107 protein-coding genes, 8 tRNA genes and 2 pseudogenes (1 of these 117 cut by a window edge) are annotated in these 112792 nt (G+C 60.5%); 59 read left to right on the plus strand and 58 right to left on the minus strand.

Translation table 11 applies throughout. The features are described from left to right. Positions 1-271 precede the first annotated feature (271 nt). The 4 genes from BHC62_RS14225 to BHC62_RS14240 all read right to left on the minus strand — a co-directional run bounded on the left by BHC62_RS14225 (position 272) and on the right by BHC62_RS14240 (position 3555). Entirely contained in the window at positions 272-463 is a 192-nt protein-coding gene (locus tag BHC62_RS14225) for a PLDc N-terminal domain-containing protein (protein WP_003192770.1), read from the minus strand. 67 nt (positions 464-530) lie between these two features. Continuing rightward, positions 531-1061 carry a hypothetical protein gene (locus tag BHC62_RS14230; RefSeq protein ID WP_070995347.1) on the minus strand — a complete coding sequence of 177 codons (531 nt, stop codon included), beginning with the start codon at positions 1059-1061 and terminating at the stop codon, positions 531-533. 41 nt (positions 1062-1102) lie between these two features. Beyond that, on the minus strand, positions 1103-1618 hold the full coding sequence (locus BHC62_RS14235) for an ankyrin repeat domain-containing protein (RefSeq protein WP_070995348.1): 516 nt from the start codon (positions 1616-1618) through the stop codon (positions 1103-1105). A gap of 110 nt (positions 1619-1728) precedes the next feature. Continuing rightward, positions 1729-3555, minus strand: coding sequence for a long-chain-acyl-CoA synthetase (locus BHC62_RS14240; protein ID WP_029300343.1), 1827 nt, complete (start codon positions 3553-3555; stop codon positions 1729-1731). A gap of 350 nt (positions 3556-3905) precedes the next feature. Here BHC62_RS14240 and BHC62_RS14245 point away from each other — a divergent pair, with 350 nt between their 5' ends. Next, positions 3906-4184, plus strand: coding sequence for a DUF3509 domain-containing protein (locus BHC62_RS14245; protein WP_029300345.1), 279 nt, complete (start codon positions 3906-3908; stop codon positions 4182-4184). Between the two features lie 52 nt (positions 4185-4236). Here the strand turns inward: BHC62_RS14245 and BHC62_RS14250 are convergent, their stop codons facing one another. From BHC62_RS14250 to aroC, 4 genes are all read right to left on the minus strand, one after another. Beyond that, entirely contained in the window at positions 4237-4539 is a 303-nt protein-coding gene (locus BHC62_RS14250) for a response regulator transcription factor (RefSeq protein ID WP_032867617.1), read from the minus strand. A gap of 213 nt (positions 4540-4752) precedes the next feature. After that, positions 4753-5298, minus strand: coding sequence for an acireductone dioxygenase (locus tag BHC62_RS14255; protein ID WP_029300349.1), 546 nt, complete (start codon positions 5296-5298; stop codon positions 4753-4755). 46 nt (positions 5299-5344) lie between these two features. After that, positions 5345-6493, minus strand: coding sequence for an MFS transporter (locus BHC62_RS14260; RefSeq protein ID WP_070995349.1), 1149 nt, complete (start codon positions 6491-6493; stop codon positions 5345-5347). Between the two features lie 10 nt (positions 6494-6503). Beyond that, the gene (gene aroC, locus BHC62_RS14265; RefSeq protein WP_070995350.1) at positions 6504-7595 is read right to left on the minus strand and encodes a chorismate synthase; all 1092 of its coding nucleotides are present in this window, start codon (positions 7593-7595) and stop codon (positions 6504-6506) included. A gap of 142 nt (positions 7596-7737) precedes the next feature. Here aroC and BHC62_RS14270 point away from each other — a divergent pair, with 142 nt between their 5' ends. After that, positions 7738-8700 (plus strand): alpha/beta hydrolase, encoded by a 963-nt coding sequence (locus tag BHC62_RS14270; protein WP_070995351.1) that lies wholly within the window; start codon positions 7738-7740, stop codon positions 8698-8700. A 100-nt stretch (positions 8701-8800) separates the two neighbouring features. Then, positions 8801-9604: a hypothetical protein gene (locus tag BHC62_RS14275; RefSeq protein WP_029300357.1), complete on the plus strand. Its 804-nt coding sequence runs from the start codon at positions 8801-8803 to the stop codon at positions 9602-9604. A gap of 128 nt (positions 9605-9732) precedes the next feature. Here the strand turns inward: BHC62_RS14275 and prmB are convergent, their stop codons facing one another. After that, positions 9733-10641 (minus strand): 50S ribosomal protein L3 N(5)-glutamine methyltransferase, encoded by a 909-nt coding sequence (gene prmB, locus BHC62_RS14280; protein WP_029300359.1) that lies wholly within the window; start codon positions 10639-10641, stop codon positions 9733-9735. Between the two features lie 238 nt (positions 10642-10879). Here prmB and BHC62_RS14285 point away from each other — a divergent pair, with 238 nt between their 5' ends. The 5 genes from BHC62_RS14285 (at position 10880) to BHC62_RS14305 (ending at position 13912) form a co-directional block, all read left to right on the plus strand. Continuing rightward, positions 10880-11470: a cysteine hydrolase family protein gene (locus BHC62_RS14285; protein WP_029300361.1), complete on the plus strand. Its 591-nt coding sequence runs from the start codon at positions 10880-10882 to the stop codon at positions 11468-11470. Between the two features lie 147 nt (positions 11471-11617). Continuing rightward, positions 11618-11938 carry a hypothetical protein gene (locus BHC62_RS14290; RefSeq protein ID WP_029300363.1) on the plus strand — a complete coding sequence of 107 codons (321 nt, stop codon included), beginning with the start codon at positions 11618-11620 and terminating at the stop codon, positions 11936-11938. 76 nt (positions 11939-12014) lie between these two features. Further along, positions 12015-12572 carry a Smr/MutS family protein gene (locus tag BHC62_RS14295; protein WP_029300365.1) on the plus strand — a complete coding sequence of 186 codons (558 nt, stop codon included), beginning with the start codon at positions 12015-12017 and terminating at the stop codon, positions 12570-12572. A 320-nt stretch (positions 12573-12892) separates the two neighbouring features. Then, positions 12893-13438 (plus strand): GTP cyclohydrolase I FolE, encoded by a 546-nt coding sequence (gene folE, locus BHC62_RS14300; RefSeq protein WP_029300367.1) that lies wholly within the window; start codon positions 12893-12895, stop codon positions 13436-13438. A gap of 102 nt (positions 13439-13540) precedes the next feature. Continuing rightward, complete coding sequence (locus BHC62_RS14305; RefSeq protein WP_029300369.1) at positions 13541-13912, plus strand: glutathione S-transferase N-terminal domain-containing protein; 372 nt, start codon at positions 13541-13543, stop codon at positions 13910-13912. Positions 13913-14032: 120 nt separating this feature from the next. Here the strand turns inward: BHC62_RS14305 and BHC62_RS14310 are convergent, their stop codons facing one another. Together BHC62_RS14310 and BHC62_RS14315 are read right to left on the minus strand one after the other, a co-directional pair. After that, a complete protein-coding gene (locus tag BHC62_RS14310) occupies positions 14033-14635 on the minus strand; it encodes a glutathione S-transferase family protein (RefSeq protein WP_070995352.1) in 603 nt (200 codons plus the stop codon). A 10-nt stretch (positions 14636-14645) separates the two neighbouring features. Further along, positions 14646-15812 carry a PLP-dependent aminotransferase family protein gene (locus tag BHC62_RS14315; RefSeq protein ID WP_070995353.1) on the minus strand — a complete coding sequence of 389 codons (1167 nt, stop codon included), beginning with the start codon at positions 15810-15812 and terminating at the stop codon, positions 14646-14648. Positions 15813-15894: 82 nt separating this feature from the next. Here BHC62_RS14315 and BHC62_RS14320 point away from each other — a divergent pair, with 82 nt between their 5' ends. The 3 genes from BHC62_RS14320 (at position 15895) to BHC62_RS14330 (ending at position 18570) form a co-directional block, all read left to right on the plus strand. After that, complete coding sequence (locus BHC62_RS14320; RefSeq protein ID WP_070995354.1) at positions 15895-16326, plus strand: MarR family winged helix-turn-helix transcriptional regulator; 432 nt, start codon at positions 15895-15897, stop codon at positions 16324-16326. A gap of 222 nt (positions 16327-16548) precedes the next feature. Further along, positions 16549-17880 (plus strand): NCS2 family permease, encoded by a 1332-nt coding sequence (locus tag BHC62_RS14325; protein WP_186350907.1) that lies wholly within the window; start codon positions 16549-16551, stop codon positions 17878-17880. Between the two features lie 63 nt (positions 17881-17943). Then, entirely contained in the window at positions 17944-18570 is a 627-nt protein-coding gene (locus BHC62_RS14330; protein ID WP_032863245.1) for a LysE family translocator, read from the plus strand. Positions 18571-18781: 211 nt separating this feature from the next. On the opposite strand, the gene uraH is transcribed toward BHC62_RS14330, so the two are convergent. Next, positions 18782-19135: a hydroxyisourate hydrolase gene (uraH, locus tag BHC62_RS14335; protein ID WP_070995355.1), complete on the minus strand. Its 354-nt coding sequence runs from the start codon at positions 19133-19135 to the stop codon at positions 18782-18784. A 419-nt stretch (positions 19136-19554) separates the two neighbouring features. Here uraH and puuE point away from each other — a divergent pair, with 419 nt between their 5' ends. From puuE to BHC62_RS14370, 8 genes are all read left to right on the plus strand, one after another. Then, positions 19555-20481: an allantoinase PuuE gene (gene puuE / locus BHC62_RS14340; RefSeq protein ID WP_029300381.1), complete on the plus strand. Its 927-nt coding sequence runs from the start codon at positions 19555-19557 to the stop codon at positions 20479-20481. Beyond that, positions 20478-20993: a 2-oxo-4-hydroxy-4-carboxy-5-ureidoimidazoline decarboxylase gene (gene uraD, locus BHC62_RS14345; protein WP_029300384.1), complete on the plus strand. Its 516-nt coding sequence runs from the start codon at positions 20478-20480 to the stop codon at positions 20991-20993. Before puuE ends, uraD begins: the two co-directional genes overlap by 4 nt. A 41-nt stretch (positions 20994-21034) precedes the next feature. Beyond that, positions 21035-22030: an allantoicase gene (alc, locus tag BHC62_RS14350; RefSeq protein WP_070995356.1), complete on the plus strand. Its 996-nt coding sequence runs from the start codon at positions 21035-21037 to the stop codon at positions 22028-22030. A gap of 120 nt (positions 22031-22150) precedes the next feature. After that, positions 22151-22654 carry an ureidoglycolate lyase gene (locus BHC62_RS14355; protein ID WP_029300388.1) on the plus strand — a complete coding sequence of 168 codons (504 nt, stop codon included), beginning with the start codon at positions 22151-22153 and terminating at the stop codon, positions 22652-22654. Positions 22655-22705: 51 nt separating this feature from the next. Then, positions 22706-24004 (plus strand): urate hydroxylase PuuD, encoded by a 1299-nt coding sequence (locus tag BHC62_RS14360; protein ID WP_029300390.1) that lies wholly within the window; start codon positions 22706-22708, stop codon positions 24002-24004. Positions 24005-24146: 142 nt separating this feature from the next. Beyond that, positions 24147-25490, plus strand: coding sequence for a nucleobase:cation symporter-2 family protein (locus BHC62_RS14365; protein ID WP_029300392.1), 1344 nt, complete (start codon positions 24147-24149; stop codon positions 25488-25490). A 44-nt stretch (positions 25491-25534) separates the two neighbouring features. Further along, entirely contained in the window at positions 25535-25930 is a 396-nt protein-coding gene (locus BHC62_RS28150) for a hypothetical protein (RefSeq protein WP_133714268.1), read from the plus strand. Continuing rightward, entirely contained in the window at positions 25927-26712 is a 786-nt protein-coding gene (locus tag BHC62_RS14370) for an outer membrane protein OmpK (protein WP_029300394.1), read from the plus strand. The genes BHC62_RS28150 and BHC62_RS14370 overlap by 4 nt, the downstream gene beginning before the upstream one ends. Positions 26713-26776: 64 nt before the next feature. Here the strand turns inward: BHC62_RS14370 and BHC62_RS14375 are convergent, their stop codons facing one another. Both BHC62_RS14375 and BHC62_RS14380 read right to left on the minus strand, forming a co-directional pair. Further along, a complete protein-coding gene (locus tag BHC62_RS14375) occupies positions 26777-27931 on the minus strand; it encodes a patatin-like phospholipase family protein (protein ID WP_029300396.1) in 1155 nt (384 codons plus the stop codon). A gap of 34 nt (positions 27932-27965) precedes the next feature. Beyond that, a complete protein-coding gene (locus BHC62_RS14380) occupies positions 27966-28898 on the minus strand; it encodes a lipid A biosynthesis lauroyl acyltransferase (RefSeq protein ID WP_029300398.1) in 933 nt (310 codons plus the stop codon). Between the two features lie 117 nt (positions 28899-29015). Between BHC62_RS14380 and minC the strand changes: the two genes are divergently transcribed. The 7 genes from minC to BHC62_RS14410 all read left to right on the plus strand — a co-directional run bounded on the left by minC (position 29016) and on the right by BHC62_RS14410 (position 35894). After that, a complete protein-coding gene (gene minC / locus BHC62_RS14385; protein WP_038447253.1) occupies positions 29016-29753 on the plus strand; it encodes a septum site-determining protein MinC in 738 nt (245 codons plus the stop codon). 201 nt (positions 29754-29954) lie between these two features. Beyond that, a complete protein-coding gene (minD, locus tag BHC62_RS14390) occupies positions 29955-30767 on the plus strand; it encodes a septum site-determining protein MinD (RefSeq protein WP_029300401.1) in 813 nt (270 codons plus the stop codon). Between the two features lie 3 nt (positions 30768-30770). Continuing rightward, positions 30771-31025 carry a cell division topological specificity factor MinE gene (gene minE / locus BHC62_RS14395; protein WP_003175252.1) on the plus strand — a complete coding sequence of 85 codons (255 nt, stop codon included), beginning with the start codon at positions 30771-30773 and terminating at the stop codon, positions 31023-31025. Positions 31026-31116: 91 nt separating this feature from the next. Further along, positions 31117-31752 (plus strand): RluA family pseudouridine synthase, encoded by a 636-nt coding sequence (locus BHC62_RS14400; protein WP_070995357.1) that lies wholly within the window; start codon positions 31117-31119, stop codon positions 31750-31752. A 173-nt stretch (positions 31753-31925) separates the two neighbouring features. Then, positions 31926-33215: a M18 family aminopeptidase gene (locus BHC62_RS14405; RefSeq protein WP_029300406.1), complete on the plus strand. Its 1290-nt coding sequence runs from the start codon at positions 31926-31928 to the stop codon at positions 33213-33215. A 252-nt stretch (positions 33216-33467) separates the two neighbouring features. Then, positions 33468-33644 (plus strand): hypothetical protein, encoded by a 177-nt coding sequence (locus BHC62_RS28615; protein WP_166647837.1) that lies wholly within the window; start codon positions 33468-33470, stop codon positions 33642-33644. Between the two features lie 72 nt (positions 33645-33716). Continuing rightward, positions 33717-35894 carry a mechanosensitive ion channel family protein gene (locus BHC62_RS14410; protein ID WP_029300408.1) on the plus strand — a complete coding sequence of 726 codons (2178 nt, stop codon included), beginning with the start codon at positions 33717-33719 and terminating at the stop codon, positions 35892-35894. Here the strand turns inward: BHC62_RS14410 and BHC62_RS14415 are convergent. Continuing rightward, on the minus strand, positions 35870-36583 hold the full coding sequence (locus tag BHC62_RS14415; RefSeq protein WP_070995358.1) for a UTRA domain-containing protein: 714 nt from the start codon (positions 36581-36583) through the stop codon (positions 35870-35872). The genes BHC62_RS14410 and BHC62_RS14415 overlap by 25 nt on opposite strands. Before the next feature lie 349 nt (positions 36584-36932). Here BHC62_RS14415 and BHC62_RS14420 point away from each other — a divergent pair, with 349 nt between their 5' ends. From BHC62_RS14420 to BHC62_RS14445, 6 genes are all read left to right on the plus strand, one after another. Beyond that, a complete protein-coding gene (locus BHC62_RS14420; RefSeq protein WP_070995359.1) occupies positions 36933-38000 on the plus strand; it encodes an ABC transporter substrate-binding protein in 1068 nt (355 codons plus the stop codon). 158 nt (positions 38001-38158) lie between these two features. Further along, positions 38159-38965, plus strand: coding sequence for an alkaline phosphatase family protein (locus tag BHC62_RS14425; RefSeq protein ID WP_070995360.1), 807 nt, complete (start codon positions 38159-38161; stop codon positions 38963-38965). Next, positions 38962-39807, plus strand: a complete 846-nt coding sequence (locus BHC62_RS14430) for an ABC transporter permease subunit (RefSeq protein ID WP_070995361.1) — start codon at positions 38962-38964, stop codon at positions 39805-39807. The genes BHC62_RS14425 and BHC62_RS14430 overlap by 4 nt, the downstream gene beginning before the upstream one ends. After that, positions 39794-40594: an ABC transporter permease gene (locus BHC62_RS14435; protein WP_070995362.1), complete on the plus strand. Its 801-nt coding sequence runs from the start codon at positions 39794-39796 to the stop codon at positions 40592-40594. Before BHC62_RS14430 ends, BHC62_RS14435 begins: the two co-directional genes overlap by 14 nt. Beyond that, positions 40591-41580, plus strand: coding sequence for an ABC transporter ATP-binding protein (locus tag BHC62_RS14440; protein ID WP_070995363.1), 990 nt, complete (start codon positions 40591-40593; stop codon positions 41578-41580). The genes BHC62_RS14435 and BHC62_RS14440 overlap by 4 nt, the downstream gene beginning before the upstream one ends. Before the next feature lie 31 nt (positions 41581-41611). Further along, positions 41612-42265: an HAD family phosphatase gene (locus BHC62_RS14445; RefSeq protein WP_029292818.1), complete on the plus strand. Its 654-nt coding sequence runs from the start codon at positions 41612-41614 to the stop codon at positions 42263-42265. A 97-nt stretch (positions 42266-42362) separates the two neighbouring features. On the opposite strand, the gene BHC62_RS14450 is transcribed toward BHC62_RS14445, so the two are convergent. Further along, on the minus strand, positions 42363-43325 hold the full coding sequence (locus BHC62_RS14450) for a zinc-binding dehydrogenase (RefSeq protein ID WP_070995364.1): 963 nt from the start codon (positions 43323-43325) through the stop codon (positions 42363-42365). 138 nt (positions 43326-43463) lie between these two features. On the opposite strand from BHC62_RS14450, the gene BHC62_RS14455 reads away from it, so the two are divergent. Further along, positions 43464-45545 carry a carboxy terminal-processing peptidase gene (locus tag BHC62_RS14455; RefSeq protein ID WP_169852119.1) on the plus strand — a complete coding sequence of 694 codons (2082 nt, stop codon included), beginning with the start codon at positions 43464-43466 and terminating at the stop codon, positions 45543-45545. Between the two features lie 118 nt (positions 45546-45663). Continuing rightward, positions 45664-47421 carry a bifunctional diguanylate cyclase/phosphodiesterase gene (locus BHC62_RS14460; protein WP_070995439.1) on the plus strand — a complete coding sequence of 586 codons (1758 nt, stop codon included), beginning with the start codon at positions 45664-45666 and terminating at the stop codon, positions 47419-47421. Positions 47422-47439: 18 nt separating this feature from the next. Here the strand turns inward: BHC62_RS14460 and BHC62_RS14465 are convergent, their stop codons facing one another. From BHC62_RS14465 to BHC62_RS14485, 5 genes are all read right to left on the minus strand, one after another. After that, on the minus strand, positions 47440-47826 hold the full coding sequence (locus BHC62_RS14465) for a tetratricopeptide repeat protein (RefSeq protein ID WP_070995366.1): 387 nt from the start codon (positions 47824-47826) through the stop codon (positions 47440-47442). Beyond that, positions 47827-48198 (minus strand): hypothetical protein, encoded by a 372-nt coding sequence (locus BHC62_RS14470; RefSeq protein WP_029292807.1) that lies wholly within the window; start codon positions 48196-48198, stop codon positions 47827-47829. Next, positions 48195-48533: a helix-turn-helix transcriptional regulator gene (locus BHC62_RS14475; protein WP_029292804.1), complete on the minus strand. Its 339-nt coding sequence runs from the start codon at positions 48531-48533 to the stop codon at positions 48195-48197. The genes BHC62_RS14470 and BHC62_RS14475 overlap by 4 nt, the downstream gene beginning before the upstream one ends. Positions 48534-48630: 97 nt before the next feature. Beyond that, positions 48631-49086: a YkvA family protein gene (locus BHC62_RS14480; protein WP_029292802.1), complete on the minus strand. Its 456-nt coding sequence runs from the start codon at positions 49084-49086 to the stop codon at positions 48631-48633. Between the two features lie 372 nt (positions 49087-49458). Then, the gene (locus tag BHC62_RS14485) at positions 49459-50187 is read right to left on the minus strand and encodes an FKBP-type peptidyl-prolyl cis-trans isomerase (RefSeq protein ID WP_029292800.1); all 729 of its coding nucleotides are present in this window, start codon (positions 50185-50187) and stop codon (positions 49459-49461) included. Positions 50188-50445: 258 nt separating this feature from the next. Between BHC62_RS14485 and BHC62_RS14490 the strand changes: the two genes are divergently transcribed. Together BHC62_RS14490 and BHC62_RS14495 are read left to right on the plus strand one after the other, a co-directional pair. After that, positions 50446-52254, plus strand: a complete 1809-nt coding sequence (locus tag BHC62_RS14490; RefSeq protein WP_070995367.1) for a di-heme-cytochrome C peroxidase — start codon at positions 50446-50448, stop codon at positions 52252-52254. 29 nt (positions 52255-52283) lie between these two features. Then, positions 52284-53426 carry a catalase family protein gene (locus BHC62_RS14495; RefSeq protein ID WP_070995368.1) on the plus strand — a complete coding sequence of 381 codons (1143 nt, stop codon included), beginning with the start codon at positions 52284-52286 and terminating at the stop codon, positions 53424-53426. A 234-nt stretch (positions 53427-53660) separates the two neighbouring features. Here BHC62_RS14495 and BHC62_RS14500 read toward each other — a convergent pair. Together BHC62_RS14500 and BHC62_RS14505 are read right to left on the minus strand one after the other, a co-directional pair. Further along, a tRNA-Asp gene (locus tag BHC62_RS14500) sits at positions 53661-53737 on the minus strand. A gap of 18 nt (positions 53738-53755) precedes the next feature. After that, a tRNA-Val gene (locus BHC62_RS14505) sits at positions 53756-53831 on the minus strand. Positions 53832-54032: 201 nt separating this feature from the next. Between BHC62_RS14505 and BHC62_RS14510 the strand changes: the two genes are divergently transcribed. From BHC62_RS14510 to BHC62_RS14520, 3 genes are all read left to right on the plus strand, one after another. Further along, the gene (locus BHC62_RS14510; RefSeq protein WP_070995369.1) at positions 54033-54551 is read left to right on the plus strand and encodes a sigma-70 family RNA polymerase sigma factor; all 519 of its coding nucleotides are present in this window, start codon (positions 54033-54035) and stop codon (positions 54549-54551) included. A gap of 7 nt (positions 54552-54558) precedes the next feature. Beyond that, positions 54559-55542, plus strand: a complete 984-nt coding sequence (locus BHC62_RS14515) for a FecR domain-containing protein (protein WP_070995370.1) — start codon at positions 54559-54561, stop codon at positions 55540-55542. Positions 55543-55620: 78 nt separating this feature from the next. Continuing rightward, positions 55621-58059, plus strand: a complete 2439-nt coding sequence (locus BHC62_RS14520; protein ID WP_070995371.1) for a TonB-dependent siderophore receptor — start codon at positions 55621-55623, stop codon at positions 58057-58059. A gap of 258 nt (positions 58060-58317) precedes the next feature. Here BHC62_RS14520 and BHC62_RS14525 read toward each other — a convergent pair. Together BHC62_RS14525 and BHC62_RS14530 are read right to left on the minus strand one after the other, a co-directional pair. After that, a tRNA-Asp gene (locus BHC62_RS14525) sits at positions 58318-58394 on the minus strand. Positions 58395-58413: 19 nt separating this feature from the next. Continuing rightward, a tRNA-Val gene (locus tag BHC62_RS14530) sits at positions 58414-58489 on the minus strand. 159 nt (positions 58490-58648) lie between these two features. Here BHC62_RS14530 and rdgC point away from each other — a divergent pair. The 3 genes from rdgC to sugE all read left to right on the plus strand — a co-directional run bounded on the left by rdgC (position 58649) and on the right by sugE (position 61097). Further along, positions 58649-59569, plus strand: a complete 921-nt coding sequence (rdgC, locus tag BHC62_RS14535) for a recombination-associated protein RdgC (protein WP_029292788.1) — start codon at positions 58649-58651, stop codon at positions 59567-59569. Positions 59570-59719: 150 nt separating this feature from the next. Continuing rightward, a complete protein-coding gene (locus BHC62_RS14540) occupies positions 59720-60676 on the plus strand; it encodes a bile acid:sodium symporter family protein (protein WP_070995372.1) in 957 nt (318 codons plus the stop codon). A 106-nt stretch (positions 60677-60782) separates the two neighbouring features. Further along, positions 60783-61097 carry a quaternary ammonium compound efflux SMR transporter SugE gene (gene sugE / locus BHC62_RS14545; protein ID WP_032859283.1) on the plus strand — a complete coding sequence of 105 codons (315 nt, stop codon included), beginning with the start codon at positions 60783-60785 and terminating at the stop codon, positions 61095-61097. A gap of 85 nt (positions 61098-61182) precedes the next feature. Here the strand turns inward: sugE and BHC62_RS14550 are convergent, their stop codons facing one another. The 3 genes from BHC62_RS14550 to BHC62_RS14560 all read right to left on the minus strand — a co-directional run bounded on the left by BHC62_RS14550 (position 61183) and on the right by BHC62_RS14560 (position 65555). Next, positions 61183-63057, minus strand: coding sequence for an MFS transporter (locus BHC62_RS14550; protein WP_070995373.1), 1875 nt, complete (start codon positions 63055-63057; stop codon positions 61183-61185). Positions 63058-63123: 66 nt separating this feature from the next. Continuing rightward, the gene (locus BHC62_RS14555; protein WP_070995374.1) at positions 63124-64278 is read right to left on the minus strand and encodes a TDT family transporter; all 1155 of its coding nucleotides are present in this window, start codon (positions 64276-64278) and stop codon (positions 63124-63126) included. 92 nt (positions 64279-64370) lie between these two features. Continuing rightward, on the minus strand, positions 64371-65555 hold the full coding sequence (locus BHC62_RS14560; RefSeq protein ID WP_070995375.1) for an MFS transporter: 1185 nt from the start codon (positions 65553-65555) through the stop codon (positions 64371-64373). Between the two features lie 90 nt (positions 65556-65645). Between BHC62_RS14560 and BHC62_RS14565 the strand changes: the two genes are divergently transcribed. Beyond that, positions 65646-66191: a TetR/AcrR family transcriptional regulator gene (locus BHC62_RS14565; RefSeq protein ID WP_070995376.1), complete on the plus strand. Its 546-nt coding sequence runs from the start codon at positions 65646-65648 to the stop codon at positions 66189-66191. Positions 66192-66344: 153 nt separating this feature from the next. On the opposite strand, the gene BHC62_RS14570 is transcribed toward BHC62_RS14565, so the two are convergent. The 4 genes from BHC62_RS14570 to BHC62_RS14585 form a co-directional block, all read right to left on the minus strand. Further along, positions 66345-67124: an ABC transporter permease gene (locus BHC62_RS14570; RefSeq protein WP_029292774.1), complete on the minus strand. Its 780-nt coding sequence runs from the start codon at positions 67122-67124 to the stop codon at positions 66345-66347. Next, positions 67121-68053, minus strand: a complete 933-nt coding sequence (locus BHC62_RS14575) for an ABC transporter ATP-binding protein (RefSeq protein WP_029292772.1) — start codon at positions 68051-68053, stop codon at positions 67121-67123. Before BHC62_RS14575 ends, BHC62_RS14570 begins: the two co-directional genes overlap by 4 nt. Positions 68054-68187: 134 nt before the next feature. Then, the gene (locus BHC62_RS14580) at positions 68188-68805 is read right to left on the minus strand and encodes a glutathione S-transferase family protein (RefSeq protein WP_070995377.1); all 618 of its coding nucleotides are present in this window, start codon (positions 68803-68805) and stop codon (positions 68188-68190) included. Between the two features lie 43 nt (positions 68806-68848). After that, positions 68849-69508, minus strand: coding sequence for a transglutaminase family protein (locus tag BHC62_RS14585; RefSeq protein WP_029292768.1), 660 nt, complete (start codon positions 69506-69508; stop codon positions 68849-68851). A 202-nt stretch (positions 69509-69710) separates the two neighbouring features. Here BHC62_RS14585 and BHC62_RS14590 point away from each other — a divergent pair, with 202 nt between their 5' ends. Beyond that, on the plus strand, positions 69711-72158 hold the full coding sequence (locus BHC62_RS14590) for an acyl-CoA dehydrogenase (protein WP_029292766.1): 2448 nt from the start codon (positions 69711-69713) through the stop codon (positions 72156-72158). Between the two features lie 76 nt (positions 72159-72234). Continuing rightward, positions 72235-72642, plus strand: a complete 408-nt coding sequence (locus BHC62_RS14595) for a PA2817 family protein (protein ID WP_029292764.1) — start codon at positions 72235-72237, stop codon at positions 72640-72642. A gap of 96 nt (positions 72643-72738) precedes the next feature. Here BHC62_RS14595 and BHC62_RS14600 read toward each other — a convergent pair whose 3' ends face one another. Next, positions 72739-73671 carry a LysR family transcriptional regulator gene (locus tag BHC62_RS14600; protein WP_070995378.1) on the minus strand — a complete coding sequence of 311 codons (933 nt, stop codon included), beginning with the start codon at positions 73669-73671 and terminating at the stop codon, positions 72739-72741. 90 nt (positions 73672-73761) lie between these two features. Between BHC62_RS14600 and BHC62_RS14605 the strand changes: the two genes are divergently transcribed. Both BHC62_RS14605 and BHC62_RS14610 read left to right on the plus strand, forming a co-directional pair. Continuing rightward, the gene (locus BHC62_RS14605; protein ID WP_070995379.1) at positions 73762-74388 is read left to right on the plus strand and encodes a hypothetical protein; all 627 of its coding nucleotides are present in this window, start codon (positions 73762-73764) and stop codon (positions 74386-74388) included. A gap of 155 nt (positions 74389-74543) precedes the next feature. Continuing rightward, positions 74544-76283: a dipeptidase gene (locus BHC62_RS14610; protein ID WP_070995380.1), complete on the plus strand. Its 1740-nt coding sequence runs from the start codon at positions 74544-74546 to the stop codon at positions 76281-76283. A 103-nt stretch (positions 76284-76386) separates the two neighbouring features. On the opposite strand, the gene BHC62_RS14615 is transcribed toward BHC62_RS14610, so the two are convergent. The 4 genes from BHC62_RS14615 to BHC62_RS14630 all read right to left on the minus strand — a co-directional run bounded on the left by BHC62_RS14615 (position 76387) and on the right by BHC62_RS14630 (position 76800). Next, a tRNA-Gly gene (locus tag BHC62_RS14615) sits at positions 76387-76462 on the minus strand. A gap of 3 nt (positions 76463-76465) precedes the next feature. After that, positions 76466-76541: transfer RNA gene (locus BHC62_RS14620), tRNA-Glu, on the minus strand. Between the two features lie 105 nt (positions 76542-76646). Beyond that, positions 76647-76722, minus strand: a tRNA-Gly gene (locus tag BHC62_RS14625). A 2-nt stretch (positions 76723-76724) separates the two neighbouring features. Next, positions 76725-76800: transfer RNA gene (locus BHC62_RS14630), tRNA-Glu, on the minus strand. 358 nt (positions 76801-77158) lie between these two features. Here BHC62_RS14630 and BHC62_RS14635 point away from each other — a divergent pair. Next, positions 77159-77929: a hypothetical protein gene (locus BHC62_RS14635; protein WP_029292756.1), complete on the plus strand. Its 771-nt coding sequence runs from the start codon at positions 77159-77161 to the stop codon at positions 77927-77929. 124 nt (positions 77930-78053) lie between these two features. Further along, positions 78054-78866 (plus strand): alpha/beta fold hydrolase, encoded by an 813-nt coding sequence (locus BHC62_RS14640; protein WP_070995381.1) that lies wholly within the window; start codon positions 78054-78056, stop codon positions 78864-78866. 70 nt (positions 78867-78936) lie between these two features. Here BHC62_RS14640 and BHC62_RS29340 read toward each other — a convergent pair whose 3' ends face one another. The 4 genes and pseudogenes from BHC62_RS29340 to BHC62_RS14655 form a co-directional block, all read right to left on the minus strand. Further along, positions 78937-79854, minus strand: coding sequence for a methyl-accepting chemotaxis protein (locus BHC62_RS29340; protein WP_371128920.1), 918 nt, complete (start codon positions 79852-79854; stop codon positions 78937-78939). Beyond that, positions 79849-80913: pseudogene (locus BHC62_RS29345) on the minus strand (methyl-accepting chemotaxis protein); the annotation flags it as partial. The pseudogene BHC62_RS29345 and the gene BHC62_RS29340, both read right to left, overlap by 6 nt. Before the next feature lie 78 nt (positions 80914-80991). After that, positions 80992-82416 (minus strand): PLP-dependent aminotransferase family protein, encoded by a 1425-nt coding sequence (locus BHC62_RS14650; protein WP_070995383.1) that lies wholly within the window; start codon positions 82414-82416, stop codon positions 80992-80994. A gap of 205 nt (positions 82417-82621) precedes the next feature. Then, on the minus strand, positions 82622-83383 hold the full coding sequence (locus BHC62_RS14655; RefSeq protein WP_029292747.1) for an SDR family oxidoreductase: 762 nt from the start codon (positions 83381-83383) through the stop codon (positions 82622-82624). A 226-nt stretch (positions 83384-83609) separates the two neighbouring features. Here BHC62_RS14655 and BHC62_RS14660 point away from each other — a divergent pair, with 226 nt between their 5' ends. Continuing rightward, complete coding sequence (locus tag BHC62_RS14660) at positions 83610-84617, plus strand: NADP-dependent oxidoreductase (protein WP_070995384.1); 1008 nt, start codon at positions 83610-83612, stop codon at positions 84615-84617. 117 nt (positions 84618-84734) lie between these two features. On the opposite strand, the gene pyrF is transcribed toward BHC62_RS14660, so the two are convergent. Then, the gene (gene pyrF, locus BHC62_RS14665; protein ID WP_029292743.1) at positions 84735-85433 is read right to left on the minus strand and encodes an orotidine-5'-phosphate decarboxylase; all 699 of its coding nucleotides are present in this window, start codon (positions 85431-85433) and stop codon (positions 84735-84737) included. 266 nt (positions 85434-85699) lie between these two features. On the opposite strand from pyrF, the gene BHC62_RS14670 reads away from it, so the two are divergent. Together BHC62_RS14670 and BHC62_RS14675 are read left to right on the plus strand one after the other, a co-directional pair. Continuing rightward, positions 85700-86449, plus strand: a complete 750-nt coding sequence (locus BHC62_RS14670) for a response regulator (RefSeq protein WP_029292741.1) — start codon at positions 85700-85702, stop codon at positions 86447-86449. After that, positions 86449-87495, plus strand: coding sequence for a cell wall metabolism sensor histidine kinase WalK (locus BHC62_RS14675; RefSeq protein ID WP_070995385.1), 1047 nt, complete (start codon positions 86449-86451; stop codon positions 87493-87495). Before BHC62_RS14670 ends, BHC62_RS14675 begins: the two co-directional genes overlap by 1 nt. On the opposite strand, the pseudogene BHC62_RS14680 reads toward BHC62_RS14675, so the two are convergent. From BHC62_RS14680 to BHC62_RS14730, 11 genes and pseudogenes are all read right to left on the minus strand, one after another. Beyond that, a pseudogene (locus BHC62_RS14680) lies at positions 87490-88206 on the minus strand (AAA family ATPase). The gene BHC62_RS14675 and the pseudogene BHC62_RS14680 sit on opposite strands and share 6 nt — an antisense overlap. Continuing rightward, positions 88206-88934 carry an ABC transporter permease gene (locus BHC62_RS14685; protein ID WP_256324361.1) on the minus strand — a complete coding sequence of 243 codons (729 nt, stop codon included), beginning with the start codon at positions 88932-88934 and terminating at the stop codon, positions 88206-88208. The pseudogene BHC62_RS14680 and the gene BHC62_RS14685 overlap by 1 nt, the downstream one beginning before the upstream one ends. A 1193-nt stretch (positions 88935-90127) precedes the next feature. Further along, entirely contained in the window at positions 90128-91189 is a 1062-nt protein-coding gene (locus BHC62_RS14690) for an AI-2E family transporter (RefSeq protein WP_070995387.1), read from the minus strand. A 72-nt stretch (positions 91190-91261) separates the two neighbouring features. Then, entirely contained in the window at positions 91262-92080 is an 819-nt protein-coding gene (locus tag BHC62_RS14695) for a DUF4892 domain-containing protein (RefSeq protein WP_070995388.1), read from the minus strand. 102 nt (positions 92081-92182) lie between these two features. Then, complete coding sequence (locus BHC62_RS14700; protein ID WP_029292733.1) at positions 92183-93037, minus strand: alpha/beta hydrolase; 855 nt, start codon at positions 93035-93037, stop codon at positions 92183-92185. Beyond that, a complete protein-coding gene (locus BHC62_RS14705; RefSeq protein WP_070995389.1) occupies positions 93034-93843 on the minus strand; it encodes an alpha/beta fold hydrolase in 810 nt (269 codons plus the stop codon). Before BHC62_RS14705 ends, BHC62_RS14700 begins: the two co-directional genes overlap by 4 nt. Before the next feature lie 97 nt (positions 93844-93940). After that, on the minus strand, positions 93941-94384 hold the full coding sequence (locus tag BHC62_RS14710) for a hotdog fold thioesterase (protein ID WP_070995390.1): 444 nt from the start codon (positions 94382-94384) through the stop codon (positions 93941-93943). A gap of 30 nt (positions 94385-94414) precedes the next feature. Continuing rightward, positions 94415-96082, minus strand: a complete 1668-nt coding sequence (locus BHC62_RS14715) for an AMP-binding protein (RefSeq protein ID WP_070995391.1) — start codon at positions 96080-96082, stop codon at positions 94415-94417. A 223-nt stretch (positions 96083-96305) separates the two neighbouring features. Further along, positions 96306-96755 (minus strand): phosphohistidine phosphatase SixA, encoded by a 450-nt coding sequence (gene sixA / locus BHC62_RS14720; protein ID WP_070995392.1) that lies wholly within the window; start codon positions 96753-96755, stop codon positions 96306-96308. Then, positions 96752-97099 carry a DUF4389 domain-containing protein gene (locus BHC62_RS14725; RefSeq protein WP_029292722.1) on the minus strand — a complete coding sequence of 116 codons (348 nt, stop codon included), beginning with the start codon at positions 97097-97099 and terminating at the stop codon, positions 96752-96754. Before BHC62_RS14725 ends, sixA begins: the two co-directional genes overlap by 4 nt. Before the next feature lie 10 nt (positions 97100-97109). After that, positions 97110-98135: an NAD(P)H-dependent glycerol-3-phosphate dehydrogenase gene (locus tag BHC62_RS14730; RefSeq protein WP_070995393.1), complete on the minus strand. Its 1026-nt coding sequence runs from the start codon at positions 98133-98135 to the stop codon at positions 97110-97112. Between the two features lie 195 nt (positions 98136-98330). Between BHC62_RS14730 and BHC62_RS14735 the strand changes: the two genes are divergently transcribed. The 5 genes from BHC62_RS14735 to fabB all read left to right on the plus strand — a co-directional run bounded on the left by BHC62_RS14735 (position 98331) and on the right by fabB (position 105279). Beyond that, positions 98331-100451, plus strand: coding sequence for a TonB-dependent siderophore receptor (locus BHC62_RS14735; RefSeq protein ID WP_070995394.1), 2121 nt, complete (start codon positions 98331-98333; stop codon positions 100449-100451). Positions 100452-100473: 22 nt separating this feature from the next. Then, positions 100474-101385 carry an ABC transporter substrate-binding protein gene (locus BHC62_RS14740; RefSeq protein ID WP_070995395.1) on the plus strand — a complete coding sequence of 304 codons (912 nt, stop codon included), beginning with the start codon at positions 100474-100476 and terminating at the stop codon, positions 101383-101385. Then, positions 101382-103283 (plus strand): ATP-binding protein, encoded by a 1902-nt coding sequence (locus tag BHC62_RS14745; RefSeq protein ID WP_070995396.1) that lies wholly within the window; start codon positions 101382-101384, stop codon positions 103281-103283. The genes BHC62_RS14740 and BHC62_RS14745 overlap by 4 nt, the downstream gene beginning before the upstream one ends. 248 nt (positions 103284-103531) lie before the next feature. Continuing rightward, positions 103532-104047, plus strand: coding sequence for a 3-hydroxyacyl-[acyl-carrier-protein] dehydratase FabA (gene fabA, locus BHC62_RS14750; RefSeq protein ID WP_010211704.1), 516 nt, complete (start codon positions 103532-103534; stop codon positions 104045-104047). An 11-nt stretch (positions 104048-104058) separates the two neighbouring features. After that, the gene (fabB, locus tag BHC62_RS14755) at positions 104059-105279 is read left to right on the plus strand and encodes a beta-ketoacyl-ACP synthase I (protein WP_029292709.1); all 1221 of its coding nucleotides are present in this window, start codon (positions 104059-104061) and stop codon (positions 105277-105279) included. A gap of 175 nt (positions 105280-105454) precedes the next feature. Here fabB and BHC62_RS14760 read toward each other — a convergent pair whose 3' ends face one another. The 3 genes from BHC62_RS14760 to BHC62_RS14770 form a co-directional block, all read right to left on the minus strand. After that, the gene (locus BHC62_RS14760) at positions 105455-107080 is read right to left on the minus strand and encodes a methyl-accepting chemotaxis protein (protein ID WP_070995397.1); all 1626 of its coding nucleotides are present in this window, start codon (positions 107078-107080) and stop codon (positions 105455-105457) included. 139 nt (positions 107081-107219) lie between these two features. Further along, positions 107220-107684 carry a DUF3859 domain-containing protein gene (locus BHC62_RS14765; RefSeq protein ID WP_070995398.1) on the minus strand — a complete coding sequence of 155 codons (465 nt, stop codon included), beginning with the start codon at positions 107682-107684 and terminating at the stop codon, positions 107220-107222. Positions 107685-107751: 67 nt separating this feature from the next. Beyond that, positions 107752-108756 (minus strand): amidohydrolase family protein, encoded by a 1005-nt coding sequence (locus BHC62_RS14770; protein WP_070995399.1) that lies wholly within the window; start codon positions 108754-108756, stop codon positions 107752-107754. Between the two features lie 140 nt (positions 108757-108896). Here BHC62_RS14770 and BHC62_RS14775 point away from each other — a divergent pair, with 140 nt between their 5' ends. Both BHC62_RS14775 and BHC62_RS14780 read left to right on the plus strand, forming a co-directional pair. Further along, a complete protein-coding gene (locus BHC62_RS14775; RefSeq protein ID WP_029292701.1) occupies positions 108897-109313 on the plus strand; it encodes an OsmC family protein in 417 nt (138 codons plus the stop codon). A gap of 64 nt (positions 109314-109377) precedes the next feature. Beyond that, a complete protein-coding gene (locus BHC62_RS14780; protein WP_070995400.1) occupies positions 109378-110244 on the plus strand; it encodes a pirin family protein in 867 nt (288 codons plus the stop codon). Positions 110245-110341: 97 nt separating this feature from the next. On the opposite strand, the gene BHC62_RS14785 is transcribed toward BHC62_RS14780, so the two are convergent. After that, positions 110342-111070 (minus strand): dienelactone hydrolase family protein, encoded by a 729-nt coding sequence (locus tag BHC62_RS14785; RefSeq protein ID WP_070995401.1) that lies wholly within the window; start codon positions 111068-111070, stop codon positions 110342-110344. A gap of 112 nt (positions 111071-111182) precedes the next feature. Continuing rightward, a protein-coding gene (gene htpG / locus BHC62_RS14790) for a molecular chaperone HtpG (RefSeq protein ID WP_029292695.1) crosses the window boundary here: on the minus strand, positions 111183-112792 show its 3' portion. Its footprint extends 295 nt past the window's final position; 1610 of the gene's 1905 nt are visible here — the last part of the coding sequence; the start codon falls outside the window, past its right edge; it ends in the stop codon at positions 111183-111185.

Here is a 112792-nt window from a genome sequence, read left to right on the forward strand (position 1 = left end):
AGCCGCGCTGGGCCATGGATGGCCCATCGCGGCGGCCCCCCAAATCAATGTCGGATGACGGGCACACCGAGCCTAGGCGAGGTGCCGAGTGGTGGGGCATGAGCGCTTTGGTTACTTTCGCGCTCTTCGAAAGTGACCCGCCGTAAGGGCGGAACCCTAAGTGGCCGTGACCGCAACAACGGATATGTACACATACCAAGAAGATACTTGTGTAGATACTCACAGCTATCGCCGGCAAGGCCGCACATTACTTGCTTGTGCTCACTGAGGATCAGATCCGCACATTGCCCCGTGGTCCGGCGATGGCCCAGATAATCAGGCCCAATACCGGCAACAGCAGGATCAACAGGATCCACAACACTTTGGCGCCGGTGCTGGCGCCGCTTTTGAACACGTTGATGATCGCCCAGATATCCAAAGCCAGGATGATCAAGCCAATCAGGCTGTTAAATGTGGAACCCATGGTGTCGCTCCTAAGTGAGGGCTTGCCTGCTTAGGATAGCCAGCCCTGGCGAGGGTTCCGTTTTATTTCATACGTGCAAGGCGATACGCAGGGCTTCCAGGGACGGCTCACCCTTGATCCCGACTGCAGCACACAACTCCAGCACCCGTGGTACATCGTTGCCGTACACCAACACCGCCTGGATCTCGTCATCGAGCAACTGGCTGAAGTTCATCAGGGTGTAGCCGCCGTTTTCCGGGTTCATGGCAGCAAGTTGGATCTGGATGCGATTGAGCGCCGTGAGCGCCTCGGTCTTGGCCAATTGCTTGGGCTTGAGGTTGAACGCCACGTCGGGACCAAACGAGGCGACGATCTGGGCGAACAGGTCCTGGTAGGTATCGGCCTGGAACAGCACCGTTTCCGGCAGGCTACCGACCACAATCCACTCACCCAGGGGGATGGGGAAGCTGTCGTCGTAGTTGATATCGGGGTTGGCCGCCAGGAACCCGTCGGCATCCGCGTAGGCTTGGGCAGCCTCGTCGGCGATCTGCGCGATCTCGGCCTCGCCCAGGCAACCGGAACTGATTTTAGTGATGAGTTCGACGAGCGCGGTGTTCATGAGCGGATCCTGTGGCGAGGCTGATTTTGAGGGCGCAAAGCCTACACCAGTTTTTGCAACTGCGCCGTCGTATCCACTGCCCCCATGGTCTGGGCCGCCACCAGCGCAGTCACGCCCTGGGCATCGGTGGCCTTCGGGTTGGCCCCGACGCTGAGGAGGTAATCGACTATCTCGGTGCGGTTGAACATCGCGGCCATCATCAGCGCCGTGCGGCCATCGGCAGATGCGCCTTCAACCGGCGCGCCACCTTCGATCAACGCCTTGACCACCGCGAGGTTGCCTTTGAACGCAGCACCGGCAATGGGCAACTGATTTTTGTCATTGGCCATCTGCGGGTCGGCCTTGAACTCCAGCAGCACCTTCACCGCCTCGGCATGCCCGTGATAGGCGGACAACATCAACAAGGTATCGCCATTGTGATTGCGCAGATTGACCGGCAAGCCCTTGGCCAGCAGCGCGGCCAGCATGGCGGCATCGCCCCGGCGGGCCACGTCGAAGACCTGCTCGGCAAATTCGGCGGCTTCATCTTCGGTCATTTGTTTGGCTTGATCTGACATCTGCGGCTCCCTGTGGGGTGTGGCGTAAGGCCGTCAGTTTCCCGAGCAGCGCCACGCCTGTCACCCCTTTTTTGCCGAAAGCCGCAATAGTCAGGCTCTATCACCCACCGTCAGTAGCGATATTTTCCGCCCTGAATATCCACCAGCACCTGCTCGGTCACAGGCACATAGGCATCCGTGCCTGGCAGCCAGGCATAGAGCGGATCATCACCGACCCTGGCCGGGTCGAACGCCTCTTCCTTGAGGCGCACCTTCTGGTACTTGAAGGTGCCTGTGGTTTCCATCTTGACCTTGATCCGCAGGAACAGCGGCACCGCATAGGCCGGCATCTGGCTCAGGGCGAACTGCAACAGCGCCCGCATATCCAGGGTTGCCAGGGACTCGGACGGGGTAATCGCGGCCATCCCGGCGCGGCCGTTGGTATTGGCGATTTCCACACCGTAGGCCACCGCCTCGGTGATCTGCGGGTACTGCATAAAGATGTTTTCCACCTCGGTGGTGGAAACGTTCTCGCCCTTCCAGCGATAGGTGTCGCCCAGGCGGTCGACGAACTGCGCATGGCCAAAGCCGATGCTGCGCAGCAGATCGCCGGTGTTGAAATAGCGATCGCCCTTTTCGAAGACATCGCTCAAGACCACCTTGCGGTTCTTTTCCGGGTCGGTGTAGCCATCGAACGGCGCCTTGTCGTCGATCCTGGCCAGCAGCAGGCCCTGCCCGCCCTTCTGCACTTCACGCATGAAGCCATTGCTGCCACGGATCGGTTCGCAGGTGTCATGGGCGTAGTCCACCAGCGCCCAGTGCATCAGGGAAAAGCCGATGGTGTTGTCGAAATTCAGCACGTTGGTGAAACCGATATTGCCGTCGCTGGCCGCATACAGCTCGCAGATATGCTCGACGCCAAAGCGCTCCTTGAACGGCCCCCACACCCCGGGGCGCAAGCCGTTGCCGATCATCTTCACCACGCGGTTGTCGCGGTCGCGCGGGCTTGGCGGCTGGTCGATCAGGTAGCGGCACAACTCACCGACATATCCCAGGGTGGTTGCGTTGAATTTGCGCACATCGTCCCAGAACTGGCTGGCGCTGAACTTGCGGCGGATGGCAAACCCCGACGCGCCGGCAATCGCCGAACCCCAGCACACGCAGAGCCCGGTGGCGTGGTACAGCGGCAGGGTGCAATACACGACGTCCTCCGGCCCCATGTCCAGGGCGATGGTGCCGAAGCTCGCCGAGGATTTCATCCAACGGCCATGCTTGAAGATGCCAGCCTTGGGCAAACCGGTGGTGCCGGAGGTGTAGATATAGAAGCATGGGTCGTTGAAGTAGATCTGCTGGCTGCTTGCGGGGTTATCCGGCGAGCAGTCCGCACTGGCAGCCATCAGGTCGACATAGCCCGCGGGCACCGGCGCCGCCGGTTGTTCGGCAACGTACCAGGTGCGCTGAGGATCAATCGCCACCTGCCCGCGCACGGCGTCGTAGGCTTCGACCAGCTCCGCGCCGACCACAATCGCCACCGGATCTACCAGGGTCAGGCTGTGGACCAGCACTGCCTGGGTTTGCGCGGTGTTGAGCATGGCGCAGATGCCGCCGACCTTGGCCACCGCCAGCACGGTCAGCAGCAGTTCGGGACGGTTTTCAATAAACAGCGCGACCACATCCCCCTTGCCAATGCCCTGGGCTTGCAGGTGATGGGCGATGCGGTTGGCATGCTGGTTGGCCTGGCGGTAACTGAGCACCTGGTCGCCGTACAGCAGCGCCGCGCCCTCGGGGTTGCGTTGGGTGGCCTGTTCGAAGGTCCAGCCCAACCCGCAGGGTTGATCGGGGTCAGTGATGTTGGCGACGCGGATACCCCGTACCAGGCGTGGCAGGGCCCGGACAATGGTCGGCACCTTGCGCAACATCATGCCGAGGGTAATCATCTCGCTGTTCGGATTGCTCATGTACAGAAGTCCTTTTTCTTATTATTCGTAGGGTCTGCAGGCCGTCATGGGACGTAGGACCGTTCCTGAATGCCTTTCAGGAAAATACGTCAGCCATTCCTTGGCTGTACACGCAGGATTTGCAATGTTTTGTATCCCACAGCGCGGTGCCGCCCAGCACCGTTCGTCACCGGCCAATAGCGCAAAATGCAGGATGCACGATGGCCATTCATGCATATTGCACGAAACCGAAAAATTCAAATTTTTATAAGATACTGATTTGTAAGGATTTTTTATAAAAAGCAATACTGGCACAATCACTGCACCTATCACTCCATGCCGCACAACACGAGCCAATGGAGCCGATAGACATGAGCCTGATCCAAGACAAATTCGCTTCTGTATTCTCCAACTACGACGTCACCACCCAAGCGCGTCCTGACGGTGGCATCCTGCTGACCCTGCGCAACACCGAGGGCAAGCAGATCAAACGCTCGATTTCGTACCAGCAGCTGCACACTGCCGACCAACTGACGTGGGTCATCAGCGCCATCCGTCGTGACCTGGCAGAACAGGCCAGCGAGCTGCCGCAGATTTCGATGCTGCAAAGCCAGCACCGCTTTGCCCTGCCGACCTACCACTCGGCCTGAGTACCGGTTTGTTTTCCAGGGCCGTGAAGCCGTCAGGCTTCACGGCCTTTTTTTATCTGCACAAACCGCGCTTGATCGCCTCGCTCACCGCCTGGACCCGGTTGTTGACGCGCAGCTTGCAGTAGATATTGCGCAGGTGAAATTTTACCGTGGCTTGTGAGACGCAACGGATCCGACTGATTTCCCATACGGTCTTGCCCTCCGTGGCCCAATGCAATATTTCCAGTTCCTTCGCAGTCAGCGGCTTGTTCGGCAACGCCAGTTGTGCGCCATCTGCCCTGTGGTCGGACGCCTGTTCACAGGCCTCGTTTGCCGCAGGCGCCACGGATGGGATCGACTCATCTGGGCTGCTCATGCATACCTCTCCGTCTCTTATTGAATTGCACTGCCAATATTCGGACTCCTCCTATTGACAGATAAATACACAGCGACGGGAGAGTTACATAAAGCCTGGAATTAACACATCGACCCACAGACAAATAGCTATAACTTACAAACTATAGAGCCCATTCCCACAAACTTATCCAACTTCGGCGTATTGAATAAGTTTGTGAAAAGCGAACTTGGATCAATCATCCAATCCGGGGAACGCTTGGGCGATATCACTGCCGGTTACTTGCGCCACGGCCCCGGCGGCCGTCTGGAACAGGCTGATGGCAACCACACGCGGTTCTTCCCCCAAGTCAAACCAGCGCGGTATGCCGGCCGGGATGCGCAGCAGGTCGTGTTTTTCGCAGAGTACCGTGAAGATGTAATCGCCGATGTGTAGGCCGAGCAGCCCTCGCCCGGCGGCGAACAGGCGGATTTCATCGGCATCGTGGCGATATTCATCGCGCAAACCCGCAGCAACGGCGTCCTTTTGCGGATGCTCGCGGCTCACACTCAATACCTCTACGTGCGCGTAGCCCTGGGCGGTCATCCAGCTGTCGATGGGCCCCTGGTACGCCGCCGTCACCTCGGCCGCGCTGGCACCGGCCTCGACGCGGGTGTTCGCCTGCCAGCGCTCGAAGCCCACGCCGTGCTCGGCCAGGGTCGAGGCAATGTCGTCAGCGTGGGTCAGGACCTTGTTCGGGGTGTCCGGGGTGGCAACGTGATAAACGAAGAGAATGCTCATAAAAGGGGTCCTCGGGCGGTAAGAGTCTGCAGATGATGGGCCGGGCTCACGGCCGTTCCTCGGGCAAGCGCAGCAGCATGAGCAACGCGGCGGCCAGGGCCGCGAGGCTGGCGATACTGAAGGTCAGGGTCGGCCCCAGTTGGTTCCAGCTATAACCGGAATACAAGGCGCCCAGCGCGCCGCCGGTGCCGGCCAGCGCCGCATACAGGGCCTGGCCCTGGCCTTGCTGGCGTGCACCGAAGCTGCGCTGCACAAACTGGATGGCCGCCGCATGAAAGCTGCCAAAGGTCGCGGCATGCAGCAATTGGGCAAATAGCAGCACCCACAGGAACTCGGCGAACGAACCCAGCAACAACCAGCGCAACGCCGCCAGCAGGAAACTCGCCGCCAGCACCCGGCGCACCGAGAAGCGCGTGAGAATCCGGCTCATGGCCATGAACATCAACACTTCTGCCACCACGCCCAAGGCCCACAACAAACCGATCACACCACGGCTGTAACCGAGGCTTTCCAGGTGCAGAGTAAGAAAGGTGTAGTACGGGCCGTGGCTCATTTGCATCAAGGCCACGCAGGCATAGAACGCCAGCACACCAGGGCTGCGCAATTGCCGCAGGAAGCCGTCGCCGGCCCCGCGCTCCCCGGTGGACGTCGGCTGGGCATTGGGCACCCACCAACTGGCACCGATGATGCCGGCCATGATCAACACGATTGCCACCGGGTAGATGTCCAGGCTCAGGGCTTCAAACAGCCGCCCCAGGGCAACGACGGCGAGGATAAAACCCACCGAGCCCCAGAGGCGGACCTGGCTGTAGCGTGAGGTCTGGCCGCGTAGATGCGCCAGGGTGATGACCTCGAACTGCGGCAGCACCGCATGCCAGAAGAACGCATGCAGGGCCATCACCAGCGCCAGCCAGGCGTAGCTCTGGCTGACGAAGATCAGCGAAAAACTCAGCAACGTGCACACCGCGCCAAACCGCACGATGGCCAGGCGCCGACCGGTGTAGTCCCCCAGCCAGCCCCAGATATTGGGTGCCACGCAGCGCATCAGCATCGGGATCGCTACCAGCTCGCCAATGCGCGCGCTGGAGAACCCCAGATGATGGAAATACAGCGCCAGGAATGGCGCCGTCGCCCCCAGCAGGGCGAAATAGAACAGATAGAAGCTGGAAAGTCGCCAGTACGGGAGTGCTGTCACGGTCAGACCGTCACAGCTGGCCCAGCACCGGGGTACTTACACACACATCGGCATTCTGCCCACGGTGGCGCAGCAGGTGGTCCATCAGCACAATGGCCATCATTGCCTCGGCAATCGGCGTGGCGCGGATGCCCACGCAAGGGTCATGGCGGCCCTTGGTGATCACGTCCACCGGGTTGCCATGCACATCGATGGAACGCCCCGGCGTGGTAATGCTCGATGTCGGCTTGAGTGCCAGGTGCGCCACGATCGGCTGGCCGGAGGAGATGCCCCCAAGAATGCCGCCAGCGTTGTTGCTGACAAAGCCTTGCGGGGTCAGCTCATCGCGATGCTCGGTGCCACGCTGGGCAACGCAGGCGAAACCGGCGCCGATTTCCACACCCTTGACCGCGTTGATGCTCATCAGCGCATGGGCCAGTTCAGCGTCCAGGCGGTCGAAGATCGGCTCGCCCAGGCCCGGCATCACCCCTTCGGCGACCACGGTGATCTTGGCGCCTACCGAATCCTGGTCACGGCGCAACTGGTCCATATAGGCTTCCAGTTCCGGCACCTTGTCCGGGTCGGGGCTGAAGAAGGCGTTGTCTTGCACGCTGTCCCAGGTCTTGAACGGGATTTCGATCGGGCCCAACTGGCTCATGTAGCCACGAACCACAATGCCCTGGGTCGCCAGGTACTTCTTGGCGATGGCCCCGGCAGCTACGCGCATCGCGGTTTCCCGCGCCGAACTGCGGCCACCGCCACGGTAGTCGCGCTCGCCGTATTTGTGGTGATAGGTGTAGTCGGCGTGGGCCGGGCGGAACAGATCCTTGATCGCCGAATAGTCCTTGGACTTCTGGTCGGTGTTGCGGATCAACAGGCCGATGGCGCACCCGGTGGTGCGGCCTTCGAACACGCCGGAGAGGATTTCGACTTCGTCGGGCTCCTGGCGCTGGGTGGTGTGGCGGCTGGTGCCGGGCTTGCGGCGGTCGAGGTCGCGCTGCAGGTCGTCCAGGGACAGCTCAAGGCCGGGCGGGCAGCCGTCGACAATGGCGACCAACGCCGGACCATGGCTTTCGCCTGCGGTGGTGACAGTGAACAGCTTGCCGTAGGTATTGCCGGACATGCAGAGCGCTCCGTGAAATCAGTTGAATCAACTCAACCGTGATAACTAAGCGCGCCAGTATACGCAGGCTCACCCAGTAGTTCATCCTCGAAACCTTCCCGGTAGACGTTGGTCCAACCGGCACCTTCCTCATGATGGCGCGATGATGCTGCGAGTTTTACTGTTTACCCTCACCCTGATCTGTACCGCCGCCCACGCCGCCGCCCCTGTGGTGCTGCAACGCCCCATCAGCCTGGACACCGGCAGTGGCGAGTTGTTTGGCTTGTTGCTGCTGCCGCAATCCGCCAAGCCCGTGCCCGTGGTGCTGATCATTGCGGGCTCCGGCCCCACCGATCGCAACGGCAACAGCGCCGAAGGGGCACGCAACGACAGCCTCAAACGCCTGGCCTGGGTCCTGGCCCGCCACAACATTGCCAGCGTGCGCTACGACAAGCGCGGCGTGGCCGCCAGCCTCAAGGCCACGCCCGATGAGCGCAACCTGACGCTGGATGCCTATGTGGCCGACGCGGTGGCCTGGGGCAAATCCCTCAAGGCCGATTCGCGTTTCGGGCCCCTGATAGTGCTGGGCCACAGTGAAGGCGCCTTGGTCGCAGCCCTGGCCGCCCCTGAGCTCGACCCCGCCGGGGTGGTTTCCCTGTCCGGCAGTGCCCGCCCGGTGGACCAGGTGATCCGCCAGCAACTGGCCGATCACCTGCCACCGGCCCTGCTGCTGCGCAGTAACCAGATCCTCGACCGACTCAAGGCCGGCCAGGTCGATGCCGATGTGCCCGACCCACTGCAGGGTATTTTCCGCCCCAGCGTGCAGCCTTATCTGATCAGTCTGTTTCGCGCAGATCCTGCGGCGGCATTCGCTCGCCTGAACATGCCGGCCCTGATTGTCCAGGGCACCACCGACCTGCAAGTGGGAGTGGCCGATGCCGAAAAGCTCAAGCAGGCCAAACCCGACGCCGAGCTGGCGGTGATTCCCGGCATGAACCACGTCATGCGCATCGTACCCAACGATGTGAAACAACAGTTGAGCTCCTACAACAACCCACAATTGCCCCTCGCCGACGCGTTGGGCAGGCGCCTGGTGAGCTTTATCGACGGACTTCGCCCCCGATAACCCACTATTTACCCTCCAGTCCTGGAGAAAACGGCCGATAAGCACAGGGTCGACAGCAAAAAGACTGCCGACTCGCTGGGCTTGGACAGGATCGCGCCGAATGACGAACACCGAAGCAGTACCGGAATCTCCCGCCGAGAGCACCGCCGAAACCGAAGCGGCGGCTGCGGCGGCTCTGCCGTGGGCGGAGGTTGAGGCCGAACACTTCAAGATGCTGCGCCTGGCGCCCTTGGCCACTGACCGCGCGACCGGCGCCCGGCCATTGCGCTTTGTGCAATTTGGCTACGCCGAACGCAACAACAAGGACCACAGCCTGCTGCGCATGGTCATCCAATTGCCCGCCCAACGGGTGCGGCGCGAACAGAATCACCTGGATGTGTGGGTCGACCACGCCACCCACCGCGTGCATTTTGGCCCGGGCAACAGCCTGGAAATCGAGCCGGCCAACCGTGGCCTCGGTCGTTTCCTGGTGGCCCAGGGCGCCGCGTGGGCGAAGAAGAAGTGGTCGCACTATCGCGTCGACGGTGTGGACCTGGCAAACAAAGACGCGCTGAACGAAGCCACCCGCCTGCGCCGCGATCACTTTTTGCGGATCCAGGGTTTTGATGTGGCCTATGCCGATGTGCAGCACCTCAAAGGGCACGTGCAGCCGGGCAAGGTCAGCGAAGTGCTGGACAGCTGGAACACCGAGAAGGTGCAGTTCGTGGAAATCCTGGAGGCGGCGCAGATGCTGCAACAGGCCGAGCAGAACCTGGCGGAACAGGAAGTGAAACTGCGCCACGAAGAAGAAAAGGTCATCAAGTTCAAGCGCGAAGACAGCGGCTTGCGCTTCACCATCACCTGCCTGGTGGCGTTTACCGTGTTCCAGGCGGGGCTGTTGATCTGGATTGCGACGCACCGCTGACAACACGCTTTAACTGATCAAATCAAATCAAATGTGGGAGCTGGCTTGCCTGCGATGGCATCAACTCGGTGTATCAGCTACACCGAGTTGATGCCATCGCAGGCAAGCCAGCTCCTACATGGTCCGGGCTAGACCCTGGCGGCAAACACCGCCTGATGCGCCCGGCACTGCTCCGCCGTGAGCATGAACACGCCATGACCACCGTTCTGGAATTCCAGCCAGGCAAAATCCACTTCCGGGTACAGCGCCTCAACGTGCACCTGGCTGTTGCCCACCTCGACAATCAACAAGCCCTTCTCGGTCAGATGATCGGCCGCTTCGGCCAACATCCGGCGCACCAGGTTCAAGCCGTCGTCACCGCAGGCCAGGCCCAGTTCGGGTTCGTGCTGGTATTCATCGGGCATGTCGGCAAAGTCTTCGGCATCGACATACGGCGGGTTGGACACAATCAGGTCAAAGCGCTGGCCGGGCAAACCGTCGAAACCATCACCCTGCACGGTGTACACGCGCTCGTCGGCACCATGGCGCTCGATGTTCTGGTTAGCCACTTCCAGCGCTTCGAAGGACAAGTCCCCCAGCACCACCTCGGCCTCTTGGAACTCGTAGGCGCAGGCAATACCGATGCAACCGGAGCCGGTGCACAGGTCGAGGATGCGCGCCGGCGGCTGGGCCAGCCAGGGCTCGAAGCGGTTTTCGATCAGTTCGCCAATCGGTGAGCGCGGAATCAACACGCGCTCGTCGACGATAAACGACATGCCGCAGAACCAGGCTTCTTTCAACAGGTAGGCGGTGGGCACGCGCTCGTGGATACGGCGATGCAGCAGGCGCTGGACGTGGGAAATCTCTTCTTCTTCGAGGTTGCAATCCAGGTAGCTGTCGGCAATTTCCCAAGGCAGGTGCAGCGCACCCAACACCAATTGCCGGGCTTCATCCCAGGCATTGTCGGTACCATGGCCAAAAAACAGGTCTTCCCCATGGAAACGGCTGACAGCCCAACGGATATGGTCGCGCAAGGTGCGCAGGCGGGAAGTGATCACGGGGCAAGCTCCAGGAAAAAACGACTGGCAATTCTAACAGCCTTAAGCTGTACGGACGATGTATGAAAAACCTTTGCAAAACGTCAGATCCAACCTGATTCAAGGTTTTTCTGTTACACAGCAGCCCCTCTTGACAGGGCTGTAGGCCAACAACGGCGCACCTTACGTTAGTAGCGATTCACAGAACCGCTCAGCCAGAGGACAATGTCGCAAAAGCCCCACTCACAGGAGCCCCAGAATGTCCGTTCCAAAGACGATGTTTCAACTCAGCGGTCGCGGTTACGCACCGGCCAATTTGAGCCACGCGACCCTTGTGATCATCGATGCCCAGAAAGAATACTTGAGCGGCCCGCTCGCCCTGTCGGGCATGGACGCCGCAGTAGAAAACATCAAGCAACTGAGCGCTGCCGCACGCAAGGCCGGGCGGCCCATCGTGCATGTGCGTCACCTGGGCACCGTTGGTGGCCTGTTCGACCCTCAGGGCGAGCGCGGCGAGTTTATTCCCGGCCTGGAGCCACAAGACGACGAAACCATCATCGGCAAGCTGCTGCCCAGCGCTTTCCATGGCACGCTCCTGGAAAAAACCCTGCAGGAGCTCGGCTCCCTGGACTTGATCGTCTGCGGTTTCATGAGCCACTCCAGTGTCAGCACCACCGTGCGTGCGGCAAAGAACCTGGGCTTTCGCTGCACCCTGGTCGAAGACGCCTGCGCGACCCGCGACCTGCCTTACAAAGGCGGCATCCTCAGCGCCGAGCATGTACAGCAGACAGAAATGGCCATCATGGCCGACAACTTCGCCACCCTGGCCCTGACCCAAGATCTGATCTGATCTGGTCGCCCTGTCGATGAGCGGCGCGGCCACCGCAAAGGCCCCGCTCATCCGCTAAAGCCTGTCATTTACCGCAATTGCCTCCCAGCCCGGAACAAGTTGTTTAACTTCCGGTCGAAGGGCCGATACCCTGGAGGAAAGGTCGGAATGAAGATATCCGATGGTTTTGACGCTCGTCGCTTGCGCCCCAAGGGCCCGAGCAACTGGCGTCTGCGCCTGGGCGTGGCATTTGCCGCGCTGCTGGCGTTGTGTGGCTTGCTGCTTTCGTTGGCCGGTGCTGCCGGTCTGTTCGGTCATTCGCCCGCGCTGGGCGAACTCAATGCCAGCCCGGGTGGCGCGGCGGTGCTGTTGGTCAGCGGGCTGTTGATCCTGTGGCTGGGCGTCTGGCTGTGGCGCCGTTGCCGGCGCCGTATGCGCCAGCCACTGTCGCTGAACATCGCCTCGCACCTGATGAAAAAGCACGATTGAGGGAACACTGATAGCGTTTTGTCCCGCATCAACCGCCTCGATTTGGGTAAACTGCCCGCCCCGCGCGGAGGCTGACATGCAAGACGACGATTTTTCCCTATTCAAGAACGAGCTGCGCGGCGTCAAGCCGATCAAGCACGATCGCGCCGATACCGGCAAACCCAAGACCGACCGCGCGCAGATCGCCAAGCTGCGCCAGTCGGCCACGGTGCGCACGGATGCCACCACGGTGGACGGCCTATCGGACCAGTTCGTGATTGACGTCGGCCCCGAGGACGAGTTGATGTGGTCCCGCGATGGGGTCCAGGAAAGCCAGGTGCGCAAGCTCAAGGCCGGGCAGATCCCCTTCGAAGGCAGCCTCGACCTGCACGGCATGACGGTGGAAAAGGCCAGGGAAACCCTCTGGGCGTTCCTTGCCGAAGCCACCAAGTTCGAGATCCGCTGCGTACGCGTGACCCACGGCAAGGCCGTGCGCCTGGACGGCAAGCGCCCGATGATCAAGAGTCACGTCAATACCTGGCTGCGCCAACATGCCCAAGTGCTCGGGTTCACCTCCTGCCAACCGCGCCATGGTGGCGCCGGTGCGGTGTATGTGATGCTCAAGCGCACGATGCTTGAAGGGCGTGACGAGTGAATGACCTGGGAAAGGTTCATCTGTGGCGAGGGGGCTCGTCCCCCGCTGTGCTGCGAAGCAGCGCCAATCTATAAGGCCCACTGCGCTTTATCAGATACACCGAGGCGCCAGGTTTTGGGGCCGCTTCGCAGCCCACCGGGGGTGTAGCCCCCTCGCCACGAATGCAAACCCCGCATTCCAGGGAATTACACCTCTCGGCATACCTACGCTACTATGTGCGCCAATCACTGGCGACGCTGCACGACCGCTCGCTGGCGTACCGCTTCACATTGGTACAGGCATACACCGTACCGTTCTGAAACCCATACGGAAACAGTCCTGTGACATTGGAACAAAACTACACCGCAATCCTCGGCCAAATCGGCGAGGACGTTTCCCGCGAGGGCCTGCTCGACACGCCAAAACGTGCCGCCAAGGCCATGCAGTACCTTTGCCGCGGCTATGAGCAGACACTGGAAGAGGTCACCAACGGCGCCCTGTTCAGCTCCGACAACAGCGAAATGGTGCTGGTCAAGGACATCGAGTTGTACTCGCTGTGCGAACACCACCTGCTGCCGTTCATCGGCAAGGCCCATGTCGCCTATATCCCCAGCGGCAAGGTCCTGGGCCTGTCGAAGGTCGCGCGGATCGTCGATATGTATGCCCGCCGCCTGCAGATCCAGGAAAACCTCAGCCGCCAGATCGCCGAAGCGGTCCAGCAGGTGACCGGTGCCCTGGGCGTTGCCGTGGTGATCGAGGCCAAGCACATGTGCATGATGATGCGCGGTGTGGAGAAGCAGAATTCGTCGATGATCACCTCGGTGATGCTGGGTGAGTTCCGCGAAAACGCGGCAACCCGCAGCGAGTTTCTCAGCCTGATCAAGTAACAGGCTGCGTAAGAAAAAACCGGCATTCATCGCCGGTTTTTTTTCGCCTGTGGAAATCAGGTAAGCTGCGGCCCCTTCTGTCATGGGCAAGAGGTTTCAGCCATGTTCGTCAAAGCACTTCGAGTGGGCCTCGGCCACGTCATCATCGCGGGCGACTTCCTTACCCGCCCACGCAAAAAACAGCGCCCTGCCGAGCAACAGGCACAGGTCAATGAAGCGGCCAAGGGCCTGACCCTCTACCAATTCCACGCCTGCCCGTTCTGCGTGAAGACCCGCCGCACCCTGCACCGCCTGAATGTACCGGTGGCGCTCAAGGACGCGAAGAACAACGAGCAGGACCGCCAGACCTTGCTTACCCAAGGCGGCAAGATCAAGGTGCCGTGCCTGCGTATCGAAGAAAACGGCCAGACCACCTGGATGTATGACTCCAAAGTGATCATCGACTACCTGGACAAACGCTTCGCCGCGATCTGACAGACAGGCATGGCCCCTTGTGGGAGCTGGCTTGCCTGCGATGGCGGCGTGTCCGTTGATGGATAGTTGACTGACACACCGCCATCGCGGGCAAGCCCGCTCCTACAGTGATGCCGTAAATCAGTCGAGCATCGGCACGTGCCGGGGATGGCTGGCCACGCGTGCAAGCCAGGCTTGCACGGCCGGATAGGGGCTCAGGTCAAAACCACCCTCATGGGCCACATGGGTGTAGGCATACAGCGCAATATCGGCAATCGAGTATTGATCGCCCACCAGGTAGGGCGTGGCCTGCAGCTGTTTCTCCATGACCCTCAAGGCCTTGTAGCCGCCTTTATGGGTAGTCTTGTACTCCTCCAGCCGATCGTCCGGCAGCCCCAGGTAAAACTGGATAAACCGCGCCACCGCGATGTACGGCTCATGGCTGTATTGTTCGAAAAACTGCCACTGCAACACCTGGGTGCGCAGGCGCGGTTCGGTGGGCAGGAACTCGCTGCCGTCGGCGAGGAAGTTGAGGATCGCGTTGGACTCCCACAGGCAGGTGCCGTCTTCGAGCTCCAGTACCGGGATCTTGCCGTTGGGGTTCTTCGCCAGGAACTCGGCGGTCTGGGTGTCGCCGTTCAAGATGTCGACATTGACCCACTCATACGCGATGCCAAGCAGGTTGAGCATCAACTTGACCTTGTAGCAGTTGCCCGAACGGTAATCGCCATAAACCTTGTACATGAAGCTCCCCTTATGCCGCTTGCGCGCGCTGTGCTTGACGGATCACCGCCGCGAGACGCTTGAGACCTTCGTCCAGGCGTGCCGGGTCGATGTGGCTGAAATTGAGCCGCAGGTGCCCGTGGTGCTGGTCCGGCTCGGAAAAGAACGGTTCACCGGGCATGAACGCCACGTCCTGGTCGAGCGCTGGTGCCAACAAGGTGCGGGTATCCAGAGGCTGTTTCAAGGTCAGCCAGAAGAATAATCCACCCTGGGGCACTTGCCAGTCGGCCAGTTCATCGAAGTGGCGCGTCAATGCTGCCTGGAACCCATCGCGACGCTCACGGTAAAAACTGCGCAGTTGCACCAGGTGTTGCTGGTAGCGCTCGGTGCCGATCCACTGCATGGCCTGCCATTGGCCGACGCGGTTGGTGTGCAGGTCCGCCGACTGCTTGAGCTTGAGCAGGTGCGGGAACAGGTCGGGGCTGGCGATCAGGTAGCCGACCCGCAGGCCCGGGAGCAGGGTTTTCGAGACGGTGCCGGTGTAGATCCAACTGGCCTTGCGCAAGCGGCTGACAATCGGTCGGGCGCTGCCGCCATCAAAGGTCAGCTCGCGGTACGGCTCGTCTTCGATCAGGGTCACGCCGAATTCATCGAGCAGCGCCGCCACGGCATCGCGCTTGGCTTCGCTATAGCGCACCGCCGACGGGTTCTGGAAAGTAGGGATCAGGTAGATGAACGCCGGGCGATGGCGTTCCAGATTGCTGCGCAGCGCCGTCAGGTCCGGGCCGTCGGCTTCCAGCTCCACGGTCAGGCAATCGGCGCCGAACAGTTGAAAGATCTGCAGGGCGGCCAGGTAGGTCGGGCCTTCCAGCAGGATTTGCGTGCCTTGGTCGATGTACAACTTGGCCGCCAGGTCCAGGGTTTGCTGCGAACCACTGACCACCAGGACCTGGCTGGCCTCGCAAGCCACCCCCAGCGACCGCGCCTCGGCGGCCAGCAACTCGCGCAATTGCGGCTCGCCCTCGCTCATGCCGTATTGGCCCATGGCCGGCGGCATGCCTTGCCAATCCAGCGTCGGCAACATGGCTTCGGCGGGCAGGCCACCGGCAAATGACATCACCTGCGGGCGCTGGGCCGCCGCGAGGATCTCACGGATCAAGGAGCTTTTAAGGCGCGAAACACGTTCAGAGAAAGCCATAGGGGTCACCGGTAGCAAAGCCTGGGGAAAATACGTCAAACTGGTTGACCGAAATTACGACGCCCAAGGCAGATACGTCAATATGCTTGACCTTAAAAACCAGACTTCGCAGCAAGCCGCCATGGAAGCGTTTTTCTTCGGCTACCAGGCCTTTACCGCCAAGGCCGACGCAATGCTGGAGCGTCGGGGCTTGAGCCGGGTGCATCAGCGCATCGTGTTTTTTATCGCCCGCTACCCCGCCTTGAGCGTCAAGCAACTGCTGGAGCTGTTGGGGGTGAGCAAGCAGGCGCTGAACATGCCGCTGCGCCAATTGCAGGAAATGCAGCTGGTCGACAGCGTTGCCTCGGACGCTGACAAACGTAAGCGCCTGTTGCAGTTGACCGAGGAAGGCCAGCGCTTCGAACAGTCCTTGCGCCGCGAACAAGTCAAGCTGCTGCAGCACGCCTTCGCCGAGGCCGGTGAAGAGGCGGTGATGGGTTGGCTGGCAGTGAACAAGGCCCTGACCCTGCCTTGAAATTGGCCTTTCATCTTTTTTGCACACATAATCGCAAACATTATTTGCTTTCTTTGTATACAAAAGCATAATTCGCTTCGTGCGAGTTCCTGACCTGATGGTCAACAAAGCCCGCTGGTACCTCAAAGCACCGCTGCCCACCCCAGTGTCCGGTGCTGGAAATAACAATAAAACTCTTGAGGAGTACTTGCTGTGGAAAGCCATAAATCCGACGCCCCGACCCTGGACCTCAGTCCGCCCCACCTTTCGACCGCAAAGCAGGGCTGGCTGGAACGCCTGTTCAAACTCAGCTTGCATGGCACCACAGTGAAGACCGAACTGATCGCCGGCCTCACGACGTTTATCACCATGGCCTACATCATCTTCGTCAACCCCAACATCATGGCCGACGCGGGCATCGACCACGGCGCCGCCTTTGTCGCGACGTGCATCGCCGCAGCCCTCGGCTGCCTGCTGATGGGCCTGTATGCCAACTGGCCTGTAGGCCTGGCGCCGGGCATGGGTTTGAATGCGTTCTTTACCTACACCGTGGTCGGCACCATGGGCTACACCTGGGAGACCGCGCTGGGTGCGGTGTTTATCTCCGGCGTGCTGTTCATGATCCTGACGCTGTCGCGCATCCGCGAATGGCTGCTCAACAGCATTCCGGTAAGCCTGCGCCACGCCATGGGCGCCGGGGTGGGTCTATTCCTGGGGGTGATCGGCCTGAAAACCGCCGGCATCATCGTTGCCAGCCCCGCCACCCTGATCAAGCTCGGCTCCCTGCATGAACCGGCCCCGCTGTTGGCGGCCGTGTGCTTCCTGCTGATCGCGATCCTCAGTTACCACCGGGTATTCGGCGCAATCTTGATCAGCATCATTGCGGTCACCCTGGCCGGCTGGGGCCTGGGCCTGGTGCAGTACCAGGGCATCGTCGCCGCCCCGCCGAGCCTGGCGCCGACCTGGATGGCGATGGACGTGATGGGCGTGTTCAACGTCAGCATGATCAGTGTGGTATTCGCCTTCCTGTTTGTGCACATGTTCGACACCGCCGGCACCCTGATGGGCGTTGCCCAGCGGGCGGGCCTGGTCAATGCCGACGGCAAGATCGAGAACCTGTCGCGGGCCTTGAAAGCCGACAGTGCTTCCAGCGTGTTTGGCGCAGTGGTCGGTGTACCGCCCGTGACCAGTTATGTGGAAAGCGCCGCGGGCGTGGCGGCCGGTGGGCGCACCGGGCTTACGGCTGTGACCGTGGGCGTGCTGTTTGTAGCGGCGATGTTTTTCGCCCCGCTGGCAGGCATGATTCCTGCGTATGCCACGGCCGGTGCGCTGATTTATGTGGCGATGCTGATGATGAGCGGCATGGCCCATATCGAATGGGACGACGCCACCGACAGCATTCCGGCGATTGTCACGGCAATCATGATGCCCCTGACCTTCTCGGTCGCCGACGGCATCGCGCTGGGCTTTATCACTTACGTGGCCCTCAAGGCCGGCACGGGCAAGTACAAGCAGATTTCCATCAGTCTGTGGGTGCTGTGCGCGATTTTCATCGCCAAGTTTATCTTCCTGTAACTCGGAAGCCGGCGAAAACCGCCTCACCCTTGGGTGGGGCTTTTGCATGTATGGAGGAATGTAATGAGCGTGGAAACCTGGCTGCTGTTCAGCGGCGCTGCTTTGATCGTGATCCTGATTCCGGGGCCGCTGTCGCTGCTGATGATCAGCAACAGCCTGAACTACGGCCTGCGCCGTTCGTACCCGGCGTTTCTTGGCGGGGTGTTTGCCTCGATCTGCCTGTTGAGCGCCTCGGCCCTGGGCCTGGGGGCCTTGTTGCTGGCGTCGGAGCAGTTGTTCAGCGCCTTGAAGATCGTCGGTGCGCTGTATCTGTTCTACCTCGCGTGGCAGAGCTGGCAGCAATCGCGCCTGCCGTCCCAGGGCGCCGTGGTGCCGGACGCAGCCCCCGTGCCGCGTTTTCGTGCACTGTTTGGCCGAGCTTTTGTGCTGGGCGCCAGCAACCCCAAGGACATTCTGTTTTTCGCCGCCTTCCTGCCGCAGTTTCTCAGCAGCCAGCAGCCGTTCCTGCCGCAACTGCTGATCATGATCGCCACCTGGACCGTGCTTGACCTGCTATGCAAGCTGGCCTACGGCCTGGGTGCCCACGGCGCCGCGCGCTACCTGCGCACCGGCAAGGGCCAGAGCTGGTTCAACCGCTTCAGTGCCGGGCTGTTTGGCAGCGCCGGGGCGGCATCGCTGCTCAGGGGCTAGTGGCTTCCTGACGCCGTGTAGGAGCGAGCTTGTCTCCGGGCGGCGCTCCGACGAAGAACTTGAGAGCGCCGCGTGTAGCCAGACAACACGCGTTATCGTTGACGTTTTTCGCGAGCAAGCTCGCTCCTACAGAGCGGGCAAAAAAAAAGCCCGCAGTGTGAGCGGGCGAAACCAACGAAGAGCATTTGGGGGTGTGAAGCGAGGCGACGACTCAGCTACCGCGGTAGGTGGAGTAGCTGTAGGGCGAAATCAGCAGCGGCACATGGTAGTGATCCTGTTCGGCATTGATGCCAAAACGCAGCACTACCACATCGAGAAACGCCGGTTCCGGCAGTTGCACACCACGGGCGCGATAGTAATCCCCGGCACTGAACTGCAACTGGTAGACCCCACTGCGGTAGTCGTCACCTTGCAGCAGCGGTGCGTCGCAACGGCCGTCGCTGTTGGTCAGGGCGCTGGCGACCAGCTCCAGTTGCGCGCCCTCGACGCGGTACAGTTCAACCTTGATGGCGCTGCCTGGGCAGCCGTGTGCGGCGTCCAGTACGTGTGTGGTCAGTCGTCCCATGGATTGGAGCTCCCGTGTCATCGATTAATAAGAGGCCGCACCTTTGTGGGGCATTGAAAAAGCCGGCGATGGCTGATTAAGACACTTTTCAAAAAAATTGTACACAATAAATTCAACAACCCCCCTCTTCCCCAATGGGCGCTGGCTTACCGGCGATGACGGTGTATCTGCGAGCAGTGCGGTTACACGAAGATCGTTATCGCCGGCAAGCCCGCTCCTACACTAAAGCGGTGCCGCAGGTTTTTGATATTTAGTTGACCAGTCGGGCAAGTTTCTTGCAAGGATAGGCTGGCACGACCACTCGGAAAAAATGCAGAAATACAGGCTTACAAAGTGACCATTAAGTTGTATACAATCAGCCCATCGCTGTGACGCAACGGCCGCCACACCATCGATCACGAACAAGAAGGAAGACTGCAGTGAGCGCTGACTACCCACGCGACCTGATCGGTTACGGCAGTAACCCACCGCACCCTCACTGGCCGGGCAAGGCGCGTATCGCCCTGTCGTTCGTACTCAATTACGAAGAAGGCGGTGAGCGCAATATCCTGCACGGCGACAAAGAGTCGGAAGCCTTCCTCTCGGAAATGGTCTCGGCCCAGCCGCTGCAAGGCGCGCGCAACATGAGCATGGAGTCGCTGTACGAATACGGCAGCCGTGCCGGCGTGTGGCGCATCCTCAAGCTGTTCAAGGAATTCGACATTCCGCTGACCATCTTCGCCGTGGCCATGGCCGCCCAGCGTCACCCCGATGTTATCCGTGCGATGGTCGCCGCCGGTCACGAGATTTGCAGCCACGGCTACCGCTGGATCGACTACCAGTACATGGATGAGGCCCAGGAGCGCGAGCACATGCTCGAAGCCATCCGCATCCTTACCGAGCTGACCGGCGAGCGCCCACTGGGCTGGTACACCGGGCGCACCGGCCCGAATACGCGGCGGCTGGTGATGGAAGAAGGTGGCTTCCTGTATGACTGCGACACCTACGACGACGACCTGCCCTACTGGGAACCGAACAACCCGACCGGCAAGGCGCACCTGGTGATCCCCTACACCCTGGACACCAATGACATGCGCTTCACCCAGGTCCAGGGTTTCAACAAAGGCGACGACTTTTTCGAGTACCTCAAGGACGCGTTCGATGTGCTGTATGCCGAAGGTGCCGAGGCGCCGAAGATGCTGTCCATCGGCCTGCATTGCCGCCTGATCGGCCGCCCGGCGCGCCTGGCCGCACTCAAGCGCTTTATCGAATACGCCAAGGGCCATGACCAGGTGTGGTTCACCCGCCGCGTCGACATTGCCCGCCACTGGCATGACGTACACCCTTTCCAGGGAGCCGCCAAATGACTGCTTTCCAAACCTTGAAGCCATCGGCCCTCAGCCGCGACGAATTTGTCGCAGCCTTCGCCGATATCTATGAACACTCGCCATGGGTGGCCGAAAAGGCCTTCGACCTGGGCCAGGACGCCTCGATCGATGAGATCGAAACCCTGCACCAGCGCATGAGCGATATCCTATTGAGCGCCGATCACACCAGGCAACTGGCCCTGATCAACGCTCACCCGGACCTGGCCGGCAAAGCTGCCGTCCAGGGCCAACTGACCGAAGCCAGTACCCATGAACAAGCTGGCGCCGGTATCCACCAATGCTCGAGCGACGAGTTTTCGCGCTTCACCGAGCTGAACGACGCCTACAAGGCCAAGTTCAAGTTTCCCTTCATCATGGCGGTAAAAGGCAGCAACCGGCATCAGATCCTCGCCGCGTTTGAAACGCGCATCCATAACCCGGTCGAGACCGAGTTCAAGTGCGCACTGGCAGAGATCAACAAGATCGCGTTGTTCCGTTTATTGACCCTCTAAACGACCATCCCCAGCCACTCTATCTAAGGCAGACAAGAAGAATGAAAGCGCAACTCCTACCTTTCGAGAAGTTAGTCAACCTGGCCGACGCCCGCCTGGGCACCAAGATCATCTCTGTGACTGATGACTGGTTCGCCGACGCCAACCGACTGTTCCAGCCGACCCCGGCCGTATGGAAGGAGGGCGTGTTCGATGATAACGGCAAGTGGATGGACGGCTGGGAGTCACGCCGCAAGCGCTTCGAAGGCTTCGACAGCGCGGTGATCCGCCTGGGCGTACCGGGCTCGATCAAGGGCGTGGACATCGACACTTCATTCTTCACCGGCAACTTCCCGCCATCGGCGTCCCTGGAAGGTTGCTTCCTGGCGTCGGGCGAGCCCGATGACAACACCCAGTGGGTCGAAGTGCTGTCTGCCGTAGAGTTGCAGGGCAACAGCCATCATTTCCACGAAATCAACAACGACCAGGCATTCAGCCACCTGCGCTTCAACATCTATCCCGATGGTGGCGTAGCGCGTCTGCGGGTGTACGGCATTCCGTTCCGCGACTGGTCGGCCGTGGGCGACAACGAACAAGTGGACCTGGCCTCCTCCCTCAATGGCGGCCGTGCACTGGCCTGCTCCGACGAACACTTCGGGCGCATGGGCAACATCCTCAACCCGGGCCGTGGCATCAACATGGGCGATGGCTGGGAAACCGCGCGTCGTCGAACACCTGGCAATGACTGGGTGATCGTCGCGCTGGGGCATGCCGGCGAGATCGAGAAAGTGGTGGTCGACACCCTGCACTTCAAGGGCAACTACCCGGACACATGCTCGATCCAGGCCGCGTTCGTCAAGGGCGGCACTGACAGCCAGATCGAGACCCAATCGCTGTTCTGGCGCGAACTGCTGCCGGCACAGAAACTGGAAATGCACGCCGAACACACCTTCGCCGAGCAGATCAAGGCACTGGGCCCGATCACCCACATCCGCCTCAACGTATTCCCGGATGGTGGTGTAAGCCGCCTGCGGGTTTTCGGCAAGGTTTCGAAGTAAGCGGTGATGCCATTCGCGAGCAAGCCCGCTCCCACAGGGGAATGCATTCCAAATGTGGGAGCGGGCTTGCTCGCGAAGGCGCCAGAACAAACAACACAGAATCCGGATAAGAAGACAGCCATGCGCACACTGATGATCGAACCCTTGACCAAAGAAGCCTTCGCCCCTTTCGGAGACGTTATCGAAACCGATGGCAGCGATCACTTCATGATCAACAACGGCTCGACCATGCGCTTTCATAAACTGGCGACGGTAGAAACCGCCACGCCAGAAGACCACGCCATCATCAGCATCTTCCGCGCCGATGCGCAGGACATGCCGCTGACCGTGTGCATGCTGGAAAGACACCCGCTGGGCAGCCAGGCCTTTATCCCGCTGCTCGGCAACCCCTTTCTGATCGTGGTCGCGCCGGTTGGCGATGAACCTGTATCAGGCTTGGTCCGCGCCTTCGTCACCAACGGCAGGCAGGGCATTAATTACCATCGCGGCGTCTGGCACCACCCGGTGCTGACGATCGAAAAGCGGGATGACTTCCTGGTGGTTGATCGCAGTGGCACAGGCAATAACTGCGATGAGCATTTTTTCAAAGAGGATGAGCGGTTGATCCTTGCCCCCCACCAATAAGAGAAGGTCCGATCACCCGACAACAAGGGTGACGGGCGAGAGGTAAAGACTGTGGAAGCACATCTGTTGGAATGGCTGAACCTAAGCGTGCGCTGGGTTCATATGATCACTGGCGTGGCCTGGATCGGTGCGTCTTTCTATTTCGTATGGCTGGAAAACAACCTGAACCGCGTCAACCCCAAAAGCGGCCTGGCTGGCGATTTATGGGCGATCCACGGTGGCGGTATCTACCACCTGGAAAAATACAAACTGGCCCCACCGACCATGCCGGACAACCTGCACTGGTTCAAATGGGAAGCCTATTTCACCTGGATGTCGGGCGTCGCGCTGCTGTGCGTGGTGTTCTACCTCAACCCGACGCTGTACCTGCTCGCCCCCGGCAGCAGCCTCAGCGGTACCGAAGGCGTGTTGCTGGGCATAGGCTCACTGTTCGCTGGCTGGTTCATCTACTCCTTTCTGTGCGACTCGGCCCTGGGCAAACGCCCTGCCCTGCTCGGCTTTATCCTGTTCGTCCTGTTGATCGGCGCGGCCTACGGCTTCAGCAAGGTGTTCAGCGGCCGCGGTGCGTACCTGCATGTGGGTGCGATCATCGGCACCATCATGGTCGGCAACGTGTTCCGTATCATCATGCCGGCCCAGCGTGCGCTGGTGGCAGCGATTGCGGAGAACCGCACCCCAGACCCGGCACTGCCGGCCAAGGGCCTGCTGCGCTCGCGTCACAACAACTACTTCACCCTGCCGGTGCTGTTCATCATGATCAGCAACCACTTCCCGAGCACCTACGGCAGCCAGTACAACTGGTTGATCCTGGCCGGGATCGCGGTGGCGGCGGTGTTGGTACGGCACTACTTCAACACCCGTCATGACAGCCAGAAATACGCGTGGACCCTACCGGTCGGCGCCCTGGCGATGATCTGCCTGGCCTATGTCACCGGTCCTAAACCCGTGGCGACCACACCGGACGTGGCCAAGGCGCCAGCAGCGATCGAGTACCAGCCATTGCCGGAAACCGCGCTGGGTGGCGGCCTCAAGCCAGCAGCTCCCGCCGCGCCAGCACCAGCGGCACAAGCGCCTGCGGCCCAGGCCTCGACGGATTTTGGCAAGGTGCACAGCGTGATTGAAGAGCGTTGCACCGTGTGCCATTCGGCCAAGCCCACCAGCCCGCTGTTCAGCACCGCGCCGGCCGGGGTGATGTTCGATACCCCGGCGCAGATCCAGCAGCAGGCGGCGCGCATTCAAGCGCAGGCGGTGGCCAGCCAGATCATGCCATTGGGCAACATTACCCAGATGACCCAGCAGGAGCGGGAGTTGATTGGCAGTTGGATCAATCAGGGGGCCCGCACCAATTAACTCTTTGGTGGCTTGACGGCCGCCATCGCCGGCAAGCCGGCTCCTACAGGTGAATGCACGCCTTGTAGGAGCCGGCTTGCCGGCGATCAACCGCACAGCGGTTGCCAAACAACACAAAAATAAAAAAGATTCGAGGTGTTGCATGTCCCAGTTAGAAACGCAGATTCCTGCCGCGCCCGCCATGGTGCGGCTTCCACTTTTGCAACTGATCCTGGTAGGCCTGCAACATGTACTGCTGATGTACGGCGGCGCGGTGGCCGTACCGCTGATCATCGGACAAGCCGCGGGCTTGAGCCGTGAAGAAATCGCCTTTTTGATCAACGCCGACCTGTTGGTGGCGGGGATCGCCACCATGGTCCAGTCGTTTGGCATCGGCCCGCTGGGTATCCGCATGCCGGTGATGATGGGCGCCAGTTTCGCCGCCGTCGGCAGCATGGTCGCCATGGCCGGCATGCCAGGTATCGGCCTGCAAGGGATTTTTGGCGCGACCATCGCCGCCGGGTTCTTTGGCATGGTCATCGCCCCATTCATGTCCAAGGTGGTGCGCTTCTTCCCACCTCTGGTGACCGGTACCGTGATTACGGCTATCGGTCTTTCGTTGTTTCCTGTCGCGGTGAACTGGGCCGGTGGTGGCGCTACCGCTGTGCAATTCGGCTCACCGATCTACCTGGCCATCGCCGGCCTGGTGCTCGCCACCATCTTGCTGATCAACCGTTTTATGCGTGGCTTCTGGGTCAATATCTCGGTACTGATCGGCATGGCACTGGGCTACGCCTTGTGTGGATTGCTCGGTATGGTCGACCTCGGCGGCCTGGAGCAGGCGCCGTGGCTGCAGGTGGTCACACCGCTGCACTTCGGTATGCCCACGTTCGAGTTGGCGCCGATTCTGTCGATGTGCCTGGTGGTGGTGATTATCTTTGTCGAGTCCACCGGCATGTTCCTCGCGCTGGGTAAGATCACCGGCCAGGAAGTCACCCCGAAAATGCTGCGGCGCGGCCTGCTGTGCGATGCCGGGGCGTCGTTTTTCGCCGGGTTCTTCAACACCTTCACCCACTCCTCTTTCGCCCAGAACATCGGCCTGGTACAGATGACCGGTGTGCGCTGCCGTTCGGTGACGATCATGGCGGGAGCCTTTCTGATTGTCCTCAGCCTGCTGCCCAAGGCCGCATTCCTGGTGGCATCGATCCCTCCTGCGGTGCTGGGCGGTGCGGCTATCGCAATGTTTGGCATGGTTGCGGCGACCGGGATCAAGATCCTGCAGGAAGCCGACATCGCCGACCGTCGCAACCAGTTGCTGGTAGCGGTCAGTATCGGCATGGGCCTGATCCCCGTGGTGCGCCCGGAGTTCTTCGCCCAGTTGCCCTTGTGGATGAGCCCGATTACCCACAGTGGCATCGCCATGGCCACGCTCAGTGCGTTGTCGCTGAACGTGCTGTTTAACATTCTGGGCGGCTCAGAACGCCCCGCAGTCGCCCATACGCATTGATTCCTTCGTTACTACAAAAATAACAACGAACAGGGAACACCAACATGCACACCACCAACTTGGGGCTGGCCACACGCCGTGCCCCATTCTCGCCCCCTGCGCTCTTTTACAGCGCACTTGAGCACAGGCTCTGGAGCCAGTATTCTCCGCGCCCGCTCGAATCGACTCAAAAAAAAACAGCGAATGTAAAAGCTGACTTAAAGGCCAACTTATCCCGGCCTTATGTCTGCTGCCAAAGTGCGCAAAAGTCCTCTGAACCCGACTGCATCCCATGCAGCCGGCGGGGATTTTTTGGCTTTTCAAACACTTTGGCGCAGCTCTTGCTAAAAGCATTAAAGCTGACCGAACAGACGATTTTTGCAGCGAACCAAAAGGCGCCACACCAGAGCGCCTGCGTAGAAGAAAAACCACAAAACTTTAGCTCGGGAGCAACCGAATGAAACGTACCGTGAACAGCCTGATATTGGCCGGATCCCTGTTGGCCGGGGGCCAAGCAATAGCGGGTGACCTGTTGCAGTGGCAGAACAACAGCCTGACTTACCTGTGGGGCAAGAACTTCAAAGTCAACCCAGAGATCCAGCAAACCGTTACCTTCGAACATGCCGATGCCTGGAAGTACGGCGACAACTTCTTCTTCCTCGACCGCATCTTTTACAACGGTAAGGAAGACGGCAACGTCGGCCCCAATACTTACTACGGCGAGTTCAGCCCGCGGCTGTCGTTTGGCAAGATCTTCGATAAAGACTTGTCCTTCGGCCCGATCAAAGATGTATTGCTGGCGTTCACCTACGAGTTCGGCGAAGGCGACAACGAGTCGTACTTGGTCGGCCCGGCGTTCGACTTGAACATCCCTGGCTTTGACTACTTCCAGTTGAACTTCTATCAGCGCCAGACCGAAGGCAATCGCCCGGGTGACGGCGTATGGCAGATCACCCCGGTCTGGTCCTACACCATTCCAGTGGGCAACTCCGATGTGCTGATCGACGGTTTCATGGACTGGGTGGTGGATAACGACAAGAACGCCCGTGGCACTTACCACGCCAACCTGCACTTCAACCCACAGGTCAAATATGACCTGGGCAAGGCCATGAGCTGGGGCGCCAAGCAGTTGTATGTGGGTTTTGAATACGACTACTGGAAGAATAAGTACGGGATCCAGGACAGCGGCGCGTTCGAGACCAACCAGGACACCGCGAGCCTGTTGGTCAAGTACCACTTCTAAAGCCAACCCCGGCCTCCCCTGTGGGAGCGGGCAAGCCCTCTCCCACACAAGCCCGCGCCCCGATTCAGTTCGGGGTCAAGCCCAGGAACCGCTGCAACTCTTCGCGCTTGGCCAGCGCATCGCGCCGGCCCAACTCGATCAACTCACTGCAATACCCCGCCTCGAACAGCAGATAGCTGAGCACCCCCGCCCCGCTGGTTTTGGTCGCCCCTGGCCCACGCAAAAACAGACGCAACGCCGCCGGCAGTTCCTGGCGATGGCGTGCCGCGATTTCATCGATGGGTTGGCTGGGCGCAATCACCAGTACTTCAACCGGTGCAAGACCGCGCGCAGCGCTGTTGGCCGGTTGCAGATGGCTGAACTGGTTGAGGCGCTCCAGTAACTCGATGTCACTCTCCAGGCTGTCAATGAACGTGCTGTTGAGCATATGCCCACCGATCTGCGCCAGGGTCGGCTCCTGGCCGGTGTAGGTGCGCTGCTGCGGCACCGAGGGGTCCGGGGAACGCGGGTTGCCACTGACACCCACCACCAGTACCCGGCTGGCCCCCAGGTGCAACGCCGGGCTGATCGGCGCTGATTGGCGGACGGCGCCATCGCCAAAATATTCCTGATCGAGTTTGACCGGGGCAAACAGCAACGGAATCGCCGAACTGGCCAGCAGGTGCTCCACGGTCAGTTCCGTGGGCAAACCAATGCGCCGGTGGCGCAACCAGGCGTCGATGGTGCCGCCGCCCTGATAGAACGTCACCGCCTGCCCCGACTCATAGCCGAACGCCGTCACGGCGACGGCGTGCAGGTGTTTGTGGCGGATTGCTTCATTGATGCCTTCGAAATGCAGTTTTTCCTGCAGCAGTTCCCGTAGTGGAGAACTGTCGAGCAGTGCCACCGGCACTGGTGAGCCCAGGCCCAGCAAGCTGCGGGTCAGGAAGCGGCTGGCCTGGTGAATCACCCCCGGCCAGTCGCTGCGCAGCACCAAGTGGCTGCGAAAGCCCTGCCAGAATGCGGTGAGGCGCGCGATTGCTGCGCGAAAGTCCATGGCGCCGCTCGCCAGGCTCACCGCGTTGATCGCCCCGGCCGAGGTGCCAACAATCACCGGGAAAGGGTTGGCAGCCCCTGGTGGCAACAGTTCGGCAATCGCCGCCAATACACCCACCTGATACGCCGCACGCGCCCCGCCGCCGGAAAGAATCAAGCCTGTGACCGGTTCAGTTGGGCGCATTGCATAACTCCATGGGCGGGGACAATCCGTTTATTCAGCGGCGCTTTTCGTACAGCTTGGGTTCGCCCGGTGGCCGGCTCTTGAAGCGGCGATGAGCCCACAGGTATTGCTCGGGGCACTCGCGCACCGCGGTTTCCACCCATTGGTTGATACGCAGGCAATCGACTTCATCGGATTCGCCGGGGAAGTCGCTCAAAGGCGGATGAATCACCATGCGGTAGCCACTGCCATCGGCCAGGCGCTCCTGGGTAAACGGCACCACCAACGCCTTGCCCAGGCGCGCGAACTTGCTGGTGGCGGTGACTGTGGCGGCCTGGATGCCGAACAACGGCACAAAAATGCTCTGCTTGGCGCCATAGTCCTGGTCGGGCGCGTACCAGATCGCCCGGCCGGCGCGCAGCAGCTTGAGCATGCCACGCACGTCTTCGCGCTCTACCGCCAGGGAGTCGAGGTTGTGGCGCTCGCGGCCACGACGCTGAATAAAGTCGAACAACGGGTTGCCGTGCTCACGGTACATGCCATCGATGGTGTGCTTCTGCCCCAGCAAGGCCGCACCGATCTCCAGGGTGGTGAAATGCAGGGCCATGAGGATCACGCCCTTGCCTTCGCGTTGGGCCTGCTTGAGGTGCTCCAGCCCTTCGACATGGGCCAGGCGCGCCAGGCGCTGTTTGGACCACCACCAACTCATGGCCATCTCAAAGAAGGCGATACCGGTGGATGCAAAGTTTTCCTTGAGCAAATGTTTACGCTCCTGGGCGGACATTTGCGGGAAGCACAGTTCCAGGTTTCGCGCGGCAATGCGCCGGCGCTCACCGGCCACCCGGTACATAAACGCACCCAGCACACGACCAATTCCCAGCAGCACGCGGTATGGCAACTGGGTAATCAACCACAGCACACCGAGCCCCAGCCATAGCAGCCAGAAACGCGGGTGAAAAAATACAGCTCGAAAACGCGGGCGATCCATTACAGATTCCGGTAAAGACAGGGCCGCGCATTCTACAACGGTTCGACCCGGCTTGCGGCTAGCGGTTGTTCTCGTTATAAGTCTCGACACTTTTCGTGACAAGCCGCTTTGCCGACCATGAGCCAAACCGAATCGCTAGACCAAGATCCCGTCTTCCAGCTCAAAGGCAGCATGCTCGCCATTACTGTGCTGGAACTGGCCCGTAACGACCTTGATGCCCTGGACCGCCAGCTCGCCGCCAAGGTAGCCCTGGCCCCGAATTTCTTCAACAACGCGCCGCTGGTGCTGGCCCTGGATAAATTGCCGGCCGGCCAGGGCGCGGTCGACCTGCCCGGGTTGATGCGTGTTTGCCGCCAGCATGGCCTGCGCACCCTGGCCATTCGCGCCAGCCGTATCGAAGACATCGCGGCCGCCATCGCCATTGAACTGCCAGTATTGCCACCGTCCGGCGCCCGCGAGCGTGTGCTCGACCCGGTGGAAGGTGAAGTGAAGAAAAAACCGGAAAAACCACCAGAGCCGACGATCAAGCCTACAAGGATCATCACCTCTCCCGTACGCGGCGGGCAGCAGATTTACGCCCAGGGCGGCGACCTGGTGGTGGTCGCTCCGGTCAGTCCCGGCGCGGAACTTCTCGCCGATGGCAACATCCATGTATACGGCCCAATGCGTGGCCGGGCACTGGCTGGAGTCAAGGGCGATACCAAGGCCCGGATTTTCTGCCAGCAATTGAGCGCTGAGCTGGTGTCCATCGCCGGCCAGTACAAGGTTTCGGAAGATTTGCGCCGTGATCCGCTGTGGGGGGCCGGGGTACAAGTCAGCCTGTCGGGCGATGTGTTGAACATCATCCGTCTTTAACGGATACTGCCGCATTTTCCAAGCATCTCTGGACTCTGATAGCACAGCGAAACCGGCAAGACTTGCGTAGGAATAATTGAAAGTTGGCGTTCTCCCTACGGGAGGCACATCTTTTTCCTACGAAGACTGTCCGCCTGCAGCGAGTTTCAAGAGATGTTTTTCAGGGACTGAGAGGTCCTTTTTCCTTAGGGGTGAAACACCTTGGCCAAGATTCTCGTGGTTACATCCGGCAAGGGTGGTGTGGGTAAGACCACCACCAGCGCCGCTATCGGTACCGGCCTCGCTCTGCGCGGGCACAAGACAGTCATCGTCGACTTCGACGTCGGTTTGCGTAACCTCGACCTGATCATGGGCTGCGAACGCCGCGTGGTGTACGACTTCGTCAACGTGGTCAACGGCGAAGCCAACCTGCAACAGGCCCTGATCAAGGACAAGCGCCTTGAGAACCTGTATGTACTGGCCGCCAGCCAGACCCGTGACAAAGACGCGCTGACCAAAGAAGGCGTAGGCAAAGTTCTGGCCGAGCTGAAAGAAACCTTCGAATACGTGGTCTGCGATTCCCCGGCGGGTATCGAGACCGGCGCTCACCTGGCGATGTACTTCGCCGATGAAGCCATCGTCGTGACCAACCCGGAAGTGTCCTCGGTACGTGACTCGGACCGCATGCTCGGCCTGCTGGCCAGCAAGTCCAAGCGCGCCGAAGACAACCAGGACCCGATCAAGGAGCACCTGCTGCTCACCCGCTACAACCCTGAGCGCGTAAGCAAGGGCGAGATGCTGGGCGTAGAAGACGTTAAAGATATCCTGGCAGTTACGCTGCTGGGTGTGATCCCAGAATCCCAAGCGGTACTCAAGGCGTCCAACGAGGGCGTACCCGTTATTCTCGACGACCAGAGCGACGCCGGCCAGGCGTACAGCGATGCTGTCGATCGCCTGCTGGGCAAGACCGTGGAACATCGCTTCCTCGATGTAAAGAAGAAGGGATTCTTCGAGCGTATCTTTGGAGGCAACTAAATCATGAAATTTCTCGACTTCTTTCGCGCCAACAAAAAGCCAAGCACCGCGTCGGTAGCGAAAGAGCGTCTACAGATCATCGTGGCGCACGAACGCGGCCAACGCAGCACCCCGGACTACCTGCCAGCCCTGCAGAAGGAGCTGGTTGAGGTGATCCGCAAGTACGTCAATATCGGCAACGATGACGTGCATGTCGCCCTGGAAAACGACGGCAGCTGCTCGATTCTGGAACTCAATATCACCCTGCCTGATCGTTGATCGAACAGGCGGTCGCCACGGCGGCTGCGCTACCCGCCCCTACAGGGGTGGTTGGCGCAGTCGCCGTTGGCGTTTGTTACGAGACTGTTTAATGCCGCTGTCCAATATTCATATCCTTCACCAGGATGACGCTGTCCTGGTGGTGAACAAGCCGACCCTGCTGCTCTCGGTGCCTGGTCGCGCCGACGACAACAAGGACTGCCTGATCACCCGCCTGCAAGAAAACGGTTATCCCGAGGCCCGCATCGTCCATCGCCTGGACTGGGAAACCTCGGGGATCATCCTGCTGGCCCGGGATGCCGACACCCACCGCGAACTGTCCCGCCAGTTTCACGACCGTGAAACCGAAAAAGCCTACACCGCTTTGTGCTGGGGCCAGCCGGATCTGGACAGCGGCAGCATCGACCTACCCCTGCGCTACGACCCACCGACCAAGCCCCGCCATGTGGTGGACCATGAGTTCGGCAAGCACGCCCTGACCTTCTGGAAAGTCCTGGAGCGTTGCGGGGATTGGTGCCGGGTTGAGTTGACGCCGATTACCGGGCGTTCACACCAGTTGCGGGTCCACATGCTGTCCATCGGCCACCCGCTACTGGGCGATGGCTTGTATGCCCACGAACAGGCCCTGGCCGCCTGGCCGCGCCTGTGCCTGCACGCCAGCATGCTGAGCTTTACTCACCCGCAAAGCGGCGAGCTCCTGCGCTTCGAGTGCCCAGCGCCGTTCTGAATGGCTAGGCACAATAATTGTAGGAGCGAGCTTGCTCGCGAAAACCCCGAGAGCGCCGTGTATATCCAGGATGCCCGCATTATCGTTGGCGTTTTTCGCGAGCAAGCTCGCTCCTACAATGAATCGGTTGGGCCAATACGGTAAACTCGCGCCATTGCTGTCTGGAGCTACTTATGCGCGAAGCGTTGAATCAAGGCCTGATCGACTTCCTCAAGGCCTCTCCCACCCCCTTTCATGCCACTGCGGCCCTGGCCCAACGCCTGGAAGCTGCCGGTTTCCAGCGCCTCGACGAGCGCGAGACCTGGACTACCGAGGCCAACGGTCGCTACTACGTGACCCGCAACGACTCCTCGATCATCGCGTTCAAGATGGGCCGCCAGTCGCCCCTGCACGACGGCATCCGCCTGGTCGGCGCCCATACCGACAGCCCATGCCTGCGAGTCAAGCCACAACCTGAGCTGCAACGCCAGGGCTTCTGGCAACTGGGCGTGGAAGTCTACGGCGGCGCGCTGCTGGCGCCGTGGTTCGACCGTGACCTGTCCCTGGCCGGCCGCGTGACGTTCCGCCGTGACGGCAAGGTCGAAAGCCAGTTGATCGACTTCAAGCTGCCGATCGCCATCATTCCCAACCTGGCCATCCACCTGAACCGTGAAGCCAACCAGGGCTGGGCGATCAATGCCCAGACCGAGCTGCCGCCAATCCTCGCGCAGTTTGCCGGTGATGAGCGCGTGGACTTCCGTGCCGTGCTCACCGACCAACTGGCCCGCGAACATGGGTTGAACGCTGATGTGGTGCTCGACTACGAGCTGAGTTTCTACGATACCCAAGGCGCGGCGGTGATCGGCCTGCATGGCGACTTTATCGCCGGCGCCCGCCTGGACAACCTGCTGTCGTGCTACGCCGGCCTGCAAGCGCTGCTCACCAGCGAGACCGACGAAACCTGCGTGCTGGTGTGTACCGACCACGAAGAAGTCGGTTCCTGCTCAGCCTGCGGTGCCGACGGCCCGATGCTGGAACAGACCCTGCGGCGCCTGCTGCCTGAGGGTGATGAGTTCGTACGTGCGATTCAGAAATCGTTGCTGGTGTCTGCCGACAATGCCCACGGCATCCACCCCAACTACGCCGACAAGCACGACGCCAACCACGGCCCGAAACTCAATGCCGGCCCGGTGATCAAGGTCAACAGCAACCAGCGCTACGCCACCAACAGCGAAACCGCCGGGTTCTTCCGCCACCTGTGCATGGCCGAAGAAGTGCCGGTGCAGAGTTTCGTGGTGCGCAGCGACATGGGCTGCGGCTCGACCATCGGCCCGATCACCGCCAGCCACCTGGGTGTGCGCACCGTGGACATCGGCCTGCCGACATTCGCCATGCACTCGATCCGCGAGCTGTGCGGCAGCCACGACCTGGCGCACCTGGTGAAGGTGTTGAGTGCGTTCTACGCAAGCCGCGACCTGCCCTGAAGACTCCTTTGTGGCGAGGGGGCTTGTCCCCCACTGGGCTGCGCAGCAGCCCCATTCAGCCTCACTGAGATCTATGAGATACAACGAGGTGGCAGGTTTTGGGGCTGCTGCGCAGCCCAGTGGGGGACAAGCCCCCTCGCCACGACAGCGCCTGGCCACATAGCCTTCGCCCTATCTGACACACATCAACCCCACTTGCGCCAATCCAGCCTAGACTGGTAATCATCTTTCTACGACAAGGCCGTCCCCACCATGATCCCGATGTCCGCCTTCCACGCCATGCTCATCCCCATCCTCACGGGCATGATCCTGCTGGCCGTTGGCTTCAACTTCCGCGACAAAAACCTCGGTGTGTTTGGCATGTGGGTCGGCATGCTGCTGATCCTCGGCACCATCGTTTACCGGATCCTCGCAAAACTGGCCGAATAACAAATGCACTCGCAATGGGCATAGCGCCCTCGTACACTCGGTCGATCTGTCGTTTCCAAGGTTGACCGCCTCGTGCTTGCCCGTCTGTTTGCCCTGCCCTACTGCCTGCTCCTTTGCCTGCTGATCCTATTGCCTATCGCCCCTGCCCAGGCGGTCGGCCTGCCAGGCATTCTGGGCAGCAGCACCAAAGCCCAACCACAAGCCGACGTGCCGCTGGGCCAGTCTTTGGACGAGGTGATCAAGACCCTGGAAAACGACCAGCAGCGCACCAAGCTGCTGGCCGACCTGAAGAAGCTGCGCGAAGCCACGAAAAAAGCTCAACCGGCAGCCGAGCAAGGGGTGCTGGGCTTGATCGGCGGCACCCTGGCGAGCCTGGAGCAACAACTGTCCGGCAGCGACAGCCCGCTCAATCGCTGGTCCGTCGAGTTCGACCAGGCCAAGGCCGAGTTTTCCGCCTTGATGCTGCCAGCCAGCGAATGGCTGCCAATCATCTTTGGCTTTGCCATGGTGCTGATGCTCTGGAGCCTGCTGGCGGCCGCGCTGATCTGGCTCAGCCATCGCGTGCGCCTGCGTTTTGGCCTCAGTGAAGAACTGCCCCAACACCCCAAGACCTGGGACATGCTGCGTTTTGCCCTGCGCAAACTCGGCCCCTGGCTGATTGCCCTGGTGATCACCGTCTACTTGAGCTACGCCCTGCCCTCGTCCCTGGGCAAGTCCCTGGCAATGGTCCTGGCGTACGCGCTGGTGGTCGGCACCTGTTTCTCGGCGATCTGCGTCATTGCCTTTTCCGTGCTCGACGGCCCGCACCGCCACCGAGCCCTTTATATCCTGCGCCACCAGGCGTTTCGCCCGCTGTGGCTGATCGGCAGCTTCGCCGCCTTTGGCGAGGCACTGAGCGACCCGCGCCTGACCGAAGCCCTGGGCACCCACCTGGCACACAGCGCGGCGACCGTCGCCAATGTGCTGGCCGCACTGTCTACCGGCGTGTTTATCCTGCGTTTCCGCCGACCCATCGCGCACCTGATCCGCAACCAGCCACTGTCCCGGCGCCTGACCCGTCGCGCCTTGAGCGACACCATCGAGATCATCGGCACCTTCTGGTACCTGCCGGCGCTGCTGCTGGTGGGCATTTCGCTGTTTGCCACGTTCGTGTCCGCAGGCGATACCAGCACCGCCTTGCGCCAGTCATTGTTCTGCACGGTGTTGCTGGTGCTGTGCATGGTGATCAACGGCCTGGTGCGCCGCCATGCCCTCAAGCCTCAACGTGGGCATAAGCGCCATGCGCTGTATTCCGAACGCCTGAAAAGTTTCGTCTACACCCTGGCCCACCTGGCGGTGTGGCTGGTGTTCATCGAGCTCGGCCTGCGGGTCTGGGGCTGGTCGCTGATCCGCTTTACCGAGGGCGATGGGCATGAAATCAGCGTCAAATTGTTCGGCCTCGCGGGTACCCTGCTGTTCGCCTGGCTGATCTGGATCCTCAGCGACACCGCGATCCACCACGCCCTCACCCGCTCGCGCAAAGGCCTGGCGAATGCGCGGGCGCAGACCATGATGCCGTTGATCCGCAACGTGCTGTTCGTGACGATCTTTATCATCGCCGCCATCGTCGCCCTGGCGAACATGGGCATGAACGTCACGCCACTGCTGGCCGGTGCCGGTGTGATCGGCCTGGCCATCGGTTTTGGCGCGCAGTCACTGGTAGCGGACTTGATCACCGGCCTGTTCATCATCATCGAAGACTCCCTGGCGATCGATGACTACGTGGACGTCGGCGGCCACCTCGGCACCGTCGAAGGCCTGACCATCCGCACCGTGCGCCTGCGCGATATCGATGGCATCGTGCATACCATCCCGTTCAGCGAGATCAAGAGCATCAAGAACTACTCGCGGGAATTCGGCTATGCGATTTTCCGCGTGGCGGTGCCTGCCAGCATGGACATCGACACCGCGATCAAACTGATGCGCGACGTCGGCCAGAAGATGCGCGCCGATCCGCTGCAGCGCCGCAATATCTGGTCGCCCCTGGAGTTCCAGGGGGTGGAGAGTTTCGAGTCGGGCAACGCCATCCTGCGCGCGCGCTTCAAGACCGCGCCGATCAAGCAGTGGGAAGTGTCGCGGGCGTTCAACCTGTCGCTCAAGCGCCACCTGGATGAGGCCGGCATGGACCTGGCAATGCCGCGCTTGAGTGTGCAGGTGGTGACGGCGGCGAGTGGGCCGCAGGACGCTCAGGTCACATCGACCCCGACGTGAATCGCATCATGGCGCCAGAACTCCAGGTCGCAATCGATCAGGCGCTGGTGCTGATCGTAATTGACCCGGGCGATCCGCAGCCCGGGGCTGCCTGCCGAGACCTTCAGGGCGGCTGCCGCTTCCACCTGCAATGAAGTCGGCACAATTTCAAAGCGCACGCGCCCGTAATGCAAGTCGTACTGGCGGGCGTACAACTCGGTCATCGACTCGTTCAGGTCACACGCAAGGATCCCCGGGAAATACTGCGGGTTGAGGTAGTGCTCGACATACAGCACCAACCGCCCATCAATACGTCGCCGGCGGCAGATCTGGATCACGCTCGATAGCGCCGGCAGTTGCAGCCACGCACAAACAGCGGCCGAGGCCGGTTGCAAGCGAGCCGATATGACTTCAGTGCAAGGCACCCGCCCCTGGGCGCCGACCATGGCGTGGAAGTGGCTGCGCTGCATCAGGTTATAGGCCAGCCGGGGCGGCGAAACGAACCAGCCACGCCGCTCCTCGCGGTAGATCTGGCCCTGGGCTTCCAGTTGCAGCAACGCCTCGCGCACGGTGATGCGGGTGGTACCAAACAACTCACTGAGTTTGCGCTCGGCCGGCAATTTGCTCGCCGGGCTCAATAAGCCGTGGCTGATCTGCTCTTGCAGCGCCAGGCCTATGGCTGTCACCGCTTTGGTTGCCTCATCACGCATCAACGTTACCTATCTGGACTAGGCCAGCACTGTTTGGGTGCGCCAAATGCCCCTGGAATGGGCGACGGCTAGTGCGTGCAAGCCTAGGCATCACACATGACCGACAGATGACAGCGCCGTGCGCCGCCGTCTCACATGCCCTGCAATACATCGGCCAAGTCCAGGTATTACGGGGTCATGGCCGTGGTCTACGCTTACCCGGCAGGCGCCTGCCCAGGCGCTTTAAAAACGACATCGACATGAAACTGTCATCCAGCGCGCCTAAATTGGCTCGTGTATTGCTGACCTAGACCAAACCAACCGCGCCATCAAAAAATCGCAGCGTTGAAAACGCCCAAAGGAGCTTCGGATGAAACAGCTTTTCCTGGCATCACTGTTAGGCTCGACCATTGCCATGTGCACCGCCGCCATGGCCGCTGACACCGATTTGAAAACCCTGGAAGCTGCCGCCAAGGCAGAAGGCGCTGTGAACAGCGTCGGCATGCCCGATGACTGGGCCAACTGGAGAGGCACCTGGGAAGACCTTGCGGCCAAGTACGGCCTCAAGCACATCGACACCGACATGAGCTCGGCCCAGGAAATCGCCAAGTTCGATGCGGAAAAAGACAATGCCAGCGCCGATATCGGCGACGTCGGTGCAGCCTTTGGGCCGATTGCGGCCACCAAGGGCGTCACGCAACCCTACAAGCCCAGCACCTGGGAACAGATCCCCGATTGGGCCAAAGATAAAGACGGTCACTGGGCACTGGCCTACACCGGCACCATCGCGTTTATCATCAACAAAAATCTGCTGCACGGCTCCGAAGCCCCGACCAAGTGGGCGGACCTGAAGAACGGCAAATACAAGGTCTCGATTGGTGACGTGAGCACCGCCGCCCAAGCCGCCAACGGCGTGTTGGCAGCCGCTCTGGCCAACGGTGGCGACGAGAAGAACATCCAGCCGGCGCTGCTGATGTTCGCCGACATTGCCAAGCAGGGGCGTATTTCCCTGGCCAACCCGACCATTGCCACCATGGAAAAAGGCGAAGTGGAAGTGGGCGTGGTCTGGGACTTCAACGGGCTGAGCTACAAGGCGAAGATGGCCAACCCGGATGACTACGTGGTGCTGATCCCATCGGATGGCTCGGTGATTTCCGGCTATACCACCATCATCAACAAATACGCCAAGCACCCGAATGCGGCCAAGCTGACCCGCGAATACATCTTCAGTGATGCCGGGCAGATCAACCTGGCCAAGGGCAATGCGCGGCCGATCCGTGCCGAACACCTGACCCTGCCCGCCGAAGTGCAGGCCAAGCTGCTGCCTAACGAACAATACAAAAACGTGACGCCCATCAAGGACCCGGCCGCCTGGGAGGCCACCTCCAAGACCTTGCCGCAGAAGTGGCAGGAAGAAGTCATCATCAATATGCAGTAAGCCCTGGGTGGGAGCTGGCTTGCCGGCGATAGCGGTATGACATTCAGCACTCGTATCGGCTAATGCACCGTTATCGCAGGCAAGCCAGCTCCCACAGTTGATCCGGTTCCAGAAGAACCACGCAATCAAGCCCAATTTGTCGCGGAGCCCCTGCCCCTATGAAGCACAACGTCATCCTTGTGGTGCTCGACGGCCTCAATTACGAGGTCGCCCGGCATGCCATGGGGCATCTCCAGGCCTACGTCGGTGCCGGGCGTGCGGCGCTGTACAAGCTGGAATGCGAATTGCCCGCCCTGTCCCGCCCGCTGTACGAATGCATCCTCACCGGCGTACCGCCGATCGACAGCGGCATCGTGCACAACCACGTCTCGCGCCTGTCCAACCAGCGCAGTATCTTCCACTACGCCAGAGCCGCCGGCCTGACTACCGCAGCGGCGGCTTACCACTGGGTCAGCGAGCTCTACAACCGCTCGCCGTTCATCGCGGCACGGGACCGGCACACCGACGACGAAGCCCTGGCGATCCAGCACGGCCACTTCTACTGGAGCGATCATTACCCGGACGCCCACTTGTTTGCCGACGCCGAAAGCCTGCGCCTCAAGCACGCGCCGAACTTTTTGCTGGTGCACCCGATGAATATCGACGACGCCGGCCACAAGCACGGCCTCGACACCGCGCAATACCGCAACAGCGCCCGCACAGCCGACATTATCCTGGCCGACTACCTGCAAGGCTGGCTCGATGCCGGCTACCAGGTGCTGGTAACGGCCGACCACGGCATGAACAACGACCGCTCCCACAACGGCCTGTTGCCAGAGGAGCGTGAAGTCCCGCTGTTTGTCTTCGGTGATGCCTTCAGTCTCGACCCCAAGGCCCAGCCCAAGCAAACCGATATCTGCGGCACCGTCTGCGCCCTGCTTGGCGTTGCCCACGAAAAACCTGTCTGCCAGGAGCTATTGAAGTGAGTTCAGCGATCCGTGGCAAATGGCTGGCCGCCTTGTGCCTGGTACCCTTCGCCCTGTTTTTTATCGTATTCCAGATCGCGCCGCTGTTCTGGGTGATGGTCAACAGCCTGCAATCGGAGGAGTTCGGCTGGGGCCTGGCCAACTTCAGCAAGATCTTCAACTCCAAGTTCTACCTACAAGCGATCAAGCACAGCCTGGAGATCAGTTTCTACTCCAGCATCTTCGGCATCATCATCGCGTTGCTGGGCAGCTACTCGCTGCGCAAGGTGGATTCGCCGCTGCGCAACTTCGTCACCGCCTTCGCCAACATGACCAGCAACTTCTCCGGCGTGCCCCTGGCCTTTGCCTTCATCATCCTGCTGGGGTTCAACGGCAGCATCACCATCATGCTCAAGCAGGCCGGGATCATTCAGGACTTCAACCTGTACTCCAAGACCGGCCTGATCATCCTGTACACCTACTTCCAGATCCCTTTGGGCGTGCTGCTGCTCTACCCGGCCTTCGACGCCCTGCGTGAAGACTGGCGTGAGTCCGCAGCGCTCCTGGGAGCCAATGGCTGGCAGTACTGGCGGCATATCGGCCTGCCGGTGCTGACGCCGGCGCTGCTGGGTACTTTCGTGATCCTGGTGGCCAACGCCCTGGGCGCCTACGCCACGGTGTACGCGTTGACCACCGGTAACTTCAACGTGCTGCCGATCCGTATCGCGGCGATGGTTTCCGGTGACATTTCCCTGGACCCGAACATGGCCAGCGCCCTGGCCGTGATCCTGGTGGCGCTGATGACCGTGGTCACCGTGGTCCATCAACTGCTGCTCAAGAGGAGCTACCATGTCTCGCGCTGAAGCCAGCCCCGCTGCCCTCTATCATCGCGTGGTGGTGTACCTGCTGTTTGCGATCCTGGTGCTGCCGCTGATTGGTACCCTGGTGTACTCCCTCGCCAGCAGTTGGTCGGCCACCATCCTGCCCGCCGGCTTTACCTTCAAGTGGTATGTGCAGCTGTGGAGCGACCCGCGCTTTTTACATGCCTTTGGCCAGTCGCTGCTGGTATGCGTGGGTGCGCTGATCCTGTCGGTGGTGCTGATCCTGCCGCTGCTGTTCGTGGTGCATTACCACTTCCCCCGGCTCGATGCGCTGATGAACATCCTGATCCTTTTGCCCTTCGCCGTGCCGCCAGTGGTGTCGTCGGTGGGGCTGTTGCAGCTGTATGGCTCGGGGCCGCTGGCCATGGTCGGTACGCCGTGGATCCTGATCGGCTGCTACTTCACCGTGGCGCTGCCGTTCATGTACCGCGCGATCACCAACAACCTGCAAGCGATCAACCTGCGTGACCTGATGGACGCCGCCCAACTGCTCGGCGCCAGCACCTGGCAGGCCGCGATCCTGGTGGTGCTGCCCAACCTGCGCAAGGGTTTGATGGTGGCGTTGCTGCTGTCGTTCTCGTTCCTGTTCGGCGAGTTTGTGTTCGCCAATATCCTCGTCGGCACGCGCTACGAGACCTTGCAGGTTTACCTCAACAACATGCGCAACAGCAGCGGCCATTTCACCAGCGCCGTGGTCATTTCCTATTTCCTTTTCGTGCTGCTGCTCACTTGGGCCGCCAACCTCTTGAACAAGGACAAAAGCCAATGAGCTTCGTCAGCGTCCAGCACCTGCAAAAAAGCTACGCCGCCACCCCGGTGTTCAGTGATATCAACTGCGAGATCGCCAAGGGCGAATTCGTCACCCTCCTCGGCCCGTCCGGTTGCGGCAAGTCCACGCTGCTGCGCTGCATCGCCGGCCTGACGCCGGTGGACAGCGGGCAGATCCTGCTGGACGGCCAGGACATTGTTCCGTTGAGCCCGCAGAAGCGCCATATCGGCATGGTGTTCCAGAGCTACGCACTGTTCCCCAATATGACCGTGGAACAGAACGTCGCCTTCGGCCTGCGCATGCAGAAAGTCAACGCCGATGACAGCCACAAGCGGGTCCAGGAAGTGTTGCAACTGGTCGAGCTCAAGGACCTGGCCGGGCGCTACCCGCACCAGATGTCCGGCGGCCAGTGCCAGCGCGTCGCCCTTGCCCGCTCACTGGTCACGCGGCCGCGCCTGCTGCTGCTTGACGAGCCGCTGTCGGCCCTGGACGCACGGATTCGCAAGCACCTGCGCGAACAGATCCGCCAGATCCAGCGCGAGCTGGGGCTGACCACCATCTTCGTGACCCACGACCAGGAAGAAGCCCTGGTCATGTCCGACCGCATCTTCCTGATGAACCAGGGCAAGATCGTGCAGAGCGGCGACGCCGAGACCCTCTACACCGCTCCGGTGGATGCCTTTGCCGCCGGTTTTATCGGCAACTACAACCTGTTGGATGCCGAGCAGGCCAGCAAGCTGTTGCAGCGCCCGGTCAACGGGCGCATCGCCATCCGCCCTGAATCCATCGAGCTCAACCGCAGCGGCGAACTGGATGCCCTGGTGCGCAGCCATAGCCTGCTGGGCAATGTGATTCGCTATCGTGTCGAGGCCCGGGGCGTGGAATTGGTGGTGGACGTACTCAATCGCTCGGCCCAGGATCTGCATGCGGATGGCCAGCGCCTGGCACTTTCTATCGATCCCGCTGCGCTGTGTGAGGTAGCCTGAGGATGCAGCGTTTATTGAGGAAGCATGACTGATGGCTTTGGTAATTTTTGATCTGGACGACACCCTGATCCACGGCGATTGCGCCACCTTGTGGAGCGAACAGATGGGCCGCCTGGGCTGGGTGGACCGTGAATCGTTCATGCGCAAGAACCATGAACTGATGTCCGCCTACAGCCGCGGCGAGTTGGCCATGGAAGAGTTCATGGACTTCAGCCTGGAACCGATGATCGGGCGCACCCCGGAAGAAGTCGCACATCTGGTAGAGCCATGGGTGGAAGATATTATCGAGCCGCTGATCTACAGCGACGCCACCAAGACCATCGCCCGCCACCGCCAGAACGGTGACCGGATCCTGGTGATCTCGGCCTCGGGCACGCACTTGGTCACGCCGATAGCGGCGCGTATTGGCATCGATGAGGTGCTGGGGATTGAACTGGACGTGGCCCATGGGGTGTACAGCGGCAAGACCGTCGGTGTACTGACCTACCGGGAAGGCAAGATCACCCGCTTGATGCAATGGCTGGAGCAGGAAGGTGAAAGCCTGGAAGGAGCGTATTTCTATTCGGATTCGCGCAATGACTTGCCGCTGTTGAGCAAGGTCGATTACCCACAGGTGGTGAACCCGGATCCTGTGCTACGGGCCCACGCTGAACAGGCGGGCTGGCCGATTCACCAGTGGACCTGACAGCGCGTTTCCTGACTTGAAACCCAATCAAAATGTGGGAGCGGGCTTGTCGGATCGCTCCCACACTTTTGACCCGGTTTCAATTCGAGATTGGCATTTAAGCCAGGCTTTCGTCGATCACCAGCACCAACTTCCCGGAAATCTGGTTGGTCGCCAGCTCCGCAAACGCCGCCTCGGCATCCGTGATCGCAAAGGTCTTGGCCAACTGCGGGCTCAAGCGCCCTTCACCAAACAATGGCCACACCTGCTGGCCCAGGTCGCTCAGCAGATCAGCCTTGAACTGATCATCGCGGCTGCGCAAGGTCGAGCCCAGCAACTGCACGCGCTTGGCCAGCACCTGCGCCAGGTCCAACTGGGCCTCGCGCCCGCCCATCAAGCCGATCAATACCCAACGACCGTCGCGGGCCAGGAGCTTGAGGTTGATGGCTGCATAATTGCCGCCCACCGGGTCGAGAATCACGTCGAACGGGCCAAAATCCCCCAGGCTCTCGATGCCGTCAGTACGTACCACACCGCCTTGGGCGCCGAGCTCTTCGCAGTAGGCCAGGCGATCCGCCGAGCCGACGCTGACCCAGCACGGGCTGCCAAAGGCCTTGCACAGCTGGATCGCCGCCGAACCGACGCCACTGGCGCCCGCGTGCAACAGCACTTTTTCACCCGGCTTGAGGGCCGCCAGTTGGAACAGGTTCAGCCAGGCAGTGCTGTACACCTCAGGCAGAGCGGCCGCTTCAGCCAGGGACAGGCCCTCGGGCACCGGCAGTACGTGGCGCGCGTCCACCACGACTTCCTGCGCCATGCCACCGCCGGCCAGCAGCGCACAAACCCGATCCCCTACTTGCCAGGAAGACCCGGCCCCCACCTCACTGATAACCCCGGAGCACTCCAGGCCCAGCACCTCGCTGGCACCTGGGGGTGGCGGATAGAGCCCCGCACGCTGTAATAAATCCGCCCGATTCAAGCCGGCTGCTGCCACCCGAATGCGAACTTGCCCTACATCGCACGTAGGACTTGGGGTCTCAACCCACTCCACATGACCTTCAACGCCTTGCAATGCTTTCACAGTGCCTCCATAGTGAGTCTGGACTGAGCCCGTTGCTGTAGCGCCGGGCTTTTTGCATTATGCGACCGGCCCAAATGGAACCGGCGACTTCAAAGACGGCCTAATATGCGTTATCAATTGCCCCCGCGTCGAATCAGCATGAAGCATTTGTTCCCCAGCACCGCCCTCGCTCTTTTCATTGGTCTCGGCCTGTTGCCGCTGTCGACCAATACGTTCGCAGCCAACAGCTGGGACAAACTTCAGCCTGATCGCGATGAGGTGATCGCCAGCCTTAACGTCGTCGAGTTGCTCAAGCGCCACCATTACAGCAAGCCGCCGTTGGACGACGCGCGCTCGGTGATCATCTATGACAGCTACCTCAAGCTGCTTGATCCCTCGCGCAGCTATTTCCTGGCCAGTGATGTTGCCGAGTTCGACAAGTGGAAGACCCAGTTCGACGACTTCCTCAAGAGCGGCGACCTGCAGCCTGGCTTCACCATCTACAAGCGTTACCTGGACCGTGTCAAAGCGCGTCTGGACTTCGCCCTGGGTGAGCTGAACAAAGGCGTCGACAAGCTCGACTTCACCCAGAAGGAAACCCTGCTGGTGGATCGCAAGGAGGCCCCGTGGCTGACCAGCACCGCCGCCCTGGATGACCTGTGGCGCAAACGCGTCAAGGACGAAGTCCTGCGCCTGAAGATCGCCGGCAAAGAGCCCAAGGCGATCCAGGAACTGCTGACCAAGCGCTACAAGAACCAATTGAGCCGCCTTGAGCAGACCCGCGCCGAAGATATCTTCCAGGCCTATATCAACACCTTCGCGATGTCCTACGATCCGCACACCAATTATCTGTCGCCAGATAACGCGGAAAATTTTGATATCAACATGAGTCTGTCCCTCGAAGGCATCGGTGCCGTGCTGCAAAGCGACAACGATCAGGTCAAGATCGTGCGCCTGGTGCCCGCTGGCCCTGCGGACAAGACCAAGCAGGTCGCCCCGGCCGACAAGATCATTGGCGTGGCCCAGGCCGACAAAGAGATGGTCGACGTGGTCGGCTGGCGCCTGGACGAAGTGGTCAAGCTGATCCGTGGGCCCAAAGGCAGCGTGGTGCGCCTGGAAGTGATTCCGCACACCAATGCGCCGAATGACCAGACCAGCAAAGTGGTGTCGATCACCCGCGAAGCGGTGAAGCTCGAAGACCAGGCCGTGCAGAAGAAAGTCCTCAACCTCAAGCAGGATGGCAAGGACTACAAGCTGGGCGTGATTGAGATTCCGGCGTTCTACCTGGACTTCAAGGCCTTCCGTGCCGGTGATCCGGACTACAAGAGCACCACCCGTGACGTGAAGAAAATCCTCACCGAGCTGACCAAAGAGAAGGTCGACGGTGTGGTCATCGACCTGCGCAACAACGGTGGCGGCTCGTTGCAGGAAGCCACCGAGCTGACCAGCCTGTTTATCGACAAGGGCCCTACCGTGTTGGTGCGCAACGCTGACGGCCGTGTGGATGTGCTGGAAGACGAAAACCCCGGCGCCTTCTACAAAGGCCCGATGGCGTTGCTGGTCAACCGCCTCTCGGCTTCGGCCTCGGAGATTTTCGCCGGTGCGATGCAGGACTACCACCGCGCAATGATCATCGGTGGCCAGACCTTCGGCAAAGGTACGGTGCAGACCATCCAGCCGCTCAACCATGGCGAGCTGAAGCTGACCCTGGCCAAGTTCTACCGGGTTTCCGGGCAGAGCACCCAGCACCAGGGCGTACTGCCGGACATCGATTTCCCGTCGCTCATCGACACCAAGGAAATCGGCGAAAGCGCCCTGCCCGAAGCCATGCCATGGGACACCATCCGCCCAGCCATCAAGCCCGCATCGGACCCGTTCAAGCCATACCTGGCCCAGCTCAAGGCCGAACATGACCTGCGCTCCGCCAAGGATGCCGAGTTCGTGTTTATCCGCGACAAGCTGGCCCTGGCCAAGAAGCTGATGGCCGAGAAGACCGTCAGCCTCAATGAAGTGGACCGCCGCGCGCAGCACACCGATATCGAGAACCAGCAACTTGCCCTGGAAAACATCCGCCGCAAGGCCAAGGGTGAAGCCCCGCTCAAGGAGCTGAAGAAAGAAGACGAAGACGCGCTGCCGACTGAACCTGAAAAGACCAAGCCGGAAGATGATGCCTACCTGAGCGAAACCGGGCGGATTCTGCTGGACTACCTGAAAATCAGTAAGACGGTGGCCAAGCAGTAAATGATGGCAATTTAATGTTGCCGCTCCACTGAGCGTCATCAAACAGACATCATTCTGTCGTGAAATGAAGGACCGGGCGCCCCAGGCACCCGGTCCTTTTTTTTCGACCGAGATCATCATGACCATGACCGAACAGCTGAATGCCCTGGGCTCCATCCTGGCTCAGGGCAGTTTGCACAGTCTGTTCCAACCCATCATCAGTCTCTGCGAACGCCGCATCCTCGGCTACGAAGCCCTGAGCCGCGGCCCCTCCAACAGCCCGCTGCACTCGCCCCTCGCGCTGTTTAGCGTGGCGCGCCAGGCCGGACGCCTGAATGAGCTGGAGATGGCCTGCAGGCAAAGCGCCTGCAAGCGCTTCAGCGAGCAGAAGCTGCCGGGCAAGCTGTTTCTCAACGTCTCACCCGAGTCGCTGCTGGAAACCACCCATCAACCGGGGCGCACCTTGCAGATGCTGCGCGAGTACGGGATCGCCCCCAGCCAGATCGTGATCGAACTCACGGAGCAAGCACCGACCGACGATTTCCAGCTGCTGCAGACCGCCCTGCACCACTATCGCGACATGGGCTTTTCAATTGCCCTGGATGACTTGGGCGCCGGTTACTCCAGCTTGCGTTTGTGGTCCGAGTTGCGCCCGGACTACGTGAAGATCGACCGGCATTTTATCGACGGCATTCACCAGGATGCGCTCAAGCGCGAGTTTGTCGGCTCCATCCTGCAGATCGCCAGGGCTTCCCGTGCGCAGGTAATTGCTGAAGGCATCGAATTGCCAGAAGAATTGGCGGTGCTCACGGAGATGGGCGTGGATCTGATCCAGGGCTACCTGCTGTGCCGTCCCCAGGAGCACCCGCCGACCGAAGCCCGGTTGATGCTGGCCAGGCCCGACAGCACCAGCGTCTCGCTCAACGAGGACGCCAGTGACCTCAGCGCCCTGCTCAACGAACAACCGGCCGTGGCCCAGGACATCGCCACAGCAAAAGTGCTGGAAGCGTTCCGCAGCCAGGCCAACCTCAACTCCCTGGCGGTCCTCGATGGGCGCGGCCAGCCCATCGGCATCGTGCATCGGCATTCGTTGTCCGACGCCCTGCTCAAGCCATTTGCCACTGATCTGTTTGCGCGCAAGCCCATCAGCCGCTTGATGAGCGACGACTTCCTGGCCGTGGAGCTGAGCCAGTCGTTGCAACAGGTCAGCCGCCTGCTGACCAGCCGCGCGCGGCAGCGCATCGAAGAAGACTTCATCATCACCCAGAACGGCAACTACCTGGGATTGGGCCGGGTGATCGACGTGCTCAAGCTGATTACCGAACTGAAAATCCAGCAGGCGCGCTACGCCAACCCACTGACCCTGCTACCGGGCAACGTGCCGATCCAGCAGTGCCTGACGCGGCTGTTGCAGCAGCAGCGCGAATCGGTGATTTGCTATGTGGATATCGACAGCTTCAAGCCGTTCAACGATATCTACGGCTATGGCCGTGGCGATGAAGTGTTGCTGTGCCTGGCGCAATGCCTGAACGACCGGGTGGACCCCAGTCGCGATTTTGTCGGGCATATTGGCGGCGATGATTTTTTACTGGTGCTGGGCGCCCAGGATTGGCGCAAGCGTCTTAACCAGTTGGTGGATGATTTCCAGACCCAGTGCCGGCGTTTCTACCGCAGTGAGCATTTGGAGGCGGGCTGTTTTATCGCCCTCAATCGCCAGGGGGCGCGACAGGAGTTTGCCTTACTGTCGCTGTCTATCGGCGTGGTGCATCTGCATACGCTGAGTTGTGGACACTTGGATGCCAGCCAGTTGGCGGAACTGGCCTCACAGGCCAAGCATCACGCCAAGAACGTGGCCGGCTACAGCATCCACGTAATCGACAGCCGCGAACTCCTGTAGGAGCCGGCTTGCCGGCGCTTACAGTTGCTCCAGGCGCATCTGCGCCAGCGGATGTCCGGCCTTGGCGGCGAGGGTCCACCAGCGCGCGGCTTCGACTGGGTCCGGGGCCTTGCCCAGGCTGCCAGCCAGGCTCAGCACGCCGACTTGATAGGCAGCCTTGCCATCTCCAGCCTGGCCGGCCAAGCGCAGCAAGCGCACGCCCTCTTCCCGTGCGCCAAGACCCTTGCCGCGAAAGGTCAGGATGTGCCCATAGAAACTTTGGGCCTCGACATTACCCAGGTTGGCCATGCGTGCAAACTGCCCCTCCAGCCAGTGCCAGCCACGGGGCTGACGCACGAACCATGACCAATGAAACAACCTGCGCGCCAGCCAGTAGCTGGCATACGCTTTGAGCTTCCAGAACACTCAAGCCTCCGCTGATTCAGGATATTCGTACTCGAACACACGGACCACTTCCGAGGCGTGCCATGACGCCGCGGCGACGCCATCGGATGGCCCGCAGAAACGCCCAAGGCGTTCGACACATTCAAAAAAACCGGTGCGCGGCAAGCGACTCGCGCCCTGGCTGATCACCAGGGAACTGCGCAGGGGTTGCTCGGCCTTGGCATCAAGGGCGGCCAAGTGCTCAAGTGCAGCGGTCAGGGTTTGCATCGCCGGCGTCGGAAACTGCAAACGCTCAAGCAATGCGCGATAGGTCAAAAGATGGCGTTGGCGACGGGCCTGATCAAGTTCGTTGAGCAATCCATCCCAATGCTGACGGCTGATGCGCACACTCACACTGCATCCCTCCAACCCGCAATCCCCAACTCCCAGGCCAGGCTGCGACGGATCGCGGCATCCGGCTGGCGCTCACCACTTTCAATCAAACCCAGGTAGGACGGGCTGATACCCACAGTACGGGCCAATGTCTCGATCGCCAGCCCCTTGGCTTCGCGCAGGCTGCGTAATTGCTCCAGGGGGCGTAGATCCTGCTCGGTAGCGATGGGTGGGATCTGTGCAGAAGGCGTGGCTGGTTGCTGCAGGCCGGCGGCTGTCAACAGCGCCTGGTACTGAGCCCATGGCAGAACCGCGTATTCGGGTTCGCCATCCCGTGAAATGATTTGTATATCCATGACTGCCCCGTAGGATCACAACACTTACGAAGTAAGTACTTTCCTTAGGAGTGTAATCCTAACAGCCACAAAGAGCGCAGGGGGATAATCCGCGTCTTCAGTTTTTTTTCGGGTTTTCCTGCTCCAGAAGCTGTGGCGTGGCGGGCAAGCGCTCAACCACCACCAACTTCTCCGGGCGCTGGCGTTCACGCCAGGCGCGGAAAGCACTCAGTTCACCGTCCAGGGACTTCATGACCCAGGCCAGAACCGCGATGTCATCGAGCATGCCGAACATCGGCAGGAAATCCGGGATCGCATCAATCGGGCTGAGGAAATACATCAAGCCCGCCACTACCGATATCAGCGCCTTGGGGCTGATGGCCCGATACTCGCCGCGCCAGTAGGCCAGGCACAACGCCTGGAGCAGCTTCAGGTCGTCCTTGAGCTTGCCCAGGCGGCTGCCCTGGCTTGAGCCTTTGGCAGCGACCGCGAACAACAGGGTCGGCAGGCGTCCACGCCCAATCAGGCGTGCGGCCAACGGTAGGAAACGGGTGAAATTCCAGGGTGCTTTCATCGTCACTCCAGTTCCAGGCGAGAGAAAAGGTTATCCACACAACTTGTGGATAACCTTGTGAACAGAGCCCATTTTCGCGGCTGAAAGCCACGTAATACAAGGCCTACAGTCAGATCGGGCGTTTTTTGCGCACATAAAAAAATCCCAAGATTTCATTGACTTGGGGTGCATCTGCGGCTACCCGTGCCGAGGTATAGCATCAGACTGCTCTAAATCGCAGGTGTTCGTTCGGATTGCAAGGGATCCGGTTTTCAGCGAATTCACCCTGTGGAGAGCAGGCTTGCCACAATCAGCCCGCTCACCACAGATAAATAGAACCCGCAGAAACAACAACGCCCCGTATAAACGGGGCGTTGGGTGTTCAACTGCTGCTTACTTGGCAGCAGGTGCTTCAGGAGCGTCAGCCTTGGCCGGGTCCTTGATTGCCAGCAGCTCCAGGTCAAAGACCAGTACCGAGTTGGCTGGAATCGCCGGGCTCGGGCTCTGGGCGCCGTAGGCCAGGTCGGACGGGATGTACAACTCGACCTTCTCGCCTACGTGCATCAGTTGCAGGCCTTCGACCCAACCCGGGATCACGCCGCTGACCGGCAGGTCAATCGGGCTACCGCGATCCACGGAGCTGTCAAAGGTGGTGCCGTTGGTCAGCTTGCCGGTGTAGTGCACAGTCACTACGTCGGTAGGCTTGGGTTGCGCGCCTTCGGCCTTCTTCACGATCTTGTATTGCAGACCGGAAGCGGTGGTGACGACACCGTCTTTCTTGGCGTTGTCTTCGAGGTATTTCTTGCCGGCGGCTGCCGATTCTTCGCTCATCTTGGTCATGCGTTCTTCAGCACGCTTTTGCAGTGCGGAAAACGCTTCTACCAGTTCTTCGTCCTTCAGCTTCTGTTCTTTCTTGCCGACGGCATCTTCGATGCCTTGGGCAACGGCCTTGGAGTCCAGGTCATCCATACCTTCCTGAGCCAGGCTTTTGCCCATGTTCAGGCCGATACCGTAGGAAGCTTTCTGCGCCGGGGTTTTCAGCTCTACGCTGGTTTGCGAATCACAACCCGCAAGTACCAGGCTAACCAGGGCCACCGCCGCCGCCAACCGATGCTGTTTCATGCTATTTCCTTGTTCATGCGCCAAAAGGGCATTCGAATAAAGTCGCGAGCTTATCAGGCGGCCACGACCAATGGCTACCGGCATGTGAGCAGGAAACTTCTGATAAGTTCACGTGTTTAAAAGCATTTTCATCTGCCACAAAGCCCGGCGAAGGACAGCCGATGTACCGAAAACCGCCTGCGTAGACGGATCATGGCTACTTGCCGCCTACCGCGCTCAGTGGCATAAGGACACAACCACTCGACAAGGATAGTTATCTTGCGCATTTTTTCCCGTGCTTTACGCCTGATCCTGTCACTTCTGGGACTGGGGCTGGCCGTCGTACTCTATTACGTGGCCAACCCGAAGCTACCGGATTACGTGCCGGTACAGCAGGTGCACTACCAGGACCAATGGAGCGCCGCCGACCGCCAGGTCTACTACTTCACCCCCCAGGGCACCCAGGTCAAGGGCCTGCGCTACAACTGGTTCTCTGCGCTGGAGCTGCCGTTTTCCGAGCAGCGATTTGCCGAGCCGGCCAACCTGGCGCGCTTTGGTTTCCTGGTAGACCCGCGGCAACAGGCCACACCCCAGAACCCCGGCAACCTGCCCGTAGGTTTCGCCCGGCACAAGAATGCCGGCAGCAACGATGAGTTTCTCGATATAACCTGCGCCGCCTGCCACACCGGCGAGTTGCGCTTCAATGGCCAGGCCCTGCGCATCGACGGCGGCTCGGCGCAACACGTGCTGCCCTCCAGTGTCCCGACCCTGCGCGGTGGCAGCTTTGGCCAGGCCCTGGTGGCCAGCCTCGCGTCCACTTATTACAACCCGTTGAAGTTCAGGCGCTTCGCCCACCGCGTACTGGGCGATCAATACGACGCCCAATACGATCAACTGCGCCAGGACTTCAAGAAGTCCCTGGACAACTTCCTCAAGGTGGCCTGGAACGATACCCACCGTGGCCTCTACCCCACCGAAGAAGGCCCGGGGCGCACCGATGCGTTCGGCCGCATCGCCAACGCCAGCTTCGGCGATGCCATTTCGCCGGAAAACTACCGTATCGCCAACGCGCCGGTGGACTACCCACAGTTGTGGGACATGTGGACCTTCGACTGGGTGCAATGGAACGGCTCGGCCCAACAACCCATGGCGCGCAATATCGGCGAGGCACTGGGCGTAGGCGCTACCCTGGCGTTCTTCGACAGTGCCGGCCAGCCTCTGCAGGGCGATGCGCGCTACCCTTCCAGCGTACGCGTGCGTGACCTGAACCTGATCGAAGAAACCCTGCAACGGCTAAAGCCCCCGACCTGGCCTGAAGCGCTGTTCGGCACTATCGACAAACCCCTGGCCGCCCGTGGCCGCGCATTGTTCACGGAAAACTGCGCGGCCTGCCATGTGCCCAGCGTGAGTGAAGTCAACGGGCGCCCGGTACAGCAGTTGAAGATGCTGGCGGTGGACTACATCGGCACCGACCCTGGCACCGCCAGCAACATTGCCGACCAACGCTACGACCTCAGTGCCCTGCAATGGGACCCGGCCGAATTGGCGCAGTTAAACGTCGAACTGCACCCCGCGCCGACCGAACCGCTGGACCTGCGTAGCCTGTCCGTGGCCAAAGGCCTGGCCTATGTCACTGCATTTGTCGAAGAACATGCTTACCGCGCCGCCGGTATCACCCCGGCCGAACGCCCCCGCCTGGACGGTTTCGGCCTGCCCATCGGCGTGCGCGAGCTGCGCGCCTACAAGGCCCGCCCGCTGGCCGGTGTGTGGGCCACGCCGCCGTTCCTGCACAACGGCTCGGTGCCGACGCTCTACCAATTGCTATCACCCCAGTACGAGCGCAGCCGCACCTTCTATAAAGGCACCTTCGACTACAACCCACGTCATCTGGGCTATCGCACCGAGGCTTTTAAAAACGCATTCCTGTTCGATACGAGCATCACCGGCAACCATAACAGCGGCCACGAGTTCCGCGCGGGCAAGCGTGGCAACGGGGTGATTGGCCGGGGCCTGGAGCCTGAGGAGCGCTGGGCGTTGCTGGAATACCTGAAAGTACTGGGCGGCCCGCTGGAGCAGCAGCTGCCATGACTTCCCCATTTCGATACAAGGACCGTTCCATGCTCGCTCGACTGTGGCTGCGCCTCGGCGCGTTTCTCGGCAAGACGCTGTTATGGCTGGTAGGCCTGGGCCTGCTCGGCTGGTTGCTGTCGACCCTGTGGTTTGCCTGGCACCACAGCGGCCCGGTGCCTACCGAGGAGCAGATACCGCCGGGCGAAGCGGCCATGACCCAAGGCATCATCCAGACGGCGGTGCGCATCGTCGACCAGCATCGCGAAGGCACCCGTTACCTGCGCGATGCCCATGCCAAGGCCCACGGTTGCGTGAAGGCCGAAGTCCGCGTGCTGCCGGACCTTGAGCCGGCGCTGCGCCAGGGCGTGTTCGCCGAACCGGGCAAGACCTGGCAGGCAATGATGCGCCTGTCCAACGGCAACGCTTATCCACAGTTCGACAGCATCCGCGATGCTCGCGGCATGGCGATCAAGTTGCTGGACGTGCCGGGCAAGCAATTGCTGGCCGATCAGCAGGCGCGCACCGAGCAGGACTTTGTCATGTTCAGCCACCCGAATTTCTTCGTCAGCGACGTGGCCGAATACGCGCAGAACGTCGGGGCCCAGGCCGATGGCAAAAAAGCCATGGCGTTTTTCCCAAGCCTCGACCCACGCAGTTGGCAGGTGCGGCATCTGTTTATCGCCCTGGCCACACTTGCACCCGCACCGGCCAGCCCGACCGAGGCGACGTACTTTTCGGTATCGCCCTACAAGTTCGGCAGCGCAAATGCCAAATTCCGCGTCGCCCCAGACCCGCAAAGCTGCCCGGAGTACAGCCTGCCCAAGCAAAACCAGGACTTGCCGAACTTCCTGCGCAGCGCCTTGAGCCAGCAACTGTCCACGGACCGCATCGACGCGTGTTTTGTGCTGCAGATCCAGCGCCAGAACCCGCAGAAATACATGCCCATCGAAGACACCAGCATTGAATGGAAAGAAAGCGACGCGCCCTACGAGAGCGTGGCAACAATCCGCATCCCGGCGCAGGACTTTGATACTCCGGCCCTGAACCTGGCCTGTGACAACCAGTCGTTCAACCCATGGTTTGGCGTGGAGGAACACCGGCCGATTGGGGGGATCAATCGGCTGCGCAAGGCGGTGTACGAGGCGGTGAGTGATTATCGGCATAGCCGCAATACCCCCTCTGATCGTTGACCTGTAGGAGCGGGCTTGCCCGCGATGTTCGTTAACGATAACGCTGGTTGCCTGACACCCTACGGCGTTTTATCGGACACCATCGCTGGCACGCTGGCGCCTCTTCGCGTAGGCGCAGGTCAACGTGTATGGGAGGATTTGTCCCTGGCCACAGAATCCCAGGCACAAAAAAGCCCGCTCAATGAGCGGGCTTTGCGTGGTGACCTGGCGTTCAGCATTCCAGGTTACCGAATATGGCGCAGCGGACGGGACTCGAACCCGCGACCCCCGGCGTGACAGGCCGGTATTCTAACCGACTGAACTACCGCTGCGCGTAGCATTGGACGTAATGGTGGGTGATGACGGGATCGAACCGCCGACCCTCTGCTTGTAAGGCAGATGCTCTCCCAGCTGAGCTAATCACCCTTTACGTTTGGTGCGGGGCGCATCATATACGAAAATTTCGCAATGTGTTGATTTAAATGCAATTTATTTGAAATATCTTTTCGCCAGCAGGTTACACCCAGGAAAACCGGTGCTTGTAGCGGGTAAACGCGAGTCTATTGCGTTTACCCAGCCCTGGGCTCACAATTAGAAACCATTCTCAATAACACCTGAGCCACGCCTATGTCTGTGGGTGAACCGCCATTCCAACGGGAAATAACCCAGCTCTACAGCGAGCATCATGGCTGGCTACTCACCTGGCTGCGGCGCAAGCTGGGCTGCCGGCAGAACGCTGCCGACCTGGCGCAGGACACCTTCGCGCGCATCCTCAACACCCGTGAATCGGTGGCGACGATCCGCGAACCCAGGGCCTACCTGAGCACCACCGCGCGGCGGCTGATCATCGACCAGGCCCGACGCAAGCAGATTGAACAAGCCTACCTGCAGGAGCTGGCGCTGACGATGGACGCGCTTGAGGGGTTCCAGTCGCCGGAACAGATCAACACGACCCTTGAAGCTCTGGAGCAGATCGCGTTTATCCTCGAAGGCATGCATGAGTATTCGCGCCAGGCATTTGTGCTCTATTACCTCGAAGAACTGACCCAACAGCAGATCGCCCGGCAACTCAAGCTCTCGGAACGCACGGTACGCAAATACCTGATCCAGGCCCTGGTGCATTGCGGCCATAGTATGGACACCTGAGCCCCCCATGCCCGACGCCCGCCAACAGATCGAAGAACAAGCCGCCGAATGGATGCTGCGCCTGCATGAAGGTGAGCTGAGCGAAGCCCAGCGCCTGGCGTTCGACTGCTGGAAACAACAAGGCCCGCACTACGCCGCTGCCGCTGCACGCATGGAAGCGGTGATTTCGCGGATGCAGGCCCTGCGTGGGAAAAAGTCACCGGCACGGGCGGCGCTGAATGCTGCGTTCGCCAATCAGCAATCGCGCCGCAGCAAAAGCGCAGTGCGCACCCTGCTGCTGGCATGCAGCCTGGCAGTGCCTGCCGCGGCGCTGCTGCTCAGCCCCTACCCGCAGCGCTGGATGGCCGACGTGCGCAACGGCCCCGGCCAGTGGCAGACCCTGCGCCTGGCCGACGGTTCGGCCCTGAGCCTCAATGGCATCAGTGCGGCCAACCTGCATTTCGACGCCACGCAACGGCGCATCGAACTGCTGCAAGGCGAAATCCTGGTGGAAGTGGCCCACGATCAGGCACGGCCGTTTATCGTACAGACCGCCCAAGGCAGCATGCGCGCGCTGGGCACGCGATTTGTGGTCAAGCGCGAGGGCGATAGCACCGTGCTGAGCATGCTCGAATCGCGCGTGGCAGCCCACAGCGCCGATGCGCGGCAGAGCCTGGAAGTCGCCGCTGGTTCCCAGGCCCTGATCAGTACCGACAGCGTCCGCCTGACCGGTAGCATTGACCCGGCCGGCATCAATGAAGCCTGGCGTCGCCATCAACTGGTGGTGGAAAACCGGCCATTGCCCGAGGTGCTGGATGAAATCGCACGGCATCGTTCTGGCCGCCTGCAGTTTGACCGTGCCGCCTTGCAAAGCCTGCGGGTGTCGGCCGTGATCCCCCTGGACGACAGCGACCATGCCCTGCAACTGCTGGCGCAAACCCTACCGATAACGGTGCAAACCTATACCCCTTGGCTGGTCATCGTGAACCCGTCCAACACAGCCAATAAATAATTATTCGCATTTGCTTCCGGTTTTTTCGCAGTTGCCCGTCAAGCAAGGTAATTCGACACATAAAGGATTGCCTTCACCATGCACACCCCTTCCTACCTTCGCGGGCGCTTTGCCCTGCTAAGAAGCGCGCCATTTTCCCTGGCCATGCTCGCCGCCACCGTTGGCGCCTTGCACATCAACCTGGCCCAGGCGGATACGCCAAGCACCGCTGCCCAGGCTTACAACATTCCCGCCGGGCCGCTGGGCAGCTCGCTTAACCGCTTCGCCCAGCAAGCCGGCGTGGCGATTGTGTTCCAGTCCCGGGAACTGGAAGGCCTCAATGGCCCGGGTTTGCAAGGCAATTACGGCATACAGGACGGTTTCGACCGGTTGCTGCAGGGCAGCGGCTACATCGCGGTAAAGGGCGATCAAGTGTACGCACTGCAACCCGCGCCCGCTGCCAGCAACGGCAGCATGGAACTGGGCCCGACCCAGGTCACCGGCAATCAGTTGGGTAACGTCACTGAAGACAGCGGTTCCTACACGCCCGGCAGCATCGCCACCGCCACGCGCCTGGTGCTGACCCCCAAGGAAACCCCGCAGTCCGTCAGCGTTGTTACGCGCCAGCACATGGATGACTTCGGCCTGAACAACGTCGACGACGTGATGCGCCATACCCCGGGCATCACCGTGTCGGCCTTCGACAGCGAGCGCAGCAACTACTACGCCCGCGGTTTTTCGATCAATAACTTCCAGTACGACGGCATTCCTTCGACGGCGCGTAACGTCGCCTATTCGGCGGGCAATACCCTGAGCGACATGGCGATCTATGACCGCGTCGAAGTGCTCAAGGGCGCCACTGGCCTGCTCACCGGCGCCGGCTCCCTGGGCGCGACGATCAACCTGGTACGCAAGAAGCCCACCGCCGATTTCCAGGGGCACGCCACCCTCGGCGCCGGTTCCTGGGACAACTATCGCAGCGAACTGGACGTCAGCGGCCCGCTGACCGAGAGCGGCAATGTGCGCGGCCGGGCGGTCGCAGCCTACCAGGACAAGCATTCGTTCATGGACCACTACTCGCGCAAGAGCCCGACGTACTACGGCATCATGGAGTTCGACTTGTCACCGGACACCTTGCTGACCGTCGGCGGTGATTACCAGGACACGTTGCCCAAGGGCTCTTCCTGGTCAGGCAGCTTCCCGCTGATCAACTCCAAGGGTGATCGCAACAAGGTCAAGCGCTCGTTCAACAACGCCGCCGAATGGAGCAGCTGGGAGCAGTACACCCGCACCGTATTCGCCATGCTCGAACATGACCTGGGTGATGGCTGGGTGACCAAGCTGCAACTGGACCACAAGATCAACGGCTACCACGCACTGATGGGCTCGATCCAGGGCGACCAGCCACAGCCGGACGGCACCGCACAGCTGACCTCGGGCAAATACACCGGGGAAACGGTCAGCGATTCCGCCGACCTGTACGTGAGCGGCCCGTTCAGCCTGGGCGGCCGCGAACATGAACTGGTGCTGGGCGGCTCCATCAGTGCCTCGCAGTGGAAAGGTAAAGGCTACTGGAACCTGAGCCCGAACATCGTCGACTTCAATAACTGGCACGGCCACGCGACCCTCCCGGACTGGGGCAATGCCCAATCCCTGACCGACGACACCGTGCGCCAGACCGGCGCCTATGTAACCACCCGCCTGAATCTGGCCGATGACCTGAAGCTGCTGCTGGGCGGTCGAGTGGTCAACTACCAGGTCACGGGCTACAACCCCAACTATCGTGAATCCGGGCGCTTCGTGCCGTATGTCGGTGCTGTCTACGACCTGAACGACACCTACTCGGTGTATGCCAGCTACACCGACATCTTCATGCCCCAGGAAAACTACAACCGCGACCGGGATAACAAGCTGCTTGAGCCCGATGAAGGCCAGAACTGGGAATTGGGGGTGAAAGCCGACTTCCTCGACGGCCGGGTAAACGCCAGCGCGGCGTACTTTGAAATCCACGAGTCCAATCGCGCCCTCTCCGATGACGAGTACAACAACCAGACGCCAATCCCGTCCAACTACGCCTATAAGAGCAGCAAGGCTGTGACCAAGGGCTACGAAGTGGAAATGTCCGGCGAGATTGCCCCCGGCTGGCAATTGCAGGCGGGCTATACCCACAAGATCGTGCGCGATGACAAGGACGTGAAAATCTCCACGTTCGAGCCTGAAGACCAGATCAAGCTGTACACCACCTACAAACTCAAGGGCGACCTCGACAAATTGACCGTCGGCGGTGGCGTGCGCTGGCAGAGCGTGGGCTGGCAGGATATCTACAACAACCCACATGGCGGGTATGAGGAGTTCTCCCAGGAGGCCTACTGGCTGGTGGACCTGATGACCCGCTACCAGGTCACCAAGAACCTGTCGGCAACGCTGAACGTCAACAACATCTTCGACAAGTCCTACTACACCAATATCGGTTTCTATAACTCCGCCGCCTATGGTGAACCGCGCAACTTCATGGTCACCACACGCTGGGATTTCTAAGCGCCCAATAAAAAACGCCCCCGGTCATCGGCAATGACCGGGGGCGTTTTTTTAACACAATCCCTGTAGGAGCGAGCTTGCTCGCGAAAATCGCCAACGATGACGCGAGCATCCTGAATAACCACAGTGCCCTCAGGTTCTTCGCGAGCAAGCTCGCTCCTACAAAAGCACAAACGCAAACCCCAGACAGCAAAAAGCCCGCTCAATGAGCGGGCTTTCTGTGGTGACCTGGCGTTCAGTGTTCCAGGTTACCGAATATGGCGCAGCGGACGGGACTCGAACCCGCGACCCCCGGCGTGACAGGCCGGTATTCTAACCGACTGAACTACCGCTGCGCGTAACACATGAAGCGAATGGTGGGTGATGACGGGATCGAACCGCCGACCCTCTGCTTGTAAGGCAGATGCTCTCCCAGCTGAGCTAATCACCCTTCGTTTCGGTGTGGCGCGCATTCTACGGAGCGACCCCAAGTCTGGCAAGCACTTTCTTAAATCTTTTTTTTCAGCCCTTCCAATGGCTTAGGCAGGGTTGGCCTGCGGCCTTATCAAGAGAATAATGCCCCACTTTGTATAAAGGAGAGACTCACCCCATGTGGTTCAAGAACCTGCTTATCTATCGCCTGACCCAAGATCTGCCTGTTGATGCCGAGGCGTTGGAAACTGCAATGGCCACCAAACCGGCGCGCCCTTGTGCAAGCCAGGAGTTGACCACTTACGGTTTCGTCGCACCTTTTGGTAAAGGTGAAGACGCGCCCCTGGTGCACGTCAGCGGTGACTTCCTGCTGATCGCTGCGCGCAAGGAAGAACGTATCCTGCCAGGCAGCGTGGTGCGTGATGCGGTGAAGGAGAAGGTCGAAGAGATCGAAGCCGAGCAAATGCGCAAGGTCTACAAAAAGGAACGGGACCAGATCAAGGATGAAATCATCCAGGCCTTCCTGCCACGCGCGTTTATCCGTCGTTCGTCGACCTTCGCGGCCATCGCGCCAAAACAGGGCCTGATCCTGGTGAACTCGGCCAGCCCCAAGCGCGCCGAAGACCTGCTGTCGACCCTGCGTGAAGTGATCGGCACCCTGCCGGTACGTCCGCTGACCGTGAAAACCGCGCCAACCGCAATCATGACCGACTGGGTCACCACCCAGAAGCCGGCCGATGACTTCTTCGTGCTCGACGAATGCGAACTGCGCGACACCCACGAAGACGGCGGCATTGTGCGCTGCAAGCGCCAGGACCTGACCGGCGAAGAAATCCAGCTGCACCTGACCACCGGCAAGGTCGTGACCCAACTGTCCCTGGCCTGGCAGGACAAATTGTCCTTCATGCTCGACGACAAAATGACGGTCAAGCGCCTGAAGTTCGAAGACCTGCTGCAAGACCAGGCCGAACAGGACGGCGGCGACGAGGCCCTGGGCCAACTGGATGCCAGCTTCACCCTGATGATGCTGACCTTTGGCGACTTCCTGCCGGCGTTGGTGGAAGCATTGGGCGGTGAAGAGACCCCGCAAGGTATCTAAACGCACACACTCAATGTAGGAGCTGGCTTGCCAGCGATGCCGGTGTATCAGTTGCAGAGTCACTGACTGACCCAACGCTATCGCTGGCAAGCCAGCTCCTACAGTTGATTGGGCTACCACTCCCAGCACTCTAATAATAAGGACATCGCCATGCGCGCACTCGCCGCCTTGAGCCGTTTCGTCGGCAATACTTTCGCCTACTGGGTGCTGATCTTTGCCGTGGTCGCGTTCCTTCAGCCCAGTTGGTTCATCGGCCTGAAAAGCGCCATTGTGCCGCTGCTGGGCCTGGTGATGTTTGGCATGGGGTTGACCCTCAAACTTGAAGATTTCGCCGAGGTTGCTCGCCATCCATGGCGCGTAGCCCTGGGCGTGGTCGCGCACTTTGTGATCATGCCCGGTGTGGCCTGGTTGCTGTGCCAGGCCTTCCACCTGCCACCGGAAATCGCCGTCGGCGTGATCCTGGTCGGTTGCTGCCCAAGCGGCACCTCGTCCAACGTGATGACCTGGCTGGCCCGGGGCGACCTCGCATTGTCGGTGGCCATCGCCGCCGTCACCACCCTCCTCGCCCCGCTGCTGACCCCGGCGCTGATCTGGCTGCTGGCTTCCGCGTGGCTGCCGGTATCGTTCATGGAGTTGTTCTGGTCGATCCTGCAAGTGGTGCTGCTGCCCATTGTCCTCGGGGTATTGGCGCAACGCTTACTGGGTGATCGCGTGCGGCATGCCGTCGATGTATTGCCATTGGTATCGGTGGTCAGCATCGTGATTATTGTCGCGGCCGTGGTCGCGGCGAGCCAGGCGAAGATTGCCGAATCGGGCCTGCTGATCATGGCGGTGGTGATGCTGCACAACAGCTTCGGCTATTTGCTCGGTTACTTCACCGGCCGCGTGTTCAAGCTGCCACTGGCCCAACGTAAGTCGCTGGCGCTGGAAGTAGGCATGCAGAACTCAGGGCTGGGTGCCGCACTGGCCAGTGCGCACTTCTCGCCGCTGGCGGCGGTGCCGAGTGCGCTGTTCAGCGTCTGGCACAATATTTCCGGGGCGTTGTTATCGACGTATTTCCGCCGGATGAGCGAGAAGGAAGACCGCAAGGCCCTCGCCGAAACTTGATCGGGTGCTGGCTTTTCGGCACTCTACGAACCTTCGCGGGGACGACCCCGCGACTCGTTCGAGCATTCAATCCGGGGACGACCCCACTTCTAAAAGGAAGGTCTTTATGTCCTGGGTCATTCTGTTTTTCGCCGGGCTGTTTGAAGTTGGCTGGGCTGTCGGCCTGAAATACACCGACGGTTTCAGCAAGCCGCTGCCTACCGCCCTGACGATTGCCGCGATGGCCGTCAGCCTCGGCCTGCTGGGGCTGGCCATGAAGGAGCTGCCGCTGGGCACCGCCTATGCCATCTGGACCGGTGTGGGTGCCGTGGGCACGGTGATCGCCGGGATTATCCTGTTTGGCGAGTCCATGGCGCTGTTCCGGCTGGCCAGCGTAGCGCTGATCATTGCCGGGCTGATTGGTCTCAAGGTCAGCGCCTGATGCTGTTGTAGGAGCCGGCTTGCCGGCGATGAGGCCCTTGAATCCTGTAATGGATTTGCGGACGCCATCGCCGGCAAGCCGGGTCCTACAGGGTGGTGCCACGCAATGCCAGCACTTGTTCCTGCAAGGCTTCTGGCGTCGCCTGCTCCACCGCCAACGGCGGAGCCGCTACCAACGTCACCCGCGACCAGATCCGGTGAAAGATGCCCTTGTTCGGATCGCGGCTGAAAAAGCTCCCCCACAACCCCTGCAACGCCATGGGAATCACCGGCACCGGGGTTTCCTCAAGAATCCGCGTCACCCCACTCTTGAACTCGTTGATCTCACCGTCGGCGGTCAATTTGCCTTCCGGGAAGATACACACCAGCTCCCCATCCTTCAGATATTGGTTGATACGCTGGAAGGCCTTTTCGTAGATCTCCAGGTCTTCATGGCGCCCGGCAATCGGAATCGTCCCCGCCGTGCGGAAGATAAAGTTGAGCACCGGCAAACGGTAGATCTTGTAATACATCACAAAACGAATCGGCCGACGCACCGCCCCACCAATCAGCAATGCATCGACAAACGACACATGGTTGCACACCAGCAACGCCGCGCCTTCGTCCGGGATGTGTTGCAGGCCGCGATGCTGCACGCGGTACATGGAGTGGCCGAGCAGCCAGATCATGAAGCGCATGGTGAACTCGGGCACGATCCTGAAGATGTAGGTGTTGACCGCAATGTTAAGCAGTGACACCACCAGGAACAGCTCGGGGATCGACAGCTTGGCCACACTCAGCAGCAGGATGGTGACAATCGCCGAGACCACCATGAACAACGCATTGAGAATGTTGTTGGCGGCAATCACCCGCGCCCGCTCGTTCTCGGCGGTGCGCGACTGGATCAAGGCGTACAGCGGCACGATATAGAAACCGCCAAACACCCCCAGGCCGAGGATATCGATCAACACCCACCAGGCCTGGCTGTAACCCAGGACAGCAAGCCAATCGTTGGCTTGGACGTTCTGCGGGAAGCCGCCGGAATGCCACCACAACAACAGGCCAAACACTGTCAGGCCAAACGACCCGAAGGGCACCAGGCCGATTTCCACCTTACGCCCGGAGAGTTTTTCACAGAGCATCGAGCCCAACGCGATACCGACCGAGAACACCGTGAGGATCAGGGTCACCACTGTCTCATCGCCATACAGCCACTCTTTGGCGTAGGCCGGGATTTGCGTGAGGTAAATCGCCCCGACAAACCAGAACCACGAGTTGCCGACAATCGAGCGCGACACGGCCGGCGTTTGTCCCAGGCCCAGGCGCAAGGTGGCCCAGGATTGACTGAAGATGTTCCAGTCCAGGCGCATCTCGGGGCTCGATGCCGCAGCGCGAGGGATGCCGCGGCTGGCCAGGTAACCCAGCACCGCAATCGCGACAATGGCGGTGGACACCACAGGTGCGTAGTCGGTTGAGGACATCATGACCCCGGCGCCGATGGTCCCGGCGAGAATGGCCAGAAACGTGCCCATCTCCACCAGGCCATTACCGCCGACCAATTCCTCTTCGTGCAAGGCTTGCGGCATGATCGAGTACTTCACCGGGCCAAACAGCGCTGAATGGGTACCCATGGCAAACAGCGCCAGCAGCATCAGTTCCAGGTGGTTGGTCATAAAGCCCACGGCGCCGACGGCCATGATCACGATCTCGCCGATCTTGATCGCACGAATCAATGCATCCTTGTTGAATTTCTCGCCAAACTGCCCGGCCAGGGCCGAAAACAGGAAGAACGGCAGGATAAACAACAAGGCGCAGAGATTGACCCAGATCGAGCGGTCGCCCTCGATCGCCAGCTTGTAGAGAATGGCGAGGATCAACGATTGCTTGAAGATATTGTCGTTGAACGCGCCCAGGGACTGAGTAATGAAGAACGGCAGAAAGCGCCGTTTGCGCAGCAAGGTGAATTGCGAGGGGTGGCTCATCGTCCGTGTTCCTGGTGGCCTGAAGGCTTTATTGATTTTTCAGGCCACGACTTTACCTAATCCCGCTTACTTATTCCCCAATCCTGCAATACACGGTGAAACAAACAGCTCGCCTTTATAGGCACCCTGCACGGTGCGCTTGCCGACAACCAGCCACATCAGGGCCAGGGCGGCGACCAACACGCTGCCGGTCACGCTGAAAAATGCCAGGTGCAAGGTACTGCCCAGTTTCAAGGTGGTCAGGGCATACACCCCCAACGGGAAGGTAAAGCCCCACCAGCCCAGGTTGAATGGAATACCGGCGCGCAGGTAACGCAGGGTGATCAGCACCGCGATCAACATCCACCACAAGCCCAGGCCCCACAGGGTGATGCCGGCCACCAGCCCCAGGCCTTCGGCAATCGCGCCGATACCGGCAAACCCATTGGCGGCGAAAATCGCCGGCGCATCGTTGCCCAACAACAACATACCCAGGGCGCCGGTGCCGATCGGGCCAAGGGCCAGCCAGCTCGATGCGGCCATATTGGCGTGGGGCAGTTTATGCAGGGCCATGCGCAGCATCAGGATCGTCAGAATGCTGAATGCAACCGGTAGGGAAAATGCCCAGAGCACGTAGCTGGTCACCAGCATCACCAGTTGCGAATGGGCGTCGGCGAGGTGCGGCGCCAGCAGGCCACCACTGGCGGCGGCGACTTCGGCAGCCACCACCGGCAGCAGCCAGACAGCGGTCATCTGGTCGATGCTGTGCTCCTGACGGGTAAACATCATGAACGGGATCAACACCCCGCACGCCAGGGCCATCGCCACGTCCAGCCACCACAGGGCTTCGGCCAATTGCACCACGCCCTCGCCCCAGCGCGGCAGGCCAAACAGCAGCAAGCCGTTGATGATGGTTGCCAGCCCCATGGGAATGGTGCCGAAAAACATCGAGACCGTGGAGTGCCCGAAAATCCGCCGCGCCTCGTCGTAGAACATCACCCAGCGCGCCGCGTATAAGCCGCTGAACAACACAAACAGGAAAATCGTCAGCAACCACAGCCCTTCGGCGACGGCATAGACGCCCGGCAGTTGCACCGGCAATTGCGCCAGGGCCAACGCCAGCACGCCGGTCCCCATGGTGGCGGCGAACCAGTTGGGGGTGAACTGGCGAATCACCTCCCTGGGGCCCGCCAAGTGGCTGAACGGTTTGTAACGAGTGGCAATGCTATTGGGGCACGTCATGGTTCAATCCTCTTCCTCGTATGAGGTTGAGCCCATGATAGAAGCGCAGCGAATATCTATATAACGGGTAATATCTCTAACTGTTATCTATTTCACCTATATACAGCCTTGACCGGTGCTTGCTTCATCAGACCAATCAAGGCCCCGAGCGCCAGTACGATCAGCACCGCACCGTAGCCGTCGGTGGTAGCGATCAGGCCAAAACTACGGGTCAGGTTGCCTGCCAGCAGGGCCGGCAGGCAAAACGCCAGGTAGCTGAGAACGTAAAACGCCGACATCAACCCGGCCCGCTCATGGGGCAACGCCAGGGGCACCACACTGCGCACCGCGCCGAGGAAACCCGCGCCAAAACCGCTACCGGCGACCAGCGTCGCGAGAAAAAACAGTGGCAGGCTGGCGCTGTGGACCGCGCCGAGAATCAGCGCAACACCCGTGACCAACAGGCCTGCTCCCAAGCGCAGTACCTTATCTGCCGGGCGATTGCGCAGGCTGAAGATCATCACCGCGCCACTGAGGGTCAACACGGCGACCAGACCGCCACCGATCAGGTTGGAAGTCGAACCGGTCGCCGCGCGCACCAGCGACGGTGCCAGTGACAAGTAAAAACCGCCCATCGCCCACACGGCGATATCCACCGGCAGCGACAGCCACAAGGCCCGACGCGCCTGGGGCGGCACGTGCAAGGTGGGCCATAGCGAGGCCAGCGCGCCCGGCATGCGGCTGACGCTTTCCGGTAGCTGCCAGACATAGAGGCTCTGCACCAGCATCAGCGCAAACAAGGCCCAATAGATCAACTGGGTCGGCAGCGGCGCGAACTCCACCAGCAAACTGCTGCCCATGGCGCCACAGGCCATGCCCAGCAAGGGCGCAACACTGTTGACCAACGGGCCCTGCTGGCGGTCAGTGTCGAGCAAGGCGGCACCGAGTACGGCGGTAGCCATGCCCGTGGCAAACCCCTGCAAGGTGCGGGCAGCGATCAGCCAGGCGACACTGTCTGCGTGGATAAAGAGCAGCATCGCCAGCATATTCAAGACCAGCGCGGCGAAGATCACGGGTTTGCGTCCCAGGTGATCCGATAGCGAGCCGACAGTCAGCAACGCTGCCAGCAGGCTCAAGGCATAGACGCCGAAGATCAGGGTCAGGGTGCCGGCGGAAAAATGCAGGCCTTCCTGGTAAAGGTGATACAACGGCGTCGGCGCACTGGAGGCGGCGAGAAACGTCAGCAGGGTGATCGCCAGGAACACCAGGCTGGAACGGTAAGAAGTGACGGTGGACATGGGCACGCTCCGCTAAAGCTAATATTTTGCTTTTGCTGAGTGTGCTACTGCATCGGGCTTAAAGCAAATTCTTTGTGTTAAGGTTTTGGCATGGCGATAAAAGAAGGCCTCCGCCCGGGGGGCCGTAGTGCCCGGGTGCAAGAATCAGTTCATTCGGCGGTGCGCCAATTGCTACAAGAGCAAGAGCGCGCCAGCGTGACCGTGCCGCAAATCGCTGCACGTGCCGGGGTCACTCCGTCGACCATTTACCGGCGCTGGGGCGACCTCGCCGCCCTGCTCGCCGACGTCGCCTTGGCCCGCATGCGCCCGGACAGCGAGCCGGCCAACACCGGCAACCTGCGCGGCGATCTGCAAGCCTGGGCCGAGCAGTATCTGGACGAGATGAGTTCGGAACCGGGGCGCAGCATGATGCGCGACGTGCAGTGCAGCCAGACGCCGGGGTATTGCGTGACCATTCTGGGCGGGCAGTTGCAGGTGATCCTGGATCGTTACCAGGGTAGCGGCCAGGCATTGCCCAGCGTGGATCGGCTGATCAATCTGCTGGCGGCGCCGACGGTGTTTCGGATTCTGTTTGGCGCTGCGCCGATGCGGGTCGAAGAACTGCATGAACTGATCGAAATCGCCCTGCAGCCCTGAGCTACACACAAATCCAAATGTGAGAGCAGGTTTGTGTAGGAGCGGGCTTGCCCGCGATAGCGGAGTGTCAGGTTAGATACAGTTGACTGACCCACTGCCATCGCGGGCAAGCCCGCTCCCACACAAGCCAGCCCCTACATTTTTAGACCTTGCTTAGGTACGCATACCACGCCCGCTCACCAGCAACCGCGCGCAGCCGATATACAACACCACCGTCGCCACGATCATGAAGGTGATCGCCACGCTGATCTTGATATCCGACACCCCGAGGATCCCGTAGCGAAAGGCATTGACCATATGCAACACCGGGTTGGCCATCGACACGGTCTGCCAGAACGGCGGCAGCAAGGTGATCGAATAAAACACCCCGCCCAGGTAGGTCAGCGGGGTCAGCACAAAGGTCGGGATGATCGAAATATCATCGAAGTTGCGCGCAAACACTGCGTTGATAAAGCCCAGCAGCGAGAAGATCGTCGCCGTCAGCACCACTACCAGGATGGTCACCCCCAGGTGATGCACCTGCAGGTCGGTGAAGAACATCGACAGCACCGTCACAATCGCCCCGACCATCAGGCCGCGCAATACGCCGCCCAGGGTGTAGCCGATCAGGATGGTGTGCGGCGAGACCGGCGAGACCATCAGTTCTTCGATGGAGCGCTGGAACTTGCTGCCAAAGAAACTCGACACCACGTTGCCGTAGGAGTTGGTGATCACCGACATCATGATCAGCCCCGGCACGATGTACTCCATGTAGGTGAAGCCGCCCATGTCGCCAATCTGCCGGCCGATCAGGTTCCCGAAGATCACGAAGTACAGGACCATGGTGATCGCTGGCGGTAGCAGGGTCTGCGGCCAGATGCGCATGAAGCGCTTCACTTCGCGGTAGACGATGGTGTTGAGCGCTACCAGGTTGGGTTGGAACTCGGAACTCATACCGCCACCTTCGCCAGATTTTTCTCCACCAGGGACACGAACAACTCCTCAAGGCGATTGGTTTTGTTACGCAGGCTCAACACCTCAATATTCTGCAAGGCCAACTGGCTGAACAGCGCGGTGATGCCCACAGCTTTATCGACCTGTACTTCCAGGGTATGGCTGTCTACCAGGCGGTTTGGGTAGCCGATCAGTTGCGGCGGCACCGACAGGTTGTTCTTCAGGTCGAGGAGGAACGTCTCCACATGCAACTGGCCCAGCAGGTTGCGCATGCTGGTGTTTTCGACAATGGTGCCGTGGTCGATGATGCCGATGTTGCGGCACAACTGTTCAGCCTCTTCCAGGTAATGGGTGGTGAGGATGATGGTGATGCCTTTCTGGTTCAGTTCGGTGAGGAAGGTCCACATCGAGCGACGCAACTCAATGTCCACCCCCGCCGTCGGCTCGTCGAGGATCAGCAGGCGCGGCTCGTGCACCAGGGCACGGGCGATCATCAGGCGCCGCTTCATGCCGCCGGACAGGGAACGTGATGGCACGTCGCGCTTGTCCCACAACCCCAGTTGGGTCAGGTACTGCTCGGCGCGCTCCTTGGCGACCTTCGGCGGGATGCCGTAGTAACCGGCCTGGGTCACTACGATATCGAAGGTCTTTTCAAACTGGTTGAAGTTGAACTCCTGGGGTACCACGCCAATGCTGCGCTTGAGGGCAGCCGGGGATTTGTCCAGGTCGTGACCAAAGATATTCACCGTGCCACTGGTCTTGTTGACCAGGGTCGACAGAATGCCGATGGTGGTGGATTTGCCGGCACCGTTGGGGCCGAGCAACGCAAAAAAGTCACCTTCAGCGACATCCAGATCGATACCACTCAGGGCCTGGAAACCGTTGCCGTAGGTTTTGGTTAGCTGCCGGATGGACAGAGCGGAACTCATATCGGATTACGCACCAAGGAAGGGAATAGAAAGAATAGATAAGGGCGCGCCCTACGCAATACAACTGCGGCGCACGGCAAGCATGGTGCTTGCCCGCGCCGCACAAGTACAGTCACCTGTATTAATAGTCAGTATTAAGTCAACGCGGTCATAACCGCTTTTTGATAGGCCGGGCGTTGCTGCAAACGCTGGTACCACGCCTCCAGATGGGGCATCGACGGGCGCTCGATAGGCATCTCGAACCAGGCATAGATAAAGCTGCCCAGGGGAATGTCACCCATGCCGATCTCGCTGCCGGACAGGTAGGGCTGCTCGGCCAGGGCCTGGTCCACGGTATTCAACACCTCGATACAGGCCTTGCGCCCGGCATGGATGTTGTCCCAGTTCTGTTGCTCGGCCGGGGTTCGCAGAATGCCCCAGAACACCGTCTTGAACGGTTCGGCAAAGGTCGAAGTGGTCCAGTCCATCCACTTCTCGGCGTTGGCTCGCGCCTGCAGATCCGTGGGGTACCAGCTCGATGCCTGTTTGGCGCAGAGGTAACGCACGATGGTGTTGGATTCCCACAACACGAACTCGCCGTCCTCGATCATCGGCACCCGGCCATTAGGGTTCAGCGCCCGATATCGCGGCGTATCGACCACACCAAAGGCCCCGCCCGCATCAATTGCCTCATAGTCTAGGCCGAGCTCCTCGGCGCACCACAGTGCCTTCCTGACGTTTGACGAATTTTTACGACCCCAGATCTTCAGCATGACCGCCTCCCAGTGGATGAATGCCGCAGCAGCATACGCCGGTTCAGCCGCGACTCAAATCACTCTGCATATCGCCTAACACTTTCGGCGACTGCTCGCCAAACAGGTGTGGGTAACATTTCTCCAGGTGGGAAAAGAAGAACTCCTCGGGCACCTCGGCAAATTGCCCATGGTCCACCACGTACTCCATGGAGCGCTGTCCCTGGCGGTTGAAGGGGTGAAACACACTGTCATTGATCCCGTCAAAATCCAGTGGCGGCACATCGAATAATTCGCACAGTTGGCTGTTGAACGCTGGCGTGGCCTTGACCCAGCGCCCGTCCAGATACAGTTCGGTGTAGCCGTGCATGGCGAACACATCACTCTTGAGCAACTCGATCAGGCGCGGGGTCGACAAATGATTGCGCACGTCCGCCAGGCCAATACGCGACGCTATGCCGCAATGCCGGGCACAGGCGGCCAGCAGGGTGGCCTTGGGCACGCAATAACTCTGCCCGGCGGCCAGGGCGTAGCTGCCCGCCAGGGTTTGCGGATCGCGACTGAAGGTGTAAGGGTTGTAGCGTACCGCTTCACGCACGGCGTAATACAGACTGACTGCCTGGTCACGGGGATCGCGGCTCACACCGCGGTGTTTTTCGGCGAACTCCACCACCGCAGGGTGGTCACTATCGATGAAGCGGCTGGGACTCAAGTACGCATTCATGGGGATTTTCTCCGAGGCGAGCCTGGAGTCTAACCACAGGCCCGACCGAGGGATAACGACGATTCGGCCAAATGTCGGCGCCTGCTGCCTGTGACTGGAGAGCACTTCCCGCCACACCACGTAACACCCTCAGGCACCGCTTTTCCGGATGCCGGCTAAGCTCTGAGGGTGCTTCTGCCCCTGGTTTCACGGAGGATTGAATATGCTGTTGTTGTGGATACTGGTTCTGGTGCTCGGCATTGCCTACCTGGCACACCGTCGTACCGCGCCCCTGCCCGCCCTGGGTGTGGTCGCCGTCTATCTGTTGGCGATGGGCGCCTTCAGCCATGCGCCGGGCTGGCTGCTGCTGGTGTTCTGGGTCCTGCTGGCGGCAGTCGCCGCGCCACTGCTGCTGCCCGACCTGCGCCGCCAGTATTTCACCGCACCGCTGTTCAACTGGTTCCAGAAAGTACTGCCGCCAATGTCCGAGACCGAGCGCGACGCCATCGACGCCGGTACCGTGTGGTGGGACGGTGAACTGTTCAGCGGTCGCCCCGACTGGGACAAGTTGCTGGCCTACCCCAAGGTGCAGTTGACCGAAGAAGAACAGGCCTTTATCGATGGCCCTACCGAAGAGCTGTGCGCCATGGTCACCGACTGGGAAATCGGCCAGGCCATGGACCTGCCGGCGGCGGCCTGGGACCATATCAAGCAACATGGCTTCTTCGCCCTAATCATCCCCAAGGAGTACGGCGGCAAGGGCTTTTCAGCCTACGCCCACTCCCAGGTGGCGATGAAACTGGCGACCCGCAGCGGCGACCTCGCTTCCACCGTCATGGTCCCCAACTCCCTGGGCCCCGCCGAACTGCTGCTGCACTACGGCACCGATGAACAACGCAACCATTACCTGCCACGCCTGGCCCGTGGCGATGATATCCCGTGCTTTGCCCTGACTGGCCCGCTGGCCGGTTCCGATGCCGGCGCGATGCCCGACACCGGGGTGATCTGCAAAGGCGAATGGGAAGGCAAGGAAACCCTCGGCCTGCGCCTGAACTGGGAAAAACGCTATATCACCCTGGGCCCGGTCGCGACCCTGCTCGGCCTGGCCTTCAAGGCCCATGACCCGGATCACCTGCTGGGAGAAGAAGAGGACCTGGGCATCAGCCTGGCCCTGATCCCCACCGATACCCCTGGCGTGGAAATCGGCCGCCGTCACCTGCCCCTGGGCGCCGCTTTCATGAACGGCCCCAACTCCGGCAAGGATGTATTCATTCCCCTGGACTTCCTGATCGGCGGCCAGGAGATGCTCGGCAAGGGCTGGATGATGCTGATGAACTGCCTGTCGGTTGGCCGTTCGATTTCCCTGCCGGCGGTGGGTACTGGTGCGGCCAAGTTCACCAGCCTGGTGACTGGCCAGTACGCCCAGGTGCGTGAGCAGTTCAACGTGCCACTTTCCGCCTTCGAAGGCATCCAGGAAGCCCTGGCCCGAATCGGCGGTAATGCCTGGCTGATGGACAGTGCACGGATGCTCACCGCCAATGCCGTCGACCTGGGGGAGAAACCCTCGGTGCTCTCGGCGATCCTCAAGTACCACCTGACCGAGCGCGGTCGCGAGTGCATCAGCCACGCCATGGATGTGCACGGCGGCAAGGGCATCATCATGGGCCCCAACAACTACCTGGGTCGCAGCTGGCAAGGGGCGCCGATTTTCATCACCGTGGAAGGTGCGAACATCCTTTCGCGCAATCTGATGATCTTCGGCCAGGGCGCGATCCGCTGCCACCCGTTCGTGCTCAAGGAAATGGCCCTGGCCGGTCGTGAAGACCGCGACCAGGCGCTCAAGGAGTTCGATGGCTTGTTGATGCAGCATATCGGCTTTGCCGTAAGCAACGCCGCCAGCACCCTGGTGTTGAACCTGGGCCTGGGCCACTTCGAAAAAGCTCCAGGCAACCGTTTGAGCCAGGGCTACTTCCGCGCGCTCAATCGCCAGGCCGCGGCGTTCGCCCTGCTTGCGGACCTGAGCATGATGCTGCTGGGTGGCGAGTTGAAACGACGCGAACGCCTGTCGGCACGGCTGGGCGACGTGCTCAGCCATATGTACCTGGCGTCGGCGGCGCTCAAGCGTTACCACGACCTCGACTCCCCGGACCATCTGGAACCGCTGTTTGCCTGGGCCATGGAGGAAAGCCTTGGCCAGTCGGAGCGCGCGCTGGATGAGTTGCTCAGCAACTTCCCCAACAAAGTGCTGGGCTGCCTGATGCGGGTCATCGTGTTCCCGTTCGGTCGTCGCCACAAAGGCCCATCCGATGCGCTGGACGCCGAAGTCGCGGCGGTGATTGGACGCGCCAAGGGCGATCCGACCCTCGAAGAGCTGCTGGCAGGCTGCTACCGTCCACAGTCGGCGGAAGATCCGGTTGGCGCGCTGCAACATGCCTACGACCTGCTGGGTGCCAGCCATCCGTTGCAAAAAACACTGCACGCCGCCCTCAAGAGCGGGCAGGTCAAGCCACGGGCCGGGGAACACGCCATCGATGCCGCACTGGAAGCTGGCGTGCTGCAACCGGCTGAAGCACAAACCCTGCGGGACGCGGAAGCTGCGCGGCGCAAGGTGATTGACGTGGATGATTTCAGCAAAGAGGAGTTGGCCCAGGCACCTGGCCGAGTCCGCTGATACCGGCGGTCATATAAAAGCGGGCGCGAGAGCTATATACTCTCGCGCCCGTTTTTGCTTTTGAGGACTTACTCTCGTGTCCAACGTCGTTGCCGATCATCTCGTCTTGCTCGACCACCTGCGCAGTATCCTGGTTGCCGTCGGCGAAGCCGAACAGGTTCCCGAGGAAAGCCACGCTCTGTTCCTGGAACGCTTTGATGAACTGCGGGCCATGCTGCCCATCGACCCGATCGAAAGCCAATACCTGGGCCAGGACATGATGAGCCAGGTCATCCTGCGCTACCCACAGATTGCCCATCTGGTGCCGCGCGACCTGCTCTGGTTCTTCGGCGGTGATTGCCTGCACTTCATGCCCGATGAAGAACTGGATATGTACCAGGCTCTGGAAGAACGCCGCTTCGAAGCCGAACAGAACGATGAGCCGTTCGACTGGAACCAGGAAAAACAGCTGCTGGCCATGCCCCACGACCAGTCCAAGCACTGATCCCGAACACACTGAATATCAAATGTGAGAGCGGGCTTGTGTGGGAGCGGGCTTGCCCGCTCCCACATAAGCCCGCACACATTTCCGACCGCGCTCCTACCGCCGGCGCAATGTCGGTTCCCTGACCATGCACTCCACCAGATAATCGATAAACACCCGCAGTTTTGGCGGCAAATACCGCGTGGGTGAATGCAGCAACCAGGCATCCCCATGGTACGAGGCAATGAAATCCCATTGCGCCAGCACCTGTACCAACCGCCCCTCCTCCAAGGCATGCCGAGCAGTGAAATACGGCAGGCTGCCAATCCCCACATCCTGCAACACCGCATCCAACCGCACCCCGGTGTGATTGGCCGCATAGCGACCGCGCACGCCCACCGTCACTGTCTTGCCAGACTGGCGGAATTTCCAGCGCGCGTCCCCAGGGGTTTCGCCCAGGTAGATACAACTGTGCTCCAGCAAGTCATGGGGATGCAGCGGCGTGCCATGGGCAGCCAGATACTGCGGCGTGGCACACAGCAGATGCTCGATGGGCAGTAACTGGCGCCCTACCAACCCCGGCGGCGGGCTATCGGTGATGCGAATGCTCAGGTCGACATTGTCATCAATCAAATCTACCTGCCGATCTTCAAGGATCAACTGCACATCGACCTTGGGATAACGTCGCAGGAATTCCGGCATATGCGGGTGCACCACAAACCGCCCCACCGCCTTGGGCACGCTGATACGCACCAGCCCTTCGGCCTCGTGGGTGTACTGACCGCTGATTTCCATCACCGAGCGCGCGGCATTGACCATGTCCTGGCAGCGCTTGAAAACTTCTTCGCCCCCTTCGCTCAAGCGCAGCTTGCGCGTGGTGCGCTGCAATAGCCGGGTAGCCAGGGCCTTTTCCAGGCGCGAGATGCTGCGGCTCACCGCCGACGGCGAAGCCCCCAGTTGGCGCGCTGCTGCAGAGAAACTGCCGGTTTCTACCACCCTGACGAAAATCGCCATTTCGCCCAACAGTGGCAAAGGAAGATTGATGCTCATGACGCACAAGTCCATTGAGATTTCAGCGGATTATCACCCATTGGCGCACTACTTATACTGCTGTGTAGAACCCTGATGCGGATGTAGACGATGACCCAGCGCCTGTTTTTTACCCATGACCACCTGGTTGCCGATGTTGATGTGCTGGAGTGCACGCCCGTTGAGCAGCAGTTTGCGGTAGTCCTGCAGTCCACCATTTTCCACCCCCAGGGGGGCGGTCAACCCTTTGACACGGGCTGGCTGGGACAAAGCACCGTATTGAAAGTAGTGCAGGAAGCAGAGCGCATCGTGCACTACGTCGACCAGCCCGTCGCACTTGGCCCCGTGCAAGCGCGGGTCGACGGCCAACGTCGCACCCTGCATACACGCCTGCATTCTGCCGGGCACTTGATCGGCAATGCCGGTGAAACCCTGGGCTGGATGCCGATCAAGGCCCACCACTGGCCCGGTGAAGGCAAGATCAGTTTTATCCGTGGGGAATCGGCCCAAGACATGCAAGCTGATGCCTTGCAGGAACAGGTCAACCAATGGATCGGCGCCGACCTGCCACGCCATATGACGCTGGACGGCGGCACCCGGGAAGTCGGTTTCGGTGACCTGCCGGCCTACGCCTGCGGCGGCACGCATGTACAAGCCCTCGCCCAGGTAGGCCAGATCACGATCCTCGGCCTGTCGGAGAAAAAGGGCACGCTGTCGGTGCGCTACAGCCTGGACTGACAGGCTGGTGGCGGGCGGCGTTTTCTTATTGAGATAGGACATCACCCTGCCGGGGGGCTCCCCTCCAGCGGGTGGGTGGTGCTAGTGTGTGAAAATGTTTCCGACATAAAAATCGGAAACTTCTTACTCACCACCTGCAAAGGAATGCCCCAGTAATGGACTTCTCCCTCAAGCACCTGGCCGCCGCTACCCTGGTGGTCGCCAGCCTGTCTTCAATCAGTGTGTCTGCCGTCGCCAGCATCAACCCGCAACAGAGTGCGACTATTCTCAAAACGCTGAATGACGCCTCGATCAAGGACTTCCGTACGTTCCTCGGCAACCTGGGCAAAAGCGACATGGCGAAATCCGCCAATCTCGGCCCGGCCATCACTGCCTTTCTCGACAACAAGCCGCTGACCGCCGAGCAACAGAACGATATCCATCGCCTGCTAGGCCTCTATGCCCGGGTGAAATACGGTGCAGCCGCCACCGAAACCCTGCGTGAACTGGTGGCCATCCCGACCTTCCAGGTTGAGGGTGTTGCCCAGCACAACAACCCCGAATTCAAAAAGATTGCCGAAAAAATCAAGGCCCTGGCGCAGTCCTTCAACCTGAATTTTCGCAATGTCGATGATCGCGTCTACGAGATCTCCCTGGAAGGTGCCGGCGATGAAGTGGTCGGCATTCACGCCCACGCCGACGTGGTGCCGGTAACACCGGAAAACTGGGTGTTGAAAGACGGCACCCGACTCGACCCCTTCAAGGTCACATTGATTGGCGATCGCATGTATGGCCGCGGCACCGAAGATGACAAGAACGGTATCGTGGTTACGCTGTATGCCATGAAAGTGATCAAGGAAGAAAACCTGCCACTGGCGCGCAACTTCAAGCTGCTGGTAGACACCACCGAAGAAACCACCGGCGACGCCATCCCCTACTACTTTGAACACAACCCAACGCCGAACTACAACCTGGCGCTGGATGGCGGCTACCCGGTCGTCATCGCCGAGAAAGGTTATGGCACGGTCATGGCGACCTTTGCCAAGCGCAAGGCCGATGGCAAGGGCGCCGAAATCATCGCCATGACCGGCGGCCTCGCAACCAACCAGATTCCTTCGGCGTCAGTAGCCACATTGCGCAGCGATAAACCTGCCGAGCTGGCCGCCAGGCTGCAACAGGCCGGCACTGCATTTGCCAAGGCCAATGGTGGCGATTTCACGGTGGATGCCAAGGTTGATGGCAAAGACGTCAAGCTCACCGTTACCGGGGTGTCAGCCCACTCTTCCGAGCCCGAATCCGGTATCAACCCAGTGGCGCGGATGCTGGTCTTTATCAACAGCCTGGACGGCAAGGTTGCACTCAAGCACAACGAGATCACCGACGCTGCGCGCTACGCCGCCGATAACTGGGGCCTGGATTACCTGGGTGGCAAATTGGGCGTGGGCTTTTCCGACGCGTTCATGGGGCCGTTGACCACATCCCTGACGTTTGTCGGCATGGATGACAAGGCCTTCAAGCTGGCGGTCAACCTGCGGGTACCAAAAGGCAAATCCCCGGAAACGCTCAAGAAAGAGATCGCCGACAAGCTTAGCGCCTGGAGTAACAAGACCCATATTTCGCCGACCTTTGATTACTCGGTGGCCGCACCGATGTATCGCAACCCCGAAGGTGAATGGGTCAAGGCACTGCTGGCCGTGGCCACGGAAAACCTGGGCATGGAATCCAAGTTCGGCACCTCCGCTGGCGCAACGTCCGTGCATGATCTGCCCAATGGCGTGCAATTCGGCCTGGCCCGGCCGGACGCCAAGTACACCGGGCACACCGACAACGAGTTCAAGACCACCGAGCAGTTCCTGCTGGACCTGCAGATCGTCACCGAAATGATGGGACGTATCGGGCAGTTGCCGAAACTCTGAGCCAAGGCCTGGACCCGCCCTTGCGGCGGGTCCATTGACTGCGAGCTTAAATCCCGGACAAACAAAAACGCCGATCATTTCTGATCGGCGTTTTTGTTGAATATGGAGCGGGAAACGAGACTCGAACTCGCGACCCCGACCTTGGCAAGGTCGTGCTCTACCAACTGAGCTATTCCCGCAAATGGCGTCCCCTAGGGGACTCGAACCCCTGTTACCGCCGTGAAAGGGCGGTGTCCTAGGCCACTAGACGAAGGGGACACGCTAACTGAAACACATGGTGTGTATTCCAGTGCCCAGAGGCCTTGTCCGAAGACTTGGTCCTGGTTTCACTCAGTGCCGCCCGAAAGCCACACTGTTTAAAAATGGAGCGGGAAACGAGACTCGAACTCGCGACCCCGACCTTGGCAAGGTCGTGCTCTACCAACTGAGCTATTCCCGCAATGGCGTCCCCTAGGGGACTCGAACCCCTGTTACCGCCGTGAAAGGGCGGTGTCCTAGGCCACTAGACGAAGGGGACACACGTACAACATTCACTCCCTACCGCGTTTCGCTGTGTGCTTTACGCTGTAAGTGGCGCGCATTCTATGGATGGATTGAAAGGTCGTCAACCCCCAAGGATAAATTTATTTAAATCAATGACTTCGCCATGCTTTACAGGCACTGCCGGGGTTTCTCGCCGTCCAGGCTTTGGCGCCTATATTCTGGCGCCCGACAAGGCGTTATAGTCCTGCCCGGCAAATGATGGCAATGTGCATCTATACAGACGATACCTACATATACAGGTGAAAGCACTGACTCATCTCGTCGAAGAGTCCTATCCGCCGCATGCGCCAATCACTACACTTCAACGCACATCCTATAAAGAGGTCACACCGGTGACACCACTCATGATCACCCTGCTGGTAATAGCCGGGATCGTAATACTGATCGCCATTGGCTACATGAACCATGTGGTGGAAAACAACAAACTGGAAAAAGCCCGGGCCCAGATAGAGCTCAACGATCGGCTGCGCCGCTGTGGCGAGATCACCGAGACGTTCCCCGGCCAACTGATGACGCCGCAGCTCAAGCTGCTGCTGACCCGCCTGGAACTGAACGTCAACCAACGCATGCTCCACCTCAACAAATCCAGCGCAACCATCAAGGCACGTATTGCCGAGCTGGAAGCCCTCGTGGGCCAGGGCGAATCGATCCCGGTGAACAACCCCCCGGGGCCGATCCAGACCGAAGCCAAAGCCAAGGATGTGCGCTTCCTGCTCGAAGCCCTGCACGGCCAGGTCACCCGCGCCGCCCAGGACGGTTTTCTGCCCACCAATGAGGCCAAGCACTGGATCCGTGAGATCCGTCACCTGCTGGTGCTGCTGCATATCGAGTTCTTCAACAATCTGGGCCAACACGCATTGCAACAGGCGCAGCCCGGCCAGGCACGCCTGGCCTTCGAGCGCGGCGTGCAATACCTGCGCAAGCAGCCCGAGCCGGCCACCTACAGCCAGCACTTGCAACTCCTGGAAAAACAATTGGCACGCGCCAACTCCATGGTGCTGACCAACAGCCAGCAGACCGCAGAAGAAGTCAATGAACTGACCTCAGGCTTGAAAGCCGATGACGCGGATGCCGAATGGAAAAAGAAAGTCATCTACGATTGATCCCCTCCTGTACTGAGTCGCCGGGTGCATTTCCTGCACTCGGTGCCATCATCCTGCGGCTATCCCCTCCTCTATAATTCGCGTACAAAAGTGCCCTTCATGCGCTTGACCAAGGAGGCCCGCCATGCCTGTCGCCATCATTGATGACCAACCCTTGCACTACGTGGACCAAGGCTCTGGCCCGGCTGTCCTGCTCGGCCATAGCTACCTGTGGGACCAGCAGATGTGGGCCCCGCAGATTGCCGCGCTGTCGCAACAGTACCGAGTGATCGTGCCAGAGCTATGGGGCCACGGAGAGTCCGGCCCAATGCCAGCACAGACCCACAGCCTGGACGACCTGGCGCGCCAGACCCTGGCATTGCTGGACCACCTGGGCGTTGCCAAGGTCAACCTGGTGGGCTTGTCAGTCGGCGGCATGTGGGGCGCGCCGCTGGCGTTGCTGGCGCCCGAGCGGGTCAATAGCCTGGTGCTGATGGACACCTACCTGGGCGCAGAGCCTGAGGCTACCCGCGAAAAATACTTCGCACTGCTCAGCGCGATTGAGGCCACGGGGGCTATCTCTGATGCACTACTGGATATCATCGTACCGATCTTCTTCCGCCCCGGTATCGACCCCGAATCTGCGCTGTATCAGGACTTCCGCCAGTCCCTGCGTGCCCTGCCCCGGGACCGCCTGCTACACAGCATCGTACCCCTGGGCCGCCTGATCTTCGGTCGTGACGATGCACTGGAAGGTTTATCCCGCCTGGACCCCAATACGACATTGGTAATGTGTGGCACCGATGACCAGCCACGCCCACCTGCAGAAGCACAGGAAATGGCTGACCTGATCGGTTGCGACCTGGTATTGATCCCGGACGCTGGGCATATTTCCAGCCGGGAAAACCCTGATTTCGTCAACGAAGCGCTGCTCACCTTTCTGGCCAATCACGCCTGAGGCGACAAGGCTGTTGTGGCGAGAAGGCTAGCCCTCTCACCACAACAGCCCCCAGCGCGGCTAATTCAGATTACAGCCGAAAATGCCCCACCATGCCCTTGAGCTCCGCCCCCAGTTGCGCCAACTCGATACTCGAGGCGGCGTTGCCCTGCATGCTCAGCGCCGATTGATCGGCACTGGCGCGAATGCTGGTGACGCTGCGATTGATCTCTTCGGCCACCGAGCTCTGCTGTTCGGCCGCGGCCGCGATCTGCTGGTTCATTTGTTGGATCAGCGAGACCGCTGCGGCAATGCTGCCCAAGGCGCTTTCGGTTTCCAGGGCATCGCTGACGGCCAGCTTCACCAGTTCACCGCTGTGCTGGATATCACGCACTGAAGACTGCGCGGCACTGCGCAAGGTACTTACCAGGCGTTCGATTTCCTCTGTCGATTGCTGGGTGCGCCTGGCCAGCGCCCGCACTTCATCGGCAACCACCGCAAAGCCGCGCCCTTGCTCGCCAGCGCGTGCCGCCTCGATGGCGGCGTTGAGCGCCAGCAGGTTGGTTTGCTCGGCGACGCTTTTGATCACCTCCAAGACGCTGCCGATGTTCTGGATTTCCGCGCTCAGGCTCTCGATGCTGGTACTGGCGGATGTCGCGGAACTGGCCAGCAACTCGATACGCTGCAGGCTCTGGCGCACCACCTGCTGACCACTGTCGACCTTGTCGTCGGCGGTCTGCGCCGCTTGCGCGGCCTGCTCGGCATTGCGTGCCACATCGTGCACCGTGGCGGCCATCTGGTTCATGGCGGTGGCGACCTGCTCGGTTTCTTCTTTCTGGCTACTGACTTCGATATTGGTCTGCTCGGTCACGCTGGACAGCGACTGGGCCGAGCTGGCCAATTGCTCAATCCCCGCTTGCAACCCGCTGACCATGCTACTCAGGCCGCTGCCCATCTGCTGCATCGCCTGCATCAACTGGCCCATTTCATCCTGTCGGCTCACGTCCATGCGCCCGCTGAGATCCCCGGCGGCGATCTGCCGGGCCACGGCGATCACACTGCGCAGCGGCATCACGATCAAGCGGGTAATCAGCCACGCAGCAATCACTCCGACCAACAAGGCCAGGGCCGAGGAAACAATGATCAGCAAGCTACTTTCGGCCAACTGCGCCTGCATCGACTGGTCCTGCTCGGCATAGGCCCGGTTGACCTGCGAAACCACCTGCGCCGCCCGCTCATGCAATTGCTGGTAGACGATCTTCTCCTGGGCGAGCAGGTCGGTGTATTCGGTGAGTTTTTCGCTAAAGGCGCCAATATGCCCGACCACTTCGCTGAGTACGGTCTGATAGCCGGGGTCCTTGACCAGGGTCTTGAGTTGTTCAGCCTGGGCCAGGGCCTGATCGGCCTGTTCTATACGGCCTTGCCCGGCACTGTCCTCATCACCCTTGCGGCTTTGATCCAGGCGCACCCGCGCTTCATTCATGGCCTGCAACATCAGGCGCGAAACCTGCCCCACCTGCCCGGCCTGCTCGATAAACTCAGCCCCCTCCTTGCCCTGGCTTTCCTTGAGGCCATAAGCCCCGTCGTCGGCCAGGCCGGACTGCAATACATCAAGGTTGTTGGCGACACTGGACACCGACCAACTGGCCATTTCCAGCGCCAGGTCCTTGGCCTGGGTCAGCTCGACAAACTCGTCAAACGCCTTGCGATAGGCGCCCAGGGCCTGCTCGACCTCGGTCATGTCGAGTGCCAGGGCTTCGGCTACCAGGCTGTCAACCCGTTCATGCAGGGCCTCGACCGACTTGGTATCGGTGCGCAGCGCATACTCCTGCTCGATCAAGCGCACATTCAGCAGCCCCTGATTGAGCGAGGACATGCCCTTGAGCCCCACAAAACGCTGGCCAACACTTTGCAGGGACCACACACCAATCGCCGCCACCAGTGCAGTCAACAGCAATACCAGGGCAAACCCCAGCCCCAGCTTCCTCGCCAGCCCAAGGTTGGCAAATCGTCGTTGCACGGCCGAAATCATTGCGCAAAGTCCTCTTGGCGTGGCGAATGCCAGCATGCCGGGTTTCCATGGGACGAGATTCGCAACCCCGGGCCCCGCAACACAAGACGTTGGCGCCACAATAATGGCAAAAAGCTACACGCCCGTCGTTTTCAGGATGGTAGAGGTCGATCCCGCAGGCCCCATGGCCTTGAACAACGCCAACGCTCGATGATCGCCGGCATAGGCCACATTGATCCGCAGCCAATCCGCGTGCTCGCCGGTAGGGCTGAACAACTCCCCGGAAGACAGCAAGACCCCCAGCCGTCTGGCCCTCGCGTGCAACATTGCCGCGCCCCCCGCCTGCGGGCGGGCCCAAACAAACATGCCGCCCGCGGGCACCGCAAAGACCTCCCACTCTTCGTCCTCCAGCACCTGCAGGGTCTTGGCCATCTCCGCGCTCAACCGCCTGCGCAGGCGTTGCAGCCATTTGCGGTAGGTGCCGTTGGCCAACAGGCTCGCCACCACCGCCTCAGCGAAGCGGGAGGTGCCGATACCAGTCAGGGTCTTGAGCTTGAGCAAACGAGTGATGAGCGCGGTACTGCCCGTGAGATAGCCCACCCGTAGCGCGCTGCTCAGGGTCTTGGAAAAACTCGAGACGTAAATCACCCGATCATCATGGGGTAGCGCCGCCAGCCGGACACACGAGGCGTGTTGCAGGTCGCCATAGACATCTTCCTCGACAATCAGGAAGTCCCGGCTATGGGCCAGATGCAACAGACGTTCGGCCACCGCCAGCGAAAGGCTGGTGCCGGTCGGGTTGTGGTAAAGGCTATGGATGAACAGGCACTTTGGACGGTGGGTCACCAGCAGCGCTTCCAGGGCCTGGATGTCCGGGCCACTGCGGGCCCTGGGAACCTCCAGCATCGTGACACCGTGGAAAGCCAACTGACGATAAAGGTTGCCGTAGCCAGGGGTTTCAACCACCACCATATCGCCAGCCTTGAGCAAGGTGCGTATCAACAAGTCCTGCGCATGGCTGGCGCCGTGGGTGGTGAGGATCCGCTCGGCAGTGGTGCTCACCTGGATCTGCGTCAGGCGCTTGTGCAATTGTTCGCGCAACGCCGGCAGCCCGAGAGGGGTGCTGTAACTGAAGACGCCAGCGGTGTCGGTACGGCTGATTTCGCGGATGGCGTAACTGATGTCATCGCTTTCACGCCAGGCATCCGGAAGCCAGCCACACCCCAGCTTCAACTCACCCAACTGGTTATCGGTAAAGGCCCCCCACCGGCGCTCCGCCCCTTCATACCACTGGTATTCCCCCAGGGGAGTGCTGGCAACCGGTTGCGCGGCGATCACAAACCCCGAGCCGGCCCTTGAGGCCAGCACCCCTTCGGCCACCATTCGCTCAAGGGCCTCGATCACACTGGATTGACTGAGCAGGTTGTCATGGGCCAGTTGCCGGATGGAAGGCAGGCGCGTCCCGGGGCTGACCCCACTCTCCCGAATCCATGCGGCAATGGCGCTGACAATTTGCTGAACCACCGGTACCGGGGCCTGCCGATTGATCCCTAAATCCATGAGCCACCCCCTTCAACTGTTTGGCATTTAACTCAAAACAGTTAAGCACAGAAGGTCAGGGTCGCCCTGTTCATAAATTTATTAAATTATTGATTTTATTGGATTATTTACCTAGTGAAACACAATGACCGAGGGCATCTTGCCACCTACGGAAACGCCCCACAGCCCTTAAAATCACTTTCTCAGCGGTACGCCGCCGCAGGTCCTAGATAGCCGTGGCACCACCGTCCACCGCCAATGCATGCCCCGTGGTGAACGCGGCGCCATCGCTGCACAGATACAGCACTGCACTGGCGATTTCCTCGACGGTGCCAATGCGCCCGACCGGATGCATGGCGGCGGCAAACTCGGCCTTGCGCGGATCGGCTTCATAGGCGCGGCGGAACATATCGGTGTCGATCACTGCCGGGCACACCGCGTTGACGCGGATTTTCTTTTTCGCATACTCGATGGCCGCCGACTTGGTCAGGCCAATCACCGCATGCTTGGATGCGGCATAAATACTCATCTTCGGCGCAGCGCCCAACCCTGCAACCGACGCGGTATTGACGATGGCCCCACCGCCCTGAGCCAGCAGCAACGGCAACTGATACTTCATGCACAACCACACGCCCTTGACGTTGACGCCCATGATGGCGTCGAACTCATCCAGGGTGCCATCAGCCAGCTTGCCCTGTTCAATCTCGATGCCGGCATTGTTGAACGCGTAGTCCAGGCGGCCATAGCTGTGCAGTACCTGCTGCATTAGTTGTTGCACATCAGCCTCCAGGGTCACATTACAGCGCACGAACAGCGCCTCGCCGCCTGCCTCGCGGATCAACGCGACCGTGCCCTCGCCGCCCGCTACATCGAGGTCGGCGACCACAACTTTCAAGCCTTCTGCGGCGAATGCCACGGCCGTGGCGCGGCCAATACCGTTGGCGGCACCGGTGACCAGGGCAACCTGGCCGGAAAACGTCATGCTCATTGCTTATATCCTTGGATGAATGCCCGTGGGCCCAGCATAGCCAGGGCCCGGCACCGCGCGTCAGCACTATCAGAAGGCCAGTTGAGCCCCCATGCGTAGCAGTGATAAGCCTGCCGTGCCCACTATCAAGCCAGCCTATCGACGGGCATTCGCAGCGATCAGCCGAACTTGCTCCCGGCGCCTGGAAGGTCTATCACTTGAGGCTCATTTACCCAGAGTCCTTGCCATGACTGCCCAGACCAACCGCCAATTCCTGCTTGCCAAACGCCCGGTCGGCGCGGCCACGCGGGACACCTTTACCTATCAGGAAGTACCGGTGGGCAACCTGGCGGATGGCCAGGTGCTGGTGCGCAACGAATACCTGTCCCTCGACCCGGCCATGCGTGGCTGGATGAATGAAGGCAAGTCCTACATCCCGCCGGTGGGCATTGGTGAAGTCATGCGCGCATTGGGCGTAGGCCAGGTCATTGCCTCGAACAATCCGAAATTCGCCGTCGGCGATTACGTCAACGGTGCCTTGGGCGTGCAGGATTACTTCCTCGGCGAGCCGCGTGGGTTCTACAAGGTCGACCCGAAACTGGCGCCCCTGCCGCGCTATCTGTCTGCGCTGGGCATGACCGGCATGACCGCCTACTTCGCGCTGCTCGACACCGGCGCGCCCAAGGCCGGCGATACCGTAGTGATTTCCGGGGCCGCCGGTGCCGTGGGCAGCATTGCCGGGCAGATCGCCAAGATCAAGGGTTGCCACGTGGTGGGGATTGCCGGCGGCGCCGACAAGTGCAAGTTTTTGCTGGATGAACTGGGGTTCGACGCGGCCATCGACTACAAGCACGAAGACGTGCCGGCCGCCCTCAAGCGCGAATGCCCAAAAGGCGTGGACGTCTATTTCGATAACGTTGGCGGCGACATCCTCGACGCCGTGCTCAGCCGCCTGGCGTTGAAGGCGCGGGTGGTGATTTGCGGAGCCATCAGCCAGTACAACAATAAGGAAGCCGTGAAGGGCCCCGCCAACTACCTGTCACTGCTGGTCAATCGGGCGCGCATGGAAGGGTTTGTGGTGATGGATCATGCGGCGAACTTTGCCGCCGCCGGGCAGGAAATGGCCGGCTGGATGGCCCAAGGCAAGCTCAAGAGCAAGGAGGATATTGTCGAGGGCCTGGAGACGTTCCCGGAGACGTTGATGAAGCTGTTCAACGGCGAGAACTTCGGCAAGTTGGTGCTGAAGGTCAACTGACACCCCAAACCAATGTAGGAGCTGGCTTGCCTGCGATGCAGACACCTCGGTTTTTCAGTAACCACGAGGTGATGCTATCGCAGGCAAGCCAGCTCCTACGTGTTTAGCCCAAGGGCATCAGGCGATTTCGGCGACCACAGCGGCCAAGGCCTTGGCCGGGTCAGCCGCCTGGCTGATCGGGCGACCAATCACCAGGTAATCAGAACCCGCATCCAGCGCCTGGCGTGGCGTGAGGATACGGCGCTGGTCGTCCTGGGCGCTGCCTGCCGGACGAATCCCCGGCGTCACCAACTGCAGCGCCGGATGGGCGGCCTTCAACGCCTGAGCTTCCAGCGCCGAGCAGACCAGGCCATCGAGGCCGGCCTTCTGCGCCAGGGCAGCCAAGCGCAGCACTTGTTCCTGGGGCTCGATATCCAGGCCGATGCCGGCCAGGTCTTCACGCTCCATGCTGGTCAGCACGGTCACACCGATCAGCAACGGCTTGGGACCGCTGCGCTGCTCCAGCACCTCACGGCACGCAGCCATCATGCGCAGGCCGCCGGAGCAGTGGACGTTGACCATCCACACGCCCATCTCGGCGGCGGCCTTGACCGCCATCGCGGTGGTGTTGGGGATATCGTGGAATTTCAGGTCGAGGAACACCTCGAAGCCCTTGTCACGCAGGGTGCCGACGATTTCTGCTGCGCAGCTGGTGAACAGTTCCTTGCCGACCTTGACGCGGCAGAGCTTGGGATCCAACTGGTCAGCCAGCTTCAGTGCGGCGTCACGGGTGGGGTAATCCAGGGCGACGATGATAGGAGTCTGGCAGACGGACATTGGAATGGGCTCTCAGGCAAGTCGAAATCGGCGCGGATTGTAGCGCAAGCAGCGGCTTTGCGGGATCCGATGATCGGTAAATCCTCGGCAAGCGCCTATTTTCCTGGAATAACCGGCTAATATTTCAAAGTCGATACATTCACGACACGCCTACAACATGCCCCGGCAGTAGCCTTGCCCGCACGGCCCGACACGGCGCCTATGCTCACGCAATTACCCCGCTGCGGCCCTTGGGCCTGACGGCCAACCTGGCAGATGATCGCACCATGCATACCCCTTCCGCCCTGCCCCATGAACTTGCCAGCGAGGACAAACGCTGGAACACCCGCGCGTTGATCGTCGACGACGATGTGCCGATCCGCGAACTGCTGATTGATTACCTGGCCCGCTTCAACATCCTCGCCAGCGGTGTGACCGACGGCGCCGCCATGCGCCTGGCCATGCAAGCCGAGACTTTTGATGTGGTGGTGCTCGACCTGATGCTGCCCGGCGAAGATGGGTTGTCGATTTGCCGGTGGCTGCGGGCCGAATCGGATATCCCGATCCTGATGCTGACGGCTCGCTGCGAACCCACCGACCGCATTATCGGCCTGGAACTGGGGGCTGACGACTACATGTCCAAGCCGTTCGAACCGCGGGAGCTAGTGGCGCGGATCCAGACCATCCTGCGTCGGGTGCGTGATGACCGCACTGAGCAACGCACCAATATCCGCTTCGATCACTGGCGCCTCAACAGCGTGCTGCGCCAACTGGTAGCGGATGATGGCCTGGTAGTACCGCTGTCCAACGCCGAATTCCGTCTACTGTGGGTGTTCATCGAACGCCCGCGCCGAGTGCTCAGCCGTGAACAACTGCTGGATGCGGCCCGTGGACGCTCGATCGAAGCCTTTGATCGCAGCATCGACCTGCTGGTCTCGCGCCTGCGCCAGAAACTGGGAGACGACCCCAAGGCCCCGCAACTGATCAAGACCGTACGCGGCGAAGGCTACCTGTTCGACGCGCGGGACATCGGCTGATGCGCAACGCCTTCAACACCTTGTTTGGCCGCTTGTTCGGGGTGCTGCTGATAGCCATTGTGCTGGCCCATGTGCTGGCGTTCTTTTGGTTTCACCATTACGGCCCACCGCCGCCACCGCCCGTAGACGTCATGATCGAGCAGGCGGACGGCTCTTTGCAGGCTGCGCCCCAGGCCCATCGGCGGCCCTGGTTCGGCGGCCCGGTGGTGCCGCTGACGTTCCAGTTTATCTCGCTGATCATCGCCGCATGGTTCGGCGCCAAGTTGCTCAGCCGCCCGATCCAGCGCTTGAGCGCGGCCGCCGAGCGTTTGAGTGTGGACCTGCACAGCCCGCCCCTGGACGAATCCGGCCCACTTGAAGCGCGCCAGGCCGCCTCGACCTTCAACCTGATGCAGCGCCGCATCCGCGAACAGGTCAGCCAGCGCGCCCGCATGCTTGGCGCGGTTTCCCACGACCTGCGCACCCCACTTTCACGGCTCAAGCTGCGCCTGGAGCAGATCGACGATCTGCGCCTGCAGGGCCAGATGCGCCAGGACCTGGACGACATGATCGGCATGCTCGACGCCACCTTGAGCTACCTGCACGAACAACGCACTGGCGAAAGCCGGCAGTGGCTGGACGTGCAGGCACTTGTGCAGTCCCTGAGCGAAAACGCCCAGGACCAGGGTGCGGACGTGCAGTGCCAGGGCCACAGCACGCCGCTGCAAGTACAGCCCATGGCCTTGCGTTCGTGCCTGAACAACCTGATCGACAACGCCCTGCGCTATGCCGGTACGGCACGCATCGAACTGCAGGACAGCCCCCAGGCGTTGGTGATCCGGGTAATCGACCATGGCCCGGGGATTGCTGCCGAACAACGCGAGGCGGTATTCGAACCGTTTTTCCGCCTGGAAGGCTCACGCAATCGCAATTCCGGGGGCGTGGGGCTGGGCATGACCATTGCCAAGGAGGCGGTGGAGCGGTTGGGCGGCCGGCTACATCTGGAGGAAACACCGGGGGGCGGACTGACGGCGGTGCTTTGGCTACCCAGAAGCCAGTCTCTATAAGGGATTGCGTATGTTTACCGCTTTGATAAAGGCTTCATCTAACGTAGTTGCACCGTAATGGCTCATAAAGTTCACAGCGTTAGTAAAATGGTTAAACCGTTGCTGAGCAATCATGTAAAAATCGTCACAACCACTGGCCACCTCCTCAACGTTGTGCGAAGAGACCAAAATTGCCGCCCCTTCGTTTGCAGCACCTCGTAAACACTTCCATATGTGATATCGAAACTCCGGATCAACACCCGCCGTAGGCTCATCAAGAATCACAAAATCCGCCGCAACAGACAGCAAAGACAAAGTAAAAAACCAGCGCTTTTCACCATAACTGCAAAGAGATGATTTTTTATCCCATATACTTAAGTAACGCTCGACTAAAGCCGGGCTCCACAACTCCAGCTTCTCGAGAGAATCTTTTTTAGTCATTTTTTTCTCGGAGCAAAACAGAGCAATCATTTTAAAAATATCAGACATACGAAATACAGCAGGCGTCGAAATCACCTACGACAAATAAACCCGGCTCGAAAACTCATCCGCAATCGCACCACTATCAACCTTCCTTAAATTACAAACAATATCAAAAAAAGTAGTTTTACCCGAACCATTCGGCCCTAGAAGCCCTGAAATCGAGCCGGACTCGACTTTCAGCGATGCATCTTTAAATACGGTATGGTTCGCATACTTAAAGCCGATAGCTTGCGCAGAAAACCTTCTCATCAGTAGCGACTCCAAACGGGTGTCACAAGCAAAAATCGGACAGAAATCAAAAAAACCACTATATACAATATAACTATAACAGCGACTAACAAACCCAACTGAGCAACCCCCTCCACCATTATTCTATTCGCCCACCACAGCGGATTAAAAAAACTGACAACCGTCATCAACGGCAGAGACGAGTTCATACCCGCCACACCGACTACCAGCATGGCAAATGACACAACAGAAAATAATGTATTTGTATTCTGGAAATTAATCGGGATCAACGTCAATAACAGAGAGAGTATAGAAAATAGAACAAAGCATATATAAAACCTGACAAGCACAATATAAAACTCCATGAGGCTCACCGGACCAAAAACAATATGGGTGATCAAATAAAAAACAGCACAATACATCACAGACATAAATGAATAAGCGATAAATTGCCCCACCATGAAAATCACTTTTGTACGAAAGGTATAAATAAACGACCTAACAAACCCGCTCTCCCTGCGCCCGACAATATAAAATGCAAAGCCAAACAATGCGACACTGGAAGCCACATAAGCATAAAACCAAGACGTGCTGGATAAATAGTCGTTTGATGCTGAATAAGTGAGACCTCTCGAATAGCTCAACAAATAAAAAACCACTCCGGGAGACACAACAATCCAGAACAACGCAAGGGGCTCCTTGACTTGCTCTTTTATTAAGAGCACTGCCAACGACAAGGACTTTGACATTAAGTTATCGCACATAGTTATTTACCTCAAGGAAATGGCACCATTACCCTCAACCTATCCCGCACGATAGAACCCTTGAATGTTTCACTGTATTTGTTAACGATATTTATTCCCTGTGCATTATTCATATGCATAAACAGATCTGGTGAAATATACTTACTAAAAACGCATCGAACACCCTCTACGGCAGAGACACTAGAATACAAATATCCTGTAATTTTTTCGCTATTTAGCGCTGAGCGCAGGCCTAAAAAACTAAACTCATGCTCAGAAACACTATTGCTTAGCGGAGAAACAAGCACATCTGTAATTTCTAGGTAGGTCGCATCTTGGAGTGCAGTTCGGGTTCGGTTGCGTCCCCTCCACTGCCACCGCATCCACCCGCACTGCCAGAGGCTCCAGCAGCACAAGAGAGTGAATCAAATCCAAAATCATCACTGAAGCTAAAAACAGTTTCGCCCAAGCTTTCACTTTTCATTTTGATTCTCCAAACTTTTGGAATGCCGATCACTATCACCCGGTATAGGGTGATAAAACCAAGCTAGTTCTTTTTGAGCGGAACTCAAATATTGAAAAACCAGACTGTGGGAATTTACTTATTTAAATATAAATAAATTCCCACATAAAAATCAGAATCTTCCGCCCCCCATAAAACCCAATTACCGAAAGCTAAAAAAATACTTTTAATAATTAATAATTTGTCTAACCCTTCAGCCTTACAGATTCCACCCCACGAACCTTAATATTTTTAGGAAGTAATAAGAGATCTCGTAAAGCCCACAAATAGAAACCGACAAGCGGTATCACCAAGCGCCGTTTCACTAACAGCACTAGATGCTAGAAAACAGTCATTACATTAAGTTGTGCAGCGTAGGAAGCATGCTAAAACGGCAGAGTTTTCGTAGGAAATGGCAGTTTCTGGGGGGGCGGTGAAGCGCGAGACGAGGATAATTTCATTTACTGGCTAGCTTTCAAATCGAACCATTGATCAGTTCCCGATAATATTGCTCCAGACACGTAAAGCCTTTTGTCGTGAAACGCTTGAGCGGTGGGTTAACAGCGGAAATGTCGCTATCCATGACCTCGTCGTAACTGCCAAACCCAACCTGCAGTGAGCCGGCTGTTGGGACAAGGAGGTTTGTCCCCTCGCCACAACTAGTAGGCGCGTCACTACAGATGGGCGCGTATCAGGGCTAGCCCACCTTGTCTTCCCGGCGAACCTGCGCCTGGCTCGCACTCCAATCCGTCAACAGGCTGTACGCCACCGCCAGCAATGTCGGCCCGATAAACAAGCCGATAAAGCCAAACGCAATTAACCCGCCAAATACCCCCAGCAACACGATCACCAGTGGCAGGTTACCACCGCGGCTGATCAGGTACGGTTTGAGCACGTTGTCCACGCCGCTGATGATGAACGTGCCCCAGACGCCGAGGAACACCGCGTAGGTGTAGTCGCCCTTCCACACCAGCCAGGCGGTGGCCGGGATCCAGACGAGCGGCGGGCCCATGGGGATCAGGCTCAGCAGGAAGGTGACGATACCCAGTACCAGCGCCCCGGGCACCCCGGCGATCAGGAAGCCGATCAGTGCCAGCAATGCCTGGGCGGCGGCGGTGCCGATCACGCCGTTAACCACCCGCTGGACCGTGCCGGCCACCAGGTCGATGTAGTAACCGGCACGCTCACCAATCAAGCGTTCCAGCAGGCGGTGGACGAACATCGCCAGGCGCGGCCCGTCGCGGTAGAAAAAGAACACGAACACCAGGCTCAGGGTCAGTTCCAGGATGCCGCCGCCGATCTGCGCACTACGGGCCAGCAACCAGTTGCCGACCTGCCCCAGGTACGGCTTGATCGTGACCATCAAGGCCGCGCCCTGTTGGTCGATGCTGTCCCACATGCCCACCAGCCGCTCCCCGACAAAGGGGATCGACCCCAGCCAGGTGGGTGCTTCGGGCAAGCCATCGACCTGCACATCCTTGATCAGCGCCACGGCGTCGCGCACATGGTCGGCCAGGTTGAAGCCCAGCCACACCAGCGGCACTGCCACCAGCAACATCCAGCCCAGGGTCAGGATCCCCGCTGCCAGTGACTCGCGCCCACCCAGGGCACGGGTCAACAGGCGCATCAGCGGCCAACTGGCAAACGCCAGCACCGCGCCCCAGAACAGCGCCGACCAGAACGGCGCCATCACCCAGAAACTGGCACCAAACAGCACCAGGAGCAGGATCTGCACCAGCAGGCGATCATTGTTGAGCATGTGGTTTCTCGAAAAGAAGTCTGTTGAGGGAGAGCTTAGGCGAACGGCGCGGGTCCGTTCGCCCTGGAACGATCAGCGGATAACTTGCAGGTGCAGGCCCTTGGCCTCACCCGTGCCGGTTTCCAATCGCGCCGCACGCACGCCCTTGTCGATCAGGCCCTGGCGCCAGGCTTCGGCGTCAGGCCCGCTCACACTGACCCGCAAGGTGGTATCGAGGTTCAATCCACGGGAAATCAGGGTCAACCACGTTGCGTCGGGTTCTGCCCCCAGCAAGGGGAAATCCAGGTCGCCGGTGCTTTTCAATTCGCGCAGCAGGGTGGCCGAGGTGGGTAGTAATTGCCCCAGGGGCGCGCTGGCGTCCATTTGTTCCACATGCAGGTAAGCGCGACGGTTGCCGCGGGTAATGCCGTAGAGCGCTACCAGGGAGTTGTCCTGGGGGGCTGCCAGGCGCAGCAACAGGAACTCCTGCTGGCCATCGGCGCCAACCAGTTTGGAGTTGCCCAGCACCTCGTTGGCCCACAAGCTGCTTTCGCCACAATCGCGGGCCTGGCACCAGAACAGCAACTGCGCGCCTTGCTCTTGCAACGCCTCGCGCGTGGATTTGAAGGCCGCGCTGGAGCTGTGCTCGGCGGGCAGTTCATAGGTGATGGCTGTCACTTGGCCCCGCGCCGTGGCCTGGCCTTCGTAGCGCAACTGGCCGCTGATCTTGCGGATCGCGCCCATGGGGTAGATGCGTTCTTTTTCTTCGGCGGGACGGTAGTCGACAATCTGCGAATCCACCTGTCGAGCCACGCTGGGCAGATCCTGGCTTCCCGGCAGATCAGCAGCGAAAACCAACGGGCTGATGCAGCACAGCCCAAGCACACGGATAATTCCCTTGGCACTACTCATCGGATCGGTGCGCCTTGGCCGGTGGATGCCTTCGCGATATTCGGATTGTTCATGGTTGACTCCCTTTCAATCCGCCCAGCCTCGACAGTTGCCCCCGCCAAGTCAAGGCGCGGTGAAGAAGCGATTGAAACAGTCTGCAACAAGAGCCGCCCCCGACTCGTCGTTCAGGTGCAAATGATGGCCACCTGCAAGGGTGGTTACCGCGAAAGGAAGCTGGGAAAGCAGCTCGGGATGTTTGGCCAGCATGCCCTCTTGCGCCACCACCAACTGTGCGGGACAGGCCACCCGGCGCACGAAGGCCATGGCCTGTTCTTCCGTCAGGCGCATCGGCGATGCCAGGGTCAAGCGACTGTCGCTGCGCCAGGTGTAGCCGCCCGGCACCGGCATCAAGCCGCGCTGGGCCAGGAGTTCCGCGGCTTCACGGCTGACTGCGACCACGCCCTTCATCCGCGCCTCCACCGCGCGGTCAAGGGTGCCGTACACCGGTTTACGTTTGTCTTGCAGGTTGATTTGCGCCTGCAACGCCATGCCCATGCGTTCGGCGGCATTCTCGCCGGTTGCGGTCGGCGGGATCACACCGTCGATCAACCCCAAGTGCGTCACACGCTCTGGCAAGGCCCCGGCCAACACCGTGGAGACAATCGCCCCGAGGGAGTGACCAAGTAATGCAAAACGTTTCCAGCCCAGTTGCTCGGCCACCTGCAACACATCAAACACGTAATCCCACACGGCATAACCTGCCCCGGCCGGGCGGTGGGCCGAGTGGCCGTGACCGGCCATGTCCAGGGCGACAATGCGCAAACCCTGCAGTTTGGGCGCCAGGCGCGCGAAGCTGTTGGCGTTATCCAGCCAGCCATGCAGGGCGATCACCGGCAGACCATCTTCGGGGCCGAACAGATGGGCCGCCAGCTCGATATGCGGCAGGCTCAGGCGGACTTCTTCGACGGGTGCGGTCATGCGCAACTGCGCTCACGCGCGCGGGCTTCCCAGCGGGTAAACAGGTTCTTGATCAAGGTCGCGGTGTCCTGCGGGCGTTCAAGGGGAAACATGTGCCCGCCAGGCATGGTCAGCATCTCACCCATGGGCAGGCGCGCGACGCCGCTGGCGTGATGGCGCATCACCACCCGGCTCTGCCGGCCGCGTACCACGGCCAGTGGCACTTTCAATTGGCGGGTCTGGCCGGGGCTGGTGTGCGGCACGCCCCGGTAGATGCTGATTTCCGTTGCCGGGTCGAAGCGCAGGCGCAGGCGATCGCCCACCTGGTGCAAACCGTGCTGCAAATAGGCCTCCAGGCATTCCGGGTCAAAGCCGCGGAACAGCGTCTTGCCGGAAAAGTACTGGCGGGCGGCATCCAGGTCGCTGAACTCTTCGCGCCGGCCCAGGGTGCGACCGGCGGGGGTCAAGCGGTCAATCAGGCCAAAGCGCTTGGCCGCGCGAATCACCCAGCGGTCAGCCAGGGTCAGCACCGGCGAGTCGAGCATCACCACCCCGCGATACAGCTGCGGGCAGCGCAGGGCGGCGTGCAAATGCAACACGCCGCCCAGTGAATGGCCGACGCCCCACACCGGCTCCGGTTGCTGCTCCAGGTGATGGATCAGTTCGTCCACCAGGTTCTGCCAGTTGTCATCCACCGGAAACCGCGGGTCGTGGCCGTGCTGCGACAGGTGCGCCACCGCGTACTCCGGCGCCAGGGCATCGAACAACTTGCCGTAGGTCGCCGAAGGAAAGCCATTGGCATGAGTGAAAAACACATGTTGCGACATAGCCTGCCCATCTTCAAAAACAGAAATCGATTGTCCCCACGCCTGGCCGCTACAGCAATGACTGTAACTGCCAGGAATGATGTCACTCACGCCACGCCTATCGTACCGGCGGGGTCTCGCCCAGCGGCACCACGGCCATGGTCAGGCGCGACACGCAACTGGCCTTGCCCTCGTCACTGGTCAGGCGAATGTCCCAGACATGGGTAGTGCGCCCGATATGGATCGCCCGGGCCACCGCCGTCACCCGCCCGGAACGCAGGCCGCGCAGGTGGTTGGCGTTGATTTCCAGGCCCACGCAATAGAACTTGGCGGGGTCTATGCACAAGTAGCTGGCCACGGAGCCCACCGTTTCGGCCAACACCACCGAGGCCCCGCCGTGCAGCAGCCCATAGGGTTGATGGGTGCGATGGTCGACCACCATGCTCGCGGTCAGGGACTGGTCGTCGAAGCTCTCGAAGCGAATATCCAGCACTTCACCAATGGTGTTTTTCTGTCTGGCATTGATTTGCTCGATATCGGGAACGGTGCGCCACAGGCTCATTGCAGTGTCCTTCTTGATTTTATTGAATGCTCAATCCTGCCACAGCACCGCCTCGGAGCGCGCGCTCCAGGCCTGGAACTGTGGGCCGTAGGTTGACTCGATAATGTTGCGTTTGATCTTCAGGGTCGGCGTCAGAAAGCCGTTTTCCACCGCCCAACTGTCCTTCACCACCACCAGTTGACGCAAGCGCTCGTGTTTATCCAGCACCTGGTTAACCTCTTCCAGCAAGCGTTCCAGGCTGGCGTGCAAGGATTGCCGGGCCTCGCCGGCGGCCTCCTGCTGGCCCACCGCAGACAGCACGCACAAGCCCATCGGCGCGCTCAGGCCATCGCCAACCACGCACACCTGTTCGATACGCCCGTGCTCTGCCAGGCGGTTTTCGATGGGTGCCGGCGCGACGTACTTGCCCTTGCTGGTCTTGAAGATTTCCTTGAGGCGCCCGGTCAGGCGCAAACGGCCTTCGGTATCCTGCTCGCCCTTGTCGCCGGTACGCAGAAAACCGTCCTCGGTGAGGGTCTCGGCGGTCTTCTGTGGGTCCTTGAAGTAACCGAGCATGGTCGCGCCGCTACGCACCTGGACCTCTCCGACCGGGTCGATGCGCACCTCTACGTCCGGGCACGGCAAGCCGATCCAACCGATCTTCTGCTGGCCGGGACGACAGACATGGGAATAGCCACAGCTTTCGGTCATGCCATACACCTCCAGCACATCCAGGCCCAGGCGCTGGTACCAGCGCAGGAGCGCCTCGGGTACCGGTGCGGCCCCAGACAGGGCTACCCGCACCGCGTCCAGCCCAAGGCCGGCAAGGACTTTGCGGCCGACACGCTTGCCGACAAACGGCAGGCGCAGCAGCAGGTCCAGGCGTTTTTCCGGGATTTTGCCGTACACGCCCATCTGGAATTTGGTCCAGATCCGCGGCACACCAAACAACGCCGTGGGCCGGGCGCGTTGCAGGTCGGTAAGGAAGGTGTCGAGGCTTTCGGCGAAAAACACCGTTTGCCCGGTATAGATCGCGGCCATCTCGACAAACATGCGCTCGGCCACATGGCACAGTGGCAAGTAGGACAGCAGGCGATCACCCTCCCCCAGGCCGAACAACTCGGTGCCCCGGGTCGCGGCAAACGCCAGGCCGCCGAAGGTGTGCATCACGCCTTTGGGCAGACCCGTGGTACCGGAGGTGTAGATGATGGTGGCCAGGTCTGTCGCCGCAGGTGCGGGGTCATCCTGAATCGGCGAACTGGCTTGCAGGTCGGCCCAGGTGAAGTCGAATTCGCCCTTGGGGCACAAAGGCAGGCTGATGGTCGCCAGCCCAGGCTTGATGCCCGGCGCCATGGCAGGCCAGTCGTCAAGCTTGCCGATAAACACCAGCGCCGCCTCGGAATGTTCCAGCACATGGGCTACGGAGTCGGCGGTAAGGTTGGGATACAGCGGCACGGAGACATGCCCGGCCATCCAGATCGCCAGGTCGGCGATGATCCAGTGCGCGCAGTTCTTCGAGATCAGGGCAATGTGCGAACCCTGGGGCAGTTCCCGCGCGCGCAGCCAATGGGCGGCACAACGGGCCTGGTGACCGGCTTCGCCCCAGGTGAGGGTCTGCACCTCGCCACCGCCAATGGGCTGGACCAGGAAGCGCTGGCGCGGATGGCGCGCCTCACGTTCAAAGAAAACCTGCAGCGGCAAACGAAAAGCGACAGACATGGGACGCGCTCCTGTGTGTTCCGATGGTAGCCAACCAAGCACTTGCTTGGTGGACTATTCCATGCACAAAGGAGCACTGCAAGTTCCTTGCTGACACAACACAAATAAGTGTGGGAGCGGGCTTGCTCGCGAATGCGCAGTGTCAGCCAATATATTCATTGACTGATACACCGTATTCGCGAGCAAGCCCGCTCCCACCGTTGATTGTGTTGTGCCTGAACAATCAGGGGTTTTTGACGCTATTGAGGCTCATCAGCCCCGCCAGCGGAAAATCCCCTTCCAGCTCTGCCAGGCTGGCGGTGTGCATCGGTTGGGGCTGGCGCTGGTGCCCGTGCTGCAGAAAACTGATCAGGTTGCCCACCAACGGTTGATGGCTGACCAGCAGCACATTGTCATCGGTATCGAGTTTTTCCAGCACTTGCAGGGGGTTGCCGTCTGGCGTCAGCCACGGCACCGTGCGGATCTCTGGCGTAAAGCCCAACGCTTCGCGCACCAGTTGCGCGGTCTGTTGTGCCCGCACATAAGGGCTGGCGATGATCGCGCTGATGGGCTGGCCGATCAGGTGTGCGGCACTGTGCAGCACCTCCTGGCGACCATGCTCGGTCAGGTTGCGTTGGGCATCGCTGGAAGCATGGGACTCGGCTTCACCGTGGCGCAGCACCCACAACTTCATAGCTTGGGCTCTTCATCGCGCACCGGGTGCGGGGCCGGCGGCACGCTGTGGGCGGCCTCTCCCTCCGGGGCGCGCGGGGTTGGCCAATCGGCGAAGGGCCAGGGTTTCTGCTCGCTGTGGAAGCTGCCAAAACGGCCAATCTGCGCAAGGAACTGGCTGAGGCTGTCGCCAAAGTTCATCAGGCCCAGGTTCGGTGCGCCGTAGATCAGGCGGTAGATCAACTGCACCACCACCAACGCGCCGAGGATAAACTGCGCCACTTGCCAGACCAGGGCAAACACCAGCATCCACAGGATGCGCAGGACGATAGATTCATACTTGGGTGCTGCTTTGGGATCGTTCATCGCGCGTTCCTCAGTTGAAACCACTGGTGGAAATAAAGTCGACATCAGTCTTGGGTTCGGCACGCATCAGCAACTCGATGATCTGGTTCAAAGTGCGCCCTTCGAACAGGATCGCGTGCAGGCCGGCGACCAACGGCATATAGACCCCGGTTTCCTGAGCCTTGGCCTTCAGCACTTTCAGGGTATTGACCCCTTCGGCCACTTCACCCAGGCGGGTGACGGCATCTTCCAGGCTCAAACCCTGGCCCAGGGCAAAGCCCACCTGGTAGTTGCGGCTTTTCGGCGACGAACAGGTGACGATCAGGTCGCCCACCCCGGCCAGGCCAAGGAAGGTCATGGGGTTGGCACCCTGGTTGACCGCAAAGCGGGTCATTTCCGCCAGCGCGCGGGTGATCAGCATGCTCTTGGTGTTTTCCCCCATGCCCAGGGCCACCGCCATGCCGGCAATAATGGCGTAGACGTTTTTCAACGCGCCGCCCAGTTCCACGCCAAAGCGGTCGGCACTGGCGTAGACGCGGAAGGTCCGGCCATGCAGCACGGCCTGTACCTGTTCGCACAGCGCCTCGTCTTCACTGGCGACCACGGTCGCGGTCAGGGCATGCTCGGCCACTTCCCGCGCCAGGTTCGGCCCGGAGAGCACACCGATGCGGGCCTGGGGCGCGATGTCCGCGAGGATTTCGCTCATCAGCTTGAAGGTCTGGGCCTCGATGCCTTTGGTCAGGCTGACCAGCATCTTGCCCGCCAGCCGTTCGGCATGGGGCGCCAGCACCGAGCGCAAAGCGCTGGAGGGCAACGCGACGAAGCACAGGTCGCAATCATCCAGGGTGGCCTGTAGGTCCGTGACCGGCGTAACGGCCGGATGAATCTTGATGCCCTTGAGGTAACGGGGGTTTTCGCGGTTGACCCGGATGGCCTCGGCCTGTTCAGGATCGCGCATCCACTGACGCACCTGATGGCCGTTTTCGGCCAGCAGATTAGCCACGGCGGTACCAAAACTTCCGCCTCCCAGGACCGCAATTGGGCGCTGTTCAGTCATATGCAATCCGTTAATCCATAGCAGTGGCGATGGCGGCATTATACGGGCCGGCCCGATGGCGGCCAGCCCTTCCGTAATTTCCCGCGATTGTCGGAAAATGGCCGAATAGACCACAGTAATTGCGATAGCGCCGACTGGCAAAAGCGCCCGCCTCAGTTAACATGGGCGGCTATCCGCAATTATCAAGGCCGTTCCGTGTATTTGGGCCCTCCTCCTCGTTCATCTCTGTTGCTGGCGCTGTTGGTCAGCACGCCGTTGCTGGCCGACGATCTGTTCCTCGACAACCAGCCGCTGCCCCAAGTCCTCACGGCGACCCGACTCAAGCAGTCGGCCGCCGCGGTGCCTGGCAGCATGACGGTGATCGACAGCGAGCTGATCAAGGCCAGCGGCGCACGAGATATCGCCGAGTTGCTGCGCCTGGTGCCCGGGATGATGGTGGGCTACACCTCGGGCAACCAGGCTGCCGTCAATTATCACGGCACCAACGCCAGCGAAGCCCGGCGCATGCAGGTGCTGATCGATGGCCGCTCGGTGTACCGCGCCGGCCTCGCCACTGTGGACTGGAGCGATATTCCGGTAGCCATGGAGGATATCGAGCGAATCGAGGTGTTCCGTGGGCCCAATACCGTCAGCTACGGGGCCAATTCGCTGATGGCTGTGGTCAATATCCTCACCCGCTCGCCGGCCAACAGCCTGGGCACGCGGATGAAAATGACCCGGGGCGAGCGCGGGATCAACGACTGGTATGCCAGCCAGGGCCTGGGCTGGGACACCGGCAACCTGCGGCTATCGCTGTCCGGGCAACAGGACGACGGCTTTGACAGCGACCGCGTGGGCGCCGATTACCGCGATAGCCGGCGCCTCAACCGCTTCAGCCTGAAGGTCAGCCAGACCCTCGACCAGCAGCAGAGCATCGACTGGCAAATCAACGCCAAGGAAGGGACCAACCAGCGGCCCTATACCTACAAGCCGGTGTTTGCCGGGATTACCGATGGTGGCAATGATTCCGACGTCAGCGCCAAGGACTACGCCGCATCCCTGCGCTGGAACTTCGATTTCAACCCCGACCATAGCCTGTATGTCCAGGGTTCGGCACAGCAATGGGATCGCCGCCAGGTCTGGACGGCCTGTGATGCCAAGGTCTCGTTCAGCCCGGAGTTGACGCAACTGTGGCAAATGAACCCCAACTACGCTGAAAAGTTGGCGCGGCATATGAAGGACTATGAAAACGGTAGGCCCCCGCAAGGCTCCGCAGCAGAGCAGGCGCTGGCCGAAGAAGTCCTGAAACAATGGAATAACGGCGGCAAGGAAAGTGTCTGCGGCAACATCGACCAAAGCACCAAGGAAAGCCGCTACGACCTGGAAGTCCAGGACACCCTGAGCCTGTCCGACAGCCTGCGCCTGGTCAGCGGCATGAATTACCGCTACGACCGCGCCGACTCCGACACCTACTTCAATGGCCGGCTGGACGACACCACCTGGCGCCTGTTCGGCCACCTGGAATGGCGCGCCAGCGAGCACTGGCTGTTGCAGGGTGGGGCGATGTACGAAAACACCGACCTGAGCGGCAACTCGCTGACGCCAAGGGTCGCGGTCAACTACTTGATCAACCCGCGCCACGGGTTGCGCGCGGTGTACTCCGAAGCCATCCGCTCGCCGGACATGTTCGAGAACAACGTCAACTGGAGTTATAAGGTCACGAACCTCAGCTCCCCCACCTACGGGCAGAACGTCGGCCAGTATTTCGTCAAGACCCGGGGCCCGGGCGATCTCGACAAAGAGCTGATGCGCTCCCGGGAGTTGGGCTACAACGGTTTTTTTGCCGATATCGGGCTGAACGTCGACGTCAAACTGTTCTATGACGAAATCACCGGCATGATCAGCGAGCCCTTGCGCAATAACCAATACATCGCCAGCAACAGTAACAGCTCGCGCTTTACCGGCACCGAGACCCAATTGGACTGGCACCTGAGTACCGCCGACCGCCTGCGCCTGACCTATGCTTATGTGGATGCCGACGCCAGCAACCCGCTGGACCGGCAACAGACCGCGCGCAACAGCGGTTCGGCGGGCTGGATGCGCGAATGGGGCCGTGGCTGGTCCAGTGCGCTGTTCTATTATGGCAACGATGCACTCAACCAATATCGCTTTGAACGGGTCGACATGCGGGTCGCCAAACGCATCGCCCTGGGCAAGGCCAACCTGGAGCTGGCCGGCATGCTGCAACAACGCCTCGACCACCAGCCCACCACCCAGCTCGACAATAACTACGACCAGCGCCATGTCCTCTACTTCAGTGCCGAGTTAGAGTTCTGACATGAACCCTGCCCAGTCAAGGATGAGCGCCTTCTTTGGCGCCAGGTTCTGGCGCCGCTGCCTGCTGCTTGCCAGCCTGGCATTGGCCATGCCCGCGTGGAGCGCCGAAATCCTGCTGACCGCCGCCGAGGATGGCCCCGGTGTACAGGCCTTCGCCCAGGCTCTGCGCGAGCAACGTCCTGCCGACAGCGTCACGTTCAAGGCCCTGCCAGACATGCCCGCCCCCGGCCAACTGCCGGGCAACACCCGCCTGATCCTGCTGGACCTGCCCAGCCTCGACTGGCGCCTGCAGGACACCCAGGGCCCGGCGACGCTGGTGCTGCGCATCAGCCGCCTGCAAGCCCGCGAGCGCCTGGGCAATCATGTGCCCGCCAAGATCAGCCTGTTGTGGAGCGACCCGCCGGTGGACCGGCAGCTGCGCCTGATCGCCAATATCCTGCCCCAGGCCCGGCGCATTGGCGTGCTGTACGGCAGCGATAGCGAATTCCTGCTGCCGGAGCTGCGCCAGCATGCGGCGGCCCTGGGCCTGGAAATCGTCGCCCAGCACTGGGACAACATCAACGACAGCCGCCCGCTGCTCAGCCTGTTCAAAAACAGCGATGTATTGCTAGGGCTGGATGATCCGCAGCTGTACAACCCCAAAACCGTGAAAAACCTGCTGTTGAGCAGCTACGCCAGGCAATTGCCACTGATCGGGCCCAACGCCGGCTTCGTGCGGGCCGGCAGCCTGGCCAGCACCTACAGCGACCAGGCCGACTGGCTGAATGTGCTTGACCGCCTGCTCGATCGCCCGCAGGCCGGTTGGCCGCGCTCGCTGTACCCGGATCACTTCAAAGTCGTGGGCAACCCGCAAGTGGCGCGCTCGCTGGGAATCGAACAGGTGGACGAAACCGCCGTCGCGACCCGATTGGCCGAAGGGGAGAAACACCCATGACCTTGCGTCGCCGTTGGGATATCAACACCCGTACTCAGATCATCACCCTGGGCCCGGCCCTGTTGCTGACGTTGCTTTTAATCAGCTTTTTTACCTTCGTGCGGATCCAGGATCTGCGCCAGGAACTGGACCACACCGGCCAACTGATCGCCAACCAACTGGCCCCGGCCACCGAGTACGGCGTGATTTCGGGCAACAACGACGTGCTCGACAGCCTGCTGCGGGCCACCCTGGCCACGCCCCATGTGCGCTTCCTGGAAATCCAGGACAGCGCAGAAAACATCCTGGTGTACGTCGAGCAGCCCTCGGAAAAGCACGACCGCTCGCTGTCGGTAAAGATCTTCCAGGCGCCGATCCGCCTGCAGCATATCCAGCTGGGCAACGACTTTTTCCAGGACAGCACCGCGCAACCCAAGGCGCCACGGGCCGACTATCTGGGCCGGGTGATCGTCGGCATGTCCAATGACGCCTTCAGCCAGCGCCAACAGGAAATCCTCTTCAAGGCCGCAATCCTCGCACTGTTTGCCCTGCTCTTTACCTTCCTGCTGGCACGGCGCCTGGCCGCCAGCCTGTCGCAACCGATCAGCGCCATGGGCAATGCGGTCAAGGCGATCCAGCAGGGGGACTACAAGACCCCACTGCCGATTGTCGACGACTCCGAGCTGGGCGACCTGTCACGGCATATCAACAACCTTGCCGAAGGCCTGCACCACGCCAGCCGTGAACAGCAGCAGGCCATGGCCCAATTGATCCAGACGCGGGAAGAGGCCGAGCGCGCCAACAGTGCCAAGTCCGACTTCCTGGCGATGATGAGCCACGAACTGCGCACACCGATGAACGGTGTGCTGGGCATGCTGCAATTGCTCGAAACCACGTCCATGACCGACGAGCAGACCGAGTACGCCGCACTGGCTTCGGAGTCCACCGAACACCTGCTCAAAGTCATCAACGATATCCTCGACTTCTCGCGTATCGAACGCTCAGCCCTGGAGCTTGAGCATATTCCGTTCAACCTGGTGGACCTGATCAACAGTTGCGCCCAGTCCTTCCAGCACAGCGCCATACAACGCGGGCTGGCCCTGGAATTGTCGATCCCGCCGGGCATGGACGCTTTGCGCGTACAGGGCGACCCGACGCGGATCCGCCAGATCCTGGTGAACCTGATCGGCAATGCGCTGAAGTTCACCGAGCAAGGCACGGTCAGCGTCGAGCCCAACTGGCAGACCCTGGACCATGAGCTGCTGTGGTTTACCTGCACGGTACGCGACACCGGGATTGGCATCTCGGCCGAGCGCCTGGAACTGATGTTCGACGCCTTTCAGCAGGCGGACAGCTCTATCTCCAGGCGTTACGGTGGCACCGGGCTGGGCCTGCCGATTGCCCGCACCCTGGCCGAGCGCATGGGCGGCACCTTGCGTGCCCAGAGCGAGGAAGGCCTGGGGTCGGTGTTCACCCTGGAAATCCCCTTGGCGATCTACCAGCAGAGCCTGCCACAGATCGCCCCGGACACCCAGCACAAAGCCAGCGCCGGTGAAGGCCGCCATGTGTTGCTGGTGGAGGATAATCCGGTCAACCGCACCGTGGTCGAAGCCATGCTGCGCAGCCTGGGGTTCGAGGTGAGCATCGCCACCGATGGTGCCGAAGCGATTCGCAGCGCCGAAAGCCTGATTTTCACGGCGATCCTGATGGACTGCCGGCTGCCGGTGATCGACGGCTATGAAGCGACACGCCAGATCCGCCAGTTGCCCGGCTGCGCCGACCTGCCGATCATTGCCCTGACCGCCAACGCGCTACAGGGCGATCGCGAGGCATGCCTGGCCGCAGGAATGAACGATTACCTGGCCAAGCCGTTCAAACGCACGGATTTGCAGCAAATCCTGCAACGCTGGGTGCATTAGATGGGCACCATCAGCCAACTGCGACTGGCGTGAAAGACGAAAGTGCGGCAGTCTTAGGCACCCAAGCGGGCCTATAAATAAGTCCGGTTTAAAATTTCAGTGCACAAGTGTACATTCATGTCCTTGATGCTGTGACTTTCACTACAACGCAATAGTCTACCTGTAGGCTGCCGACGTGAGGCAAGCACGCTTCAGTCGGTCGGGAAGATTTACCCGGCCCTGCCGCATGGGATTATTGAGGAGCTCGCATGACCAAACAAAACGCCTTTACCCGGGAAGACCTGCTGCGCTGCAGTCGCGGTGAGCTGTTCGGCCCAGGTAACGCGCAACTGCCCGCCCCGAATATGCTGATGGTGGATCGCATCACCCATATCAGCGAAGAGGGTGGCAAGTACGGCAAAGGTGAATTGGTCGCCGAGCTGGATATCACCCCGGACCTGTGGTTCTTCGCCTGCCATTTCGAAGGCGATCCGGTCATGCCGGGCTGCCTGGGCCTTGATGCCATGTGGCAACTGGTCGGCTTCTTCCTTGGCTGGCAAGGCCTGCCGGGCCGCGGTCGCGCCCTGGGTTCGGGCGAAGTGAAGTTCTTTGGCCAGGTCCTGCCGACCGCCAAGAAAGTCACCTACAACATTCAGATCAAGCGCGTCCTCAAGGGCAAGCTGAACCTGGCCATCGCCGATGGTTCGGTGAGCGTCGACGGTCGCGAGATCTACACCGCCGAAGGCCTTCGCGTCGGCGTGTTTACTTCCACTGACAACTTTTAAGGGTTATCCGCATGCGCCGCGTCGTTATCACTGGTCTGGGCATCGTTTCGTGCCTGGGCAATGACAAAGAGACCGTCTCCGCTAACCTGCGTGCAAGTCGCCCTGGCATCCGCTTCAACCCGGAATATGCCGAAATGGGTCTGCGTAGCCAGGTTTCCGGCTCCATCGACCTCCCCCTCGAAGAACTGATCGATCGCAAGATCTATCGCTTCGTTGGCCACGCCGCAGCTTATGCCTACCTGGCCATGAAAGACGCAATCGCCGACTCCGGCCTGAGCGACGACCAGGTATCCAACGTGCGCACCGGCCTGATCGCTGGCTCCGGCGGCGCGTCGACCTTGAACCAGATGGAAGCGCTGGACATCCTGCGCGAGAAAGGCGTCAAGCGCGTTGGCCCGTACCGCGTCACGCGGACCATGGGCAGCACCGTTTCCGCGTGCCTGGCCACTCCATTCCAGATCAAGGGCGTGAACTACTCGATCTCCTCCGCCTGCGCCACCAGTGCCCACTGCATTGGTACCGCTGTCGAGCAGATCCAGTTGGGCAAGCAAGACATCGTATTCGCCGGTGGCGGTGAAGAAGAACATTGGAGCCAGTCGTTCCTGTTCGACGCCATGGGCGCACTGTCCACCCAGTACAACGAAACCCCGGAAAAAGCCTCCCGGGCCTACGATGCCAAGCGTGACGGTTTCGTCATCGCCGGCGGCGGCGGCATGGTCGTGGTCGAGGAGCTGGAACACGCCCTGGCCCGTGGCGCGAAGATCTACGCGGAAATCGTCGGCTACGGCGCCACTTCCGACGGCTACGACATGGTTGCGCCAAGCGGCGAAGGTGCCATTCGTTGCATGCAGATGGCCATGGCCACCGTCGATACACCCATCGACTACCTGAACACCCATGGCACCTCCACTCCGGTGGGCGACTCCAAGGAAATGGAAGGCATACGTGCGGTATTCGGCGACAAGGCTCCAGCCATCAGCTCCACCAAGAGCCTGTCGGGTCACTCCCTGGGCGCTGCAGGCGTTCACGAAGCGATCTACTGCCTGCTGATGATGGAAGGCAACTTCATGGCGGGCTCGGCCAACATCGAAGAGCTGGACCCAGCCGTTGCTGATATGCCGATCCTGACCAAGACCCGTGAAGATGCCACCATCAACACGGTCATGAGCAACAGCTTCGGCTTTGGTGGCACCAATGCCACCTTGGTACTGAAACGCTGGCAGGGTAAGTAATACCCCGCAGGTTGTGCATGTGAAAACGCCCCGACTGGTTCGGGGCGTTTTTTATTGGGCGGGGTTAATGCTGGACCGTGTCGCCTTCATCGCAGGCAAGCCAGCTCCCACATTGATCGCATTCCAACGCGGTCAAATGTGGGAGCTGGCTTGCCTGCGATGGCGATCTTCAGCCCTACACCGAAAACCGCGCCACCATGCTGTTCAGGTCCACCGCCAACCGCGACAACTCATGGCTCGCCGCACTGGTCTGATTGGCCCCCGCCGATGTCTGCATCGCCAGGTCGCGGATATTCATCAGGTTGCGGTCCACTTCCCGCGCCACCGCCGCCTGCTGCTCCGACGCGCTGGCGATCACCAGGTTGCGCTCGTTGATCAGGGTGAACGCCGAGGCAATCTCCTCCAACGCTGTGCCTGCTGACTTGGCGATGTCCAGGGTCGCACGTGCCCGGCCATTACTCTGTTGCATGGAACTGACGGCCTGATCGGTGCCTTGCTGAATCCCACCGATCATCTGTTCGATTTCCCGAGTCGATTGCTGGGTGCGATGGGCCAGGGCCCGCACTTCATCGGCGACCACCGCAAAACCCCGTCCGGCCTCGCCCGCCCGCGCCGCCTCAATCGCCGCATTCAGCGCCAGCAGATTGGTCTGTTCGGCAATGGAGCGAATCACATCCAATACCTTGCTGATGCCGTACACCTTCTGCGCCAAGTCCTCGACCTGGGTGGCATTGGCGGTCACGTCGTCGGCCAGGGACTCGATCGACAACACCGTCTGGTGCACCTGCTCGCGCCCGTGCTGGGCAATGCGATCGGACTCCCGCGAGGCCTGTGAGGTGGCTACTGCGTTACTGGCCACCTCCTCCACCGCTGCGGTCATCTGGTTGACCGCCGTGGCGGCCTGTTCGATTTCCTGGCTTTGCTGGTGCAGGCCACGGGTGGCGTCTTCGGTGACACTACTGAGTTCCTCGGAAGCAGAAGCCAGTTGGTTGGAAGAGTCGGAAATGCGTCGGATCGTCTCGCGCAGGTTTTCCTGCATGCTCTTGAGCGCCTGTTGCAGGCGCGCTGGCTCGTCCTTGCCGCTGACGGTGATCTCGCCGGTCAAGTCGCCGCTGGCGACCCCCTGGGCGACCCTCACCGACTGCGCCAGTGGCAACACGATACTGCGGGTCAACAAAACGGCCAGGGCGATGGTAATCAGCGCGGTCACGGCGATCATGCCGACCACCCAGATTCGCGACTGACTGAATACCCGCTGGGCCAAGTCTGCCGCCTGGTTGGCGCTGTCCTTGTTCAGTGTGACCAGTTCGCCGAGGGTGCCGGCCAAGGCATCGGCCAGATGATTCATCTCGCCGTTGACCACCTTGATCGCCTCCTCCACCTGATTTTGCCGGGAGAACGCCATGACCTGCTCCTGGCGTTGCAGGTATTGCTGCTCCTCGACCTTGAAGCGGTCGAACAGCACTCGCTCCTGGGGCAGGACGATCAGCGCGTCATACAGCGACTGCGCGTTGTGCAGCTGCTTTTTGATATCGCTGATTTTCTGTTCATTCTGCGCCACCGCCTGCGGGTCGCGGTTGACCAGTAGACGCAAGGTCAAGGCCCGCACCCGCAGCAGGTCCTGATTCATTTCGCCGACGGCCATCACGCTGGGCAGCCAGTTGGTTTCCACCTGATCCGATTGCTCGCGCATATTGGCCATTTGCATCAAGGCGAACCCGCCCAGCACAAACACCATCAACGCCAACAATCCAAAACCCAGGCCTGCACGCGGAGCGATATTGAGACTTCTGATACTCATTGCGCTGATTCCTTTCAAGAGCGCTGCATCCACCTGCAGCGGGTTGCTCATGAAAGGTATCGGCGTCTTCGACTTTTTGCGTAAGACGAAAACGCGATATCAAAACGCCTTTATCCAACGACTCCATGACTGTAGCGATTCAGCGCACGGTAAAGCTCTTCTGTGTCAGCAAGCGGTCACCCTGGAACACCATGAATCGCCATTCGCCCGGCACCACTTCGTGGCTTTCGGTGAACTCATAGGCCATCACGTCCTGAGGCGCACCGGGCACCAGTTTCTGGGTCACTTCGAATTTGTCATGGCGCTGGCCGTCGGCCGTACGGATGCCGGGGGTGAAGTAGAGCAAGGTCAGCGGGGTATCTTCGGCGACCTTGCCCAGCAACTGGTAGCGCAGGCCAAACTTGGTGCCCAGCTTGGCGGGCACCTCGGTGGTGGCCTGGATCTGTTCGTTGCTGCGCCGCAATACGCGCTCGCCCGACTGCAGCTCGGCTTTGGGTCCTTCAAACACGCCGAATTCCACCGGGCCTTCGATACGGACTTCGGCGCTGGCCAGGCCGCTGATCATCATCAATGCCGCCAGGGCGCTTAAACGGGTGAGGTGCATAGTGGGCTCCTTGAGTGAGATGGCGGGAGCTTATGACACCGGTATGACGGGACGATGACAAACCCGATCAGCGCGCCTTGGGCAAAATCGCGAGGAAATTGTCCCGCGCAACTTTTCGCGCAACGTCTTCAGGCAAGGCATCAAGGAAAGGAGTGAAGCTACGCATTTCCTTACCCAGCTTGTTGAACCGCCCTACAACATCAGACCCCAGCATAAAGCGCTCCGGGAACCGCTCTACCAGCTCCAGCCACTCCGGCCGGGGCTTTCCCGCCTCATCCAGCAAATAGGGGTTGAGCACGCTCCAGGACAGGTCGACGTACAGGTTGGGATAGGCCTCCAGCATCCGGCTCAGGGTCGGCAGCAGGAAGTCCAGCTGCGTCTGGTGCCGGTGGATCTCCATGCTGGTGCCGGCATGGGCCCAGATAAACCGGGTGTGCGGATGATTGCGCAGCGGCTCTTCGATCTCTGCCAGATACAGAGGATTGCGCTCGCGCTTGGAGGTGATGTTGGAATGCACCAGCACCGGCAGGTCATTCTCGGCGGCCAGGTGATAAATCCGCGTCATGGCCTCGTTATTGGCCCGTGGCGTGTCGCCGGAGGTCAGTGCCGTTAGATCATCGTGGCGGGTGAAGACTTCACCGATGCCCTGCCACAGCCCTGGATTGAGGTCGAGCATGCGCTGGATATGGGCCTCGGAGTTCTTGTCGTTAGGGTTGAAGCCGCTGAGGAACGGATGGAAATGCTGGCGCTGTTCGGCGGTCAGCTTGTTGACCGCAGCGGCCACGATCACATCGGTGGCGCTGTACCAATAGGCATCCGCGTCATCACCGGCGTAATAGCGCGGGCGCTTGGGCTCGTCTTCATGCCATTTCTTTGCCACGGGCACGCCGGAAATCATCACATGCTCGATGCGATTGGCCGCCATGGCCTTGAGCAGCTTGTCCATGCCTGCCGTCTCCTGGAAGAAGTCGACGTAATGCAGGTGCGCGTCGCTGTAGGCATAGTCGCGGGCGTGCACGGCCAGGCTGCTGGCGCTAAGCAAGAGGGCAAGGGTCAGGTGGGTCCAGGGCACGATAAAATCTCAATCCAGGTTAAGTGAGGTAGACCGCCGGTGACTTGCCAGGGTTCATCCGGCAAAAAACGCGGAACACTCCGATGCCAGCATGCTCTATAACTGCATGACGTTCATCCTGCCACCTTGTGAGGTTTACCATGCCCGTTATCGTCAACACGCTGAACACCGAGAACTTTCGCCATAGCGTCAACATCAATAACCACGAGCTGTTTACCGACCTGCCCAAGAGCCTGGGTGGCGACGACTCGGCGCCCTCGCCCCACGATTACTTCGACGCCGCGCTGGCCTCGTGCAAAGCCCTGACCGTCAAACTGTATGCACAGAAAAAAGACATCCCCCTGACTGGCGTGACCGTGGAAGTGACCCATGACAGCAGCGAGGAGCAAAAGGGCAAATACAAGCTCAACGTCAAGCTGACCCTCAAGGGCGTGCTCACCGACGAGCAGCGCGCTGAACTGCACCGCGTGGCCGACAAGTGCCCGGTGCACAAACTGATGACCACCGCCGAGATCAACATCGAAACCCAGCTCGCCGAAGGTGCATTCAGCCAATAACACCGGTTCCCTGTCTGGCGGGTTATGCTCAAGCCCTACGAACCCGCTCAGACAGGGATGCTCCATGACCACCGTGACCGTGATCCGCCCGCGCCCAGAAGATGTCGAAGGCCAACCTATCCTGCGCCCGCTGCCCTCGCGAGAGTGCCGCAGCGTGGGGCCCTTCGTGTTTTTCGACCATATGCTCCAGACCCGCTACGCGCCCGGCAGCGGCATGAATATCCGCCAGCATCCGCATATCGGCCTGTCGACCCTCACCTACCTGTTTGAAGGCGAACTGCTGCACAGGGACAGCCTCGGCTCCGACCAAGTGGTGCAGGCCGGCGATGTCAGCTGGATGACTGCGGGCAGCGCCATCGCCCACGTCGAACGCACGCCCGACGCGCTCAAGGCCGAGGGTTTCAACCTGCACGGCCTGCAGGTGTGGCTGGCATCGCCCAAGGCCCATGAGCAGGGCCCGGGGCATTACAGCCATCACCCCGCCACCAGCCTGCCGGTCAGCGACAACCTAGGCGTGACGATCCGCTTGATCGCCGGCAGTGGCTTCTGCCTGGAGTCACCGGTGCCCGTGCTGTCGCCGACGCTGTATGCCGAGGTTCATATGCAAACCGCCACCACCCTGCTGATTCCTGATGAACATGAGGAACGGGCGGTGTACGTGCTCGACGGTGATGCGCAATTGGACGGCGAACCGGTGCAGGCCCATAGCCTGGTGGTGCTGCCGGCAGGCCAGAGCATGGCGCTGTTTGCCGAGACCGAATGCCACCTGGTGATCTTCGGTGGCGCGCCGCTGGACGGGCCACGGCGGATCAATTGGAATTTTGTCGCCAGTGATCCGGCGTTGATCGAACAGGCGCGTCAGCGCTGGGCGGCCGGGGATTGGCCGACGGTGCCGGGGGAAAGCGGGAGAATTGAGTTGCCATTGAGGTAGCTATCGCGGGCAAGCCCGCTCCCACACTTATGGTGTTCACAAATCAACATGTGGGAGCGGGCTTGCCCGCGATAAGGCCCTGACAGGCGCTGAAGACTCAGCCCCCGAACACTTCATCCAACAAATTATGCATCGCCTGGAACGCCCGACCAGCCGTCTTGGCGTCGTACATCATCTTGCCCGGCACATTGGCATGGGGATCGGTGAACGAATGCACCGCGCCGCCGTAGCTGAGCAATTGCCAATCGACACCGGCCGCGTTCATCTCATCTTCAAATGCAGGCAGTTGCTCCCTGGGCACCAACGGATCGCTAGCACCATGCAACACCAGCACTGCCCCCTTGATATTCTTCGCGTCCGCCGGGTTTGGCGTATCCAGGGTGCCATGGAACGACACCGCAGCCTTCAACGCCGCACCGGTACGCGCCAACTCCAAAGCGCAGCAACCGCCAAAGCAGAAGCCAAAGGTCGCCAGCTTCGAGGTATCGACAGCGGCTTCGACCTGGCCTTGCAGTTGCTTAAAGGCCGCCTGCATGCGCGTGTTCAGCAGCCCACGGTCATTTTTCAACGGCATCATCGCCGCCCCGGCCTCCTCGCCATTGGACGGGCGCACCTGCTGCCCATACAGATCGGCGATCAACACCACATAGCCCTTGGCGGCTACGGCCTTGGCGATCTCTTCGGCGCCGGCGCTGACGCCCATCCAGTTCGGCGCCATCAACAGACCCGGCAGCGGGCCCTTGTGGCTGGCGTCGAAGGCCAGGCGGCTTTCATAAGGCTGGCCATCAATCTGATAGACCACGGAACGCACGGTGACTTGGCTCATCATTTACTCCAGTGAGAATGGATTAACGCGGTTCCCTGTAGGAGACAAGCTCGCACCTACAGCAGAGCCATAACGAAAAACCCCGCCGAAGCGGGGTTTTCTTGCAGCGTTGTTAAACCGACAGTTCAACCAACAGCTTGTTCAGTCGGCGCACATAAGCGGCCGGGTCTTTCAAGCTGTCCCCTGCAGCCAGGGCCGCCTGGTCGAAGAGGATGTGCGACAGGTCGCCAAAGCGCTCTTCACTCTGCTCGCCGTCGAGTTTCTCGATCAGCGGGTGAGCCGGGTTGAATTCGAAGATCGGCTTGGAATCCGGCACTTTCTGCCCGCTGGCTTCGAGGATCTGGCGCATCTGCATGCCCAGGTCCTGCTCGCCGATGGCCAGGATCGCCGGGGAGTCGGTCAGACGGTGGGAAACCCGCACTTCGCTGACAGCATCGCCCAGGGCGGTCTTGATGCGTTCAACCAGGCCTTCTTTGGACTTGGCCACTTCTTCAGCGGCTTTTTTGTCCTCTTCCGAATCCAGGTTACCCAGGTCCAGGTCACCACGGGCCACGTCGACAAAGGATTTGCCGTCGAACTCGCTGAGATAGCTCATCAGCCACTCGTCGATGCGGTCGGTCAGCAGCAGCACTTCGATGCCTTTCTTGCGGAAGACTTCCAGGTGCGGGCTGTTCTTGACCTGGGCGTAGGTTTCGCCAGTCAGGTAGTAGATCTTGTCCTGACCTTCCTTGGCGCGCGCCAGGTACTCGGCCAGGGACACAACCTGCTCGCCGTCTTCACCTTGAGTCGAGGCAAAACGCAGCAGGCCGGCGATTTTTTCCTTGTTGGCAAAATCTTCCGCGGGGCCTTCTTTCATGACCTGGCCGAAGTTTTTCCAGAAGCCTTTGTATTGCTCAGGCTCGTTCTTCGCCAGCTTTTCCAGCATGTCCAGCACACGCTTGGTCAACGCCGACTTCATGGAGTCGATGATCGGGTCTTTCTGCAGGATTTCCCGCGACACGTTCAGCGACAGATCGTTGGAGTCCACCACGCCCTTGATAAAGCGCAGGTACAGCGGCAGGAAGGACTCCGCCTGATCCATCACGAATACGCGCTGTACGTACAGCTTCAGGCCCTTGGGCGCTTCGCGCTGGTACAGGTCGAACGGAGCACGGGCCGGGACGTACAGCAGCGAGCTGTATTCCAGCTTGCCTTCAACCTTGTTGTGGCTCCAGCTCAGCGGGTTTTCGTAGTCATGGGCGATGTGCTTGTAGAACTCCTGGTATTCCTCGTCCTTCACTTCAGTGCGCGGACGGGTCCACAGGGCGCTGGCGCGGTTGACCACTTCCCATTCCTGGGCTGGGGTCTCCTCGCCTTCGACAGCCGCTTGTTCTTTCGGCAATTCGATGGGCAGCGCGATATGGTCGGAGTACTTCTTGATGATGTTGCGCAGGCGCCAGCCATCGGCGAATTCGTCTTCACCGGCCTTGAGGTGCAGCACGATGCGGGTACCGCGGTCAGCCTTATCAACGGTGGCGATTTCGAATTCGCCCTCGCCTTTGGAGGACCAGTGCACGCCTTCGCTGGCATCAAGACCGGCGCGACGGCTGAATACTTCAACTTTGTCGGCGACGATAAAGGCCGAATAGAAGCCCACGCCGAACTGGCCGATCAGGTGCGAATCTTTCTTCTGGTCGCCCGAGAGGTTCTTCATGAAATCGGCGGTGCCGGATTTGGCGATGG

The sequence above is a fragment of the Pseudomonas sp. 06C 126 genome, assembly GCF_001855215.1.
GTDB lineage: Bacteria > Pseudomonadota > Gammaproteobacteria > Pseudomonadales > Pseudomonadaceae > Aquipseudomonas > Aquipseudomonas proteolytica.

Excerpts from the sequence above, each read along its gene's own strand:
- BHC62_RS14225 (WP_003192770.1), bottom strand. The coding sequence starts at position 463 with ATGGGTTCCACATTTAACAGCCTGATTGGCTTGATCATCCTGGCTTTG.
- BHC62_RS14230 (WP_070995347.1), bottom strand. The coding sequence starts at position 1,061 with ATGAACACCGCGCTCGTCGAACTCATCACTAAAATCAGTTCCGGTTGC.
- BHC62_RS14235 (WP_070995348.1), bottom strand. The coding sequence starts at position 1,618 with ATGTCAGATCAAGCCAAACAAATGACCGAAGATGAAGCCGCCGAATTT.
- BHC62_RS14240 (WP_029300343.1), bottom strand. The coding sequence starts at position 3,555 with ATGAGCAATCCGAACAGCGAGATGATTACCCTCGGCATGATGTTGCGC.
- BHC62_RS14245 (WP_029300345.1), top strand. The coding sequence starts at position 3,906 with ATGAGCCTGATCCAAGACAAATTCGCTTCTGTATTCTCCAACTACGAC.
- BHC62_RS14250 (WP_032867617.1), bottom strand. The coding sequence starts at position 4,539 with ATGAGCAGCCCAGATGAGTCGATCCCATCCGTGGCGCCTGCGGCAAAC.
- BHC62_RS14255 (WP_029300349.1), bottom strand. The coding sequence starts at position 5,298 with ATGAGCATTCTCTTCGTTTATCACGTTGCCACCCCGGACACCCCGAAC.
- aroC (WP_070995350.1), bottom strand. The coding sequence starts at position 7,595 with ATGTCCGGCAATACCTACGGCAAGCTGTTCACTGTCACCACCGCAGGC.
- BHC62_RS14270 (WP_070995351.1), top strand. The coding sequence starts at position 7,738 with ATGATGCTGCGAGTTTTACTGTTTACCCTCACCCTGATCTGTACCGCC.
- BHC62_RS14275 (WP_029300357.1), top strand. The coding sequence starts at position 8,801 with ATGACGAACACCGAAGCAGTACCGGAATCTCCCGCCGAGAGCACCGCC.
- BHC62_RS14285 (WP_029300361.1), top strand. The coding sequence starts at position 10,880 with ATGTCCGTTCCAAAGACGATGTTTCAACTCAGCGGTCGCGGTTACGCA.
- BHC62_RS14290 (WP_029300363.1), top strand. The coding sequence starts at position 11,618 with ATGAAGATATCCGATGGTTTTGACGCTCGTCGCTTGCGCCCCAAGGGC.
- BHC62_RS14295 (WP_029300365.1), top strand. The coding sequence starts at position 12,015 with ATGCAAGACGACGATTTTTCCCTATTCAAGAACGAGCTGCGCGGCGTC.
- BHC62_RS14305 (WP_029300369.1), top strand. The coding sequence starts at position 13,541 with ATGTTCGTCAAAGCACTTCGAGTGGGCCTCGGCCACGTCATCATCGCG.
- BHC62_RS14310 (WP_070995352.1), bottom strand. The coding sequence starts at position 14,635 with ATGTACAAGGTTTATGGCGATTACCGTTCGGGCAACTGCTACAAGGTC.
- BHC62_RS14315 (WP_070995353.1), bottom strand. The coding sequence starts at position 15,812 with ATGGCTTTCTCTGAACGTGTTTCGCGCCTTAAAAGCTCCTTGATCCGT.
- BHC62_RS14320 (WP_070995354.1), top strand. The coding sequence starts at position 15,895 with ATGCTTGACCTTAAAAACCAGACTTCGCAGCAAGCCGCCATGGAAGCG.
- BHC62_RS14330 (WP_032863245.1), top strand. The coding sequence starts at position 17,944 with ATGAGCGTGGAAACCTGGCTGCTGTTCAGCGGCGCTGCTTTGATCGTG.
- uraH (WP_070995355.1), bottom strand. The coding sequence starts at position 19,135 with ATGGGACGACTGACCACACACGTACTGGACGCCGCACACGGCTGCCCA.
- uraD (WP_029300384.1), top strand. The coding sequence starts at position 20,478 with ATGACTGCTTTCCAAACCTTGAAGCCATCGGCCCTCAGCCGCGACGAA.
- alc (WP_070995356.1), top strand. The coding sequence starts at position 21,035 with ATGAAAGCGCAACTCCTACCTTTCGAGAAGTTAGTCAACCTGGCCGAC.
- BHC62_RS14355 (WP_029300388.1), top strand. The coding sequence starts at position 22,151 with ATGCGCACACTGATGATCGAACCCTTGACCAAAGAAGCCTTCGCCCCT.
- BHC62_RS14365 (WP_029300392.1), top strand. The coding sequence starts at position 24,147 with ATGTCCCAGTTAGAAACGCAGATTCCTGCCGCGCCCGCCATGGTGCGG.
- BHC62_RS28150 (WP_133714268.1), top strand. The coding sequence starts at position 25,535 with ATGCACACCACCAACTTGGGGCTGGCCACACGCCGTGCCCCATTCTCG.
- BHC62_RS14370 (WP_029300394.1), top strand. The coding sequence starts at position 25,927 with ATGAAACGTACCGTGAACAGCCTGATATTGGCCGGATCCCTGTTGGCC.
- BHC62_RS14375 (WP_029300396.1), bottom strand. The coding sequence starts at position 27,931 with ATGCGCCCAACTGAACCGGTCACAGGCTTGATTCTTTCCGGCGGCGGG.
- BHC62_RS14380 (WP_029300398.1), bottom strand. The coding sequence starts at position 28,898 with ATGGATCGCCCGCGTTTTCGAGCTGTATTTTTTCACCCGCGTTTCTGG.
- minC (WP_038447253.1), top strand. The coding sequence starts at position 29,016 with ATGAGCCAAACCGAATCGCTAGACCAAGATCCCGTCTTCCAGCTCAAA.
- minE (WP_003175252.1), top strand. The coding sequence starts at position 30,771 with ATGAAATTTCTCGACTTCTTTCGCGCCAACAAAAAGCCAAGCACCGCG.
- BHC62_RS14400 (WP_070995357.1), top strand. The coding sequence starts at position 31,117 with ATGCCGCTGTCCAATATTCATATCCTTCACCAGGATGACGCTGTCCTG.
- BHC62_RS14405 (WP_029300406.1), top strand. The coding sequence starts at position 31,926 with ATGCGCGAAGCGTTGAATCAAGGCCTGATCGACTTCCTCAAGGCCTCT.
- BHC62_RS28615 (WP_166647837.1), top strand. The coding sequence starts at position 33,468 with ATGATCCCGATGTCCGCCTTCCACGCCATGCTCATCCCCATCCTCACG.
- BHC62_RS14415 (WP_070995358.1), bottom strand. The coding sequence starts at position 36,583 with ATGCGTGATGAGGCAACCAAAGCGGTGACAGCCATAGGCCTGGCGCTG.
- BHC62_RS14420 (WP_070995359.1), top strand. The coding sequence starts at position 36,933 with ATGAAACAGCTTTTCCTGGCATCACTGTTAGGCTCGACCATTGCCATG.
- BHC62_RS14425 (WP_070995360.1), top strand. The coding sequence starts at position 38,159 with ATGAAGCACAACGTCATCCTTGTGGTGCTCGACGGCCTCAATTACGAG.
- BHC62_RS14435 (WP_070995362.1), top strand. The coding sequence starts at position 39,794 with ATGTCTCGCGCTGAAGCCAGCCCCGCTGCCCTCTATCATCGCGTGGTG.
- BHC62_RS14440 (WP_070995363.1), top strand. The coding sequence starts at position 40,591 with ATGAGCTTCGTCAGCGTCCAGCACCTGCAAAAAAGCTACGCCGCCACC.
- BHC62_RS14445 (WP_029292818.1), top strand. The coding sequence starts at position 41,612 with ATGGCTTTGGTAATTTTTGATCTGGACGACACCCTGATCCACGGCGAT.
- BHC62_RS14455 (WP_169852119.1), top strand. The coding sequence starts at position 43,464 with ATGAAGCATTTGTTCCCCAGCACCGCCCTCGCTCTTTTCATTGGTCTC.
- BHC62_RS14460 (WP_070995439.1), top strand. The coding sequence starts at position 45,664 with ATGACCATGACCGAACAGCTGAATGCCCTGGGCTCCATCCTGGCTCAG.
- BHC62_RS14475 (WP_029292804.1), bottom strand. The coding sequence starts at position 48,533 with ATGGATATACAAATCATTTCACGGGATGGCGAACCCGAATACGCGGTT.
- BHC62_RS14480 (WP_029292802.1), bottom strand. The coding sequence starts at position 49,086 with ATGAAAGCACCCTGGAATTTCACCCGTTTCCTACCGTTGGCCGCACGC.
- BHC62_RS14485 (WP_029292800.1), bottom strand. The coding sequence starts at position 50,187 with ATGAAACAGCATCGGTTGGCGGCGGCGGTGGCCCTGGTTAGCCTGGTA.
- BHC62_RS14495 (WP_070995368.1), top strand. The coding sequence starts at position 52,284 with ATGCTCGCTCGACTGTGGCTGCGCCTCGGCGCGTTTCTCGGCAAGACG.
- BHC62_RS14510 (WP_070995369.1), top strand. The coding sequence starts at position 54,033 with ATGTCTGTGGGTGAACCGCCATTCCAACGGGAAATAACCCAGCTCTAC.
- BHC62_RS14515 (WP_070995370.1), top strand. The coding sequence starts at position 54,559 with ATGCCCGACGCCCGCCAACAGATCGAAGAACAAGCCGCCGAATGGATG.
- BHC62_RS14520 (WP_070995371.1), top strand. The coding sequence starts at position 55,621 with ATGCACACCCCTTCCTACCTTCGCGGGCGCTTTGCCCTGCTAAGAAGC.
- rdgC (WP_029292788.1), top strand. The coding sequence starts at position 58,649 with ATGTGGTTCAAGAACCTGCTTATCTATCGCCTGACCCAAGATCTGCCT.
- BHC62_RS14540 (WP_070995372.1), top strand. The coding sequence starts at position 59,720 with ATGCGCGCACTCGCCGCCTTGAGCCGTTTCGTCGGCAATACTTTCGCC.
- sugE (WP_032859283.1), top strand. The coding sequence starts at position 60,783 with ATGTCCTGGGTCATTCTGTTTTTCGCCGGGCTGTTTGAAGTTGGCTGG.
- BHC62_RS14550 (WP_070995373.1), bottom strand. The coding sequence starts at position 63,057 with ATGAGCCACCCCTCGCAATTCACCTTGCTGCGCAAACGGCGCTTTCTG.
- BHC62_RS14555 (WP_070995374.1), bottom strand. The coding sequence starts at position 64,278 with ATGACGTGCCCCAATAGCATTGCCACTCGTTACAAACCGTTCAGCCAC.
- BHC62_RS14560 (WP_070995375.1), bottom strand. The coding sequence starts at position 65,555 with ATGTCCACCGTCACTTCTTACCGTTCCAGCCTGGTGTTCCTGGCGATC.
- BHC62_RS14565 (WP_070995376.1), top strand. The coding sequence starts at position 65,646 with ATGGCGATAAAAGAAGGCCTCCGCCCGGGGGGCCGTAGTGCCCGGGTG.
- BHC62_RS14570 (WP_029292774.1), bottom strand. The coding sequence starts at position 67,124 with ATGAGTTCCGAGTTCCAACCCAACCTGGTAGCGCTCAACACCATCGTC.
- BHC62_RS14575 (WP_029292772.1), bottom strand. The coding sequence starts at position 68,053 with ATGAGTTCCGCTCTGTCCATCCGGCAGCTAACCAAAACCTACGGCAAC.
- BHC62_RS14580 (WP_070995377.1), bottom strand. The coding sequence starts at position 68,805 with ATGCTGAAGATCTGGGGTCGTAAAAATTCGTCAAACGTCAGGAAGGCA.
- BHC62_RS14585 (WP_029292768.1), bottom strand. The coding sequence starts at position 69,508 with ATGAATGCGTACTTGAGTCCCAGCCGCTTCATCGATAGTGACCACCCT.
- BHC62_RS14590 (WP_029292766.1), top strand. The coding sequence starts at position 69,711 with ATGCTGTTGTTGTGGATACTGGTTCTGGTGCTCGGCATTGCCTACCTG.
- BHC62_RS14600 (WP_070995378.1), bottom strand. The coding sequence starts at position 73,671 with ATGAGCATCAATCTTCCTTTGCCACTGTTGGGCGAAATGGCGATTTTC.
- BHC62_RS14605 (WP_070995379.1), top strand. The coding sequence starts at position 73,762 with ATGACCCAGCGCCTGTTTTTTACCCATGACCACCTGGTTGCCGATGTT.
- BHC62_RS14610 (WP_070995380.1), top strand. The coding sequence starts at position 74,544 with ATGGACTTCTCCCTCAAGCACCTGGCCGCCGCTACCCTGGTGGTCGCC.
- BHC62_RS14640 (WP_070995381.1), top strand. The coding sequence starts at position 78,054 with ATGCCTGTCGCCATCATTGATGACCAACCCTTGCACTACGTGGACCAA.
- BHC62_RS29340 (WP_371128920.1), bottom strand. The coding sequence starts at position 79,854 with ATGGACGTGAGCCGACAGGATGAAATGGGCCAGTTGATGCAGGCGATG.
- BHC62_RS14650 (WP_070995383.1), bottom strand. The coding sequence starts at position 82,416 with ATGGATTTAGGGATCAATCGGCAGGCCCCGGTACCGGTGGTTCAGCAA.
- BHC62_RS14655 (WP_029292747.1), bottom strand. The coding sequence starts at position 83,383 with ATGAGCATGACGTTTTCCGGCCAGGTTGCCCTGGTCACCGGTGCCGCC.
- BHC62_RS14660 (WP_070995384.1), top strand. The coding sequence starts at position 83,610 with ATGACTGCCCAGACCAACCGCCAATTCCTGCTTGCCAAACGCCCGGTC.
- pyrF (WP_029292743.1), bottom strand. The coding sequence starts at position 85,433 with ATGTCCGTCTGCCAGACTCCTATCATCGTCGCCCTGGATTACCCCACC.
- BHC62_RS14670 (WP_029292741.1), top strand. The coding sequence starts at position 85,700 with ATGCATACCCCTTCCGCCCTGCCCCATGAACTTGCCAGCGAGGACAAA.
- BHC62_RS14675 (WP_070995385.1), top strand. The coding sequence starts at position 86,449 with ATGCGCAACGCCTTCAACACCTTGTTTGGCCGCTTGTTCGGGGTGCTG.
- BHC62_RS14685 (WP_256324361.1), bottom strand. The coding sequence starts at position 88,934 with ATGTCAAAGTCCTTGTCGTTGGCAGTGCTCTTAATAAAAGAGCAAGTC.
- BHC62_RS14690 (WP_070995387.1), bottom strand. The coding sequence starts at position 91,189 with ATGCTCAACAATGATCGCCTGCTGGTGCAGATCCTGCTCCTGGTGCTG.
- BHC62_RS14695 (WP_070995388.1), bottom strand. The coding sequence starts at position 92,080 with ATGAGTAGTGCCAAGGGAATTATCCGTGTGCTTGGGCTGTGCTGCATC.
- BHC62_RS14700 (WP_029292733.1), bottom strand. The coding sequence starts at position 93,037 with ATGACCGCACCCGTCGAAGAAGTCCGCCTGAGCCTGCCGCATATCGAG.
- BHC62_RS14705 (WP_070995389.1), bottom strand. The coding sequence starts at position 93,843 with ATGTCGCAACATGTGTTTTTCACTCATGCCAATGGCTTTCCTTCGGCG.
- BHC62_RS14710 (WP_070995390.1), bottom strand. The coding sequence starts at position 94,384 with ATGAGCCTGTGGCGCACCGTTCCCGATATCGAGCAAATCAATGCCAGA.
- BHC62_RS14715 (WP_070995391.1), bottom strand. The coding sequence starts at position 96,082 with ATGTCTGTCGCTTTTCGTTTGCCGCTGCAGGTTTTCTTTGAACGTGAG.
- sixA (WP_070995392.1), bottom strand. The coding sequence starts at position 96,755 with ATGAAGTTGTGGGTGCTGCGCCACGGTGAAGCCGAGTCCCATGCTTCC.
- BHC62_RS14725 (WP_029292722.1), bottom strand. The coding sequence starts at position 97,099 with ATGAACGATCCCAAAGCAGCACCCAAGTATGAATCTATCGTCCTGCGC.
- BHC62_RS14730 (WP_070995393.1), bottom strand. The coding sequence starts at position 98,135 with ATGACTGAACAGCGCCCAATTGCGGTCCTGGGAGGCGGAAGTTTTGGT.
- BHC62_RS14740 (WP_070995395.1), top strand. The coding sequence starts at position 100,474 with ATGAGCGCCTTCTTTGGCGCCAGGTTCTGGCGCCGCTGCCTGCTGCTT.
- BHC62_RS14745 (WP_070995396.1), top strand. The coding sequence starts at position 101,382 with ATGACCTTGCGTCGCCGTTGGGATATCAACACCCGTACTCAGATCATC.
- fabA (WP_010211704.1), top strand. The coding sequence starts at position 103,532 with ATGACCAAACAAAACGCCTTTACCCGGGAAGACCTGCTGCGCTGCAGT.
- fabB (WP_029292709.1), top strand. The coding sequence starts at position 104,059 with ATGCGCCGCGTCGTTATCACTGGTCTGGGCATCGTTTCGTGCCTGGGC.
- BHC62_RS14760 (WP_070995397.1), bottom strand. The coding sequence starts at position 107,080 with ATGAGTATCAGAAGTCTCAATATCGCTCCGCGTGCAGGCCTGGGTTTT.
- BHC62_RS14765 (WP_070995398.1), bottom strand. The coding sequence starts at position 107,684 with ATGCACCTCACCCGTTTAAGCGCCCTGGCGGCATTGATGATGATCAGC.
- BHC62_RS14775 (WP_029292701.1), top strand. The coding sequence starts at position 108,897 with ATGCCCGTTATCGTCAACACGCTGAACACCGAGAACTTTCGCCATAGC.
- BHC62_RS14780 (WP_070995400.1), top strand. The coding sequence starts at position 109,378 with ATGACCACCGTGACCGTGATCCGCCCGCGCCCAGAAGATGTCGAAGGC.
- BHC62_RS14785 (WP_070995401.1), bottom strand. The coding sequence starts at position 111,070 with ATGAGCCAAGTCACCGTGCGTTCCGTGGTCTATCAGATTGATGGCCAG.